This is a genomic window from Pseudomonas sp. NyZ480, assembly GCF_029537255.1.
Classification (GTDB): Bacteria; Pseudomonadota; Gammaproteobacteria; order Pseudomonadales; family Pseudomonadaceae; genus Aquipseudomonas; species Aquipseudomonas taiwanensis.
Window position 1 is genome coordinate 5076986 of record NZ_CP120626.1, and the last position, 113644, is coordinate 5190629.

A 113644-nucleotide genomic window follows, 5' to 3' on the forward strand; every position below is an offset into this window, starting at 1 on the left:
CGCCACGGATGGTCAGGTGACCGAGGAATTTCTTCTCACGCAGGGTCACGCCTGCGTTCTTGCGGCCTTTGCCCACCAGGCTGGCCAGGTCGGCGTGGTGCAGTGGCGACTGGGCCTTGGCCTCGGCGCCGGGGTTTTGCTGGAAGACGTTGATAGCGCTCATTTCTTACCTGCCTTGAATTCTTGTTCGTCGATGCGAAGCAGCTTCTGTGGTGTGGCCACCGGCACTATCGCCGGCAAGCCACCCCCCACAGGGCCCAGAGTCAAACGTTCTGCCGCTCACCCTTCGGATCGAAGAACACCGAAGACACGATTTCCGCCTCGATCACGCTGCCGTCGGCCTGCGGCGAGTAGACACGCTCGCCCATGCGCTTGAGGCCGCCCTTGACCACACCCATGGCGAACGAGTAGCCCAGGGAGTTGGCCGCGTAGCTGGAAGTGACGTGCCCGACCATGTCCATCGGGATCGGCTGTTTCGGGTCGAACACCAACTGAGCACCTTCCGGCAGCCACTTGGTTGGGTCCACGGGCTTGAGGCCCACCAGCTGCTTGCGGTTTTCGCGCACGCAGTCTTCGCGGTTCATGCCACGCAGGCCGATCCACGAGAACGGCTTGTTGCGGCCCACGCACCAGCTCATGTTCAGGTCGTCCGGGGTCATCGAGCCGTCGGTATCCTGGCCAACGATGATGAAGCCCTTCTCGGCACGCAGCACGTGCATGGTCTCGGTGCCGTACGGGGTCAGGTTGTACTTCTTGCCTGCCTCGACGATCTTCTCCAGCACACCCATGGCGTAGTTGGCCTGGACGTTCACTTCGTACGAGAGCTCACCGGTGAACGAGATTCGGAACACACGGGCCGGCACGCCGCCGACGGTGCCTTCCTTCCAGGTCATGAACGGGAAGGCTTCCTTGTCCAGGTCGATGTCGTCGGTCAGCTCGCTCAGCAGCTTGCGGCTGTTGGGGCCGGACAGGGTCAGTGTGGCCCAGTGGTCGGTGACCGAGGTGAAGTACACCTTCATCTCTGGCCATTCGGTCTGGTGGTACAGCTCCAACCACTGCAGCACACGGGCGGCGCCGCCGGTGGTGGTGGTCATGTAGAAGTGGTTGTCGCCAACGCAAGCGGTCACGCCGTCGTCGAAGACCATGCCGTCTTCCTTGCACATCAGGCCGTAGCGAGCCTTGCCCACGTCGAGCTTGGTCCAGGCGTTGGTGTACACGCGGTTGAGGAACTCGCGGGCATCCGGGCCCTGGATGTCGATCTTGCCCAGGGTCGAGGCGTCCAGCAGGCCCACGCTGTCGCGCACGGCCTTGCATTCACGGGCCACGGCGGTGTGAATGTCTTCACCCGCCTTGGGGAAGTACCACGGACGTTTCCACTGGCCGACGTCTTCGAATTCGGCGCCGTTCTTCACGTGCCAGGCATGCAGGGCGGTGAAACGCACAGGCTCGAACAGGTGGCCGCAGTGGCGACCGGCTACCGCACCGAAGGTCACCGGGGTGTAGTTCGGGCGGAACATGGTGGTGCCCATTTCCGGAATGCCGATACCCAGCGAACGGGCAGCAATGGCCAGGCCGTTGATGTTGCCCAGCTTGCCCTGGTCGGTACCGAAGCCCAGCGCGGTGTAGCGCTTGACGTGCTCGACCGACTCGAAGCCTTCGCGAGTGGCCAGTTCGATGGCCGCGGCAGTGACGTCGTTCTGCTGATCGACGAACTGCTTCGGCGCACGGGCAGTGCCCTTGTCGTGCGGAACCTGGAACAGCGCGACGGTCGCTTCTTCCTTGCGCTGCACGGCTTTTGGCAGGGTGCCGACGGTAGCCTTGAAGCCGGCTTCGGTGGCGGCTTGCACACCACCTTCGAAACCATTGGCAATCACGTCACCGAGTGGGTACACGCCGTTCACGCCGCCTACGCACACGCGCTTCTGCGGTGCGTCGCCCGGCACGAAGCCGAGGATATCTTCACGCCATACCGGACGGCCGCCCAGGTGCGAGGCCAGGTGAACGACCGGGCTGTAGCCGCCGGAGGTGGCGATCAGGTCGCATTCGAGCACTTCGCCAGGGCTGGTGACCTTGTGCGCTTGGACGTCGATGGCGGCGACACGGGCGCCGGTGACGTGCTTGCTGCCCTTGGCCTCGATCACAGCGCTGGAGGTGAGGATGCGAATGCCCTTGGCGCGCGCTTCCTCGACCAGCGAACCGCGTGGATTGTGGCGCGCGTCGGCGATCGCCACCACTTGCAGGCCGGCGTCGTGCCAGTCCAGCGCGGCGCGGTAGGCGTGGTCGTTGTTGGTCGACAGCACCAGTTTGCGGCCTGGGGCCACGCCGTAGCGGCGTACGTAGGTGGAAACGGCACCGGCCAGCATATTGCCCGGCACGTCGTTATTGCCGTACACCAGTGGGCGCTCGTGGGCACCGGCCGCCAGCACCACGCGCTTGGCGCGGACACGGTGGACGCGGTGACGCACCTGACCGATCGGGGCACGGTCACCGAGGTGGTCGGTGAGGCGCTCGTGGATGGTCAGGAAGTTGTGGTCGTGGTAGCCGTTGACCGTGGCACGCGGCAGCAGGGTCACTTCCGGCAGGCTTTCCAGCTCTTTGACGACGCTGTTGACCCAGTCCGCGGCAGGCTTGCCGTCGAGGGTTTCGCGGCTGTCGAGCAGGCTGCCACCGAACTCTTCCTGTTCGTCGGCCAGGATCACACGGGCACCGCTACGGGCGGCGGCCAGTGCGGCGGCCAGGCCAGCAGGGCCGGCACCGACGATCAGCACGTCGCAGTGCTGGTTCATGTAGTCGTAGCTGTCCGGGTCGTTCTGCAGCGGCGCGCGGCCCAGGCCGGCTGCCTTGCGGATGTACTTCTCGTAAGTCATCCAGAACGATTTCGGGTACATGAAGGTTTTGTAGTAGAAGCCCGGCGGCATCATGCTGCCGCCAACCTTGCCGAGAATGCCCATGACGTCGTTGTTGACGTTCGGCCAGCCGTTGGTGCTGGTCGCGACGAGGCCTGCGTACAGTGCCTGCTGGGTGGCACGCACGTTAGGGATCTGGGTGGCTTCGCTGGAGCCGATCTGCAGGATGGCGTTCGGCTCTTCGGTCCCGGCGGCGATGATCCCGCGAGGGCGCGAATACTTGAAGCTACGACCGACGATGTCGACGCCGTTGGCCAGCAGCGCGGCGGCCAGGGTGTCACCGGCATAGCCCTGGTAGGTCTTGCCGTTGAAGGTGAAGTTCAGGACCTTGCTGCGGTCGATACGGCCGCCGCTGGCGAGGCGATAGGTCTGGCTCATACTTTTTCCCCTTGGCCTTTGACGGTCGACGGTGCGCTGCTGGCCTTGCCGTTGGCGGTCACCTGTGGCTTCTCGCCAATCTTGTAGGTTTCCAGAATTTCGTAAGTCACGGTGTCACGGGTGACGTTGAAGTACTGACGGCAGCCGGCAACGTGGTCCCACAGTTCGTGGTGAATACCGCGAGGGTTATCGCGGAAGAACATGTAGGTGCCCCACTCCTCGTCGGAGCAGGCGTTGGGGTCCAGCGGGCGGGCGATGTGCGCCTGGCCAGAGGCGTGGAACTCTTCTTCGGAGCGCAGCTCGCCGCAGTGGGGACAGAAAATTTGCAACATGACGGTTGTCTCCGGTTAGTGGGCGACGGCAGCAGCGCCGTGTTCGTCGATCAGTGCGCCGTTGTAGAAACGGTCGATGGAGAAAGGCGCAGCCAGCGGGTGCATCTCGCCCTTGGCCAGGCTCGCCGCGAAGACGTTGCCCGAACCCGGGGTGGCCTTGAAGCCGCCGGTACCCCAACCGCAGTTGAAGAACATGTTCTTGACCGGGGTCTTGGAGATGATCGGGCACGCATCCGGGGTGGTGTCGACGATGCCGCCCCACTGACGGTTCATGCGCACGCGGGACAGGTTCGGGAACATTTCGACGATCGCTTGCAGGGTGTGCTCGATGATCGGGTAAGAACCACGCTGGCCGTAGCCGACCCAGCCGTCGATACCCGCACCGATCACCAGGTCGCCCTTGTCGGACTGGCTGATGTAGCCGTGCACGGCGTTGGACATGATCACGCTGTCGATGATCGGTTTGATCGGCTCGGACACCAGTGCTTGCAGCGGGTGCGATTCCAGCGGCAGGCGGAAGCCGGCCAGTTTGGCCATGTGCCCGGAGTTACCGGCGGTGACCACGCCGACGCGCTTGGCGCCGATGAAGCCCTTGTTGGTTTCCACGCCGATGACCGCGCCGTTTTCCTTGCGGAAACCGATCACTTCGGTCTGCTGGATCAGGTCCACGCCCAGGGCATCGGCGGCACGGGCGAAGCCCCAGGCCACGGCGTCGTGACGGGCCACGCCGCCACGGCGCTGAACGGTCGCGCCGAGGATCGGGTAACGGGTGTTCTTCGAGCAGTCCAGGTACGGGATCTCGGCCGCGACCTGGGCGGTGTTGAGCAGCTCGCCATCCACGCCGTTGAGGCGGTTGGCGCTGACACGACGCTCGGAGTCACGCATGTCCTGCAGGGTGTGGCACAGGTTGTAGACGCCGCGCTGGGAGAACATCACGTTGTAGTTGAGGTCCTGGGACAGGCCCTCCCACAGCTTCATGGCGTGCTCGTACAGGTGCGCCGACTCGTCCCACAGGTAGTTGGAACGCACGATGGTGGTGTTACGGGCAGTGTTGCCGCCGCCCAGGTAGCCCTTCTCGACTACCGCCACGTTGGTGATGCCGTGCTCCTTGGCCAGGTAGTAGGCCGTGGCCAGGCCGTGGCCGCCACCGCCGACGATGACCACGTCGTAGACCTTCTTAGGGGTCGGCGTGCGCCACATGCGCTGCCAGTTCTCGTGGTGGCTGAGAGAGTGTTTGAAGAGGCCGAAGCCCGAATAACGTTGCATGGTGGGTTACTCCCTCAGCGGTAAACCGGGAAATCGGCGCACAGGGCGGCGACGTTCTTGGCCACATCGGCTTCGACGTCGGCATCGCCGAGGTTGTCGAGGATGTCGCAGATCCAGCCGGCCAGGGCCACGCACTGGGCAACCTTGAAGCCGCGGGTGGTGACGGCCGGGGTACCGATGCGCAGGCCAGAGGTGACGAACGGCGACTGCGGGTCGTTCGGTACGGCGTTCTTATTGACGGTGATGTGGGCGCGACCCAGGGCGGCGTCGGCGTCTTTGCCGGTCAGGCCCTGACGAATCAGGCTGACCAGGAACAGGTGGTTGTCAGTGCCGCCGGAGACCACGTCGTAGCCGCGATCGACGAACACCTGGGCCATGGCCTGGGCGTTCTCGATGACTTGTTTCTGGTAGGCCTTGAATTCAGGTTCCAGCGCTTCCTTGAAGCACACGGCCTTGGCAGCGATGACGTGCATCAGCGGACCGCCCTGGGCGCCTGGGAAGACGGCCGCGTTGAGTTTCTTCTCGATCTCTTCGTTCGACTTGGCCAGGATCAGGCCGCCACGAGGGCCGCGCAGGGTCTTGTGGGTGGTGGTGGTGACCACATCGGCGAACGGAATCGGGTTCGGGTACAGGCCAGCGGCGACCAGGCCGGCCACATGGGCCATGTCGACGAACAGCAGCGCACCCACTTTGTCGGCGATGGCGCGGAAGCGTGGGAAGTCGAGGGTCTTGGAGTAGGCCGAGAAGCCAGCAACGATCATCTTCGGCTTGTGCTCGACAGCCAGGCGCTCGACTTCGTCGTAGTCGATCAGGCCGGTGTTGGTGTCGATGCCGTATTGGACGGCGTTGTACAGCTTGCCCGAGGACGACACCTTGGCGCCGTGGGTCAGGTGGCCGCCATGGGCCAGGCTCATGCCCAGGATGGTGTCGCCGGCCTGCAGCAGGGCCAGGTAGACAGCGCCGTTGGCCGAGGAGCCAGAGTGTGGCTGGACGTTGGCGTAGTCGGCGCCGAACAGCTGCTTGGCGCGCTCGATGGCCAGCGCTTCGACTTTGTCGACATGCTCGCAGCCGCCGTAGTAACGCTTGCCTGGGTAGCCCTCGGCGTACTTGTTGGTCAGGCCGCTGCCCTGGGCCTGCATCACGCGCTTGCTGGTGTAGTTCTCCGAGGCGATCAGCTCGATGTGATCTTCCTGACGCTGTTCTTCGGCATTCATCGCCGCCAGCAGTGCATCGTCATAACCTTGGATCTGGTCTTGCTTGCTGAACATCTTGTTTCTCCCGGCAGCGATCGTTTCTTGTCTGTAAGGCACTGTGGCCCTTTATGGCGATGGTATGACTGGCCGGGGTGACTCAGATGCCTGCGCACGCCTTGCAATGGCGCGTTTACGACATTCGTCGTTGTGCTGTTTATGCCGGCCCTGTCACGGGCGAACCCGCGTCCACAGCCAGTGCGGTGTGCTGAAGGCCTGTGGTATCGCTGTGGGAGCGGGTTTACCCGCGAGAAGGCCAGCCCGGCCACCACACATATCAACCGATGCGCAGCTTGTATAGGCAACCGCCGAAGCGATGGTTTAGAGTGCTGTTCTGCGTCGTTCACAGGACCGTGTCATGCCAGATAACAGCCAACAATTCGCCAGCGACAACTACTCCGGAATCTGCCCCGAAGCCTGGGCGGCGATGGAAAAGGCCAACCATGGCCACGAACGCGCCTACGGCGACGACCAGTGGACCGAGCGTGCCTCGGAGTACTTCCGCAAACTGTTCGAAACCGACTGCGAAGTGTTTTTCGCCTTCAACGGCACTGCCGCCAACTCCCTGGCCCTGGCCTCGTTGTGCCAGAGCTACCACAGTGTGATCTGCTCTGAGACCGCCCACGTCGAAACCGACGAATGCGGCGCGCCGGAGTTCTTCTCCAACGGTTCCAAGCTGCTCACCGCGCCTAGCATCGAAGGCAAGCTGACCCCGGCGTCGATCCGCGAAGTGGCCCTCAAGCGCCAGGACATCCACTACCCCAAGCCACGTGTGGTCACCATTACCCAGGCCACCGAAGTGGGCACCGTGTACCGCCCCGACGAGCTCAAGGCGATCAGCGCCACCTGCAAGGAGCTGGGCCTTAACCTACACATGGACGGGGCGCGCTTCACCAATGCCTGTTCGTTCCTCGGCTGCTCGCCGGCCGAGCTGACCTGGAAGGCCGGCGTCGACGTGTTGTGCTTTGGCGGCACCAAGAACGGCATGGCCGTCGGTGAGGCGATCCTGTTCTTCAATCGCGCCCTGGCCGAAGACTTCGACTACCGCTGCAAGCAAGCCGGGCAACTGGCTTCGAAGATGCGTTTCCTGTCGGCGCCATGGGTCGGGCTGCTGGAGGATGGCGCCTGGCTGCGCCATGGCGCCCACGCCAACCGCTGCGCACAGTTGCTGGCGTCGCTGGTCAGTGATTTGCCTGGGGTGGAGCTGATGTTCCCGGTGGAGGCCAACGGGGTCTTCCTGCAGATGCCGGAACCCGCCATCGAAGCGCTGCGTCAAAAGGGCTGGCGGTTCTACACCTTCATTGGTAACGGTGGGGCGCGCTTCATGTGCTCGTGGGATACCGAAGAGGCCAGAGTTCGCGCGTTGGCAGCGGATATCAGAGCCATCATGGGCCATTGATCGAGCCCACTATTGAGGCTCGGCACATCGGGCCTCAATACCGGTTAATTAGTTGCAAGCTGCAACTGGCAGTTCTGACAGTTGTGCACTTTCCGACGGGCGCCCTATTTTGATATGCCTCGTGACGTGACCGAATACCCACAGGAAGGTGCCAGATGCCAAGTGCGAATAAAAAACATCGATAAAAATTTAGTCATCATCGACCATACCCCCTATACATTAGATGAGTTTGCCGGGTTACCCTTGTTCTGCCTGACCGCCAATGACTGGTTCACTTATGTGACGGGCGGAGACTTTCAGACTTTCATTCTCAAGGAAGTACAAAAAAGCAGGAGACAGACTGGAGTACAAGGCTCAACCTAACTTCGACAAATGGCGGAGTAACCACCGAGGCACCCGCGCCTCTACTTGAACTTGCACAACGCAGTCCAACCCCAAACGGAAATAGCCTCACACTCACGGTCGATAATGAAGGCATCATAATCCAAGATAAAATAACTGTTTATGACGTGCTCACCACATTGGCCCAGTCAGCGGATCGAAGAATCGCCTTCAGCAGCAAAAAGTATCGAGTGAAACTCTATCAATATGCTTACTTTAGCGAGCAGGGTTTCGCCTTTGTAAACCTTAACCTCGAATCGCTCTGACACAACTGAATTACGCTTTCGCCCGAACAGCAGGCCTGTTCGTTGCGTCGTCGAGGCAGCATCGCTGGCAAGCAGGCTCCTACAGAGAGCGGACAGCACCTGTAGGAACCGCTTGCCGGCGATGAACGCAGCACCAATCTAAAGCTTGAACCCGCCCATTTGCCGCGCCAGGTCATCGGTCAACCCGCGCAAGGCCTGACACTCTTGCCTACAGCCCTGCACCTCGGCCGCCGTCTCCCTGGCCAAGTCGGAAATCCCCTGCACTGTCCGATTGATTTCCTCGGTCACCGCCGACTGTTCTTCGGTCGCCGTGGCCACTTGGCTGTTCATGTCGCTGATGTGCTCGACCTGATCGGTAATCGCGCCCAGCGATGTCCCGGTGCGCTGGCTGGACTCGACACCGCTACCGGTCGCCTGCTGCCCGGCCTGCATCGAACTCACGGCCATGCCGGCGCCATGCTTGAGGCGCTGGATCATGTGCTGGACTTCGTCGGTGGACACCTGCGTACGCCGCGCCAACGTGCGTACCTCGTCGGCGACCACCGCGAAACCACGGCCCATTTCCCCCGCCCGCGCCGCTTCGATGGCAGCGTTCAGCGCCAGCAGGTTGGTCTGCTCGGAAATGCTGCGGATAACGGCAAGAACTTCGTCGATAGAGGAGACTTCATCCGCCAACTGCGCAACTGCATCCGCCGCTTTGCCGATATCGCCGGACATGCCCTCGATGCCCTGTATCGACCGGCGCACCACCTCGCGCGCCTGCAAGGCTTCGTCACGAGCCGACTGCGATGCCTGGGCTGCATCACCGGCGTTGCGGGCGATGTCCTGCACGGTCAGGCCCATCTCGTGCACAGCCGTGGCGACCATCTCGGTCATTTCCTGCTGCCGCCCCGAGCGCTCGGCGGTGTTGTCCACTACCCGGGTCACTTGCCCGACCGCCAGGTGCAGGCGCTCGGTGGTGCGCAGCACCTCACCGATCAGTGCGCGCTGGCTGTCGACGAACTGGTTGAAGCCGCGCGCCAGGTCGCCAAGCTCATCTTCACGCGAGTCATCCAGGCGCTGGCTGAGGTCTCCCCCGCCACTGCCGATCTGCACCAATGCCGCAGTGACCTGGCGGATTGGCCGCACCAGCCCGCGCGCCATCAGTACCACCAACAGCAATGAAACCAGCGCCACGGCACCACCGATCAGGCTGGTGAGCCACACGGCCTGGCGCGCCTGGGCGTAGATCTCGGCTTCCGGCACTTCGGCCACCAGCGTCCAGTTCAAGTCGCGCAGGGGCAGGCCCAGGGCCAGGTAGTCTTCACCGTCACGGCTGAAGCGGGTGCTGTGCAGGTTGTCACCTGCAGCCATGACCGCCTTGGCGGCCCCGGCGCCGATCTGCTCCGTAAGCTGGCGTTTGCCGCTGAACGTGTTCTCTGGATGCACCTGGATCAGGCCATCGTTGCGCACCAGCATGACCCGTCCGTGCTCGCCGAAACTGAAGTCATGGATCAGCTTCGACAATTCGGTCATGCGCAGGCCCATGCCCGCCACACCCACCAGTTGGCCGTTCTTTTCCACGCGATAGTCGATGAACAGCGCCAGCTCCCCGGTGGAGCCGTCGATGTCGATATTGATCAGGCGCTCGGCGCCGCTGTCGATGTAGCCATAGAACCACGTGTCCTTGGGGTTGTCGCGGCTCAGGGTTCGGTCCAGGCCCTTCTCGTTGTAGTAGTGGCCAGTTTCGGTCGAGGCGAACAGGGTGGTGAAGGCTCGGTTGCGCTGCTTGGCAGCCTCCAAGTACTCGATGAAACGGGGCGCTTCGGCGGGGTTCTCACCGGCTGCGAGCCAGTCGCGCAGCAGGGTGTTGCCCGCGATGTCGGCCGCTGCGGTCAGCGGCTGCCCGAGCATACGCTCGATGTCGTTGCGGATGGCTTCGATGCTGGCCGGCAATGCCGTGTCGACCAAATACCGGTCGGTCAGGCGGTTGACCGCCACCGTATAGATCGCCACCACCACCAGGATGCTCGCCAGCAGGGCCGCGCCCATGCTCGCGATCAACTGCCACTGGATACTGCGCCGCCAGATACGCATGCCACCACTCTCCCACCAATTATTGTTTTGGGGGAAGTGTATACACTTACGTATCCAGTTAATCCAGCGATCTGACGCAAGCTGCTGCGCCTTGTGGGAGCGGGTTCGCCGGCGAATGCGATGTTGCGTTCACCGCCGCATTCGCGAGTAAACCCGCTCCTACAAAGGGTCGGTGCAGAAGTTATTGCTCGGCAATGGTCCGAACGATCGCGTCCACGGTGGCGTCGATCTGCGCCTGGGTACGCTCAAGGGTCTGCTGGTGTTCGCGTTGCAGTTCAACCTGCTTGGAACACAGATTCAGGGCCGCCAGCACCAGCAGTTTGTCACCGATCAGGGTCGGGTACTGTCGCTTGGTCTCGGCCAGGGCGGTGTTGAGCATCCGTACCGCCTGCGCCAGGGTCTCCTCCTGGCCTTCGGGCGCCTTGATCGAATAGTCGTTGCCAAGGATCGACACGACGTTGATCGGCTGCGCTTGCAGTCTCATGCGCCGACGACACCTGCGCTGGCGCGCTCAACCAATGCCTGGATACGGGCAGCGGTAGCACCGTGCTTTTCTTCCTGCTCCATCAGCGACAGCTGCAGGGTCTCGTTTTCCTCCTTGGCTTGGGCCAATTGCTGGCCGAGGGCGGTATTTTGCTCGGTGAGCTGAGCGTTTTTCTGCATCAGGTCGCTGACCAGTTGCTCGAGTTGATTCAGGGAGGCTTCCAACATAGGTCTATCTCGGGTTGTTGCAAAGGGCGCACACGATAAAGAAAAGCGCGAACCCTCGCCATTAAATATCGGATTCTCAAGGCTATTGCCTGCGCAGATTGACAGGGTAAGCAGCACCTTGTTCCGACCTGGGTCAACCGCCGGTCAGGAAAACCGTTAGCGACCTCACATAATTGTCCGGTCGCACTCAAGACCGATCAGTCACGTCCGATAGCTTGTCAGGTCATATTTTGTCGCACGGACCGCGCCTTCATTTCCCTGGACCCCTCTCCCATGTCCCTACGCAACATGAACATTGCCCCGCGCGCACTCCTCGGGTTCGCGCTGATCGGCCTGCTGATGCTCGGCCTCGGTGTTTTCTCGCTCATCCAGATGGGCAGCATCCGACAGGCGGGCGTCGCCATCGAGAACATCAGCGTGCCGAGCATCAAGACCCTCGATGAGCTGACATCGCTCAACCTGCGCCTGCGTACCCTCTCGTACCGCCTGTTGACCAACCGGGAGCCAGAAACTCAGCGCGATACCCTGGCCCTGCTGGACCAGCGCAATGCCCAGATCGACCAGGCCCGTCGTGCCTACGAGCCACTGATCAGCGCAGCCGATGAACAGGCCGCATTCGACCAGTACACGCAACTGCTCAATCAGTACCGTCAGCTCGAAGCCCGCATGCGCAGCCTGAGCCAGGCCAATCGCACCGACGAGCTGCGCGACCTGCTCAATCGCGATCTGTTGGCAAACTCCGAACAAATCAACAAGGTCATGGATACCCTGGTACGGATCAACACCGAGCAGACCCGCGCGACCAACGAAATCGCCGCCAGTCAGTACGACACCGCCTTCGCCCTGGTGGTCGGGCTGTTGATTGCCGCCACCGTACTGACCTTCCTCTGCGCGTTTCTACTGACCCGCAGCATCGTCAAACCTATCGAGGAAGCGCTCAAGTGCGCCGAACAGGTGGCCGATGGCGACCTGACCCACACCATCCGTGCCGAAGGCACCGACGAAGCTGCTCGCCTGCTGCGTGCCATGGCCCGCATGCAGGACAAACTGCGCGACACTTTGCAATTGATCGCCGGCTCCGCCACCCAGCTGGCGTCGGCTGCCGAAGAGTTGAACAGCGTTACCGACGAAAGCGCCCGTGGCCTGCAGCAGCAGAACAATGAAATCGAACAGGCCGCCACCGCCGTCACCGAGATGACCAGCGCAGTGGAAGAAGTGGCGCGCAATGCGGTCAGCACCTCGGAAGCCTCCAGCGAGGCCAGCCGTTCGGCAGGCGATGGCCGCGACCTGGTGATGGAGACGGTCGGTGCCATCGAACGCATGAGCGGCGATGTGCAGGCCACTGCCAAGCTGATCACCCACCTGGCCGAGCAATCACGCGACATCGGCAAGGTGCTGGATGTGATCCGGGGCCTGGCCGACCAGACCAACCTGTTGGCGCTCAATGCCGCCATCGAGGCCGCCCGCGCCGGTGAAGCTGGCCGTGGTTTCGCGGTGGTGGCCGATGAAGTGCGGGCGCTGGCCCATCGTACCCAGCAATCGACCAGCGAAATCGAGCGCATGATCGGTAGCATCCAGGGCGGTACCGACGAGGCCGTGGCGTCGATGCGCACCAGCACCGAACGCGCCGAGTCCACCCTCAACATCGCCCGTGGCGCCGGTATGGCGCTGGATATCATTGCCGGCGCAGTGGCGCAGATCAATGAGCGAAACCTGGTTATCGCCAGCGCGGCGGAAGAGCAGGCCCAGGTGGCGCGGGAAGTGGACCGCAACCTGGTCAACATCAATGACCTGTCGGTACAAAGCGCGACAGGAGCGCATCAGACCAGTGCGGCGAGTGCGGAGTTGTCGCGCCTTGCAGTGGATTTGAATGGACTGGTGGCGCGGTTCCGCACCTGAGAAAGCGGGGCCGCTCGCGGCCCATCGCAGCAAGCCGGCTCCTGCACAAAAGGGTGCAGGAGCCAGCCATTTCGGATCAGTATTCGATCCGTACATCCCCCTTCGGCACACTGCAGCACGACAGGATGTAGCCTTCGGCTTCGTCTTCCTCGGTAATACCGCCGTTGTGCTCCATCTCCACTTCGCCACCGAGCTTGAGTACCTTGCAGGTGCCACAGATGCCCATGCCGCAGGCTTTGGGAATCATCAGCCCGACCTTCGCCGCCGCCGCATGCACTGTCTCGCCCGGCGCGACGCGGATGCTCTTGTCGCTGCCGACGAACTCCACCAGGTTCAGGTCCGATGCGTCCAGTTCCGGCGCGTCGGCGGCCTGTTCGGCATGTTCGACCGCATCGGCCTTGGCCTCTGGCGGCGTGGCGCCGAACGACTCTTCGTGGTAGTTCTTCATGTCGAAGCCCACCGCTTCGAGCATGCGCTTGACCGCGCTCATGTATGGCGTCGGCCCGCAGCAGAACACCACGCGCTCCATGTAGTCAGGGGCGATCAGCTCCATCAGCCGCTGGTTCAGGTAACCACGGTAGCCCGCCCACGGCTCGCCCAAACCATGCTTCTCGCAAATGATGTGCAGGCTGAAGTTAGGGATGCGCGACGCCATCTGCTCCAGCTCGCGGTGGTAGATGATGTCTTTGGGCGAACGGGCGCTGTGGACGAACACCATGTCGACATTGCCGTTGGTGTCATAGAACCAGCGCGCCATCGACATCACCGGGGTAATGCCCACGCCACCCGACAGGTAAAGCACTTTCGGCGCGGGGAAGTCGATGGCGTTGAACAGCCCGACAGGGCCGTGCACCGGCACCTCAAGGCCTTCGTGCATAGTGTCGTGCAGGAAGTTGGACACCAGCCCCCCCGGCACGCGCTTGACGGTGATCGAGAAGCTGTACGGCACCGATGGCGAGCTGGAGATGGTGTACGAACGCATTACCTGCTTGCCGTCGATTTCAAGCTCCAGGGTGACGAACTGCCCTGGCTTGAAGAAGAACATGATCGGCTGGTCGGCCATGAAGCAGAAGGTGCGCACGTCCCAGGTCTCCTGGATGACCTTGACGCAGCGCACGATGTGGCGGCCGTTGGCCCAGGTCTGGGTGGTGACCGGATTGAGGAAGGTATCGGACATGTTCATCTCCAGCGGCCGACTATTGGCCTTTTATGGCTTGGATAATGCGCAAGCTGAAGGCGACGTACATTCCTGCCAGCGACATCGGCGTGCTTATCGCGACCAGCCGCGCACTACAAGGGTTGGCGCGTCGGAATTCGAATCGGCCATGTCGCCCATGGATACGGTTGCTGACGTCTTCGGACGCACACTCCACGGCAAAACAACATGCTGTTTCTTGACGAGCAGCCTTGCGGCACCACAACAACGATTAGCCACCTTTTGCCGGCCGCACACGGCCCCGAGGAATACACGATGGACGTCACCGCAACACTGAGCCTGGGCGATCCACTGGAACCTGCACGCAAGGCCACCGCCGAGATGCTGCAGACCCGCGAGCGCACCTTCTCGCTGCCCCAGCCGTTCTACAACGACGAGCGTCTGTTCCAGATCGACATGCAGGAGATCTTCCACAAGGAATGGTTGATCGCGGGGCTTGTCAGCGAGATCCCGACCAAGGGCAACTTCCTGACCCTGCAGATCGGCAAGAACCCGATCATCGTGATCCGCGGTGCCGAGGGCAAAGTGCATGCCTTCCACAACGTCTGCCGTCACCGCGGCTCGCGTCTGTGCACCAGCGAAAAAGGCAAGGTGGCCAAGCTGGTCTGCCCTTACCACCAGTGGACCTACGAGCTCGACGGCCGCCTGCTGTTCGCCGGCACCGAAATGGGCGCCGACTTCGACATGAACCAGTACGGCCTCAAGCCTGTGAATGTGAAGGTCGCCGGTGGCTACATCTTCATCAGCCTGGCGGAAAACCCACCCGCCATCGACGAGTTCCTGGCCACCCTGGACCACTACATGGAACCGTACGACATGGAAAACACCAAGGTGGCGGTGCAGACCACCTTGATGGAAAAAGCCAACTGGAAACTGGTGCTGGAAAACAACCGCGAGTGCTATCACTGCAACGGCTCCCACCCTGAGCTGCTGAAAACCCTGCTGGAATGGGACGACACCAACGACCCACGCGCCGACCAGGCCTTCAAGGACCACGTGGCCGCCTCCGCCGCTGCCTGGGAAGCCGAGAAGATCCCGTACCTGCACAAGAGCCATGGCCTGCGTAACCGCATCGTGCGCATGCCGCTGCTCAAGGGCACCGTGTCCATGACCATGGACGGCAAGCAGGCGTGCAAGAAGTTGATGGGCCGCATCAAGAACCCGGACCTGGGCTCGATGCGCATCCTGCACCTGCCGCACTCGTGGAACCACTGCATGGGCGACCACATGATCGTGTTCACCGTGTGGCCGATCAGTGCCCAGGAAACCATGGTCACCACCAAGTGGCTGGTGCATAAGGATGCCGTGGAAGGCGTGGACTACGACCCTGAGCAGATGCGCAAGGTATGGGACGCCACCAACGACCAGGACCGCCGTCTGGCGGAAGAGAACCAGCGCGGGATCAACTCCACCGCCTACCAGCCTGGGCCGTATTCGAAGACCTATGAGTTCGGCGTGGTGAACTTCATCGATTGGTACAGCCAGCGGTTGCTGAACAATCTGGGGGCCGAGCCTGCGCCGTATCTGAAGGAAGTTCAGGCACAGTGATCGATGCCGCGCCTCGCCCACACTGGGCGAGGCGCGGTCAACCCGGGCCCCGCCGGACGGTACGACACCGACCCGGTCAGCGGCTTCTAACCATCACGCTGTTCAACACATCCTCATCTGCACGAGAAACCTGCCTGGCCAGCGCGGCCCCTGGTAGTCGATAGGCCCAGTGCACCGTATCCAGTGCCGCCTTCCCTGTTCTGATCCCTGCCTGCAAGGCCGCCCTTCGCACGAAAGAAGGGAGAAGCACCTGGCCCATGGCCTCTATCGCTACGCTCCATCTATTTATTCCGTGCTGGTCAGCCAGCGCGGTCCAGGTTCTAAATGTCTGGTAACTGTGCAAATTGGTCCCCACTGCGACAAAACCACTGCTTGCGGCCCCGGCCCAGGCGAGCTGCCCTGCCAATGACGCTGCAGGGGATGAGGGGGTCTGGAGGACATTTCGGGTGACATTGGCGACAGCCCCCATGGGCGCTGCGGCGTAACCGATCAGACTGTCCGCAAGCTCGGGGAGCAAGGGCGCCTGGCTCACCGTCTCACCTTGTGCCCTTTGCACCCGCTGTTTAGTCACGACCAGCGCCCTACGATTGCCAGCGGCAAGCGCCGTCGACAGGCTGGAAAATGCCTGAGTGCCCACAGGGATCCACTCCAGAACGCGACCTGTCGGATCATATTTGTTCACCGGGTCGCCCGCGCAATAGGCGTAGCTGTTCACCCCCCCCTCACCGAAGGGGCTGCGTGAATCCGGCGAGTGGAGACGCATGATCGCTGGGTTGAATTGACGATACCCATTGCCCAAGTGGTAGCAAGCTGTCAGCTCATCTCTGGGCTCCCCACAGAATGCACTCATTGGCCCACCCTGGGCGGCAGTCGATCCATAGGCTGTATAGGCTCTTGCTTGGTTTTGCGCACCATTGAGGACCGAATGCTGCCGATCAGTCGCCAACAACTGCACAAAGCTCATGGTGACAGGCTCCAGAGAATGGTTGTGCCCAACCTAGTGGAGTTCGAAGCGGCTGAAAACTAGCAAAAATGATAGGTGTGAAGCCTCTTACTCACAGACTTACCCACAACCCAAGTACAAAGACAACGCGCGTCTACCTCTCGTCATACGACCGTGTGTTTGATCATTTTCTGATCAAACCTCTACAGGCACTGTAAACAAAGGCCTGGAAGCCTCTGCGAACACATTGTCCACAGAGCAACCAACAAAGAATGTGGGAAACAGCAGTTCAGCCGAAAAGGGATGTGGAAAAGTGTCTAGAACTCCCGAAATCAGTGGCTTGTGTGCGTAACAGGAGAATTTGGACAAAAAATGATCGTTTCCATGAAGCCCTTTGATTTCACCGCATCCAGGGATGGGCGAACATATTATCCACAGACCGGCTAACAGGGATTGTGGGCAATATCAGGTCAATGCCGCGAATCACGACTCAAGCACGCTCGCTGAAGGCTGATCATTTTTTGATCTAATCTCTGAAAGGCGCATGATCAAAGGCGCACAGCCATGCACCAACACTTTATCCACACCTTGGCGAACAGATTCCGTGGGCAAAATTGCGGTTCACCTGGTATTTCTGCCAGTTTCGCTCCTGGGAGGGGCGTGATGAAGTGGATGCCACTATTAAGGCATCACTGCGAGCGCACTTATGCACAATCGTCTGCTGGGTACCGTGAAGTGGTTCCACGAAGACCATGGGATGGGTGTTATCAGCAGCGATGAGGAAGAGGTGGATTACTTCGTGACTCAGCTTGCGATCATCGAGGGTGGCCAGGGCAGCCTGCAGGAGGGAGAGCGGGTATCGTTCGAGCCGGTGATAGAGGGAGTCGCTTGTTGGGCGTTCAATGTCATACGGGAACAGCCTTGAAGGCCCTATCGCCGAGAAGCCGGCGACAGGGCCGTTGGATTCAGCGCAAGACCCCCTCCTCCACCAGCAACTTGAGGATGGCCTCGGCCCCTTCCTGCGGCGAAACGTCCTTCAACACCTTGCCCCCACCACCGCTGGCCTTGGCCGTCGCCGCCTTCATCCGGTCGGCTCCGCTCTTGGCCTTGATCACCTTCAGCCGCTTTGGACGTGGCCGCGCCGGTTGCAGCTCGGCGTCCGCCAGCAGTTCATCCTCGAGGATATCCACATTGCGCGCCGCCAACACGCCCCGGCGCGCTGGCCCAAAGGCGCTCTGACGGGGCTTAGGTGCGGCGTTATCCACAGTCGCCAGCAGCGGCAGGCGTACCTTCAAACGGCGTCGCTGACCACGCGGCAGCGCTTGCAGTACCTGGGCAGTACCGTTCTCGATGGATTCGACTTCGGCCAGCCCTACCACCAGCGGCCAACCCAGCTTCTCAGCCAACAGAAACGGCAGCATGCCCGAACCTTCACCCGTCTCGGCCTGGCTTCCGGTCAATACCATTTGGGCCCCTGCGTCACGCAGGTAGTCGCTCAACACTCCCAGCACATCGGCGCCGGCAGGCTGTTCCAGCACATCCAGGTGATCCAGCCCCATGCCCAGGTAAGCACGCAGCGCTTCCTCACGAGGGTCACCTGCGTGCACCACCTGCAAGTTATCCCCAGCCAGTTGCAAACCCAGTTCCACGGCTCGGGCGTCCTGCTCGGCGCGACGGGCGCGGCCGGAGCTTGGGTGGGCACCGATGGAAACCAGGCTGATGACTTTCGTACTCATGCTCGTGCCCTTATGCCGCGTCGCGCTGGCCGCCGCTGCGGAAGTTGTCCACAGCCTCGATCAGTGCCTTGAGAATCGCCGAACTGTCGCCAATCACCGACAGGTCCGCCCGTTTGATCATGTCGCAGCCAGGGTCCATGTTGATCGCCACCACCTTGTCGCAGGCACCGATGCCCTGCAGGTGCTGGATCGCACCAGAGATACCCACCGCCACGTAGACCCGCGCGGTTACCCAGGTACCCGTGGCACCCACCTGACGGTTGCGCGGCATGAAGCCGTCGTCCACCGCCACCCGCGAGGCGCCTTCGGTGGCACCGAGCGCTGCGGTGGCCTTGTGGTACAGGTCCCAGTCCTTGACACCATTGCCACCCGAGACGATGAACTCGGCCTCGGCCATGGCGATGGTGGCCGGATCGACCGCGACCGAACCCAGGTCTTCAATACGCGACAGGCTGCGCGCAACGCTTGTGGACAACTCCACCGGCAAGGCTTCGTGACGGGTTTCGCTGACCGGCTCGGCGCACTCCGCGGCGGCCAGGATCAACCGAGGCACACTGCGTTGCAGGTCCTGCTGACCGGCACCGGCGCGGCCGATGCACTGGCCGTCCTTGACCTGCCAGACCCGCGTTGCCGGGCGCTCGCCCAACGTCGCGCCCAGACGCCGCCCCAGTTCGCCGCCCCCGGTGCGGCTGTCGGGCAGCAACCAATGGCGCGGGGTGAATTGGTTATCCACAGCGCGCAGGGCTTGTACCAGTTGTTCCGGCGCATAACCTTGGTACTGCTCGCCTTCGATGACCAGCAAGCGGTCGACGCCGGCTGTGGAAAAGTTGCTTTCCTTGTGCTCGCCAAACACGATCGCCAGCACCGCACCGTCGCTGCCGGCCAGGCTATGGGCCAGGCCAAGCAGGTCACGGTCGTGGCTGCTCAGGCGACCACCGACCATGTCTGGAACCACGGCGATGTAGAACGCAGGGGCCGGCACCTGGTGCAGCGGCAGCTGCACTTGCGCGGCGGCGGCGCGGCGCCCGCCCACACCAGTGCCCTGCTGGGCGCCACTGCGGTCGATGCGCTTGATGCCATGGGGGCCGATGAAGCCTGCGGCAATGGCATGGGGGTTCTTGCGGATGAGGCCGTTGGGCCCCATCCAGCTGGTCTGCTGCGTCTGCATCGCCGCGTGCAGCGGATGCAGACGGTTACGGGCGATCCACTCGGCGCGTGGGTCGCGGCGGATGATGTCGCTCATCAGTGCACCTCCGCAGGTTCACGTTTGGCCGCTTGCGACTTTGCGCTTGCAGGGGTTTCCTCTTCGATCAGCACATCGGCCACCAACTCGGCGAGGTCCTTGATCTGTGGACGCGGTTCGACCACGCCTTCGAGCATTGCCGTGCACTGCGGGCAACCAACCGCCACCAGCTCGGCTTCGGTCTGGCGGATATCGTCCATGCGCATGTCCGGAATACGTTGCTTGCCAGGGATGTCAGTGATCGGCGCACCACCACCACCGCCGCAGCAGCGGGAGCGGAAGCCCGAACGCTCCATCTCGCGCACTTCGATACCCAGCGCCTTGAGCACCGCGCGCGGGGCTTCGTACTCGCCGTTGTAGCGCCCCAGGTAGCATGGGTCGTGATAGGTGACGCTGCCGCCCTTGTGCTGGCCGAGGTTGAGCTTGTTCGCGGCGATCAGCTCGGCGATGTAGGTGCTGTGGTGCTGCACCTGGTACTCGCCGCCCAGCGCGCCATACTCGTTCTTCAGTACGTGGAAGCTGTGCGGGTCGCAAGTGACGATGCGCTGGAACTTGTACTTGGCCAGGGTCTGGATGTTGCGCTTGGCCAACTGCTGGAAGGTCGCTTCATCGCCCAGGCGCCGCGCCACATCACCGCTGTCGCGCTCTTCCAGGCCGAGCACGGCGAAGTCCACGCCAGAGGCCTTGAGCACTTTCACGAACGAGCGCAGGGTGCGCTGGTTGCGCATGTCGAAGGCACCGTCGCCGACCCAGAACAGCACCTCGGTGGCTTTCACGTCCGACAGCAGCTTCAGGTTGAGGTCGGCCGCCCAGTTCATGCGCCCGCCAGGGTTGAAACCGCCCGGGTTGTCGGTGGCGATCAGGTTGTCCAGCACCTCGGCGCCTTTGTTGGGGGTCGCACCTTTTTCCAGGGTCAGGTGGCGGCGCATGTCGACGATGGCATCGACGTGCTCGATCATCATCGGGCATTCCTCGACGCAGGCGCGGCAAGTGGTGCACGACCACAGCGTTTCAGCGTCGACCAGGCCGTTGACGATCGGCTGGTGCGGGTGGCCGCCGTGTTCGCCGATCGGCTTGCCCGGATACGGGCTGCCCGCGAACTGGGCGTCAGTACCACCGGCCAGGCCGATGACCATGTCCTGAATCAGTTTTTTCGGGTTCAGCGGCTGACCGGCGGCGAACGCCGGGCACATCGCTTCACATTTACCGCACTGCACGCAGGCATCGAAGCCAAGTAGCTGGTTCCAGGTGAAGTCCACCGGTTTTTCCACGCCCAGCGGTGCGTTGGGGTCTTCCAGGTCCAGCGGCTTGAGGCCGGTGGAGCGGCCACCGCCAAAGCGTTCGGCGCGCCGGTGCCAGGCCAGGTGCAAAGCCCCGGCGAAGGCGTGCTTCATCGGGCCTCCCCAGGTCATGCCGAAGAACAGCTCCGACACGCCCCACAGCACGCCCAGGCCCAGAACCGCGACCATGACCCAGCCGCCGGTATCGGCCGGCAGGATGCCAGCGACTGGCAAGGTGGCGATGAAGAAGCTCGCGGCGAACGCCAGCAAGCTCTTGGGCAGCCGCATCCACGGGCCCTTGGACAGGCGTGCGGGTGGGTTGCGACGGCGTTTGAAGACGAAGATGGCGCCGCTGAACATGATCACCGTGGCTACCAGCAAGGCATAGCCAAGAATCTTGCTCTGCAGGCCGAAGCCATGCACAAGGATCGCCAGAACGGCCGACAGCACGAAGCCGCCCGCGGTGGCGACGTGGGTCTTGGACATGTACTTGTCGCGCTCGACCACATGGTGCAGGTCCACCAGGTAGCGCCTTGGCATGGCCAGCAGGCCGCCGATCAAGTCGACCTTGGCGGCCCGACCACGCCGCCACATGCGCACGCGACGCAGGGCGCCGAGCACTGCCAGGCCAAGGGCAGCGAACAGCAGGATGGGTAGAAGGGTGTTCAACATGGGAGGCTCCCACAACAGCTGAATTCTTGCGCCGCCCTGAAGGTCGGCGCGGACCCCTGTAGGAGCGAGCGTGCTCGCGATAGCGACCGATCAGACAACCTGGTTGCCAGGGCTGCCGCCATCGCGAGCGAACTCGCTCCTACAGGGGGGCCAGTCCGCCTCTAGAGAGGCGGAGCGATCAGAAGTCCTTGCACAGGCGAAGGGCGTCATAGATCGCAGCATGCACGTTGCGCTGGGCCACGCAGTCACCGATGCGATACAGCAGGTAACCTTCGCCCGGCTGGCTGAGGATCGGCTGCGGCTTGATCGCGAACAGGGCCTCGATGTCAATCTGGCCTTTGTTGCGCGAACCCTCCTTGAGCGCGTAGTACAGCTGCTCGTCAGGACGCACGCCGTTCTCGATCACCACCTGGTCGACCACCCGTTCTTCCTTGGCGCCGGTGTACTCGTTCTCCAGCACCGCCACCACCTTGTCACCCTCGCGGTAGACCTTTTCCAGCATCATGTCGCCGGTCATGATCACTTCTTTCGGGTAGATGCTGCGGTAGTAGGTCGGGAAGGTGGTCCCCCCCATCGCGACACCCGGCTTGATATCGTCAGTGACGATTTCCACCTGGCTGCCCTTGTCGGCCAGGAAGTCCGCGGCAGACATACCAGTGAATTCGCAGATGGTGTCGTACACCAGCACGTTCTTGCCCGGCGCGACCTTGCCGTCGAGTACGTCCCAGCTGCTGACCACCAGCCCTTCGGCAGCGCCCCAGTGCTCGTTCTGTTCGACGAACGGATGGCCGCCCACCGCCAGGACGATGATGTCCGGACGCAGGTCCTGGATGGCATCCACGTCAGCGGCAGTGCCCAGGCGCAGGTCGACTTTCAGGCGGGCGAACTCCAGCTGGTACCAGCGGGTGATACCGGCGATCTGGTCGCGCTGCGGCGCCTTGGCGGCGATGGTGATCTGCCCGCCGATCTGGTCTTTCTTCTCGAACACGGTCACGTCGTGGCCACGCTCGGCGGCGACACGCGCAGCTTCCATACCGGCAGGGCCGGCACCGACCACCACCACCTTGCGCTTGGGCCCGGTGGACTTCTCGATGATGTGCGGCACGCCCATGTATTCACGGGAAGTCGCGGCGTTCTGGATGCACAGTACATCCAAGCCCTGGTACTGACGGTCGATACAGTAGTTGGCACCGACGCACTGCTTGATCTGGTCGACCTGGCCCATCTTGATCTTGGCGATCAGGTGCGGGTCGGCGATATGGGCGCGGGTCATGCCGACCATGTCCACGTAGCCGCCTTCCAGGATACGCGTGGCCTGGTTCGGGTCCTTGATGTTCTGCGCGTGCAGCACCGGGACCTTGACCACTTCCTTGATGCCCGCCGCCAGGTGCAGGAACGGCTCCGGCGGGTAGCTCATGTTCGGGATGACGTTGGCCAGGGTATTGTGGGTGTCGCAACCCGAGCCGACCACGCCGATGAAGTCGATCATGCCAGTGGCGTCGTAGTAGGCAGCGATCTGCTTCATGTCCTCGTGGCTCAGGCCATCAGGGTGGAACTCGTCGCCACAGATACGCATGCCCACGCAGAAGTCGTCGCCGACTTCCTTGCGCACGGCCTTGAGCACTTCCAGGCCGAACTTCATGCGGCCTTCGAAGGTACCGCCCCATTCGTCGGTACGTTTGTTGACCCGAGGGCTCCAGAACTGGTCGATCATGTGCTGGTGCACGGCCGACAGTTCGACGCCGTCCAGACCACCTTCCTTGGCACGACGCGCAGCTTGCGCGTAGTTGCCGATCACGCGCCAGATCTCTTCCACCTCGATGGTCTTGCAGGTAGCGCGGTGCACCGGTTCACGGATGCCCGACGGCGACATCAGGGTCGGCCAGTTGAAGCCGTCCCAACGCGAACGACGACCCATGTGGGTAATCTGGATCATGATCTTGGCGCCATGCTTGTGCATGGCGTCGGCCAAGTTCTGGAAGTGCGGGATGATCCGGTCGGTGGACAGGTTCACCGACGACCACCACTCCTGCGGGCTGTCGATGGCGACCACCGACGAGCCACCGCAGATGGCCAGGCCGATGCCGCCCTTGGCCTTCTCTTCGTAGTACTTCACGTAACGGTCGGTAGTCATGCCGCCGTCGGTGGCGTAGACCTCGGCATGCGCGGTGCTGAGCACGCGGTTGCGGATGGTCAGTTTGCCGATCTGGATCGGCTGGAACATTGCTTCGAATGCCATGACGCTCTCTCCGACTTACAACGGCTTGACGACGAACAGGCCGTCATCGTGACCTTCTTCCGAACCGCCGTAGACCTGCTCGGCCACGGTGCGGATCGAACTGCCACGGGCGGCGAGAATCTGGTCCATGGCACCGGCGAACCAGCCAGTGAACATGTAGTCGACCTTGCGGCCGCACTTGCCATAGACGTACACGAACGCCGAGTGCTTGAGCTTGACGCTGCAGGTGCCTTTGTCGAGGTCGATGTCCTGGATTTCGAACAGGCCCCAACCACGCTGGGACAGGCGCTTCATGTAGTGCTCGAACACCGCGACGCCTTCCAGGCCATGGCATTCGGCTTCTTTTTCACACCAGTGCCAGGCGGACTTGTAGCCGGCCTTGTACAGAATCTCGGCGTAGGCTTCGGCGCCCAGCACTTCCTCGATGCCGATGTGGTTGTTAACGAAGAAATGGCGCGGCACGTACAGCATCGGCAGGGCGTCGCTGGTCCAGACACCGGTCTCGCTGTCGACTTCGATTGGCAATTGCGGGGCGATCTTGGCCATGGAAACTCAACTCCATAAAAATTTTTATGTGGGTGCCCCGGCGTTGCTGGCAGGGGCTATCAGGCTTGGAGAGCGGCTTACTCGCCCCAGACATCCTTGAGGACGTTGACCCAGTTCTCGCCCATGATCTTGCGCACCACACGTTCGGAGTGGCCGCGCTTGAGCAGGGTTTCGGTGAGGTTGGGGAACTCGCCGACAGTGCGAATGCCGAGCGGGTTGATGATCTTGCCGAAGTTGGTCAGGCGACGGGCGTAGCCCTTGTCATGGGTCAGGTATTCGAAGAAATCCTGGCCGTGGCCTTGGGTGAAGTCGGTACCGATACCGATAGCGTCTTCGCCGACGATGTTCATGGTGTACTCGATGGCCTCGGCGTAGTCGTCGATGGTCGAGTCGATGCCCTTGGCCAGGAACGGTGCGAACATGGTCACGCCGACGAAGCCGCCGTGGTCGGCGATGAACTTCAGCTCTTCGTCCGACTTGTTGCGCGGGTGCTCCTTCAGGCCAGAAGGCAGGCAGTGGGAGTAGCAGACCGGCTTTTTCGATTCGAGGATGACTTCCTCGGAGGTCTTGGAGCCCACGTGGGACAGGTCGCACATGATGCCGACGCGGTTCATCTCGGCGACGATTTCGCGACCGAAGCCCGACAGACCGCCGTCACGCTCGTAGCAGCCGGTGCCAACCAGGTTCTGGGTGTTGTAGCACATCTGCACGATGCCCACGCCCAGCTGCTTGAACACGTCGACGTAGGCGATCTGGTCTTCGAACGCATGGGCGTTCTGGAAACCAAAGAGGATGCCGGTCTTGCCCAGTTCCTTGGCCTTGCGAATGTCGGCGGTGGTACGTACCGGCATTACCAGGTCGCTGTTCTCGCGGATCAGCTTCTGGCTGGCGGCGATGTTATCGACGGTGGCCTTGAAGCCCTCCCACACCGACACCGTGCAGTTGGCCGCGGTCAGCCCGCCCTTGCGCATGTCCTCGAACAGCTCGCGGTTCCATTTGGCAATGATCAGACCGTCGATGACGATGCTGTCGGCGTGAAGTTCGGCTGGGCTCATCAGGCTGTCCCCTTTTATCGAGTTGGCTCGCGCCAAACCTTGTGCCGGCGCTTTGGAGCCAGCATATGCCTGTGCCCCGAGGCGCCCCGATGCAAAAACGACAGGGGGTTTGCCGAAAGCGTCAATGCGCGACATGGCACGCTCTGGCGCGCCATCCGCCGATGAGAGCCAGTCTCGATAACGACATTCGCCAGGCGTTTATGAACATTTCGTCAGGGAGCTACCGCACAGACGTGGGCTGAGCGAGAATCGCGGCGATTCGTCAGCCGGTTCGAGGAGATAACGGATGAAATCAATGGCATGGCTGGTTCTGATGGCCTTTGCGATGGGCGCCCAGGCCGGCGAGGAAGAAAGCACGCCCTGCGATAACGTCGAGAGCGACCAGCAGGCCTTCGCTTGCGCGGCGTTCAATAAACAGACCGCCGAGCGCGAGTTGAAGTCGGCGTATGACGACCTGATTCAGCGCATTCGCGACCAATATGCCGATGAAGGCGACAAGGCCACAGCCCTGGTCGGGCGCATGGATGCCGCCGAAAAACTGTGGACGCAGCTGCGCGATGCCGACTGCAAGGTCGAAACCTATGCCGAGAAACCCGGCAGCAAAGCGTTCCAGGCGGCCTGGGATACCTGCGTTGCACAGCGCAGCGATGACCGCTCGGAGTACCTGCAATCCATCGGTCAGCAGTAGCCCTGTAACGGCCTCTTCGCGGGCAACCCCGCAAAGAGGCCAGCGCAGGAAGACCTCAGACCACCCGAGCCAACCGGTCCTCCCGCGGGCAGCGCTCGAACCGCGTTCGGTAGCAGCGGGTAAAGTACGACGCAGACTCGAACCCGCATGCCACGCCGACCTCCAGCACGCTCATGTCGGTCTGACGCAACAACTGCCGCGCCTTGTCCAAGCGCAGCCGCAAATAGAAGCCACTGGGCGTGTCGTTCAGGTACAGGCGAAACAACCGCTCGAGCTGCCGCCGGGTCACCTGCACGGCATCGGCCAGCACCTGGGTATTGAGCGGCTGCTCGGTGTTGCGCTCCATCTCGCCAATGACCTTCACCAGCTTCTTGTTGCTGATGCCGTAGCGGGAGGCGATCTGCATGCGCTGGTGATCCTGTCGCGGACGGATACGCCCCAGCACGAACTGCTCGGAAACCTGCACCGCCAACTCGCTGCCATGGGCCTGGCCGATCAGGTCGAGCATCAGGTCGATCGACGCCGTGCCACCCGCGCAGGTAATTCTTCGGCGGTCGATCTCGAACAGCTCCTGCGTCGCCTGCAACCGTGGATAACGCTCCTTGAAAGCCTCCAGCGCCTCCCAATGCAAGGTCGCCCGATGCCCATCCAGCAGGCCCGCTTCGGCCAATACCATCGCGCCGGTATCGATGCCGCCCAGAATCACCCCCTCGTGGTCGAGACGACGTAGCGCTTGTTGCAAGCCATGGCCATAACTGGCCAACGGATCGAAGCCTGCGACCACCAGCAGCATCTGCCCGTGCGGCTCATCGCCCAACGCGCCATCGGCGTTGACCGACATACCGTTGCTCGCCTGCACCGCCCCGCCGTCCAGGCTCAGCACCTGCCAACGGTACTGTGGCCCACGGAAGCGGTTGGCCACGCGCAGCGGCTCCAAGGCGCTGATGAAGCCCATGGCCGAAAAGCCTGGAAGCAGGAGGAACTGGATAGTTTGCGACATCGAGGTTTCTCTGATGAGGACAGGTCGCCAGGGTGCAAGTGTGAGTCGCCAGCGTGCGATTTTCCAGTGTGCCACCCGCGTAGCTTAAACACACGGTCCAGAGAGACCGGCCCCTATAACAATATGCACTGCCGTTGGAGAGCCACCATGCACAGCTTGATCCGCCGCAGCCTGTTTTCCCTCGCTCTGAGCACCACCCTTGCAAGCCCCGTATTCGCCGCCGAACCCGCCGTCTGCAAGGACGTGCGCCTGGGCGTGGTCAACTGGACCGACGTCATCGCCACCAGCGCCATGGCGCAGGTGCTGCTCGATGGGCTGGGTTACCAGACCAAGCAGACCAGCGCCTCGCAGCAGATCATCTTCGCCGGTATCCGCGACAAGCGCCTGGACATGTTCCTGGGTTACTGGAACCCGCTCATGACCCAAACCATCACCCCGTTCGTCGATGCCAACCAGGTCAAGGTCTTGGACAAGCCAAGCCTGGAGGACGCCCGCGCCACCCTGGCCGTGCCGAAATACCTCTATGACAAAGGCCTGAAAACCTTCGCCGACATCCACAAGTTCGAGAAAGAACTGGGCGGCAAGATCTATGGCATCGAACCGGGTTCCGGCGCCAATACCCAGATCAAGGCGATGATCACCAAGAACCAGTTCGGCCTGGGCAAGTTCCAGCTGGTCGAGTCGAGTGAGGCAGGCATGCTCGCCGCTGTCGACCGCGCCGTACGGCGCAAGGAAGCGGTAGTGTTCTTTGGCTGGGCGCCGCACCCGATGAATGTGAACATCGAGATGGCCTACCTGGGCGACAGCCAGGATGCCCTGGGCCCTGACGAAGGCCGGGCGACGGTGTGGACGGTCACGGCGCCAGACTACGCCCAACGCTGTCCCAATGCCCACCGCCTGCTGACCAACCTGAACTTCAGTGCCGAGGACGAGAGCCGCATGATGCAGCCGTTGCTCGACCACAAGGACGCCCTGGAATCGGCCCGCCAGTGGCTCAAGGACCACCCCGAAGACAAGGCCCGCTGGCTTGAGGGTGTGACCACCTTCGACGGCCAGCCAGCTGCCGAGAACCTCAAGCTCAGCGCCAACTGATCCGGCCTCTTCGCCAGCAAGCTCGCGCCTACAGGTACAGCGCTACATTCAAGGTCACGTCGATCCTGTGGGAGCGGGCTTGCCCGCGAAAAATCCACCCCCGATATCACCAGGAACCACGCCATGAACCATGACGTCATCATCACCTGCGCCCTCACCGGTGCCGGCGACACCGTTGCCAAGAGCCACTTGGTCCCGGTCACCCCCAAACAGATCGCCGAATCCGCCGTCGAAGCCGCCAAGGCTGGCGCCACCGTGGTCCACTGCCACGTCCGCGACCCGCAAACCGGCCGCTTCAGCCGCGACGTAGCGTTGTACCGCGAAGTGATGGAACGCATCCGCGAAGCCGACGTGGACATCATCGTCAACCTCACTGCCGGCATGGGCGGCGACCTTGAAATCGGCCCAGGCGAGTCGCCAATGGAATTCGGCCCAGGCACCGACCTGATCGGCCCGCTGGAACGCCTGGCCCACGTCGAGGCACTGTTGCCGGAAATCTGCACCCTCGACTGCGGCACCCTCAACTTCGGCGATGGCAACGCCATCTACGTCTCGACCCCCGCGCAACTGCGTGCCGGCGCCAAGCGCATTACCGAGCTGGGCGTGAAAGCCGAGCTGGAGATCTTCGACACAGGCCACCTGTGGTTCGCCAAGCAGATGATGAAGGAGGGCCTGCTAGAGGACCCGCTGTTCCAGCTGTGCCTGGGCATCCCGTGGGGGGCACCGGCCGACACCACCACCATGAAGGCGATGGTCGACAACCTGCCGGCGAACGTGACCTGGGCAGGCTTCGGCATCGGCCGCATGCAGATGCCCATGGCGGCGCAGGCGGTACTGCTCGGCGGCAACGTTCGCGTGGGCCTGGAAGACAACCTGTACCTGGACCGTGGCGTACTGGCGAGCAACGGCCAGCTGGTCGAGCGGGCAGCGGAAATCATCACCCGCATGGGCGCCCGCGTGCTCACCCCGGCAGAAGGCCGGGAAAAAATGAACCTCAAGCGCCGCTGATACCGAGCCAAGGAGATCGACATGCCCTTCATCACCGAAATCAAGACCTTCGCCGCCCTCGGTAGCGGCGTGATTGGCAGCGGCTGGGTCGCCCGCGCCCTCGCCCATGGCCTGGATGTCATCGCCTGGGACCCGGCCCCCGGTGCCGAACAGGCGCTTCGCAAGCGCATCGCCAATGCCTGGCCGGCCCTTGAGAAACAAGGCCTGGCGCCCGGTGCTTCGCAGCAGCGGCTGAAGTTCGTCGCGACCATCGAAGAATGCGTTCGCGACGCCGATTTCATCCAGGAAAGCGCCCCGGAACGCCTCGACCTCAAGCTCGACCTGCACGCCAAGATCAGCGCCGCGGCCAAACCGAACGCCATCATCGGTTCCAGCACCTCGGGGCTGCTGCCCAGTGAGTTCTACGAGTCGGCCACCCACCCCGAGCGCTGCGTGGTCGGCCACCCGTTCAACCCGGTGTACCTGCTGCCGTTGGTCGAGATCGTCGGTGGCAACCGCACTTCCCCGGACGCCATCGAGGCCGCGAAGACCTTCTACACGGCCTTGGGCATGCGCCCGCTGCACGTACGCAAGGAAGTCCCCGGCTTCATCGCCGACCGCCTGCTCGAAGCGCTGTGGCGCGAAGCCCTGCACCTGGTCAACGACGGCGTAGCCACGACGGGCGAGATCGACGACGCCATCCGCTTCGGTGCCGGTCTGCGCTGGTCGTTCATGGGCACCTTCCTCACTTACACCCTGGCGGGCGGCGATGCTGGCATGCGCCACTTCATGTCCCAGTTCGGCCCGGCGCTGAAGCTGCCCTGGACCTACCTGCCAGCACCGGAGCTGACGGACAAACTGATCGACGACGTGGTCGAAGGCACCTCGGAGCAACTGGGCGAGCGCAGCATCGCCGCGCTGGAGCGCTATCGTGATGACACCCTGCTGGCAGTACTGGAAGCTGTGAAAAACAGCAAAGCCAGCCACGGCCTGGCGTTTGGCGAGTGAGGAGACCGCAATGCCCGCTTCGATCACCTACCGTACCCCGGTCCAGGAGGACTGGGTCGACTACAACGGGCATCTGCGCGATGCCTATTACCTGCTGATCTTCAGCTACGCCACCGACGCATTGATGGAGCGCATCGGCCTGGATGCCGACAGCCGTGGGCAAAGCGGACATTCGCTGTTCACCCTCGAGGCGCACATCAACTACCTGCATGAAGTGAAGCTGGGCACCGAAGTGTGGGTGCAGACGCAGATCATCGGTTTCGACCGCAAGCGCCTGCACCTTTACCACAGCCTGCACCGGGCGGGGTTCGACGAAGCATTGGCGGCAAGCGAGCAGATGCTGCTGCATGTAGACCTGGCGGGGCCTAAATCGGCGCCGTTCGGGGAGCGCAGCGTGGCATTGCTCAACGACTGGGTAGAGAACCAGCGCGACCTGTCAGCGCCTGAATTCGCCGGGCGTGTGATTGGTCTTCCTGCATAGATTCCATTGCCCGCTCGCGGCTGAACCCGCTCCTACAGGTGTTCCACGGCTCACGAGAGCAGCGGGTATCTAGAGGAGCGGGTTTTCCGCGAATGGCCCTTGGACGCAAAAAAATAACCCCGGAAAGCCGTGAGCATCCGGGGCCAAGAGCGAGCAAACATCCACTGTGTGAGCGAGGGTGACCAAACCCCCTGGTACCGTGAATGAGTTCAGTGTGCTGACTTCCCCGCTCGCAGATTTAGTCGGGAACGACCTGTTCTTAGCCAAAGCAGCCATTGCGACATTCTGTCCTTGCCGCCTTGCCTGGCACGTCACAGAATCGGCTGACGATCACAGCAGCAAACAAGGACAACAGCCATGATGCATGCGGATTTGATTGATCAGGACGACCTGTTGGGCCACCTGCGCGCACGGGGATTCGACATTCCGGCCGGTGCCAGCGCCGAGCAGGCGTGCGAGGTGGTGGTTCGCGGGTTGACCGAGCCCAACGCCCGTGCCCTGAAGGGTATGGTCGAACAGATGTATACCGGTAGCGCAACGATTCTGCCGGCCGTGCGCCAGGCGATCGACAAGCAATTGCTGCCTGCGTTGGCGCAGTTCAACAAGCGCACCTGATTTCACCCACGCCCATCGCCGGCCAGCCGGCGCCTACAGGTTAGCGGGTTACCTGTAGGCGCCGGCTGGCCGGCGATTGAGCGTCAGATCCTCACACTGGCGAACGTCGACTCGTTGCGCGCCTGGCTCAGGGCGGCCATCGGCCCGCTGTGCGGCGACAGGGTCATGGCCTGCGGGATCGGCATCATCGCTACCTGCTGAGCGGTGTTGGAACCGACACGCTCGTCACGCGGCGGAATACCGAAGTATTCGCGGTAGCACTTGGAGAAGTGCGGTGTGGAAACGAAGCCGCACACCGACGCCACTTCGATGATCGACATCGGCGTCTGCTTGAGCAACTGCCGCGCACGAATCAGTCTCAGCTTGAGGTAATAGCGCGACGGCGAGCAGTGCAGGTATTTCTGGAACAGGCGCTCGAGCTGGCGCCGCGACACCGACACATAAACAGCCAACTCGTCCAGGTCGATCGGCTCTTCCAGGTTGGCTTCCATCAGCGCGACGATCTCTTGCAGCTTCGGCTGGTTGGTACCAAGCATGTGCTTGAGCGGCACGCGCTGGTGATCCTGCTCGTTGCGGATGCGCTCGTAGACGAACATTTCGGAAATCGCTGCCGACAGTTCACGACCATGATCGCGGCTGATCAGGTGCAGCATCATGTCCAGCGGCGCAGTGCCACCCGAGCTGGTGAAGCGGTTACGGTCCAGGGTGAACAGACGGGTGCTCATGTTCACGCGAGGGAAGGCTTCCTGCATCGCCGCCAGACATTCCCAGTGCACGCTGCAATCGAAGCCGTCGAGCAGGCCGGCACATGCCAGAGCCCAGCTGCCGGTGCATACCGCGCCAAGCCTGCGCGACTGGCGGGCCTGGGCCTGCAGCCAGGTGACATGCTCGCGGGTGACCGAACGCTGGATGCCCACGCCACCGCAGACGATCACGGTGTCCATGGGCGGTGCGTTGTTGATGGCTGCATCCGGGGTGATCTGCAGACCATCGCTGGCCCATACCTGGCCGCCATCGACTGTCAGCGTATGCCAGCGGTACAGCTCACGACCGGAGAGCTGGTTGGCCATGCGCAGCGGCTCGACGGCCGATGCCAGAGAAATCAGGGTGAAATTGTCCAGCAGGAGAAAACCGATGGACTGTGGGGCTGTGCGGTTCTGGGTTGGGTTCCCGGAGGTGTACGACGTCATCGCGATTTCTCCTCACACAAATGCAGGGTGTGCCTCAGGCGGACACTGATTTCTTGTTAGTGCCCCCGTTCGTTATGCAGGGGCTTTGCCAATCTCAACGCAAACGGCGTGCCGGAAATTGAACGCGCATCCAAAAAAAACCAAAAACGACGTCTTCTTTCGGCAAATCAAGCGTTTCGTACGCGCTTGCGGAAAAACGCAAACAGGCGCGCCAGCGCCTTTGCGTGTAACTGCTGAGCAGAACGGTAGCACGGTTGGGAAGGATGCCCAGAAGCGACACATTTGAGTGTCACCGACAATACCCACACTGAGTGCGACAGCCGACAGCCGGTACTTCCAAAAACAGCGCCCCAAAAAGGGGCGCAGAGCTCACATCAGTTCGAAATCAGCGCATCAGCATTCGATGGCACTGACCGCCAGGCCACCACGCGAGGTTTCCTTGTATTTGTCGTGCATGTCGGCGCCGGTGTCTCGCATGGTGCGGATAACCTGGTCGAGGGAAATGAAGTGCTCGCCATCCCCACGCAAAGCCATCTGCACGGCGTTGATCGCCTTCACCGCGGCAATGGCGTTGCGCTCGATGCACGGCACCTGCACCAGCCCACCAACCGGGTCGCAAGTCAGGCCAAGGTTATGCTCCAGGGCGATTTCCGCCGCGTTCTCCACTTGTGGAGGCGTTGCCCCCAGCACTTCGGCAAGGCCTGCCGCCGCCATGGCGCACGCCGAGCCCACCTCGCCCTGGCAGCCGACCTCGGCACCAGAGATGGAAGCGTTCTTCTTGCACAGGATGCCCACGGCTGCCGCGGCGAGGAAGAAGTCGACCACGCTGGACTCGTTCACCGCATCGCTGAAGCGCATGTAGTAGTGCAACACTGCCGGAATGATGCCCGCGGCGCCGTTGGTGGGCGCCGTGACCATGCGCCCGCCCGCGGCGTTCTCTTCATTGACCGCCAGGGCGAACAGGTTGACCCACTCCATCGCGCTCATGGTCGAGCCGATCACGTTGGGCTTGCCGATCTCCTTCAAGCTGCGATGCAGCTTGGCGGCGCGACGGCGGACGTTGAGCCCGCCGGGCAGCGTGCCTTCGTATTTCAGGCCGTTGTTGACGCATTCCTGCATGGCATCCCAGAGCTTGTGCAAGCCGGCGCGAATCTCTTCTTCGCTGCGCCAGACCTTCTCGTTGGCCATCATCAATTGCGACACGCTCATGTCGTTTTGTTTGCACAGGCGCAGCAGTTCGGCCGCGCTGTTGAAATCGTATGGCAACACCGTCTGGTCGGCGTCCAGCACACCGCTGGCGGCCTGGGCTGCATCGACCACGAAGCCGCCGCCTACCGAGTAATAGGTATCGCGGTGCAGCTCGCCCTGCGCGCCTTCGGCGATCAGGGTCATGGCGTTGGGGTGGTACGGCAGGTTCTCATCCAGCAGCAGCATGTCGCGGGCCCAGACGAACTCGATGGGCAGGCGCCCGTCCAGCTGCAGGGTGTTGGTTTCACGCAGGTCGGCGATGCGCGGGACGATCTGGGTGGGGTCGATGGCGTCAGGCCATTCGCCCATCAGGCCCATGATGGTGGCGTTGTCGGTGCCGTGGCCGATACCGGTGGCCGACAGCGAGCCGTACAGCCTCACCTCGATCCGTTTTACCTGTTCCAGCTCGCCGCGCTCGCGCAGCCCTTGGACGAACAGGGCGCCGGCACGCATGGGGCCAACGGTGTGGGAGCTGGAAGGCCCGACACCAATCTTGAACAGGTCGAACACGCTGATGGCCATTGTCGCTTCACCTCTTGCTGGGCTTGTCTCTGCGCGCCATGCGCAGGGCGGGGCAACTGCTAGGCTGAAGCTGCGAGCCGCCACGAATGCACGCATCATCGGGCTTTTATGCCTCCCCTCGCCGTCTGCAACCGACGTACTTTTGCTCAGCAGCGCCGCTGTCGATCCGGCCACCCGTGCGCCGTTTTCAAGCGACCTTGTGACGCAAAAACGCGGCCGACGGGGTGGAGAAATCCATAAACGACGTCGCCGATACTGGATGCGACCCGTTCCGTACTGGTTACGACCCTACCAGTAGGCGATTAACCGGCGCTGGAGGATTATCGAAAGCGACTCGTTTTGCACGGCCTCGCATCCTGCCCTCTGCAGGCCTGGTCTACCGGACCCTCAGAAAGCCCGGAGACCCACGCGAACCCGAAGATAAAATCACAGGAGTCCATCCATGAAAGGTTCACCCTCGCTGTTGCTGGTTGCGTTGCTGTCCGCACCGATGCTGGCCCAGGCTGCAGAGCCTGAGCAGTGCCAGACGGTACGTTTTTCCGACGTCGGCTGGACTGACATCACCGTAACCACCGCTACCACCAGCGTTGTGCTCGAAGCACTGGGTTACAAGACCCACACCACCATGATCTCGGTACCGGTGACCTACAAGTCGCTGGCCACCGGCAAGGACCTGGACGTGTTTCTCGGCAACTGGATGCCGACCATGGAAAACGACATCAAGCAGTACCGCGATGCCGGTACCGTGGAAACGGTGCGCGCCAACCTGGAGAACGCCAAGTACACCTTGGCCGTCCCCCAGGCGCTCTATGACAAGGGCCTGAAGGATTTCTCCGACATCCCCAAGTTCAAGAAAGAGCTGGACGGCAAGATCTACGGCATCGAGCCGGGTAACGACGGTAACCGCACCATCCAGAGCATGATCGACAAGAACGCCTTCGGCCTGAAGGACGCAGGCTTCAAGATCGTGCAGTCCAGCGAGGCCGGCATGCTGTCGCAAGTGGACAGGGCACAGAAGCGCGGCGAAGCGATCGTGTTCCTGGGCTGGGAACCGCACCCGATGAACACCCGCTTCAAGATGCAGTACCTGACCGGAGGGGACGAATTCTTCGGTCCCGATTTCGGCAAGGCCACCGTGCTGACCAATACGCGCAAAGGCTATACGCAGGAATGCAGCAACGTCGGGCAACTGTTGAAGAACCTGTCGTTCGAGCTCAAGGATGAAAGCACCATGATGGGCTATGTCCTGGACGACAAGATGAAGCCCGAGGACGCCGCCAAGAAATGGCTCAAGGCCAACCCCGGCAAGTTGGATAACTGGCTGGCCGGCGTTACCACCGTTGATGGCAAACCCGGCCTTGAGGCGGCCAAGGCCAAACTGACGCAATAACGCAAGACGCTATGGCAACACCGCCGGGGCGGGAACCTTCCCGCCCCGGACTGATTTCAATCTTTGCAGGTGGAAGCTCGCTATCATGCTTATCGATCAGAAAATACCCCTGGGGCAGTACATCGCCTCATTCGTCGAATGGTTGACCCAGAACGGCGCCAGCTACTTCGACGCCATCGCCCAAGGCCTGGAATTCATGATCCACGGCGTCACCAGCGCCCTGACGTGGTTCAACCCGTTCGTTCTGGTGGCTGTATTCGCCGCCCTCGCGCACCTGATTCAGCGCAAGTGGGCGCTGACCGCTTTCGTTGCCCTTTCCTTCCTGCTGATCCTTAACCTGGGGTACTGGCAGGAAACCATGGAGACCCTGGCACAGGTCACCTTCGCCACAGTGGTCTGCGTGGCCATCGGCGTGCCGCTGGGCATCGTCGCCGCGCACAAGCCAATGTTCTATACCGCCATGCGCCCGGTCCTCGACCTGATGCAGACCGTGCCCACCTTCGTTTACCTGATCCCGACCCTGACCTTGTTCGGGCTGGGAGTGGTGCCGGGGCTGATCTCGACGGTGGTGTTCGCCATCGCCGCCCCCATCCGCCTCACTTACCTGGGCATTTGCGACGTGCCGCAAGAGCTGATGGACGCCGGCAAGGCATTCGGCTGCTCACGCCGCCAACTGCTGACCCGCATCGAGCTGCCGCACGCGATGCCGAGCATCGCCGCCGGCGTGACCCAGTGCATCATGCTGTCGCTGTCGATGGTGGTGATCGCTGCACTGGTAGGGGCCGATGGCCTGGGCAAACCTGTGGTCAACGCACTGAACACCGCTGATATTTCCCTGGGCTTCGAAGCGGGCCTGGCGATCGTGCTGCTGGCGATCATGCTCGACCGTATCTGCAAGCAACCGGAGCTGCCGGTAAGGGGTGAAGCATGAGCATCATTCGATTCGAAGACGTCGACGTCATCTTCTCCAACAAGCCACGCGAGGCGCTGGCCCTGCTCGACCAGGGCAAGACCCGCGAGCAGATCCTCAAGCAGACCGGCCTCGTGGTGGGCGTGGAAAAGGCCAACCTGGATATCAACAAAGGCGAGATCTGCGTGCTCATGGGCCTGTCGGGCTCGGGCAAGTCGAGCCTGCTGCGCTGCATCAACGGCCTGAACACCGTCAGCCGCGGCAAACTGTTCGTCGAGCATGAAGGCCGGAACATCGACATTGCCCACTGCACCCCGGCCGAGCTGAAAATGATGCGCACCAAGCGCATCGCCATGGTGTTCCAGAAGTTTGCCCTGATGCCTTGGCTGACGGTGCGCGAGAACATCAGCTTCGGCCTCGAAATGCAGGGCCGTCCGGAGAAGGAACGGCGCAAGCTGGTGGACGAAAAGCTTGAACTGGTGGGCCTGACCCAATGGCGCAACAAGAAGCCGGACGAACTGTCAGGCGGCATGCAGCAACGTGTGGGTCTGGCCCGCGCACTGGCCATGGATGCCGACATCCTGCTGATGGACGAACCCTTCTCCGCGCTTGACCCGCTGATCCGCCAGGGCCTGCAGGACGAGCTGCTGGCGCTGCAAAGCAAGTTGAGCAAGACCATCGTGTTCGTCAGCCACGACCTGGACGAGGCGCTGAAACTGGGCAGCCGCATCGCCATCATGAAAGATGGCCGGATCATCCAGTACAGCAAGCCCGAGGAAATCGTCCTCAACCCGGCGGATGAGTATGTGCGCACCTTCGTCGCCCACACCAACCCGCTCAACGTGCTGTGCGGCCGCAGCCTGATGCGCAGCCTGGACAACTGCAAACGGGTCAACGGCTCGGTTTGCCTGGACCCAGGTATCGACTCGTGGCTGGACCTTGGCGAAGGAGGCTCGCTCAAGCGCGCACGCCAGGGCCAGAACGGCCTGGACATGCAGAAATGGGCACCGGGGCAGGATGTAGAGCTGCTCGAACGCAGGCCAACTGTGGTGCACGCCGATATCGGCATGCGTGAGGCGCTGCAGATTCGTTATCAGACGGGCAACAAGCTGGTGCTGCAGGATAACGACAAAGTGGTAGGGATTCTCGGGGATACCGAGTTGTATCACGCGTTGCTGGGCAAGACCCACGGATGATGCAATTGGGGCCGCCTTGCGGCCCATCGCCGGCGAGCGGGCTCCTCCGGAGGGCCGGCTACGGCAGATGGGCCGCAAAGCGGCCCCAATCATTGTTCAGCGCACCACAATCCCGCGCGAAGCCATGTAGGCCTTGGCTTCCGGTACCGTGTACTCACCGAAGTGGAAGATACTGGCCGCCAGAACCGCACTGGCATGCCCTTCCAGAATGCCGTCGGCCAGGTGCTGCAGGTTACCCACACCACCCGAAGCGATCACCGGAATCCCCAGCGCATCGCTGATGGCCCGGGTCACACCCAGGTCGAAACCGTTCTTCATGCCGTCCTGATCCATGCTGGTCAGCAGGATTTCGCCGGCCCCCAGACCTTCCATCTTCTTCGCCCACTCGACGGCATCCAGGCCGGTCGGCTTGCGGCCACCGTGGGTGAAGATCTCCCAACGCGGCGCTTCGCCGGGGCCGGAAACCTTCTTCGCGTCGATGGCGACGACGATGCACTGCGAACCGAAACGGTCGGCAGCTTCACCGACGAACTCGGGGTTGAACACCGCCGCGGTGTTGATCGAGACCTTGTCGGCACCGGCATTGAGCAGGTTGCGGATGTCCTGCACGGTGCGCACGCCACCGCCCACGGTCAGCGGAATGAACACCTGGCTGGCCATGCGCTCGACGGTATGCAGGGTGGTGTCGCGACCGTCGACGCTGGCGGTGATGTCGAGGAAGGTGATCTCGTCGGCACCTTGCTCATTGTAGCGACGGGCGATTTCCACCGGGTCGCCGGCATCCCGAATGTTCTCGAACTTGACGCCCTTGACCACCCGGCCGTTGTCCACGTCCAGGCAAGGGATGATGCGCTTGGCCAGTGCCATGGTTCAGTCCTCAGCCTTGGTAGTTGTCGCAGAAGGCCTGGGCCTCGGCGACATCGAGGGTGCCTTCGTAGATGGCACGGCCGGTGATGGCGCCAATGATGCCAGGGGCCTTGGCATCCAGCAGGGCCTTGATGTCGCCCAGGTTGTGAATGCCGCCCGAAGCGATGACCGGGATCGACGTGGCTTCGGCCAGGGCCTTGGTGAAGGGCACGTTGCAGCCCTGCATCATGCCGTCCTTGGCGATGTCGGTGTAGACGATCGCCGAGACGCCATCGGCCTCGAAACGCTTGGCCAGGTCGATGACCTGCACCGAGCTGACTTCTGCCCAGCCATCGGTGGCGACGAAACCGTCCTTGGCGTCCAGGCCGACGATGACCTTGCCCGGGAAGGCCTTGCAGGCCTCGGCGACGAACTCAGGCTGCTTGACCGCCTTGGTGCCGATGATCACGTAGCTGACGCCAGCCTTGACGTAATGCTCGATGGTTTCCAGCGAGCGGATGCCACCGCCGATCTGGATCGGCAGGTTCGGGTAACGCTTGGCGATGGCAGTCACCACCTCGCCATTGACCGGCTGGCCTTCGAAGGCGCCGTTGAGGTCAACCAGGTGCAGGCGGCGGCAGCCACCTTCGACCCACTTGGCGGCCATGCTCACCGGGTCGTCGGAAAATACCGTGGAGTCTTCCATACGGCCCTGGCGCAGACGTACGCAGGCACCGTCCTTGAGATCGATAGCGGGGATAATCAGCATCTTGGAAACCTGTCTATTCGGTGGAGTTCAGGGCTTCTCGAGCGCCCACAGGTCGCTTTCGATGCTCTCGAACCGCTCCTTGAGGTGCAGCTGAACATCGGCAATCGCCCTGTTGTAGTAAAGGGGTGCAATTTCTTTGCTGAACAGCTCGAGGACCTCAGCCACCTCGAACGACCCCAGCTCCAGCTCGAAGCGGTCTTCAAGGAAGCGCTTCAAGGTATCGAGCGCTTCGCGCTCCTGCTCGGGTGCCAGGGTGATGACCGGGGCCTTGGTCCGCGACCTGCTCATTTACCAGCGCCCGTCCCAGGCCACGAAGTTCTGCAGCAGCTGCAGACCGTGGGTGTGGCTCTTCTCCGGGTGGAACTGCACGGCAAAGCGCGAACCATCAGCCAATGCTGCGGCGAAGTCGACGCCATAGTGGCCACGACCGACCACCTGGCCGGGCTTGCCGGCGTTGATGTAATAGCTGTGCACGAAGTAGAACCGTGCGCGGTCGGGAATGTCATGCCACAGCGGGTGGTCGATGGTCTGGCTGACTTCGTTCCAACCCATGTGCGGCACCTTCAGGTGCTCGCCGTCTTCTTGCAGGTCTTTGCCGAAAAAGCGCACCTGGCCGGGGAACAGGCCGATGCAGTCGACACCGTCGTTTTCCTCGCTGTGGTCCAGCAGCGCTTGCATGCCGACGCAGATCCCGAGGAACGGGCGGTCCTGGCTGACCTCGCGCACCAGGCTGTCGAAGCCCAGGCGGCGGATTTCGGCCATGCAGTCGCGAATCGCGCCCACACCCGGGAACACCACGCGGTCCGCCTCGCGGATGACTGCGGCGTCGCTGGTCACCAGCACCTTGCCGGCGCCGACGTGTTCAAGCGCCTTGGCCACCGAGTGCAAGTTGCCCATGCCATAGTCGATTACGGCTACCGTCTGCATTTACAGGCATCCCTTGGTGGAAGGCATCTGTCCGGCCATGCGCTCGTCCAGCGTCACCGCCATGCGCAGCGCGCGGCCGAAGGCCTTGAACACGGTTTCGATCTGGTGGTGGGTGTTATGGCCCCGCAGGTTGTCGATGTGCAGGGTCACCAAGGCATGGTTGACGAAGCCCTGGAAGAACTCCTGGAACAGGTCGACGTCGAAACCGCCAACGGTGGCGCGGGTATAGGGCACATGCATCTGCAGGCCTGGACGGCCCGAGAAGTCGATGACCACGCGCGACAGGGCTTCGTCCAGCGGCACGTAGGCATGGCCGTAGCGGAAGATACCCTTCTTGTCACCGATGGCCTGGGCGAATGCCTGGCCCAGGGTAATGCCGACGTCTTCGACGGTATGGTGATCGTCGATATGCAGGTCACCCTTGCACTCGATATCCAGATCGATCAGCCCGTGTCGGGCGATCTGGTCGAGCATGTGTTCAAGGAAAGGCACGCCGATATCGAATCGGGCCTTGCCACTGCCATCGAGGTTGATCGAGCACTTGACCTGGGTTTCCAGGGTATTGCGCTCGACGGAAGCCTTACGTTCGACCATCACCAGCTCCGCAAAATCATTGGGCGAAAAGGGCTCCATTATAGGCCCAAGACGCGCCAGCTTGAAACGCGGATGACATATGGCAGGCAAAGCAATTTCGCAAGGCCGAGTGCGCTACAGGTCTATACAAGCTGTGTTGCCCCTATCACCGGCAAGCCGACGCCTCCACCAGACACCGGTAGGCGGCGGCTTGCCGGCGATAGCGGCCGGACGATCAGTGGAACAGAACGGCCGTCTTCTGCAGGGTGATCCACACCCCCCAGGCCAACGGAATCACCACCACCGCCCAGGCGAACAGCACCAGCGGCAGGCTGCCCGGTGCCGCATGCCATTCCAGCGAGCGAGCGCCATCGGCGCCTTTGTCATGGCTCAACGCACGCTCTGCGGCCAACTCGGCGTCGGTCATGAAGTGCTTGTCCGCCACCGGACGTACCAGCAGGTTGCAGATGAAACCCAGCACCAGCAGGCCGGCAAGGATGTACAGGGTCATGTCATACGCCGCTGCACGTTCGACACCCGCTGCCAGCTGATATTCGCGCAGGTAGGTGATCAGCACTGGCCCCAGCACGCCCGCCGCCGCCCAGGCAGTCAGCAGGCGACCGTGAATGGCACCCACCATCTGTGTACCGAACAGGTCGGCCAGGTAAGCCGGCACCGTGGCGAAACCACCACCGTACATCGACAGGATGATGCAGAACGCCGCTACGAACAGTGCCACGTTGCCCAGGTGGCCCATGTTCGGCACCAGGCTGTAGAGGCCCACGCCCAGGGCGAAGAAGGCAAAATAGGTGTTCTTGCGGCCGATGTAGTCGGAGAACGAAGCCCAGAAGAAGCGACCACCGATGTTGAACAGGCTCAGCAAACCAGTGAAGCCAGCGGCAATGGCGGCGATCTGCGCCAGTTGCGCGGCATTGAGTTCGCTGAAGCTGAGCTGGTTGCCCAGCAGCTTGCCGGCGAAGACTTCCTGCAGCAGTGGCGAAGCCATGCCCAGGATGCCAATGCCCGCCGAAACATTCAGGCACAGCACCAGCCAGATCAGCGCGAACTGCGGGGTCTTCCAGGCCACGCTGACGTGAACGTGGCGGTCGGTGACCATCGCGTTGGCTTTCTTCACCGGCGCGGTCCAGCCCTCAGGCTTCCAGCCGGTCGGCGGCACGCGGTAGGCCAGGGCGCCAGCGGTCATGAACACGAAGTAGATCGCGGCCATCGCCACGAAACTCTGCCATACGCCCACTTCCTGCGCGTTGCCGAAGTGGCCCATCAATGCGGTCGCCAGCGGGGCGCCAACCATCGCACCACCGCCAAAGCCCATGATCGCCATGCCGGTCGCCATGCCACGCTTGTCCGGGAACCACTTGATCAGGGTCGACACGGGGGAGATATAACCCAGGCCCAGGCCGATGCCACCGATGACGCCGGACCCCAGCCACATCAGCCACAATTGGTGGGTCTTCACGCCAATCGCCGAGATCAGCATGCCACCACACCAGCACAGCGCCGATACCAGGCCAGCCTTGCGCGGACCGGCGTGTTCCAGCCAACCGCCAAGCACAGCGGCCGAGCAGCCGAGGAAGACGAAGAACAGGGTGTAGATCCAGCTCAACATCGAGATAGGCCAATCGCACTCAGCGGTGAACAACTTGGCGATGAAGCCCATGTCGGCGGAACAGGCGACTGGGGCACTGATACCGATGGCCTGGGACAGTGGCAACCAGAATACCGAGAAGCCATAGGCCATGCCGATGCACAGGTGAATGGCCAGGGCTGCCGGGGGTACCAGCCAGCGGTTGAAGCCCGGACGGGCGATGATGCGCTCCTTCGACAGGAAGCTCGGCGCAGTGGCGACCGCTCCTGCCGTGATACTGCTGTTCATGGATTCGATCCTTTTGTAGGTAGACGATGCTCGCGGATTGAATGCCCGGCTCTTCTGGCTGCACACAAGGCAAGGCCCGGCCATTTGCGGCAACGTCCGCGACAATCCGTCGCGGCGCTCCGTGGAAGCGGCGCAAGGTTAACAGGATCAAGTGACATGAAAGCAATCTGATATCGTTATTTTTTGAACCGCTGAATCGGTATTGCTGCACCCTTCCTTCGTAGGAAATACCCTGTGCCTCTTGTCGAATACGCAGGCACAACCCGTGCGGCGCTATACTCTGCCGCTTGAATTCAAAAATCGGACTACAAGGACTCGCCCATGAAAGCGTTCGGCAAAATCCTGGGGCTTGGGTTACTCGGGTTGCTGCTGATCATCGTGGCGCTGGGCTTCGCCCTGACCCACCTCTTCGATCCCAACGACTATAAAGACGAGATTCGCCAGCTGGCGCGCGACAAGGCGCACGTTGAACTGACCCTCAATGGCGACATCGGCTGGAGCCTGTTCCCCTGGTTGGGCCTGGAGCTGCACGATGCCAGCATCGCTACGCTCACGGCGCCGAAGCAACCGTTCGCCGACCTGCAGATGCTGGGCCTGTCGGTACGTGTGCTGCCGCTGCTGCGCCGCGAAGTACAAATGAGCGATGTCCGTGTAGAAGGCCTGAACCTGACCCTGGCCCGCGACGAGCACGGCCACGGCAACTGGGAAGACATCGGCAAACCCCTGCCCGCACAGACCGGCGCCCCCGCCGACGCGCCTGCGCAAGCTCCCGCCGAACCCACCTCGACACCCTCGGACAGCGGTAGCGAACGCTCGGTCAAACTCGACATCGACAGCCTGACCGTGAACAACGCGCGCGTGCAGTACACCGATGCCAAGAGCGGCCAGGCCTTCAGCGCCGAAAGCATCCAGTTGAGCACCGGCCCCGTTCACGAAGGCGCGAACATCCCGCTCAAGGCCAGCGCCTTCCTCAGTGCCAGCCAACCGAATATCAAGGCCCGCACCGAGTTGGCGGGTGAACTGCGCTTCGATCGCAAGCTCAAGCGTTACAACTTCGAGGACATGCGACTTTCTGGCGAAACGTCGGGCGAGCCCCTGGCCGGCAAAACCATGACCTTCTCCGCGCAAGGCCAGCTGCTGGTGGACCTGGCGGCCAACGTGGCCTCCTGGAGCGGGCTCAAGGTCTCGGCCAACCAGATGCGCGCGCTCGGCGAGCTGAACGTGCGTGACCTGGACAAGACGCCGCAGCTCAGTGGCGGCCTGTCCATCGCCCAGTTCGACCTGCGCACCTTCCTCGACGGCATCGGCCACCCGCTGCCAGCCACCAACGACCCGACCGTCTTCGGCAAGCTGGAACTGGTCAGCCGCCTGCAAGGCACGCCCAATAGCCTGACCCTGGAAGACCTGGCGGTGAAGCTCGACGAGAGCGGCTTCAGTGGTCGGGTGGCCATCGAAGACTTCGCCAAGCAGGCCCTGCGCCTGCAACTCAAAGGCGACACCTTCGACGCCGACCGCTACTTGCCGGCCAAGAGCGAAGAGGCCAAGGGCGCCACCGCCGCCCGCCAGGCCGAGGTCAAGCAGCAGGAGGCCAGCGCCGTCGCAGGTGCCGGCACCTCGCCGCTGCCCAATGCCCCGACCCAGGTAGCCTGGAGCAACGACAAACTGTTGCCGGTGGACCGCCTGCGTGCCCTGGACCTGCAGGCTGACATTGCGTTCGGCTCGCTGACCCTGGACAAGCTGCCCATCAGCGACGCCCAGCTGGCCGTCACCGGCCAGGGTGGCTTGGTCACTCTGCAGACCCTGCGCGGCGGCCTGTACAACGGCAGCTTCGACGCCAAAGGCACCGTCGACGTGCGCCCCGCTGTGCCGCAAATCGGCATCAGCACCAAGATCAACCGGGTGCCGGTCGAGCATTTCATCAAGGCAGAAGGCAAGGAACAGGCACCTCCAGTCAAGGGGCTGCTCACCCTGTCCAGCGACCTGACCGCCACCGGCAACAGCCAGAAAGCGCTGATCGACACCCTCAACGGCGCCGCCAACTTCACCATCAATGACGGTGTGCTGGTCAATGCCAACCTCGAACAGCAACTGTGCCAAGCCATCGCCACGCTGAACCGCAAGTCGCTCAGCGGCGAGCCACGCGGCAAGGACACCCCGTTCGAAGAACTGCGCGGCAGCCTGGTGATACGCAACGGCGTGGCCAGCAACCCGGACCTCAAGGCCCGCATTCCCGGCCTGACCGTCAATGGCCAGGGCGACCTCGACCTGCGTGTGCTGGGCATGGACTACAACGTTGGCGTGATCGTGGAAGGTGACCAGCGCGCCATGCCGGACCCTGCCTGCCAGGTCAACGAGCGTTTCGTGGGCATTGAAGTGCCGTTGCGTTGCCGTGGCCCGCTGGAGCTGGGCGCCAAAGCCTGCCGCCTCGATCAGGAAGGCCTGGGCAAGGTCGCCGCCAAGCTGGCCGGTAACCGCCTTAAAGACAAGATTGACGAAAAACTCGGAGACAAGGTGAGCCCAGAACTCAAAGACGCGCTCAAGGGGCTGTTCAAGCGATGAGCCCCGAGCAGTTCTCCAGCGCCGTGCTGGATTGGTACGACCAGCACGGTCGGCATGACCTGCCCTGGCAACAGGGCATCACCCCGTATCGGGTGTGGGTGTCGGAAATCATGTTGCAACAGACCCAGGTGAGCACCGTGCTCAACTACTTCGACCGCTTCATGCAGGCCCTGCCCACCGTGCAGGCCCTGGCGGCCGCGCCGGAGGACGAAGTGCTGCACCTGTGGACGGGCCTGGGCTACTACACCCGCGCCCGCAACTTGCAGAAAGCCGCGAAAATGGTGGTCGAGCAGTACGGCGGCGAGTTCCCGCGCAGCGTCGAGCAGCTCACCGAGTTGCCGGGTATCGGCCGCTCGACGGCCGGCGCCATCGCGAGCATCAGCATGGGCATCCGCGCACCGATCCTCGATGGCAACGTCAAGCGCGTGCTCGCCCGCTACACCGCTCAAGCTGGCTACCCAGGCGAGCCAAAAGTGGCCAATGCACTGTGGGCCACCGCCGAGCGCTTCACCCCGCAGCAGCGCGCCAACCACTACACCCAGGCGATGATGGACATGGGCGCAACGCTGTGCACCCGCAGCAAGCCCAGTTGCCTGATCTGCCCATTGCAGCGCGGCTGCGAGGCGCACCTGCACGGCGAAGAAACCCGCTACCCTGAACCCAAGCCGCGCAAAGCCCTGCCCCAGCGCCGCACGCTGATGCCGCTGCTGGCCAACCACGAAGGCGCCATTCTGCTGTATCGCCGCCCCTCCAGCGGCCTGTGGGGTGGCCTGTGGAGCCTGCCCGAACTGGACGACATCGAACAGCTCGACGACCTGGCCTACCAACACGGCTTGCGCCTGGCCGACAGCCGCGCGCTAGAAGGCCTGACTCACACTTTCAGCCATTTCCAGCTGGCGATCGAGCCTTGGCTGGTCCGCGTCGACCCGGTCGGCCAGCCCGTGGCCGAGGCCGACTGGCTCTGGTATAACCTCGCCACCCCGCCGCGCCTGGGCCTCGCCGCCCCGGTCAAGAAGCTGCTCAAACGCGCGGCCGACGAACTGATTGCAGGAGAAGCACGATGACCCGCACCGTGATGTGCCGCAAATACAAAGAAGAACTGCCAGGCCTGGACCGCCCGCCCTACCCCGGCGCCAAAGGCCAGGACATTTTCGAACACATCTCGCAGAAGGCCTGGGCCGACTGGCAGAAGCACCAGACCATGCTGATCAACGAAAAGCGCCTGAACATGATGAACGGTGAAGACCGCAAGTACCTCCAGGGCGAAATGGACAAGTTTTTCGCCGGCGAAGAATACGCCCAGGCCGAAGGCTACGTTCCGCCGGCCGAATGACCCCAGAAAACGTAAGCGACGGAATTAATTTAAAATTTTTTCAAAAAGTCGTTGACGGACGGTCTGGAAATCTATTTAATGCACCTCGTCGCCCAGATAGCTCAGTCGGTAGAGCAGAGGATTGAAAATCCTCGTGTCGGCGGTTCGACTCCGTCTCTGGGCACCACCTTCAAGCTTCTGGTGGTTGCAAAGTTACCCGAAGCGACAACAAGAAACCCGCCTAGTGCGGGTTTTTTGTTGTCTGGGATTTTCTCCGAGAAAGGCAGCGCTTGTTGTACGCGCCTGATGCAGTGCGCTCGCCAAGCTGGCAGTAAGCCTTGATCAGTATCAAGTCGCCAGCAATTGCTCATCCCTACACTGCGGTTCAACCCTCCGAGTCGACCCGCAAGGACCTCCATGAGCGAAGAATCCCCCCTCCTCCTTCCCGCCCCCAGCGAATCCGCCCCAAGCGCCAAACCGACACCTCGCCCCCGCCGGCCACGCCAGCGCAAGCCCGAACCCACCATTACCCGTGTCAGCCAGCAGCCCGCCGCGCTTGAGGTGGCGACGGCCCCCAAGGGCAGCAACGAGGACAGCACTTCAGCGCGCCTGCCGGCCACCTACCCGTACCGCACCCGCCTGCGCCGCCAGGACTATGAGAAGGCCAAGCACGCGCTGCAGATCGAGTTGCTGAAGGTACAAAGCTGGGTGAAGGAAACCGGCCAGCGCGTGGTGATCCTGTTCGAGGGTCGGGACGCGGCAGGCAAGGGCGGCACCATCAAGCGCTTCATGGAGCACCTCAACCCACGGGGTGCCCGGATCGTCGCACTGGAGAAGCCTTCGGAACAGGAAAAGGGCCAGTGGTACTTCCAGCGTTACATCCAGCACCTGCCCACGGCAGGCGAAATGGTCTTCTTCGACCGCTCCTGGTACAACCGCGCCGGGGTCGAGAAGGTCATGGATTTCTGCACACCGCTGCAATACCTGGAGTTCATGCGCCAGGCGCCCGACCTTGAACGCATGCTGTGCAACAGCGGCATCCTGCTGTTCAAGTACTGGTTCTCGGTAAACCGCGAGGAACAGCTACGCCGCTTCATCTCACGCCGCGACGACCCGCTCAAGCACTGGAAGCTGTCGCCGATCGACATCAAGTCGCTGGACAAGTGGGAGGACTACACCGCCGCCAAGGAGGCGATGTTCTTCCATACCGACACAGCCGATGCGCCATGGACGGTGATCAAGTCCGACGACAAGAAACGCGCACGCATCAACTGCATCCGCCATTTCCTGCATTCACTGGATTACCCCGGCAAGGACCACAGCGTCGCGCACGCCCCAGATCCCTTGCTGGTGGGCAAAGCCTCCAAGGGCTTCGAAGAGGATGAGCCGGCTCAGTTGAATACCTAGGGGGTCTGCGTTTCAATACGCGCAATTTCCGGACATACCCAAGGATTCGCCCCATGGCCTCCAATACCAAGCAACAGAAACGCGCCAAACGCGCCGCCACCAAGGCCAAGCAGAACCGCATGGTGCGCAGCGGCCAGGCCGTGAAGGCCAGCGCCGGTGACAGCGCCAGCATCGAACAGGTGTTCAACAAGGCCATGGAGTCGGACAGCTACAAGGAGCTGTTCGCCAAGATGAAGGTGGCGCAGGAAACCAGCCTGGTGGCGATGATCTCGGTGTTCCTGGTCGACCCGCTGCTGGCATTGGTGCTCAAGGGCCACAAGGAAGAGCACGCCACCGACTACATCGTGCTGGTGTTCAACGCCTACCGCACCTGGCTCGATGGCGCCGACGAAGACACCACCATGGCCTGGCTGGAGAGCGACGAGTTCCAGGAGGCGTACATCGCCGCTTCCGAGCTGGTGGCCAAGCAGCAACAGCAGCAGAAGCAGTTTGGTTGAGACCGAGCGGCGCATCGCGAGCAAGGCTCGCTCCTACAGTAACGCCGATGATAGACGTAGGAGCGAGCCTTGCTCGCGATGCGCCCAATAAAAAGGCCGCACCCTTCACAGGACGCGGCCTTTTCATTTCAAGCAGCCCGGATCAGTTATCCAGCGCCACTCGCCCAGCCGCTTCGCGCTTGCGATGCACCAGCAAACCAGCCGCCACCACACCAATGCTCAACAGTGCAGTCGCGAGGATCTCGACACGGTGATCCTCACGCAGCCCCATCACCACCAGAATGGCGATGATGAACGCGATGGTCGCCCAGGTCAGCCCAGGGAACAGCCACATCTTGAAGGAGATCTTCTCGCCGCGGGCTTCACGCTGGCTGCGCATGCGCAGTTGCGACACGGCGATCACCAGGTACACCAGCAACGCGATAGCGCCCGAGCTGGCCAGCAGGAATTCGAATACCTGGGCCGGCGCGACGAAGTTGGCGAACACGCAAAGGAACGCTGCGGCGGTAGACAGCAGCACCGCCCAGTGCGGGGTGCCGGCCTTGGTGGTGCGCTGCGCTACGGCAGGTGCATCCCCACGCTTGCTCAGCGAGAACAGCATGCGCGACGAGGTGTACAGCGCCGAGTTCAGGCAACTGGTCACCGCGATCAGCACGACGATGTCGACGATCAGCTTGGCGTTGGGCACGCCGATGCGGCTCAGCACGGTCTGGTAAGAGCCCAGTTCAGCCAACGCTGGATCGTTCCACGGTACCAGGGCCACGACCAGGAAGATCGACACCAGGTAGAACAGGCAGATACGCCAGATGACCGAGTTGGTGGCACGGCTGATCTGCTTGCCTGGGTCTTTCGACTCGGCAGCGGCGATAGTGACGATTTCGGTACCCATGAAGGAGAACATGGTAGTCAGCATCGCTGCGAGCACGGCGCCCAGGCCGTTAGGCATGAAGCCCTGGGTGTCGAACAGGTGGCTGGCACCGCTGACCTGGCTGCTCGGTACCATGCCGAACAGGGCCGCGCAGCCCACGACGATGAAGCCGATGATCGCCAGCACCTTGAGCAGGGCGAACCAGAACTCGAACTCGCCATAGTTCTTGACGCTGCACAGGTTGGTCAGGGTCAGCGCCAGGGTAATGACCAGCGAGAAGGCCCACAGGTCCACAGCCGGGAACCAGGCATGCAGGATTGCCGCAGCGGCGTTGGCTTCCAGTGGAATGACCAGCACCCAGAACCACCAGTACAGCCAACCGATGGTGAAACCGGCCCAGCGGCCAATGGCGCGGTCGGCGTATGTCGAGAAAGAACCCGTGTCAGGCGAGGCGACGGCCATTTCGCCCAACATGCGCATCACCAGCACCACCAGGGTACCGGCAGCGGCATAAGCCAGCAGCACGGCCGGGCCGGCTGCAGCGATGGCATGGCCGGAGCCCACGAACAAACCGGCGCCGATCACGCCAGCAATGGACAGCATGGTCACATGCCGTTGTTTGAGCCCCTGAGCGAGGTCATTGGAATTGTGCTTACCGCTCATAAAACTACCTTTGTAAGGAGTGGACCACCCGATTGCTGTAACGAAGCGCGCCCGGGGTTGATTTAGGCGTCGCTGCAATCGGCGGTTTCCCTAGGGCAATAAGCGGGCCAGGTACACCAGGCATTCGTCCGATCGTCCGTTGCACCCGTATAGAACGCGGGTTGCAGGCCCTTCGGCCAGCCAATGGCCGAAAGGCCGCCAAATTTCCATACGACTTCTGGATTACTGAAATACCCACTTACAAATGCACCAGAGGTGCTCCTCGGTAACACCTGTGCACAAAAATGCGGCAGGCAAAAGCGCAACCGGAAGGCGCAACCGCACCGAGACACAACTGGCGGCAAAGCGCCACCCGGCCAAAAACGGCTTTTCAGGGCTGTCCAAAGCTGGCACCATCGCGCCTTTTTTCATCAAGGCTCCGGTGCTGGACAAAACCCATGCGGACATCTGCGCGACGTTGCACTGCAACGATGCGACAAACCGCCCCGCCAGCACCCCAAGCCCCCTGCAACCCGGTTGGCCGCCATATTGCCGCTATGCTAGCGTGGCGCTCGCCAGGAAGGCCGCCAACAGCTGGGAACGCACCCGTACACATGAGGACCGCACATGGCTCAGGCCACGCCCGCGCTGGAAATCCGCAATCTGCATAAACGCTACGGCGATCAGGAAATTCTCAAGGGCATTTCGCTGACCGCCCGCGACGGTGACGTGATCTCCATCCTGGGGTCGTCCGGTTCCGGCAAGTCCACGCTGCTGCGCTGCATCAACCTGCTGGAGAACCCGCACCAGGGTGAAATCCTGGTCGCCGGTGAGTCGCTCAAGCTCAAGGCTGCCAAGAATGGCGACCTGATCGCCGCCGACAATCGCCAGATCAACCGCCTGCGCAGCGAAATCGGCTTTGTCTTCCAGAATTTCAACCTGTGGCCGCACATGTCGATCCTCGACAACATCATCGAGGCGCCGCGCCGCGTGCTTGGCCAGAGCAAGGCCGAAGCCATCGAATCCGCCGAAGCGCTGCTGAACAAGGTCGGCATCTACGACAAGCGTCACAGCTACCCCGCCCAGCTTTCCGGTGGCCAGCAACAACGCGCGGCCATCGCCCGCACGCTGGCCATGAAGCCCAAAGTCATCCTGTTCGACGAGCCGACCTCGGCGCTCGATCCGGAAATGGTCCAGGAAGTGCTTAACGTTATCCGCGCATTGGCCGAAGAAGGCCGTACCATGCTGCTGGTGACGCACGAGATGAACTTTGCCCGCCAGGTGTCCAGTGAAGTCGTCTTCCTGCACCAGGGCCTGGTCGAAGAGCAAGGATCGCCGCAGCAGGTCTTCGAGAACCCGACCTCGGCGCGTTGCAAGCAATTCATGTCCAGCCACCGCTAACGGAGCAATACATGCAGACCTACAAGAAGTTCCTACTGGCAGCTGCTGCCACCCTGGTGATGTCGGCAAACGCCATGGCCGCGGAAAAACTGCGCATGGGTATCGAAGCGGCCTACCCACCCTTCAACAACAAGGATGCCAGCGGTAACGTGGTTGGCTTCGACAAAGACATCGGCGACGCCCTGTGCGCCAAGATGAAAGTCGAGTGCTCGGTCGTCACTTCCGACTGGGACGGCATCATCCCGGCCCTGAACGCCAAGAAGTTCGACTTCCTGGTGTCTTCGCTGTCGATCACCGACGAGCGCAAGCAGGCCGTCGACTTCACCGACCCGTACTACTCCAACAAACTGCAGTTCATCGCGCCGAAGAACGTCGACTTCAAGACCGACAAGGCCTCGCTCAAGGGCAAGGTGATCGGTACCCAGCGCGCTACCCTGGCCGGCACCTGGCTGGAAGACAACTATGGCGACGCTGTTGAAATCAAGCTGTACGACACCCAGGAAAACGCCTACCTGGACCTGGTCTCCGGCCGCATCGACGGCATCCTGGCCGACAAGTACGTGCAGTACGAGTGGCTCAAAAGCAAAGACGGCTCGAACTTCGAGTTCAAGGGCGAGCCTGTGATGGACAGCGACAAGATCGGCATCGCCGTGCGCAAGGGTGACCCACTGCGCGAGAAGCTGAACAAAGCCCTGGCTGAAATCAAGGCCGACGGAACGTACAAGAAGATCAACGACAAGTACTTCCCATTCAGCATCGAATGATCCGCCCCGACCGGCGCGCCCCTGCGGCGCGCCAGTCCCTAGAACGCACCTGCCAATGAATATCGACCTGCACGGATTCGGTCCGGCCATGGCGGCCGGCACCCTGATGACCGTAAAACTGGCGCTCTGCGCATTGCTGCTGGGGCTGGTCCTCGGTCTGCTCGGCGCACTGGCCAAGACTTCCTCGGCCAAGCCACTGCAATGGCTTGGCGGCACCTACTCGACCCTGGTTCGCGGCGTACCGGAACTGCTTTGGGTCCTGCTGATTTACTTCGGCACCGTCGGCCTGATGAACAGCCTCGGCGAAGCCCTGAACCTGCCCGGCCTTGAACTCAGCGCCTTCGCCGCCGGCGTGATCGCCCTGGGCCTGTGCTTCGGCGCCTATGCCACGGAAGTGTTCCGCGGCGCCATCCTGGCCATCCCCAAGGGCCACCGTGAGGCCGGCCTGGCGCTGGGCCTTTCGAAAGGGCGCATCCTCTCGCGGATCATCCTGCCGCAGATGTGGCGTATCGCCCTGCCTGGCCTTGGCAACCTGTTCATGATCCTGATGAAGGACACCGCGCTGGTGTCGGTGATCGGCCTTGAAGAGATCATGCGCCACGCGCAAATCGGCGTAACCGTGACCAAGGAGCCCTTCACCTTCTACATGGTCGCGGCCTGCATCTACCTGAGCCTGACCATCGTCGCCATGACCGGCATGCACTTCCTGGAAAAACGCGCCGCTCGCGGCTTTGCGAGGGCCGAATAATGAATTGGGAAGTGATCATCAAGTGGCTGCCACGCCTGGCTCAAGGCGCCACCCTGACCCTGGAGCTGGTCGCCATCGCGGTCGTCGCCGGGCTGATCCTGGCCATCCCGCTGGGCATCGCCCGCTCGTCGCGGCATTGGTACGTGCGCGCCCTGCCCTACGGCTACATCTTCTTCTTCCGTGGTACGCCGCTGCTGGTGCAGTTGTTCCTGGTCTACTACGGCCTGGCTCAGTTCGACCTGGTGCGCTCCAGCAGCCTGTGGCCGTACCTGCGCGATCCGTTCTGGTGCACGGTGCTGACCATGACCCTGCACACCGCCGCCTACATCGCCGAGATTCTGCGCGGTGCATTGCAGGCCATCCCCAAGGGCGAGATCGAAGCGGCACGTGCGCTGGGCATGTCTCGCGGCAAGACGCTGTTCTACATCATGCTGCCGCGCGCGGCCCGCATCGGCCTGCCGGCCTACAGCAACGAAGTGATCCTGATGCTCAAGGCCAGCGCCCTGGCCAGTACGGTGACCTTGCTGGAACTGACCGGTATGGCCCGCACCATCATCGCCCGAACCTACCTGCCGGTGGAGATCTTCTTCGCGGCCGGGGTGTTCTACCTGGTCATCTCGTTCGTGCTGGTGCAGGGCTTCAAAGTGCTCGAACGCTGGTTGCGCGTCGACGCCTGCCAAGGCCGCTGACCCCCGTCGCCGGCTCCTGCAGGAGCCGGCTTGCCAGCGATACCCCTTCCAATCAACCCGCTCCCCGACCCCATGCGCCCCGTCCTCCACAGCCACCACTTAAGCGACCGCTTCCAGGCCCTCGACCAGTTCCTGATCGAGCATCAACAGCTGTGGAAACCAAGGCCATTCACCCGCCTTCGCCTGGATTGGGAAGCCCAATACCCCGAACTCGCCGCCCATCTGCGCCAAGGCTCGCTGGCCGACGCCGAAGCCGAGCAAGCCCCCGACTTGCTGCCCTCGCCGTTCCCCCAGCTGGCCCAACGGGCCGCTGAGCTGTCGGCCCTCGGCGGCCTTCCGGACGTCAGCGCCTCCTTCGCCAACCACCGTCTGGAGGTCAACGTTCCCGGTCGCAAATGGCAGCAGATAGACGCCTTCAGCCGCCGCCTGGGCTTTCGCGAGCAACCGCGTCACTGGCTGGATTGGTGTTCCGGCAAGGGCCACCTGGGGCGCAGGCTGTTGCAGCCGGGCCAGCAGCTGACCTGCCTGGAGTACGACGCCGAGCTGGTGGCCGCCGGCCAGGCGCTGAGCGATCACCACCGTCTGCCAGCCACCCACGTGCAGCAGGACGTGATGGCCGCCGACAGTGCCCGCCACCTGGGCCCAGACACCAGCGCCGTGGCCTTGCACGCCTGCGGCGACCTGCATGTGCGCCTGCTGCAATCGGCCAGCCAGGCAGGTTGCCGCCACCTGGCGGTCGCCCCTTGCTGCTACAACCGGATCCGTACCCCGCAGTACCAGGCGTTATCCACAGCGGCGCAGCGTTCAGCGCTGACACTGTCCGTGGATGACCTGGCGTTGCCCTTGTGCGAAGCCGTCACTGCCAGCGCCCGCGTGCGCCGCCAACGTGACGCCTCGATGGCGCGCCGCCTGGGCTTCGACCTGCTGCAGCGCCAGCAGCGGCAATGCGACGATTACCTGCCCACCCCGTCGCTGCCAACCGCATGGCTGGACAAGACCTTCGAGCAATACTGCCGCGACCTCGCAGCGCTCAAGCAGCTGCCCCTGCACGGCACACCGGACTGGCAAGCCCTGGAGGCCGCTGGCTGGCAGCGCCTGGCGCAGGTGCGCAACCTCGAACGGCTACGCAACCTGTTCCGCCGACCGTTGGAGCTTTGGCTGGTACTGGACCGTGCGCTGTATCTGCAAGCGCACGGTTACACCGTGCAACTGGGATTGTTCTGCGACTATCCACTGACTCCGCGCAACCTTCTGTTGCTGGCAGAACGCGACCGTTAGCCGCAGAAAAACCTGTGGATAACTCTGTGAACAAGCTTGTGATGAATCGTTGGATCCAAGCGCTATTTGAGGCTCACGGCTTATTCCAGCCAGCCACTGAAGCCAGTAAAAACAGGCATTTGCGCAAAGACCAATGGTAATGAAAACCGGCACGCGTTTCGCTCGGCCCCCCGCTGCCGATTGTGCATAAGCATAACCCACTCCATTGAGCTCCATCCCCAAACCCACCTTGTGGGAGCGGCTTTGCGTCGCGAAAAGGATGCAAAGCGACCCCAATGACCCTGAAGTGTCATCGCCACTCCGGGCCACCTTTCACAAGAGCCTCCCTCAGTTCATCTTGTTCCTGGCAATCTCGACATCGTTCATCAATGCCTTCGCCAAGGCGCTCAGGTAATCGGCTGCACCGAGCAGCTTGTGGTCATCCTCGGCATCGCCTTCGCGCACAAGATGCGTGATGTAGCCCAGCAGCACCGACACCTGATCGTAGGCATAGTCCACCGGGATGCCCGCGACCACGCGCAGCAGATCCACCGGAGGGTTACCCACTTCGATCAACGTTGCCACGCCAGCGGTGACGGCGGTTTTAGGTTGGTCGCTCATCGCTTTCAGTCCTCTTGCTTTGTGGTGCTGATGCGGGCCAGTGCATGTTCGGCCAATGCCCGGGCAGATTCGGCGGCATGCGCGGCGGTGCTCAGCATGTTCAGGCCTGGTTCACCGGCATGGAGTCGGCAGTGTTCGTCGATGGTTTCGGCCACGCCGCGCATGAGTTCGCTGGCGTGAGCGAGGGCGTCGGGTGGGGTGATGCCGCTGTGGATAGAGAAGAATGGGAAATCGAGGATGCTACGGGGTGGGTCGGGGACAATCTTTTTCATGGCGCTTTCCTGGGTTCGAGATCAGGTAGCTGGCCACTTGACCTTCTCACGGGTGAGGGTGGCAGCTGTACGCGGGGTGAGAAACCGAGCGAATCCAGGAAGTCCCGGCCAGACCGAGGTCTGCCCGCGCACAACTGCCATAAACGGTGGTGCCGTTTGGATTCGAATTCGGGTTCTCACACCCGGTCGCTAGGCGACCCGAAAACGTTATCCATGAGGCATTTCCCTGCCAACAGAGAAGGTTCGGCAAGTCGCGTAGGATAGTTCCGAAGTGGGCCGCTTCTGAAGTATTTGGTTTCAGGTTCAGAAATGCCCTACAGAAGAGCAAAGAATCAGGAGGCTCCAGCGCCCTACTCTGCGGGCGTGCGGCGCAATCCCGAACCGATGCACCGCCTTGCGAGCCAACGGTGTATCATCCGCCCCCCAAAATCATTAAAAAGCGACGTCGCACGCTGCCCGCCAGCCTCGCGACCTTCTGGCGTTGCGCCAGAACCGACAGTGGACAAACGGATTTAGACATCGTGAACCGAGCCAAACTTTTCGCCCTGCTGGCTTCCGCCCTGACCCTGAGCGCCTGCGCGAGCAGCGCCCCGACGCACCATCACGGCAACTTGGACTGGAACACCCCAGGCATGCAACTGGGCGGCGACAACGGTCTGCCGCTGCGCGGCGAAACCCCATGCCGCAAGCGCGGCTGCGACAACCACAAGCTGTTCTTCAACCCCGGCAAGACCGAGCCCAGCGTCAATACCATCCACCGCGGCTGGTAAGAAAATTCTCCTTTTAGGCCGGTGACTTAGCTCATTTGCGCTGAATCGAAAGGAAGTGGTTTACAGGCGCCAACCGATCGTTATAATGACGCCCCATTGCCGGTATAGCTCAGATGGTAGAGCAACTGACTTGTAATCAGTAGGTCCCGGGTTCGATTCCTGGTGCCGGCACCATTCAAGGTTCCATAGAAAGCTTTCAAAATCTCTGGAACCCCCGAAAAACCCGCCTTCTGGCGGGTTTTTTCGTTTTGGCGTTCCGTCGGATTCCGAGGGTAGCCAGCGCTAGGCGCTGTCTGAAAAAAGCCGTCGCATACACCGCATGACACAAGCCAGCGAGACCATTGCGGCATAACTTTTTGCGAGCTTGTCGAAGCGCGTGACGATTCGGCGGTTCTCTTTTAGCCAGCCGAACATGCGTTCGATGATGTTGCGCTGTCGATATTTTGGGCGGTCAAACAGTCTTGGCAAGCCGGGTTTGGGCTTGTGTTTCATTGAGCGCAGCGGAATGACCGGCTGCATCCGATATCGATCGCAGTAACGGCGCAAGGCCTCGGCGTCGTAGCCTTTGTCAGCCAGCAACCATTTGCATCGTTTGCGTGGACGACCACGCTGGTTTGTCGGGATGCTGACATCATCAAGTAACGGCTGGGCATAGCTGATGTCGCTGGCTTGGCCGCCAGAGAGAAGGAAGCGCAACGGTATCCCGTTGGCATCGCAGAGCATATGAATTTGGGTTGTCAGTCCGCCGCGACTGCGGCCTAGAGCGTGATCGGTAGGCTCGTCAGGCCCCCTTTTTTCCGCGCTCCAGATGAAGCACGGGTTGCTCGAACAGCGGTCGAATCGATCATCCAGGTGTGGGGATCAATCAGGCCTTTGTCATTGAGTCTGAGGTGCAATCGTCTGAGCATCTGATCGAATGTTCCGCGGTTTCGCCAGACCCGGAAGCGGTGATAGACCGTCGCCCAAGACCCGAAGCGCTCGGGCATATCTCGCCAGGCTGCTCCTGAGCACAGCACCCAGAGCACACCATCGAGCATCAAGCGATCACTGCTGCGGGGCCTGCCCCTGACGTGGGCTGCCGTAAAGAGATCGGCGACCACTGCCCACGCCTCACCCGAGAGTTAATAACGCTTTGCCATCACAGAATTCCTTTCCGCAGATGGCCGGCGACTGTACAGAACCCCGGCTGTTCCGGGGGCCACATTTCAGTTTCTTGGGATTTCAGACAGAGCCTAAAACTGCCCTTTAACGGTTTTTTCGTTATGACGTTTTACCTACCACTCGCTCTGCCGCCTTAAGATAAGCCTGTTCCCGCTCGCGCTTATCCACAGCTACCACAAAAACTACAACCTCTTGTTCGATCACCTGGTAGACCAATCGGTAGCCGCTACTGCGCAGCTTGATCTTGTAGCAGTCCGGCAAGCTATGCAGCCGGTTCGCCTCAACCCTCGGATTCAGCAAAACCGAGGCGAGTTTTTTCTTGAGTTGCTGCCGGACCGTATCCCCCAGCTTTTGCCATTCCTTTAGCGCTCGCGCATCGAACTCAAGGCTATAGGTCATCCAGCGAAACCCTCACTCGCTGAGGGTCGGCAAGGCGCTCGCGAACGATCGCTAGCAGCGCCTCATCTTCATCAGTCATGAGCACAGGCTTAAAAGGCAACTGCCCGCGCTCGGCGACGTACTGCAAGGCTTGGCGCATGAGCTCGGAGGGCGTAACACCCAACCGCTCAAGCTCACGATAGGCTCGGATTTTGAGATCGTCGTCGATACGAACATTGATGGATGCCATGATGGCTAGCTCACTGTAATGACAATAGTCTTTACAGTGGCGCAATTCTGGGCAGCAGACAAGTGGCTTATGAGCACAGACCGACGAAGGACAAGGCCGTTACACGCCGATTCGATTCCGAATCCCCTGCCCTCACAGCGTTAAACCGTTCGTCTGGTACCGGCACCATTCAAGGTTCCATAGAAAGCTTTCAAAATCTCTGGAACCCCCGAAAAACCCGCCTTCTGGCGGGTTTGTTCGTTTTGGCGTTCCGTCACCTGAATCCGCCCCGCAAAAAGCGCACTCCACCGATGCGACGCGCTGGTATCACCAAAGGGCTGCAACGCAGCCCTCGCCTGATCAGAACGCCGTACTCACCGTCACCGCCATATTCCGCGGATCCCCGTAGATCGCCCCCGCATAGAACCCGTACTGCGTGTAGTAATGCTTATCGAACAAGTTATCGACGTTGAAGCTCACCGTGGTGTCGTCAGTCAGCTGGTACTTGGCCATGGCATTCCAAATCGCATATCCGGACCAGTTCACGTCAGTAGCCCCTCCACTCACACCGTTCACCGGCTGCCCAGCCGGGCTTGAGATTGCGCGGATGTTGGTTTGTGCCTTGACGCCTGCGCCGAGGGTCAAGCGGTCGAGCGGGCCGCTCAGGCGGTAGGTGGTCGATGCCTTGAACAGGTGCGACGGGTCACTTCTGCCGTCGCTGTCGACGCGGCGGAAATGCAGGTAGGTGTAGCCGGCATAGACGTTCCAGTTCGGTGTCAGGGCGCCAGCGATTTCGAGGTCGATACCGTCGGTTTCCTGGCCGGTGCCGGCCTTGTAGGCGTCGCCGCCGGTTGGCGTGGTCAGGCCGTCGTCTAGCACGGCCTTGTTCTGCTGCTTGGTGCGGAAATACGCCGCCGATGCGTTCAAGCGGCCATCCAGCCACTCACCCTTGATACCGGTTTCGTAGCTCTGGCCGCGAATCGGCTCGACCTTGGTGCCGCTGGCCGTTTCGGCAGTCTGGGGGTTGAAGATGTCGGTGTAGCTGGCGTACAGCGAGTAGGTGTCGTCGAGGTCATAGACCGCCCCCAGGTAGGGCGTGACGATGCCGTGGTTCTGCTGGTTGCTGCGCACGCCGCTGACGTTGCGGGTGGTGGCCGAATAATCAGTGCTGCGCACGCCGACGATCACCGACAGGGGGTCGGTGATGCTCAGGCGGGTGGCGGCGTACAGGCCTTGCAGGCGGGTGGTGGTCTTGGTGTGGCGGCCGGTGCGGGAGGCGATCATGTCGTAGTCGCTGTCCACGCCGTTGTGCCAGTCGGTCACCGGGAAGCCGTTGTTGGCGCGGAACTGGCAGCCAACCGATGGCGCGCTGATGCGGTCGTCGCTGACCATGGTGCAGCTGTATTCCGGCGACCAGGCCACGGTGCGGCTGTCGTTGTAACCGACCATGGCCTGGTGGGTGCGGCCGAACAGCTGGAACGGGCCCGAGAGGTCGATCTGGGCGGATTGCTGGGTGGTGTCGCTGGTGCTGTGCAGGCCGTTGAGCACGGCGCCGCTGCCGTCCTGGTCCCAGTAGCCGCCGTAGCGGCCGCGCCCCGCCGAGTTGACCTTGGCCAAGCCTCGGTGGTTGAGCACTTCGGCAGTGCTCTGGGCGGCCTTGAGGTCCAGTGTCCAGTCGTTGTCGAAATGGTGCTCCAACGAGCCGAATGCCGTGCGGGTGGTGTACTCGCCAAAGCTCCAGCTCGGGACCAGGTTGGTGCTGCGCGGCAGGTCGGTCTTGCTGCCGTCGCGATACCAGATGGGGATGTTCGCGCCCCATCCGCCGCCGACCACTTTGTTGTACTCGTACTGGTAACCGGCACCGAGGGTGGTGGCGTCGTCCAGGTCGAACTCGAAGTTGGCCAGGGCAGCGCGGGAGCGCTCGGACTGGTTGTCGCGGAATGAGTTGGCGTCCTGCTGGGTCATCACGAAGCGCGAGCGCAGGCGGCCATCTTCGGACAACGGCAGGTTCAGGTCGGCGCCCAGGCGGCGTTTGTCCCAACTGCCATAGGTGGCGTATGCACTGCCACCGAAGGTGCGGGTCGGGGCCTTGCGGATCAGGTTGACGGTGGCCGACGGGTCGCCGGTGCCGCCGAGCAGGCCGTTGGCGCCGCGCACGATGTCGATGCGCTCGTACAGGTCCATGTTCAGCGCATTGCCGCCGCCGCTGAAGTCGGAACCGCCCTGGAACTGCAGGCCATCGACCTTCCAGTTGCTGATCGAGTAACCCCGGGCACGAAAGTCGGTGCGACCACCGACCTCGGACTTGGTGGCGCTCACGCCTGGCGTGGTGTCCAGCGCCTGTTCGAGGGTATGGATGTCGCGGTCGTCCATCTGCTGGCGGGTGATGGTAGTGACCGATTGCGGGGTCTGGCGTGGGGTCAGATTCAGGCCGGTGGAGCTTCGGGTGCTTTCGACCGTGTAACCCAGCTGGCCAGCCTCGTCGGCCGGGACCAGGGCGCTGTCCTCGATTTGCGTGGCCTCCAGCTCCAGCGGTTGGCTGTCGGCAGCCATGGCACCGCCGCTCAAGGCGACGGCAATGAAGAAGGCAAGCGGGTGAAGGTGGTTAACGCCTCGGTGGATGGGTGAGACGTCGGGCATGATGCGCTGATGATTCATTTGGGAAGGCTTCGTATTCGCAGTTGATTTTTTGTTACGATTCTAGGCATCCGCCCTTCGGGCTCCATGTCCGGCTTGTACGGGCATGTAATCGAACGTAACGAGCGCTGCCGACCTTCCGCCAACAGGTGTTTTTCGATGAGCACAACCTTGCTTGTCGTCGATGATGACGACGAGATCCGCGAACTTCTTTGCGAGTATTTGACCGAAGCCGGCTATAGCGTGCTGGCAGCAGCCCATGGCGACGAGATGCGCGCGCAGTTGGCGCGGCACAAGGTCGACCTGGTGGTACTCGACCTGATGCTGCCTGGCGAAGACGGCCTGAGCCTGTGCCGTCAGTTGCAGGCAACGCCCGGCCTGGCGGTGATCATGCTGTCGGCCAAGGGCAGCACCCTGGACCGCATCATCGGCCTTGAGGTGGGTGCCGACGATTACCTGGCCAAGCCCTTCGAACCGCGCGAATTGACCGCTCGCATCAAGGCGGTGCTGCGCCGTCCCCAGCGCCTGGAGGTGACCACCGACGCGCCGGTGGCCGAAACACAACACTTCGCGGGTTTTGCCATCGACCATATCAAGCGCCTGCTCACCCGCCCGGACGGGGAGTCGCTGACCCTGCCGCGCTCGGACCACCGTGTCCTGCGCGAGCTGCTGGACGCCAACAGCCGCGTGGTGTCCCGCGACCAACTGACCCGCAGCGCGTTCGGTCGCGACCACCACCCCGACGACCGCTCGGTGGATATGTGCATCAGTCGCCTGCGCCAGCAGTTGCGCCGCGCCCCCGAAGGCGACGTGCAGATTCTGACCATTCGCAACGAAGGCTATCTGTTGAACATCGCCCGCGCGGGGGCGGATGCCTGAGGTGCCTTGGCTGCGCCGACTGTGGCCGCGTACGTTGTTTGGCCAGCTGCTGCTGATCATGGTCAGTGGCACGCTGGTGATCCAGCTGATGTCGAGCAGCATCTGGTTCGATGTGCGTTTCGCTCAGGTGCTGGAAGCGCCAGTGCGGTTGCTCGCCGCCCGCAGCGCGCCGCTGATCGCCCAGGCGGACTGCCCGGTCGGCCAACTGCAGGCGCCGACGCATTACCGCTTGCGCTGCGTCGAGGCCTTGCCGGGGGCGAAACAGGACGAGCGCCGGGGGCGACGGCGAGTCGAGCTGCTACTGCGCCAGGCGTTGGAATACGAGCTGGGCAAGGCTCAGGATGTGCGCCTGTTGAACGTGCAACTGACCGATGAACTGGGCCAACCGATCGTCTGGCGCAGCCTGTTCGGCCTGCGTACGGCGCAGGCGCATATCCAGTTCGCGGTTCCCTTGGCCGACGGCCATTGGCTGACCATCGACGGCCAGGAGCTGCAAGGCTGGAGCGGTGAATCGGCTTGGCTGCTGATCAGTGACTACCTGCTGCGGGTATACGCCTTGCGGATCGTTGCGGTGCTGCTGGTCTGCCTGGTCGCGGTGCGCCTTTGCCTGCGCCCACTAAGGCGGTTGGCCGATGCTGCACGTGGGTTGGGCAGCAACCTGGAACAACCGCCGCTGGCCCTGGACGGGCCCCAAGAAGTGCGCCAGGCAGCGCAGGCATTCAATGCCATGCAGCAGCGCCTGATTGCCATGGTCAACGACAAGGCTCATTTTCTGGCCGCCGTATCCCACGACTTGCGCACGCCGCTGACGCGCATGCGGCTGCGATTGGAACGCCTGCAAGACGCCGAACAGCGTGAACGCCTGCGGCAGAACATCACCCAGATGGACAACATGATCGGCCAGGTGCTCGACTACCTGCGCGCTGGCGAGCAACAGAACCTGCAGCCAGTCGACCTCGACCGCTTGGTGGCCCGGTTATGCGCCGACCTGGCCAGCGCCGACGAGCCACTGCCGGTACAGGGCAAGGTGGGCAATGTGGAGGTCGATGCCTTGCTGTTGCAGCGCTGCCTGCAAAACCTGCTGGTCAATGCCCTGCGTTATGCCAAAGCGGTGTCGGTGACGCTGGAACGTGCTACCACGCATGTGCTCATCCACATCGACGACCGCGGGCCGGGTATCGCACCGGGGCTGCTGGCGACCATCGTTGACCCGTTCGTGCGGGGTGAAGGTTCGCGCAACCAGGCCTCGGGTGGCTACGGGCTGGGATTGAGCATCGCCCAGCGGATCGCTGCCAGCCATGGTGGCGAGCTGAGGTTGATGAACCGCGAGGGCGGTGGCTTGCGGGTCAGCGTTCTACTGCCGGGGTAGGGCCGGATTGGCCAACGGTTTGCCCCCATGAGGCCAAAAGCGCCCGCACAACCCATCATCGCGTAACAGTGTTTTACCGATTCTCCAGGTTTTCCCAACTGTCGCTTTGCCTATCCTAGGCCCGGTCATCCTGTCAGCGATGGATCCATGAAACACTCTCTTCCCAGCCGTTACGCCTGCCTGGCGACTTGCCTGATCTTCACCTTCGCCAGCCTCCCGTACCTTGGCCAACATGACTGGCTCTGGCCCGTCACGGTCATCACCGCGCTGCTCAGCCTGATCGGCCTCAACGACCTGCGCCAAAGCCATCACGCGGTGCGGCGCAACTACCCGATCCTGGGCAACATTCGCTACTTGATCGAAACCATCCGCCCGGAAATCCGCCAGTACCTGATCGAGGGCGATGACGACAAGCTGCCCTTCTCCCGTTCGCAGCGCTCGCTGGTGTACGCCCGGGCCAAGAACGAGAGCGCCGAGAAGGCATTCGGCACCCTCAACGATGCCTACAAGCCTGGCTTCGAGTTCATCAGCCACTCCATGGTGCCGGTGGCCACGCCTGACCCGGCGTCGTTCCGCATCGCCATCGGTGGTCCGCAGTGCCGGCTGCCGTACTCGGCGTCGATCTTCAACATCTCGGCCATGAGTTTCGGCGCACTCAGCGCCAACGCCATCGCCGCCCTCAACCAGGGCGCACGCATGGGGCGTTTCGCCCATGACACCGGCGAGGGCAGCATCAGCCCCTACCACCGCGAACACGGTGGCGACCTGATTTGGGAGATCGGCAGCGGCTACTTCGGTTGCCGGACCGAGGAGGGTCGCTTCGACCCTAAACGCTTCGCCGAGCAGGCGCGCTCGCCCCAGGTGAAGATGATCGAGGTCAAGCTCAGCCAAGGCGCCAAGCCTGGCCACGGCGGCATCCTGCCAGGGCACAAGGTCAGCCCGGAGATTGCCGCCACCCGTGGCGTGCGCGTTGGCGAAGACTGCATCTCACCCGCCGCCCACAGCGCCTTCCGCACGCCGGTGGAACTGCTCAAGTTCATCGCTAGCCTGCGTGAGTTGTCAGGGGGCAAACCCGTGGGGTTCAAGTTCTGCCTGGGCCACCCGTGGGAGTTCATGGCCATCGCCAAGGCCATGCTGGCCACCGGCATCACGCCTGATTTCATCGTCGTCGACGGCAAGGAAGGCGGCACCGGCGCGGCGCCACGCGAATTCAGCGACAACATGGGCGTGCCCATGCGTGAAGGCCTGATGTTCGTGCACAACACCCTGGTGGGCCTGAACCTGCGCAGCAGTATCCGCATCGGTGCCGCCGGCAAGATCGTCAGCGCCTTCGATATCGCCAGCGTGCTGGCCATCGGTGCCGATTGGGTCAACTCGGCGCGTGGCTTCATGTTCGCCATTGGCTGCATCCAGTCGCAAAGCTGCCATACCAACAAATGCCCGACCGGCGTCGCGACCCAGGACCCACTGCGTCAACGCGCCCTGGTGGTGCCGGACAAGGCCGAGCGCGTCGCCAGCTTCCACCGCAACACCTTGCACGCGCTGGCCGAGATGCTGGCCGCGGCGGGCCTGGAACACCCGTCGGAGCTCAAGCCCAAGCACCTGGCGCGGCGCATCAGCACCAGCGAAATCAGCCTGTTCTCGGACTTGCATCAGTTCCTCAAGCCAGGCGAATTGCTCAGTGGCTCGATCGAAAGTGAGTTCTACGCGCGGATGTGGCGCATGGCCCGCAGCGACAGCTTCGCGCCAGATACCGGTGAGGCCCTGGTGGCGCCAGCGGTGGCTGCGGTACGCCGAAACGAAACAGCCCCGGCATAGGCCGGGGCTGCTGGTGACGCGATCAGGATCAGAAGATGCTGATCGGGTACTCGACGAACACACGAACTTCGTTGCCGTCGTCCATGTAGTTGCCGTTCTGCTGGACAGCGTTGTTGGTACGCACGAACGAGCTACGCAGCTTGATCGACAGGTCCTTGGCCGGACCGTCTTGAACGACGTAACGGATCTGGTTGAAGATCTCGCGCTCTTTACCTTCACCGAAGCCTTGCGGGGCGCCGACCTTGCGGGTGTTGATGTTGTCACCCACGACGTAGGCCACTTTGTAGGTCAGACCCGGAATGCCGAAGGCACCGAAGTCCAGGCCATAGCCCAGCTGCCAGGAACGCTCGTCCTCGGCGTTGAAGTCGGACCAGTAGGAGTTGGCCAGGTAGATGGTCGAACCACCGTCACCCACGCCACCTTCGTTCTGGTACCAACCGTAGTTGTAGCCAGTGCTGCCGGTGCTGCGCTGGTGCGCAAGGGTGAAGGAGTGCGGGCCGTAGGCGTAGGTCGCAGCCAGGCTCCAGATGGTGTTGGAGTCGCCGTTAAGACCAGCGGACTGCACATACTTCTTGTCGATGTCCGACTTGTAGCCGTTGAAGTCCAGGGTCAGGGACTGGTCATTGGCGATCGGGAAGACGTAGTTCAGGCCCAGGTAGTGCTTCTTCATCACGTCTTCGTTGTCTGCGGTGTACAACGAAGCGGTGAAGTTATCGGTGAACTTGTAGCTACCGCCGAAGACGTTGATCGACTTCAGGCCGCCACCGTCACGACGCTCGGCACTCTTGCGCGCTTCCTGGGTGAAGCGGCCGGCGTTCAGCTCCAGGCCTTCGATCTCCTTGGAGGTGATCAGGGTGCCGGTGAAGCTTTCTGGCAGCAGACGTGCGTCGTCGTATTGCAGCACTGGCAGGGTTGGCATCTGGTCACCGTACTTGAGCACGGTGTTGGAGATGCGGAACTTCACGGCAGCGCCCGCACGGGCCAGATCATGCGGCGAGCTGGCATTGTCATCGGCGTTCTTGGTGTTGTGCGGTTTGAAGAAGTCGACGCCGGCACCGCCATTGTGACCTTTGCCGCCATCCAGACGCACGGCGTACAGGCCGAATGCGTCGACGCCGACACCAACGGTGCCTTGGGTGAAGCCAGAGGAGAAGTTGGCGATGAACGCTTGGCCCCATTCGATCTGGTCATCGGTACCGTGCTTCTTGTCACGGTTGATGTAAGCGTTACGCAGGAGAACGTTTGCGTGGCTGTCTTCGATGAAGCCCTTGCTTTCGGCCTGCTCGTTGGCCTGGGCCTGGGTCGCGGCGATCATCGCCAGCGCGACCAGGCTGATCCTGGTTTTCAACATGTTGTTTTCCTTATTTCTTAATCAAAAACGCTCTGCAATATGACGCCAGGAACCAACGCCCCTTCGTAGGTTCGACGCTTTGCGGATCCAAACTGAAAAGCCCGCCAATGGTCGGGTGGCGGGCCTTGTGCAGCAGCATGGCCATAGGTGGCCAGCAGGCGTTGGCCGAATCGTAGCCGCGTGCGATTACAAATGTCAAAAACTCGTGAAATGCAGGTTGATATAACCAAAATCACCCTAAGGTCTGGTGCATTTCAATGCAGGTGCCCGGTCAAGACAGACAATTTATCTCTGGCCGAGGAAAAATCGACCGGCCGAAGTGGACACTACCCACAGCGCTTGTTGAACAAGCCGAGGGGGAGCAGATACGCAAAAAGCGCACCCCAAAAAAAACGCCACCGCAAGTGCGGTGGCGTTCATTTGTTGACAGGTCAACCCCTGATCAATGCCATACGGCCAGCAGCGCTTCTAGCTCTGCATCGCTGATCAGCCCTTGGGGGTATCGCCCGTCCAGCAGGCGGCGAGGGTCGGTCGTCCTGACCCGTTTGCATCCATGGTGTTTCAACCACTGCGCCAGAATTTGGAGCGATTGGTGATCCACTGCCGATGGGGGCAATGCCGACTCACTTGCTGCATTCATCTTTCCACGTACTCCCTGGGCCCCGTGAGCGGCAAATTTACGTTGGTATTGTTACAGAACGGCACTTCCCGTCTGCTGGGTCTAAGCCCATGAAAAACAATACAAAACATATGCCATGTGGCCTGCCGAACATCTGCCGGAAACAAAAGGCCCGTCAATTGACGGGCCTTTTGTGGGAGTTGCGTATCAGCGCTTGACCGGTGCCGGTTGCTGTTGAGTCAGGCAGTGGATGTTGCCTCCGCCCAGCAGCAGTTCACGCCCCGGAATCATGACCACCTCGTGGTCCGGGAAGACCTTGGCCAGAATCGCTCTAGCCTGCGCATCTGCTGGGTCGTCGAAGCTTGGAGCAATGATGCCGCCGTTGACGATCAGGAAGTTCACATACGACCCTGCCAGGCGGACCGAGGGGTCGCGCTCCTGGCTACCCGCGACATGGTCGACGCCGTCACATTCTTCCTGGGTGGCGAACAGTGGGCCCGGAATCGGCATCTTGTGCACCACAAACTCGCGCCCTTTGGCGTCGCGGCTATTTTTTAGCACCTCATAGGCCGCGTGGCAGCGTGCATAGTTGGGATCGTTGGAATCATCGGTCCAGGCCAGTAACACTTCGCCTGGGCTGACGTAACAGCAGAAGTTGTCGACATGGCCGTCGGTTTCGTCGTTGTACAGGCCATCGGGAAGCCAGATGATGGTCTCGACCGACAGGTGCTCGCGCAGGATGTCTTCGATCTGCTCGCGGTTCAGGTGCGGGTTACGGTTACGGTTGAGCAGGCATTCCTCGGTGGTGATCAGGGTGCCTTCACCATCCACGTGAATCGAACCGCCCTCAAGCACGAAACCCTCGGTGTGGTAACGCTGGCAACGTTCCATTTCCAGGACCTTGGCCGCCAGCTCTTCATCGCGGTTCCACGGCGCGTACAGGCCCCCGTCGAAACCACCCCAGGCATTGAAGCCCCAGTCCACACCGCGCACTTCGCCATGGTCGTTGATGACGAAAGTCGGGCCGGTGTCGCGCACCCAGGCATCATCGTTGCTGATCTCAACCACACGGATGTTCGGCAGGTCGAGCTGACGACGGGCGTTCTCGTACTGGCCCGCGGAAACCGCCACGGTAACAGGCTCGAAGCGCGCGATGGCCTTGGCCAGGGTCACATGGGCGGCCTGCGCCGGCTTGCCACCCAGGCGCCAGTTGTCCGGACGCTCCGGCCAGACCATCCAGACCTGGCTCTGCGGCGCCCACTCGGCTGGCATGTGGAAGCCGTCGGCGCGGGGTGTCGAGTTAAGGGTTTTCATGGTTAACCTCTTGTAGAGCCCGGCGTGCTGGCCAGGGGTTGCGCTGTTCAGTTGTCTGCCAATTTAACCGATAAATATCGGCTTTAGAAGCCACAAGACCAACCGTTTAAGCATAAGAGAACGGAATCACGCCGATAACAATCGACTTAAATGTGTAACACAGCCACATTAAACCTGTCAGCAAAGCGGCCCCGCATCGCAAGCACTGAAGATGAAACCTCTTTCACATTTCACTTATCTCGCCCGCAAAATCGCCGATAAACAAGCGTTGAAGATGAAATGATGAGCGTGACCGCAAGCGCTGCCATGCTGGCAATCTAGGCTGCAAGAGGCCAGGGTGGCTAAATTGAACAGGGACTGACACGGTCGAATCAGAGCTCAGGGGGCCCGTTATCGCCATGAACATCATTGCCACCGACATCCCTGATGTGCTGATCATCGAACCCAAGGTCTTCGGCGACAGCCGCGGCTTTTTCTTCGAGAGTTTCAACGCCCGCGACTTCGCCAGGCAAACAGGTTTCACTTCGCCCTTCGTCCAGGACAACCACTCACGCTCTCGACGCGGTGTGCTGCGCGGGCTGCACTACCAGATCGACAACCCCCAGGGGAAATTGGTTCGGGTAACGCATGGCGAAGTGCTGGATGTGGCCGTGGACATTCGGCGCAGCTCGCCCACCTTCGGGCGTTGGGTGGCTACCCGACTGAGCGCCGATGGCCACCGCCAGTTCTGGATTCCCCCTGGGTTTGCCCATGGCTTCCAGGTGCTGAGCGAGTCGGCGGACTTCCTGTACAAGACCACCGATTACTACAACCCCGCCGCCGAACGTTGCATCCGCTGGGACGACCTTGAGCTTGCCATCGAGTGGGACAAGAAGTACCCGCCCATCCTTTCTGCCAAGGACCAGGCAGGCGCCCCGTTGAGCGAAGCGGATCTGTTCCCCTGAGTCGCGTGATGGCCGCAGGCGCTGATGACCTGCCGTAACTAGCGCATAATTGCGCCAGACTCTTCTGGCGCCTTTACGCGATGATTGCAAAACCCACGCCCCCTCGCCGCCCCCGCTGGCGCAGCCTGGCCCTGCTGGCCCTGTGCCTGGCTCCGTTGCTGTGGCCCCTGCACCACCTCGCCGAACGTTACTATCAGGACGAACTGGCCTCGCAGAACCGCCAGACCCTCGACCTGTATGTCGCGAACCTGCTCGGCACCCTGCACCGGTACGAGACCTTGCCGCAGATCCTCGGCGACCTGCCGGCGCTGCGCAACGTGCTGGCCGACCCGTTTCGCATAGAAGCGGTCACCAACGCCAATCGCTTGCTCAAGGACATCGTCCACCAGACCGGTGCCGAGGTGATGTACCTGATGGACGTGAGTGGCAACACCCTGGCCGCGTCGAACTGGGACAAGCACGACAGCTTCGTCGGCCGTAACTTCGCCTTCCGCCCGTACTTCATCGAAGCCATGGAAGGACGTCTGGGGCGCTTCTTCGGTCAGGGCACCACCTCGGCCAAACGCGGCTACTTCTTCGCCGCGGCCGTGCGCGACCGCGAACGGGTGGTCGGCGTGCTGGTGGTCAAGGTCGACCTGGACCACACCGAAACCCTTTGGGGCCGGACGCCCGAGCAACTGCTGCTGACCGACCAGAACGGCGTGGTGGTGCTGACCTCGCGGCCAGACTGGCGTTTCCGTTCCACCCGTGAGCTGACCGAGGCCGAACGCCAGGCGATCATCGCCATCCAGCCCTACCCGACCCAGGCGCCGCAGCCGTTGACCCTGGACCCTCAGGCCTGGCTGATCCAGACCCGCGACATCAAGGAAACCGGCTGGCAAGTCAGTATTCTCGCCCCACGCATCCTGGTCGACCGCTCGGTGCAGACCGTCATGGCCATCGGTGGCGGCGCCTTGCTGGTGCTGATGTTGCTGGCCGGGCTGGTAATGCAGCGACGACGCCACTATATCGATCGCATCGACTTCGAGGCACGTGGCCGCCAAGAGCTCGAAAAGCGTGTGATGGAACGTACCGCCGACCTCGAAGGCCTCAACGCCCGCCTCAAAAGCGCGGTGCTCGAACGTGAGAATGCCCAGCAGGAATTGGTCCGTGCCCAGGACGAACTGGTCCAGGCCGGCAAGCTGTCGGTGCTCGGTACCATGTCGGCGAGCATCAGCCATGAGCTCAACCAGCCCCTGGCCGCGATCCGCAGCTACGCGGAAAACGCCGAGATCCTGCTCGACCACCAGCGCACCGAAGATGCCCGCGGCAACCTCAAGCTGATCGGCGAGCTGACCGGGCGCATGGCTTCGATCATCGCCCACCTGCGTGCGTTCGCCCGGCGCGATCGCCATGCCCCGGAGAGCGTGGCCCTGCAGCCGGCCCTGGATGATGCCCTGGCCCTGCTGGCCAAGCGTCGGCGCGCCATGGCCGTGGAACTGATCCGCGACCTGCCGGACGCCACCCTTTGGGTGCAGGCCGGTGAAACCCGCCTGCGCCAGGTGCTCGGTAACCTGCTGGCCAACGCCCTCGATGCACTGACCGAAAAAGCCAACCCACGTCGACTTTGGTTGAGTGCCGAAAAGCGTGACGACTACGTCTACCTGTACATTCGCGACAATGGCCCAGGTTTCAGCCGCCAGGCCCTGGAGCATGCCAAGGAGCCATTCTTCACCACCAAGACCCGCACCCAAGGCCTGGGCCTGGGCCTGGCTATCTGCGAAAGCCTGATGCGCGCCCTGGGTGGCGAACTGCTGCTCGGCAACCACCCGGAAGGTGGCGCCCTGCTGACCTTGCAGCTGCGTGTGGCCAAGCCTGGCGCCAACCTGCAACCTTCGGAGGACCCCTCGGCATGACGACCGAGACATTCATCGACAGCCACGCCCAGGTCATTCTGGTGGACGACGATCCACACCTGCGCCAGGCCCTGAGCCAGACCCTCGACCTGGCGGGGCTGAAGGTGGTCGCCCTGGCCGATGCACAGGACCTGGCCGGGCGCATCGAGCCTGACTGGCCGGGGGTGGTGGTCAGCGATATCCGCATGCCTGGCATCGATGGCCTGCAACTGCTGGAACAACTGCACGGGCGCGACAACGAGCTGCCGGTGCTGCTGATCACCGGCCACGGCGATGTGCCGCTGGCGGTACAGGCCATGCGCGCCGGGGCCTACGACTTTCTGGAAAAGCCGTTCGCCACCGATGCCTTGCTCGATAGCGTGCGCCGCGCCCTGGCCTTGCGCCGCCTGGTGCTGGACAACCGTAGCCTGCGTCTGGCCCTGAGCGACCGTCAGCAGCTGTCCACTCGCCTGGTTGGCCAGTCGCCCGCCATGCAGCGCCTGCGCGAGCAGATCGGCGCCCTGGCCGGTACCCGCGCGGATGTCCTGATTCTGGGCGAGACTGGCGCCGGCAAAGAGGTGGTCGCACGTGCCCTGCATGACCTTTCCAGCCGCCGCGATGGGCCGTTCGTGGCGATCAACGCCGGGGCGCTGGCCGAGTCGGTGGTGGAAAGCGAACTGTTCGGCCATGAGCCGGGCGCCTTCACTGGCGCGCAAAAACGCCGCATCGGCAAGTTCGAGTTCGCCAATGGTGGCACGCTGTTCCTCGACGAAATCGAGAGCATGAGCCTGGATGTGCAGGTCAAGCTGCTGCGCCTGCTGCAAGAACGCGTGGTCGAACGCCTGGGCGGCAACCAGCTTATCCCGCTGGATATCCGCGTGATCGCTGCCACCAAGGAAGACTTGCGCCAGTCCGCCGACCAGGGCCGCTTCCGCGCCGACCTTTACTACCGCCTGAACGTCGCCCCGCTGCGTATCCCGCCACTGCGTGAACGCGGCGACGATATTCTGGTGCTGTTCCAGCATTTCGCCGATGCCGCCAGCCAGCGCCACGGTCTTGCGCCACACAGCCTGCAACCGGCGCAACGCGCCATGCTGCTGCGCCACGACTGGCCAGGCAATGTGCGCGAACTGCAGAACGCCGCCGAGCGTTTCGCCCTGGGCCTGGAGCTGGCCCTCGACGGCCAGTTGCCAGCCGCGACGGCACCGGCAGCCCCGGTGCTCAGCGGCAATCTCAGCGAACAGGTCGAACAGTTCGAACGCTCGCTGATCGCCGCCGAGCTGGCCCAGCCGCACAGCTCGATGCGCAGCCTGGCCGAAGCCCTTGGCATCCCCCGCAAGACCCTGCACGACAAGCTGCGCAAGCATGGCCTTAGCTTCGAAGGCGCCAGCAGCGGAAACGACGACCAAGAGGACCCTCGCCCATGACCACCGACAGCCAGTACCTGCAGTCCGTACTGCACCATGACATTCCCCTGACCCGCGAAATGGGGCTGGAAGTCGTTGGCTGGCAAAATCACTGCCTGCAGCTGCAACTGCCGCTGGAGGCCAACGTCAACCACAAGAGCACCATGTTTGGCGGCAGTCTGTATTGCGCCGCGGTGCTGGTAGGTTGGGGCTGGTTGCACCTGCGTCTACGCGAGCTGGGCATCGATGACGGCCACATCGTCATTCAGGAAGGCCAGATCAGCTATCCGCTGCCGGTGACGGGTGCGGCCCAGGCGCGGTGCCCGGCGCCAGACGACAAGACCTGGGAGCGGTTCATCACGCTGTATCAGCGTCGCGGACGGGCGCGGCTGACGCTGGAAACCACCGTCAGCAATCTTGGCAGCGACGAGCCTGCGGTGCGTTTCAGCGGGCAGTACGTACTGCATCGCTAAAGCAGCAGATCGCCGGCAAGCCGGCGATCGACCCGCACACCATCAACGTTTGACACAGTGCTCGATGAACGCCTCACGCCAGCTGGCAGCGGCCGGCAAGGCCAGGAAGAAGGGGTTGAGCAGCGACTCCCGCGCGGGATAGCGAAATGGCTGACCGTCCACTTCGATGACCTCGCCGCCCGCACCCTCCACGACACCCTGGGCAGCTGCCGTGTCCCATTGCGAAGTCGGCGCCAGACGCGGGTAGCAATCGGCGCTCCCCTCAGCCAGCAGGCAAAACTTCAGGGAGCTGCCGATATTGGCCAGTTCCAGCTCACCGACAGTGCCTCCCAACCCCGCCAGTAGCGCCTCCTGCTGAGGGCTGGAATGACGACGGCTGGCCACCACCGTGAAACGGCTACCGGCAGGCGGCGTGTTGCGCACCCGAATAGACAGGGGATCGGCACCTGGATCGGCACGCCAGGCACCGAACTGCCGACCACCGAAGTAGCAGCGACCATTGGTCGGCATGGCCACCACGCCAAACACCACCTCGCCTTCCTCGATCAGGGCGATATTGACCGTGAACTCTTCGCTGCCGGCGATGAACTCCTTGGTGCCATCCAGCGGGTCGACCAACCACCAGCGCGTCCAGCCCTGGCGCTCGGTCAGCGGGATGTTGCAGTCCTCTTCCGACAGCACGGGAATGTGCGGCGCCAGGGCCGCCAGGCCGTCGGCGATGACCCGGTGCGCTGCCAGGTCGGCAGCCGTCACCGGCGAATCGTCGGCCTTGGCGGTCACCGCTACGTCCGACTGCCAGAACGGCAAGATAGCCTCGCCCGCCTGCACGGCCAGCTTCACCACTTCATGCATCAGCTGTTGGTCGTTCATGCGTCGAGCAGCCCCCGCTGGATCAGCAGGTCGCGGGCCAGGTACAGCGCCGCCAGCGCCCTGCCCTCGGTGAACTGCGGGTGCATGGCCAAGGCGGACAACTCGCGCAGGTTGACCTTGTCGACCCGCATCGGCTCCGGCTCGTCACCTTCCAGGCGCTCTTCGTACAAGTCAGTGGCCAATACCACCTGGATCTTCTGGCTCATGTAGCCCGGCGACAGCGACAGCTCGGTCAGGTGCTCAAGCTGCCGAGCGCCGAAACCGGCTTCTTCCTTGAGCTCACGGTCAGCCGCCGCCAGCACGTCTTCGCCCGGTTCGATCAGGCCTTTGGGCAGCGACAGCTCGTACTCGTCGGTACCGCCGCAATACTCTTCGACCAACACCGCGTGCTCTGCATCGAGCATAGCCACCACCATCACCGCGCCGTAACCGTTGCCTCGGCCCACCAAGCGCTCGTAAGTGCGCTCGTTGCCGTTGGCGAAGCGCAACTGCACGGCCTCGACGCGAAACAGGCGGCTGCTGGCGACGATCTCGCGATTGAGGACGGTAGGTTTCTGGCGCATGGGGCGGCTCCTTGGCGTGAACGGGTTACTATACCGTGGCTTGCCGACTGATCGAGAGTTTCCCATGCCTGTTCTTCCCTGGTCCGCCATCGATACCGTCCTGCTGGACATGGATGGCACACTGCTCGACCTGCACTACGACAACCGTTTCTGGCTGGACCACCTGCCCCAGCGCTACGCCGAACTGCATGGGGTGAGCCGGGCCATGGCGGAACTGGAGCTGCAACCGTTGTTCGAGCGCAACGCCGGTACGCTCAACTGGTACTGCCTGGATTTCTGGAGTCGCGAACTGAACCTGCCGATCCGCGAACTCAAACGCGAAATCGCCCACCTGATCGCCCTGCGACCCGATGCCGACACCTTCCTGGCGGCAGTCCGCAAGGCAGGCAAGCGGGTGGTAATGATCACCAATGCCCACCGCGACTCGCTGTCGCTGAAACTGGAGCGTGTGGAGCTGGCGTGTTACTTCGAGCGGCTGATCAGCTCCCATGACTATGGGTACCCAAAGGAAAGCCCGCAATTCTGGGACGCACTGCAAGCCGATATCGGTTTCGATCCGGCCCGTAGCCTGTTCATCGACGACACCCTGGCGATTCTGCGCAGTGCACGACGGTTTGGCGTGGGGCATCTGCTGGCGGTACGCCAACCCGACAGCCAGGCAGCCCCGCGGGACACCCAGGAGTTTGCGGCGGTCGAGGATTACCGGGAATTACTGGCCGGGCTGTAGCACCGTGATCGACGCCAAGCCTTCCCCTGCACGAGCCGGCTTGGCCTCGATAGCACCACCCGATCAGTCCGGAATCCGCAGCACCTGCCCCGGATAGATCTTGTCAGGGTGCTTGAGCATCGGCTTGTTCGCCTCGAAGATCTTGTTGTACTGGTTGGCATCGCCATATTCGGCTTTGGCGATGGCACTGAGGGTGTCACCCTTCTTGACCGTGACGAACCGCGCGGCCTGGGCAACCGGCCCGGTGACGGTGATCTGGTCCTCGACAGTGGCCACTCCGGCGATATTGCCGGCTGCCAGAATGATCTTTTCCTTTTCCTCCTGGCTGGCCACCTCGCCCTTGAGGATGATCTTGTCTCCTTCCACAGTGGCGCTGATGTTCGGGTTTCCCAGCCCGACGGTCTCCACATGCTTCTTGAGCTGTTCCTCGGCCTTGGCATTGCCGGGGGTCAGCAGGTCGATCAACTTCTCGCCGGCTTCCTTCACGAAACTGAACAGGCTCATGACGCGCTCCTTGTTGATGAAACCTCGGAGCCAGGAGTCTAGGCCAGGATCGCCGCCCCCGCTCCCCTGCGACCAATCGACGCGCTCTATCAAGGCATAGACCCTAGCGATTAGACGTGGGCAGCCCACGCGCCTAGGCTTGTGCTATCAAAAAGCCGTCGAAAGCCAGCTCCGATGAAAAGCAAGCCTCCGGTCTGCGCGGCCTCCACACCCCTGTCCATGCCGGCCGCCAGCAATACCTACGATTACGTGCAGCTCGACGATGGCGAACGAGCCAGCACCCCGCTTGCCGAGGAAGTCGCCCTGGCCATCGCCTACAACGGCCTCAATCAGGCCGTGATGCTGGTCAGCCCCACCGACCTTGAGGACTTCGCGGTCGGCTTCAGTGTCGGCAGTGGCATCGTCGAAGGCACAGCGGAAATCTACGACCTCAAGCTCTCGGGCAGCGGCTCGGCCATGTATGCCGACATCGAGATATCCAGCCGCGCCTTCTGGAACCTGAAGAACCAACGCCGTCAGTTGGCCGGCACCAGTGGCTGCGGCCTGTGCGGGGTCGAGGCCCTGGAACAGGCCTTGCCAGAGTTGACCGAGTTGCCCGGCGCGCCCCTGCCGCCGGCGGCCTGGCTGGTCGGCCTGCGCCAGCGTATCGACCAGTTCCAGCCCTTGGGGCAGCACTGTGGGGCGGTACACGCCGCACTGTTCATGGACCGTAACGGCGAGTTGCTGCTCGGCCGTGAAGACATCGGCCGACACAACGCCCTGGACAAGCTGATCGGCGCGCTGCTGCGTCGGGAAATCAGCACCGACGGCGGCCTGGCCATCGTCACCAGCCGCTGCAGCCTGGAACTGATCCAGAAAGTCCTGCGCGCCGGGATCCAGACCCTGGTGAGCCTCTCGGCCCCGACCGGCCTGGCCCTGCAGTGGGCGCGCAAGCACAACCTCAACCTCATCCACCTGCCCAAACACAGCGCACCGCGGGTCTACAGCCCAGCGGCGGAGTCGTAACAGTCGTGACCTCTTACCAGCACCTTCCAGACAACGCCCCAGCTTCCACCCCTCGCTACAAGCCCTATGACGGCCCCGCCGGAGGCTGGGGCGCGCTGCGCAGCGTGGCCAAGGCCTGGGTCGCGAGCGACAACGCGCTGAAGAACATTCGCGCACTGCTCAAGACCAACCAGAACGGCGGCTTCGACTGCCCCGGCTGCGCCTGGGGCGACTCGCCCGAAAGCGGCATGGTCAAGTTCTGCGAGAACGGCGCCAAGGCGGTCAACTGGGAAGCCACCAAGCGTCGGGTGGATGCGGCCTTCTTTGCACGCTACAGCGTGAGCGCATTGCTCGAACAAAGCGACTACTGGCTCGAATACCAGGGCCGCCTGACCGAGCCAATGGTTTACGATCCGGCCAGCGACCGTTACCGACCTATCGCCTGGGACGACGCTTTCGCCCTGATCGCCCGCGAGCTGAACGCCCTGCTCACCCCCGATCAAGCTGAGTTCTATACCTCGGGCAGGGCCAGCAACGAAGCGGCATTCCTCTACCAGCTGTTCGTGCGCGCCTACGGCACCAACAACTTCCCCGACTGTTCGAACATGTGCCACGAGGCCAGCGGCGTAGCCTTGAGCCAGAGCGTCGGGGTCGGCAAGGGTACCGTCACCTTCGACGACTTCGAGCATGCCGACGCGATCTTCGTCTGGGGCCAGAACCCCGGCACCAACCATCCACGCATGCTCGACCCACTGCGCGATGCGGTCAAACGCGGCGCCCAGGTGGTGTGCGTCAACCCGCTCAAGGAACGTGGCCTGGAACGCTTCCAGCATCCGCAAAACCCGCTGGAAATGCTGACCAACAGCGACCGCCCGACCAATACCGCCTTTTTCCGCCCGGCCCTGGGCGGCGACATGGCGATGCTGCGCGGCATGGCCAAGTTCGTCCTGCAGTGGGAGCGCGAAGCCCAGGCCAAGGGCGAGCCAGCCGTATTCGACCATGCCTTCATCGCCGAGCACGGCCATGGCGTCGATGAGTACCTGGCAGCAGTGGATGCCACCTCGTGGGAGCATATCCAGGCCCAGTCCGGCCTGGCCCTTGCCGACATCGAGCTGGCAGCGCGCATGTATTGCCGCGGCAAGCGCGTGATCATGTGCTGGGCGATGGGCATCACCCAGCATCGCCATTCGGTGCCAACCATCCAGGAAATCGTCAACTTGCAGATGCTGCGCGGCAACATCGGTGTACCAGGCGCCGGCCTGTGCCCGGTTCGTGGCCACAGCAACGTGCAGGGCGACCGCACCATGGGCATCAACGAACGCCCACCGGCAGCGCTGCTCGATGCCATCGAGAAGCGCTTCAACTTCCGTGTGCCACGCCACAATGGCCACAATACCGTCGAGGCGATCCACGCCATGCTCGATGGCCGGGCCAAGGTGTTCATCGGCCTGGGTGGCAACTTCGCCCAAGCCACGCCGGACACCGAGCGCACCGCTCAGGCCCTGCGCAACTGCGAGCTGACCGTGCACATCAGCACCAAGCTCAACCGCAGCCACCTGATCCATGGCAAGCAAGCGCTGATTCTGCCGTGCCTGGGCCGCACCGACATCGACCTGCAGAGCGAAGGCCCGCAAGCGGTCACTGTGGAAGACTCGTTCAGCATGGTCCACGCCTCCAACGGCCAGCTCAAGCCGCTGTCGACCCTGATGCGTTCGGAACCAGCCGTTATCGCCGGCATCGCCGCCGCCACACTGGGCAAGCGTCCGGTGGACTGGCACTGGCTGGTGGCCGACTACGACCGTATTCGCAACCTGATCGGCGACACCATTGCCGGTTTCAGCGGCTTCAACGAGCGCCTTCGTCATCCCGGCGGCTTCTACCTGGGTAACAGCGCCAGCAGCCGTGAGTGGAAAACCAACACCGGTCGCGCCAACTTCAAGGCCAACCTGCTACCGGACACTTTGCTCGATGAGCGCGTCCGGGCCAGCGGCCAGTTGCCCGACCTGATCATGCAGTCGATGCGCTCGCACGACCAGTACAACACCACGATCTACGGCCTGGATGACCGCTACAGGGGGGTACGTGGTCAGCGCGAAGTACTGTTCGCCAACGAAGCGGACATCATCCGGCTGGGCTTCCAGCCGGGGCAAAAGGTCGACATCGTCTCATTGTGGGGGGATGATCATGTACGCCGTGTGCACGGGTTCACGTTGCTGGCGTTCGACATCCCGGCTGGCCAGGCAGCGGCTTACTATCCGGAAGTGAACCCGCTGATTCCGCTTGAGAGCATCGGTGAGGGCAGCCATACGCCAACCTCCAAATTCGTCGCCATCAAACTGGAGCGAGCGCGGGATGATGGTCGTATTCTGTAGGCACCGGCTGGGCGACGATCAGGCCTGAAAACGCACCTGCGAAAACGAAAAAAGCCCTGTCCGTAATGGCTCAGGGCTTTTGTCATAACAGCCTAAGACAAGCGAAAATCGAGAAAGTTTCAGCGAAAAAACAGTAACTTAGAGAATTGTGTACAACTCGTGTTACTCGTCGGATTTTCGTTGCCAGCAGCCTCGCAGAGCCTCAAATTCGCCTCGTCATCCCTATGAGGCTTTCTCGATGAAGAAGTACTCCTCGATTCTGTTGTTGTCTTTCAGCTTGCTCAGCGGCGTTGCCATGGCAGGCGGCACCACCGAGGCCGGCATTGGCGGCGCATTGGGTGGGGTACTGGGCTCGGTTGTGGGCCAGTCCATCGGTGGTAGCACCGGCGGCGCCATTGGCGCTGGCCTGGGCGGTGCCGCAGGCAGTGCGGTAGGTGCCGACAAGCACCAGCGTGGTGAGGCCGCCATCGGCGGTGCGCTGGGTGCGGCAGGCGGTAACGTGGTAGGTCGCTCCGTAGGCGGTACCACCGGTAGCTACATTGGCGCAGCAGCCGGCGGTGGTGCCGGTGGTGCGCTGGGTAACTACATGGGTAACAAGGCCGATGAAGACGAGCGTCACGAGCACCGCCGTTATCGTCGTGACTACGACGACCGTCGTCACTGGGACCGTGGCCACCACTACGGTCACCGCAAGCACAAGCGCCACTGGCGCGACTAATGCCTGAGGCCTCTGGCCTGGCAACAAAAAGCCCCGCCCTCACCCGCGGGGCTTTTTTATGTCTGAGGGTCCAACTGCAGGCCCGAGAGAATGCTGCTCAACGCGCTCGGCAGCGGCACCGGGCGACCGCTTTCCCGCTCGATGAACACCTGCACCACCCTACCGGCCGCACAGGCATCCTGATCCCCAGGGCGAAACAGCGCCAGACGGTACTCCACCGTGCTGCCCGCCAGGCGGGTTATGCCCAAGCCCACCTCCAGCACATCCGGGAAACCCGGCAGCGCATAGAAGTCCGCCGACGAACTGACCACGAAGGCTGCCAACTCACCATCGCGCAAGTCCATATCGGCTTGCTCGACGAGAAATGCCTGAATGGCGGTCTCGAAGAAGCCATGCACGGTGGCACCGGCGACATGACCGTTGTGGTCATTGTCCTGAGGGCGAGTGAGTATCGGGTGAAAGTGGGAAAAGGCGGTTCGGTTTGGGGATTCTGTCATTGACCTGGCCCGGTGATTTGCACGGATATCGACAAGTGAAACAGAATTTTCCTGAAGGCGGATAAATTTTACCGGCTGCTAAAGGGCCCATGGCGGCACAGGGGCAGCGCAGAACCTGCAAGCGCTGGTTTGCCAGCGATGGGGAATCGGCTTGACCGCCGGTAGCAACGCTAGACACGAAAAAGCCGCCCCTTGGGGCGGCTTCTTCGTTGCAACCAGCGACAGCTTACAGCTGCGGACCAGCGGCCTTGATGGCGTCGGATACGTCGAACTTCTTGAAGTTCTCGGTGAACAGCTTGGCCAGACCCTTGGCGGCTTCATCGTAGGCGGCTTTGTCAGCCCAGGTGTTACGTGGGTTGAGCAGCTCGGTCTCGACGCCTGGAACAGCCTTGGGCACGTCCAGGTTGATGATGTCCAGGTGCTCGGTCTCGGCACCGATCAGTGCGCCGCTCTGGATAGCGGAGATCACGCCACGGGTGGTCGGGATGCTGAAGCGCTTGCCGACGCCGTAGCCACCGCCGGTCCAGCCGGTGTTGACCAGGTAGACCTTGGAGCCAAAGGCATTGATGCGCTTGATCAGCAGCTCGGCGTACTCGCCAGCCGGACGCGGGAAGAACGGTGCGCCGAAGCAGGTGGAGAAGGTCGACTTGATGCCGCCACCCGAGCCCATTTCGGTGGAACCGACCAGCGCGGTGTAGCCGGACAGGAAGTGGTAGGCAGCCTGTTCGTTGTTCAGGATCGAAACCGGAGGCAGAACACCAGTCAGGTCGCAGGTCAGGAAGATGACCGCGTTAGGCTCGCCGCCCAGGTTGGCTTCGGAACGCTTGGCAACGTGCTCCAGCGGGTAGGCAGCGCGGCTGTTCTGGGTCAGGCTGACATCGGCGTAGTCGGCGTGCTTGTTGGCGTCGAGAACGACGTTTTCCAGCACTGCACCGTGCTTGATGGCTTTCCAGATGACCGGCTCGTTCTTCTCGGACAAGTCGATGCACTTGGCGTAGCAGCCGCCTTCCATGTTGAAGACGACGCCTTCACCCCAACCGTGCTCGTCGTCACCGATCAGGTAACGGCTTTCGTCGGCCGACAGGGTGGTCTTGCCAGTGCCGGACAGGCCGAAGAACAGGGTTACATCGCCTTCTTCGCCGATGTTGGCGGCGCAGTGCATCGGCAGCACGTCGGCGGCCGGCAGCAGGAAGTTCTGCACCGAGAACATGGCTTTCTTCATTTCACCGGCGTAGCGCATGCCAGCGATCAGCACTTTCTTCTGGGCGAAGTTGATGATCACGCAACCATCGGAGTTGGTGCCGTCACGCTCAGGCTCGCAGACGAAGTTGGCGACGTTGAGGATCTGCCACTGGTCGCGACCGGCCGGGTTGTACTGGCCCTTCTCCGGGTTGATGAACAGGCAACGGCCGAACAGGTTCTGCCAGGCGGTCTGGGTGGTCATCTTGACCGGCAGGTAGTGCTCGGCGGCAGCCCCTACGTGAACGTAGGAAACGAAGTGATCCTGAGCGTTGTTGAACGCTTCGACGCGATCCCACAGGGCATCGAACTTGTCGGCCGGGAACTTGCGGTTGATCGGGCCCCAGGCGATGGCGTCCTGAGTGGAAGGTTCTTCGACGATGAAACGGTCAGCCGGCGAACGACCAGTACGGTGACCGGTCTCGACTACCAGTGCGCCAGTATCGGCCAGCACGCCTTCACCGCGGGACAGCGCTTCTTTTACCAGCTCATCGACGCTCAGGTCGGTGTACACGGTGTTGTTGGCTTGCGTCATGAGATACCCCATCCGGCCCGAGGCCGAGTGCTCCAAACGTTTTGTAGTTGTCTGTAAAAAACTACTACAGCGAAAAAAGTGGCCGGATTATGCCAGAAACGCCCAAAAAAAGTAGGCCCCTCCTGTCAGAACTGCTCTTTTGCGCAATTCGACAGGAGATTTCCCTGAAATTAAACGTTTCAGTGGCGAGTTTCTGACGCCGAGTTCGTGCCACCGCCGGCAAACAGTTGCGCAACATCGCTGGCATCGAAGAAATAGCGCTCGTTGCAGAACTGGCAGTCGATCTCGACCTGTCCGCCACATTCTTCCACCAGCTGCGTAGCGTCGTGCTCGCCAAGACTGACAAGCGCATTGCCGGAACGTTCGCGCGAGCAACTGCATTTGAAATGCAGCGGCTGGATATCGAACAAGCGAACGGCGTCTTCGTGGTAGAGGCGGTGCAGCAGGGTTTCGTTGCCCAGCTTCCACTCTTCGGACTTGAGCGTGCTGGCCATCGCAATGACGTGCTGCCAGCTGTCTTCACGCTCTTCATCGTCCGGCTGACGATCGCGCGGCAACTGCTGCAGCAGCAATCCGCGCGCTTCGCCATTACTGGCATCGAGCCAGAAGCGGGTGTTGAGCTGCTGCGACTGAACGAAGTAATTGGTGAAGCATTCCGACAGCGTGGCGCCATCGAGGTCGACGGTGCCCTGGTAGCGCTGGCCTTTGATCGGGTCGATGGTCAAGGTCAGGTGGCCGTCCGGCATCAACTGCGACAGGGTCGCGTCGTCAGGAATCTGGTCAGCCTCATAGCGCGCCATGCCGCGGATCTCGCGCTCGCTCGAGCACTCCATCATCAGCAGTGGGATCGGCCCTGCCGAACGCGCCTGCAGGATCAGCAGCCCGTCGAACTTGAGCGCACCGACCAGCAGCGAGGTCGCCGCCATCAGTTCACCAAGCAGCTTGGCGACCGGTTGCGGGTACGGATGGCGAGCCAGCACATCGGCATAGCTCTGGTCGAGCGACACCCACTCACCGCGCACATCGCGCTCGTCGAAGATGAAACGTTGGGTGAAATCTGTATCTGGCAAGTCGCTCATGGTTGTCTGGCTATCTAAAAATGATGACAAAATAATTACAGGGAGTTACGAACCCCCGTGGCAGAGCGCTCAAAAGGCCGCTCCGTTTCCTGTTGGCAATAGAGGTATTTTATGGACAATCGACCACTGTTCCAAGCAAGGTGGTCCTGGGGCCCCTTGGCAGCCTGCACTTTGCTGCCTATCGCCCTACTGTGTTTCTGGTTATGGCCCATTGGCCAGATCTTGTGTCTGACAGTCGACGAATGGCTATTCCATAGCCTGAACTCACCGCTGGCCGATCACACCCTCTGGCGTTACACCTGGACCGTCGGCAGCCTACGGCCCTTCGACATCGTCGTTGGCCTGATCCTGCTAGCCCTGCTCATCCGTGGCGACTGGGTGTTCAAAGCCTGTCAGGTGCGCCAGGCGTTTTTCGGCTTCCTGGTCACCCTGTTGCTCTTAGTGGTGATTCGCGCGCTGTTTTCCAAGTGGGTGGATGCAATGGGCTGGCAACACGACAGTCCGTCGATGATGTTCGACGACGCCGTGCACCTGAAGGATTACTACCCCAACCTCGAAGCCAAGTGGGAGCTCAAAGACCGCTCCAGCAACAGTTTCCCTGGCGACCATGCCTCGGTGCTGTTGATCTGGGCGCTGTTCATGAGTTTGTTCAGCCGCCGCCTGATTCAGTACCTGGTGATCTGGGGTCTGGCGTTTCTGTTCATGATGCCGCGCCTCGTCGCGGGCGCGCATTGGGGCCAGGACGATTACATCGGCGGACTGCTGATGGCGGTGCTGGCGTTGGGCTGGAGCTGCCACACGCCGCTGGCGGCCAAGGCAAGCGAAGCACTGGTGCGTTGGACAGAACCGTTGTTCGGGTTGCTGGGGCGGGTACCGTTTGTCGGGCGATTAGCGATCCTTCGTTAGCTGCCTGAGCGTTGCCCCACTGCCATCGCCGACAAGCCGGCTCCTGCAACAATCATCGTGGGGGCTGGCTTGAAAGCGATAGAGCGCAAGGCATCCCAACTACTCGAAACTGCCGTGCAGTTGGTGAATCTGACGCCGCTGCTTCTTGTTCGGCCGGCCATCGGTGGTTACGCCCATCGCCCCTGCCTTGCGCATCTCGGCGGCCTGCTCCCGGCGCCGCACGCTATCCTCGGTCTCCTCGTACAAGGTCTGCGCCTCTGGCGCGCCACGGCGCACCACCGAAAGCGCCTTGACTACCACCGTGCGTTCATCGAAGCCGGTCCGCAGCACGAATTCGTCCCCCACCCGTGGCTCCTTGCCAGGCTTGCAGCGCTCGCCCCGGCAATGCACCTTGCCACTCTCGATAGCCGCCTTGGCCAGGGCGCGGGTCTTGTAGAAGCGCGCTGCCCACAGCCATTTGTCGAGGCGTACTTTGTCGTCGTCTTCCGGCTTCTGAGCCATCCCGATACCTCAAATTCTGTCTTTCATCGAACTGTACTACCTTCACTAACGGATGCAAAAAGTCCGCGCCGTGCTTACAGTTCACCACCTCATTCGCAGGGTGTGCTTAGTGAAGACATTTGACCATCTGACAGTGATCGGCCTGCGCGAGTGGGTCGCCCTGCCCGACCTCGGCGTCGCAGGCTTGCGCGCCAAGATCGACACCGGCGCCAGCACGTCCAGCCTGCATGCCACCGACATCGAACCCTTCGAGCGCGATGGCCAGCCGTGGGTGCGCTTCACCGCTCACCTGGGTTCGGTGGTGCAACTGCGTCACCGTCGCTGCGAGGCGCCGCTGGTGACCATGAAAACCATCAAGAGCTCCAACGGCCAGGCCCAGACCCGCTACGTGATCCGCACATCGCTGGCCCTGGGCGATGGTGTGTGGGAGGTCGAATTCACCCTGGCCTGCCGCAAGAACATGCGTTACCGACTGCTGCTGGGGTCCAAGGCACTCATCCATGGCCAACTGGTGGTCAACCCGGGCCTTAAATACGTTCAAGACAAACCGGCCTTCCCGGCCACTCTCTCCACTGTCACAGGTGCTGCATGAAGATCGCTGTGCTGTCGCGCAATCCGCGTCTGTATTCCACCCGCCGCCTGGTCGAGGCCGGTACCCAGCGGGGCCATGAAATGGTAGTGATCGATACCTTGCGGGCCTATATGAACATCGCCAGCCACAAGCCGCAGATCCACTACCGCGGCAAGCCACTGGAAGGCTTCGACGCGGTCATTCCGCGCATCGGTGCCTCCGTGACATTCTACGGCTGCGCAGTGTTGCGCCAGTTCGAGATGATGGGTGTCTACCCACTCAACGAGTCGGTCGCTATCGCCCGCTCGCGGGACAAGCTGCGTTCATTGCAGTTGCTGTCACGCCGTGGCATCGGTTTGCCGATCACCGGATTCGCCCACTCGCCGGATGACATTCCCGACCTGATCCAGATGGTCAATGGTGCCCCGTTGGTGATCAAGGTGCTCGAAGGTACCCAGGGCATTGGCGTGGTGTTGTGCGAGACCACCAAGGCGGCCGAGTCGGTGATCGAGGCGTTCATGGGCCTGAAGCAGAACATTATGGTTCAGGAATACATCAAGGAGGCCGGTGGCGCGGATATCCGTTGCTTCGTGGTTGGTGACAAGGTGATCGCCTCGATGAAGCGCCAGGCCAAGCCGGGCGAGTTCCGCTCCAACCTGCACCGAGGTGGCGTCGCCAGCTTGATCAAGATCACCCCTGAAGAGCGCATGACCGCCATTCGCGCCGCCAAGGTCATGGGGCTGAGCGTAGCCGGGGTGGACATCCTGCGCTCCAACCACGGGCCGCTGGTGATGGAGGTGAACTCATCGCCAGGGCTTGAAGGCATCGAGGTGACCACCGGCAAGAACGTGGCCGGGATGATCATCGAGCATCTGGAGAAAAATGGCGGGCCGAATCAGACCCGAACCAAAGGTAAGGGATGAGGGTGATGGCGCCGGCCTATTTTGCGGCTAGAGTCGCTCCCACAGCTACAGCGCAGCGCTCAGGCACTGCGCAGTCCCTATAGGCGCGGGTCTACCCGCGCAGAGACCGGCACAGCCCTGAAGGATCAGACGGCATTACGCGGCAGCAACAGCCCCAACGGCAGACGCACCCGCGCCTCGATCCCGCCGCCAGACCGGTTGCGCAGTTCCACATTTCCGCCGTGCTGCGCCGCGATCCGCTTGACGATCGCCAAGCCCAACCCGGTGCCCTTGCCGCCCCGGGCACGGTCACCGCGGATGAACGGGTTGAAGATGGTCTCAAGCTCCGATTCGTCGATCCCCGCCCCACGGTCCAGCACGCTGAGCACCACGTACGGCGCGCTTTCATCACCCGACACGTAAGCCGCCACCTCGACGCCTTTGCCGGCATGGTGCAACGCATTGCCAATCAGGTTGCCGAGCATGCGCTTGAGCGAAACCCGGCGCAGCGGGAACGGTGGAATCGGCTCCAGGCACAGGCGCACTCGCTCCTCGGGCTGGTTGTAGGGCGCAACCACCTCGCGCACCAGGTCCGCCAGGTCCACTTCCTCCACCGGCTCGTCACGGCCATCCCGAATGAAGGCCAGGAACTGGTCGAGAATAGCGTCCATGTCCTCGATGTCGCGGACCATGTCGTCGGTCAGCTCGCTGTCGTTGGCCATCAGCGACAACGACAGGCGCAGGCGCGTGAGCGGTGTGCGCAGGTCGTGCGATACCCCTGCCAGCATCAGCTCGCGCTCGCGACCGGCCTGCTCCACATCCTCGGCCATCTGGTTGAATGCGCGGTAGACCTCGGTCATCTCGCTGGGCGTATCGCTGATCGGCAGGCGCACGCTGCGGCCCTGGCCCAGTTGGCGAGCCGCAAACACCAGGCGCTTGAGTGGCTGGTTCAGCTGCCGTACGAAGATCCACGCCGACGCGGTGGACAACAGGCCGATGGCCAGGAACCAGCCCAGGACGTTCCAGATTTTCTGCCCGCGCAGCGGGTGCGGGTACAGCGGCACCTTGAGCCAGCCAGGCCCCAGGCTAGGCGCATTGACCCACAAGGCCGGCGGCGCATGCACGCGCAGGCGAACTTCGGTGTCCTCGCCCAACTCGGCCTGCATTTGCCGCTGATAGATTTCGCTGTAAGGCCAGTGCTGCTCACCCTCGGGCACCCCGGAACCCGTGACCCGGATAAGCCCTGCCGCTTCGGCGATCTTGTCACGGTTTTCTTCATCCGCAGCCCAATAGGCCCGCAGGGTGAGTGCCACGCCGTGGCTGTACTGGCGGTCGACCAGCACGTCCTCGTTCATCAGCAGGTAGACCAGGGTCAGCGCCTTGGAGAACAGGACGACGATCAGCACCAGCCACAGGGTGCGGGCGAAGAAACTTTGCGGAAACCAGAGAGGCGTTTTCATCGAGGACAACTACTGCACAGACGCGAGACTGGCTCGCCAACAACGCCGACCGGCGCAGACGAAAACAGGGCGACCCGTTCGGGTCGCCCTGTCGCGTCCTGGCAAGCCAGCAGGCCGACCATCATTTGCCGGCGTTTCCGTCCGGCACGAAGACATAGCCCACACCCCAGACCGTCTGGATGTAGCGCGGCTTGGACGGGTCCGGCTCGATCATGCGGCGCAGGCGCGAGATCTGCACGTCGATGGAGCGCTCCAACGCGTCCCACTCGCGACCACGGGCCAGGTTCATCAGTTTGTCACGAGTCAGCGGCTCGCGGGCATGCATGACCAGGGCCTTGAGCACTGCGAACTCGCCGGTGGTGAGCATGTGCACTTCATCGCCACGCTTGAGTTCGCGGGTGGCCAGCGACAGCTCGTAGTCGCCGAAGGTGACCGACTCGTCCTCGCTGCCCGGCGCACCCGGCACGCTTGGCGCCTGGCGACGCAACACGGCCTTGACCCGCGCCATCAGCTCGTCCGGGTTGAACGGCTTGCCCAGGTAGTCGTCAGCCCCCAGCTCCAGCCCCTTGATACGGCTGAGCTCGTCGCCCTTGGCGGTGAGCATGATGATGGGGATCTGGTTGTTGGACTGGCGCAGCCGTTTGCACGCGGAAAGGCCGTCTTCGCCAGGCATCATCAGGTCCAGCACCACCAGGTTGAACACTTCACGCGACAGCAGCCGATCCATCTGTTCGGTGTTGGGCACTGCACGGGCGCGGTAGCCCTTGCTGGTGAAGAAACGTTCCAGCAGGCTGCTCAGCCCTGGATCGTCATCGACGATGAGAATTTTTTCGCCTTCAGCGTTGTTTGCAGTGCCGGTCATGAATAACTCCTCTGATATCGCCGTGCATTATGGCGTAGCCATTGCTGCGCGTGCCGTGAGCATTGTTAGCAGATTTTTCCCATGGTGCCACTTCCTGGCCGCGCAGCAGTGGCTGGGCGCCATCACCGCAAGCCGTCCCCGATGGGTATAATGCGCGGCTTTCACCCTGTGTCGCCGGGCCTTGAGCCCCACCGCGGCCCCCAGCATTCACATTTGTCAGGTGGTTTACATGGACAGCATCAACAGCCGTATCGCCGAGGAACTGGGCGTACGCCCCCAGCAGGTCGAAGCGGCCGTGGGCCTGTTGGACGAAGGCTCGACCGTGCCCTTCATCGCCCGTTACCGCAAGGAAGTGACCGGCAGCCTGGACGACACGCAATTGCGCCACCTGGAAGAGCGCCTGCGTTACCTGCGCGAGCTCGACGAGCGCCGCGCCAGCATCCTGGCCAGCATCGAGGAACAGGGCAAGCTGACCCCGGAACTGGCCCGCGAGATCAAGCTCGCCGACACCAAGACCCGCCTCGAAGACCTCTACCTTCCCTACAAGCAAAAGCGCCGCACCAAGGGCCAGATCGCCCTGGAAGCCGGCCTGGGCGAGCTGGCCGACGGCCTGTTCAACGACCCGCAGCTGACGCCGGAAACCGAGGCCGCGCGCTTCGTCAACGCCGACAAGGGCGTCGCCGACGTCAAGGCCGCTTTGGAAGGCGCCAAGTACATTCTGATGGAGCGCTTCGCCGAAGACGCCGCCCTGCTCGACAAGCTGCGCAACTTCCTCAAGCAGGAAGCGGTGCTCAGTGCACGCGTGGTGGCCGGCAAGGAAGAGGAAGGCGCCAAGTTCCGCGATTACTTCGCCCACGACGAGTTGCTGCGCAACGCTCCGTCGCACCGCGCCCTGGCCATCTTCCGTGGCCGTAACGAAGGTGTGCTCAGCGCCTCGCTGAAAGTCGGCGAAGAGCTGCCCGGCACCCTGCACCCGTGCGAACTGATGATCGGCAACCACGTCGGCATCGAGAACCGCAACCGCCCGGCCGACAAGTGGCTGGGCGAGGTGGTGCGCTGGACCTGGAAGGTAAAGCTGTACACCCACCTGGAAACCGACCTGTTCGGCGAGCTGCGCGACAACGCCGAAGGCGAGGCGATCAACGTCTTCGCCCACAACCTGCATGACCTGCTGCTGGCCGCCCCAGCTGGCCCACGCGCTACCCTGGGCTTTGACCCGGGCCTGCGCACCGGCTGCAAGATCGCCGTGGTCGACGCCACCGGCAAGCTGCTGGACCACACCACCGTGTACCCGCACGCACCGAAGAATGACTGGGACCGCACCATTTCCATCATGGCCGCCCTGTGCGCCAAGCATTCGGTGGAACTGATCGCCATCGGCAACGGCACCGCCAGCCGCGAGAGCGACAAGCTGGTGGCCGAGCTGGTGAAAAAGTACCCCGCCCTGAAGATCACCAAGATCATGGTCTCCGAGGCCGGCGCTTCGGTGTATTCGGCATCGGAACTGGCTGCCCGCGAATTCCCGGACCTGGACGTGTCGATCCGTGGCGCCGTGTCGATCGCCCGCCGCCTGCAGGACCCGCTGGCCGAACTGGTCAAGATCGACCCGAAATCCATCGGTGTCGGCCAGTACCAGCACGACGTGTCGCAGGTGAAGCTGGCTCGCGGCCTGGACGCCGTGGTCGAGGACTGCGTGAACGCCGTGGGCGTGGACGTCAACACGGCTTCCGTTGCGCTGTTGACCCGCATCTCCGGCCTGAACACCACGCTGGCGCAGAACATCGTCGCCCACCGCGACGCCAATGGCCCGTTCGCCACGCGTGCCGCGCTGAAGAAAGTCAGCCGCCTGGGCGAAAAAACCTTCGAGCAGGCCGCCGGCTTCCTACGGGTGATGAACGGCGACAACCCGCTGGATGCCTCCGCGGTTCACCCGGAGGCCTATCCGCTGGTGCAACGCATCGCCGCCGACACCGGCCGCGACATTCGCTCGCTGATCGGCGACAGCGCCTTCCTCAAGCGCCTCGACCCGAAGAAGTTCACCGATGAAACCTTCGGCCTGCCGACCGTCACCGACATTCTGCAGGAACTGGACAAGCCCGGCCGCGACCCGCGCCCCGAGTTCAAGACCGCCACCTTCCAGGACGGCGTCGAAGACCTCAAGGACCTGGAGCCCGGCATGATCCTCGAAGGCGTGGTCACCAACGTCACCAACTTTGGTGCCTTCGTCGACATCGGCGTGCACCAGGATGGCCTGGTGCACATCTCGGCGCTTTCGGAGAAGTTCATCAAGGACCCACGTGAAGCGGTCAAGGCCGGCGATGTGGTCAAGGTCAAGGTCATGGAAGTGGACATCCCGCGCAAGCGCGTCGGCCTGTCCATGCGCATGAGCGATACCCCGGGCGAGAAGGTCGAGGGCAACCGTGGGGGCGGCAACCGCGGCAACGGCGGCAACCGTTCGCAGCAGGCGCTCCGCCAGCGTGAAACCGCGACCGCCGCGCCGGCCAACAACGCCATGGCGGCATTGTTCGCCAACGCCAAGCAGCTGAAGAAGAAGTAATGGACGTTCCTCGCGAATACGTCGAAAGCGCCTTCAGCCAACTGCTGGGCTGCCGCCTGCAACGCCTGGACACAGGTGTTGCCGAGGTGGCCCTGGCGGTCGAAACGCACCTGCGCAACCGTGGCCAGAAGTTGCACGGTGGGGCGATCTTCAGCCTGGTGGACATCGCCATGGGCCTGGCCTGCTCGGCCAGCCATGGCTTCGACCAGCAAAGCGTGACCATCGAATGCAAGATCAACTACCTGCGCGCCGTCAGCGACGGCGACGTGCTGTGCACCGCCCGCGTATTGCACGCCGGGCGCCGCACGCTGGTTGTCGACGCTGACGTAGTCCAAGGCGACAAGCTGGTGGCCAAAGCGCAAGGAACCTTCGCTGTTCTCTAGCTCCCAAAGCAGTATCTGCGGTATTTTCGGCAGCAGATGAGGGCCGCTTCGCCGCGCGAGGCGGTCCCAAGTCGGCGCTGGCACTGCCGAGAACCCAGGCAAACCAGGCGACAACGCCAGTTCCTTTTCCAACTACCCTTGTAGACCGTCAACGCTACCCCCATATTGGGGCGACTGACGCGTGAAGGAATCCATCTTGAGCGACCTCCTCAACCGCCGCCTGAGCCTGCTCGGCGCCAATCTTCCCCTGCTCAAGCAGTGCCTGCACGGTATTGAGCGCGAATGCCTGCGCGTGACCGACGAAGGTCGCCTGGCCCAGACCCCACACCCGGAAGCATTGGGTTCGGCGCTGACCAACGAGCAGATCACCACCGACTATTCCGAGTCGCTGCTGGAGTTCATCACCCCGGCACTGGCCGACCCGGCCAAGGTGCTCGAAAGCCTTGAACAGACCCACCGCTTCGTCTACAGCAAGCTGGGCGACGAGTACCTGTGGAGCCCGTCGATGCCCTGCACGTTGCCGGCCGAGGAGGATATTCCGATCGCCGAGTACGGCACCTCGAACATCGGCAAGCTCAAGCATGTCTATCGCAAGGGCCTGGCCCTGCGCTACGGCCGCACCATGCAGTGCATCGCCGGCATCCACTACAACTTCTCCCTGCCTGAAGCCCTCTGGCCGCTGCTGCGCGAGGCCGAGGGTGGTCAGGAGAGCGACCGCGACTACCAGTCCTCGGCCTACATTGCGTTGATCCGCAACTTCCGCCGCTACAGCTGGCTGCTGATGTACCTGTTCGGTGCCTCGCCGGCGCTGGACAAAGGCTTCCTGCGCGGTCGCCCGCACCAGCTCGAAGAGCTGGACGCCGAGACCCTGTACCTGCCCTACGCCACCAGCCTGCGCATGAGCGACCTGGGCTACCAGAGCAACGCCCAGGCGGGCCTGACGCCTTGCTACAACAACCTGTCGAGCTACACCGACAGCCTGCGCAAGGCCGTCGGCACGCCCTACCCGCCCTATGTCGAAGTGGGAACCCACAAAGATGGCGAGTGGGTGCAGCTGAACACCAACATCCTGCAGATCGAGAACGAGTACTACTCGAACATCCGCCCCAAGCGCGTGACCTACACCGGCGAGCGGCCGATCCAGGCCCTGACCTCGCGTGGCGTGCAGTATGTCGAGGTGCGCTGCCTGGACATCAACCCGTTCCTGCCGGTAGGCATCGACCTGACCGAAGCGCGTTTCCTCGACGCGTTCCTGCTGTTCTGCGCCCTGGAGAACAGCCCGCAGCTGGACAACGGCGAATGCGGCCAGTGCACCAGCAACTTCCTTACCGTGGTCAAGGAAGGCCGCCGTCCTGGCCTCGAACTGCGCCGTGACGGCCAACCGATCGGCCTCAAGGCATGGGCCAGCGAGCTGATCGAGCGTATCGGGCAACTGGCCGAACTGCTCGACCGAGCCAACGGTGGCGACGAGCACGCCAAGGCGCTGCGTGCTCAGCAAGCCAAGGTCGATGACGCTTCGCTGACCCCTTCTGCCCAGGTACTGGCGCGCATGACCGAACATGACGAATCTTTCGTCAAGTTCGCCCTGCGCCAGAGCCGCCTGCACGCCGAGACCTTCCGCGACCAGCCCCTGCCCGTCGAGCGCCAGCAGGCTTTCGAAACCCTAGCCCGCGAGTCGCTGGCCGAGCAGGCGCGCCTGGAACAGCAAGAGGTCGGCGACTTCGACCTGTTCGTCGGCGCCTACCAGGCCAGCATTCTGGCGATCAGCAACTGATGACCCGTACCGTCACCCCGCGCAAGCCACGCGCCAGCAGCCAGGCCAGGATCGAAGCGATCCTGGCAGCGGCACGCGAGCTACTGGCCGATCAAGGGGTGGCAGGGTTGTCGATCTACAGCGTGGCCGATCGGGCGCAGATTCCACCGTCGTCGGTGTACCACTTCTTCGCCAGTGTTCCGGCCTTGCTCGAAGCCTTGACCGCCGATGTGCATCGCGCCTTCCGCGAGGCCCTCAGCGCGCCCATCGACAGCTCGGCATTCAACACCTGGCATGAGCTGTCACGGCTGATCGAAGAGCGCATGCTCGCCATCTACAACGAAGACGCCGCTGCCCGCCAGTTGATTCTGGCGCAGCACGGCTTGAGTGAAGTGGTGCAGGCTGACCGCCAGCACGACATGGAGTTGGGCGAGCTGATGCACAAGCTGTTCAACCAGCACTTCCAGTTGCCGGTGATGCCTGTGGATGTGGATGTGTTCGCCTTGGCCATGGAGCTCAGCGACCGGGTGTATGCGCGGTCGGTGCAGTTGCATGAGGCGATTACCCCACGCATGGCCGAGGAAGGCAAACGGGTGTTCGAGGCGTATCTGGGGCTTTACCTGCCGCCGTTTCTGAGCAAGCGTCCGGTTTGAGATTGTTGGGGCCGCTGCGCGGCCCCGGATGGCCAACCTCACAACTTGGCGATGGACACTTCGGTCGACTTCACGAAGGCAATGACCTCACTGCCAACCTGCAGCTCCAGCTCCTTCACGGAACGGGTGGTGATCACCGAGGTGACGATGCCGGAGGCGGTCTGCACGTCGATTTCCGACAGTACCGGGCCTTCGAGGATTTCTTTCACAGTGCCTTTGAACTGGTTGCGGACATTGATCGCTTTGATGGTCATGACTTGATTCCTTCTATTTGGCTTCTGGGGTTCAGTGCGCCCAACGCAGTTGCGTGGGCAAAGGGGCTACAGGGTCCGGCTCGGGCGCAGCGCCCGGCACGGAAAGAACACGGTCGAGCACTTCGCTTTCCAACGCCGCCAGGCGGTGCGAGCCACGCGCCCTGGGCCTTGGCAAGTCGACGACCAGGTCGAGACCGACCTCACCGTCCTCGATCAGAATCACGCGGTCGGCAACGGCAACCGCTTCGCTGACATCGTGGGTAACCAGCAGCACGGTAAAACCGTGCTGGCGCCACAGCCGTTCGATCAGTTGCTGCATTTCGATCCGGGTCAGAGCATCCAGCGCACCGAGCGGCTCATCCAGCAGCAGCAGGCGCGGCTGATGGATCAGGGCACGGGCCAGGGCCACGCGCTGTTTCTGGCCACCGGACAGCGCCGCCGGCCACTCGTTGGCGCGATCGGCCAGGCCGACCGCCTCCAGGGCATCCAGCGCCTTCGTCCGCCAGTCGCCCGACAGGCCCAAGCCGACGTTGTCGATCACCTTCTTCCAGGGCAGCAGGCGTGCGTCCTGGAACATCAACCGGGTTTCCTCGCGCGCCTCGGCCAGAGGCGCAGCACCGGCCAGAAGCTCGCCGGCAGTAGGCTTGTCGAGACCGGCCAGCAGACGCAGCAAGGTGCTCTTGCCGCAGCCGCTGCGGCCAACGATGGCGACGAACTGACCGGCCGGGATGTGCAAGTCGATGCCACGCAACACTTCACGTTTGCCAAAGGTCTTGCGCAGGTCGTTGGCAGCCAGGGGGATGCCACGCAGCAGGCGTGGCGGCTGTTCATTGAGCACGGTCATGCGCCCTCCTTCTTCGCCGGCTGATAGGCCGGGTGCCAACGCAGCCAGACACGCTCCAGACCACGGGCCGCCAGGTCGGCGAGCTTGCCAAGCACGGCGTACAGGACGATGGCCAGCACCACGACGTCGGTTTGCAGAAACTCACGGGCATTCATGGCCAGGTAACCGATGCCGGCGTTGGCCGAAATGGTCTCGGCAACGATCAACGTCAGCCACATGAAGCCCAGGGCGAAGCGCACGCCCACCAGGATCGAGGGCAGCGCCCCCGGCAGGATCACCTGACGGAACAGCGAGAAGCCTGACAGGCCGTAGCTGCGCGCCATTTCCACCAATGCCGGGTCGACATTACGGATGCCGTGGTAGGTGTTCAGGTAGATGGGGAACAGCGTGCCCAGCGCCACCAGGAAAATCTTCGCCGACTCGTCGATGCCGAACCACAGGATCACCAGTGGAATCAGCGCCAGGTGCGGCACGTTTCGAATCATCTGCACCGAGCTGTCGAGCAGGCGCTCGCCCCAGTTCGACAACCCGGTGATGAAGCCCAGCACCAGGCCAATGCTGCCACCGATCAAGAAACCTAGGCCTGCCCGCCAGCCACTGATGGCCAGGTGAGACCAGATCTCACCGCTGCGCACCAGCTCGACCCCGGCACTGATCACCGCGCTCGGGGCCGGCAGGATGCGGGTCGACAGCCAGCCAGCGCTGACCGCCAGTTGCCAGACGGCCAGGAGCAATACCGGCAGCGCCCATGGCGCCAGACGCTGCTGCAAGTTGGATGACGTTGCACGACTCATGGCCTGGCCCTCAGCTCTGCGCGACGGATTTGGGCAGGATGTCGTTAGCCACCATCTCGCCAAACGGGCTCACGTAGCCACCACTGCTCGGTTGCTGTGGACGCTGTACATCCAGGTGGGGGAACAGCAGTTCAGCCACGCGATAGGACTCTTCCAGGTGTGGGTAGCCCGAGAAGATGAAGGTATCGATGCCCAGTGCCGCGTATTCCTTGACCCGCTGCGCCACCGTCGGGCCGTCGCCCACCAGTGCAGTGCCTGCGCCACCGCGAACCAGGCCGACGCCGGCCCACAGGTTGGGGCTGACTTCCAGCTTGTCGCGGTTACCGTTGTGCAGGGCCGCCATGCGTTGCTGGCCGACCGAATCGAACCGCGCCAACGAGGCCTGGGCGCGAGCGATGGTGTCGTCGTCCAGGTGCGAGATGAGCTTGTCGGCGGCGGCCCAGGCTTGCTCGTTGGTTTCCCGCACGATTACGTGCAGACGAATACCAAAGCGTACTTCCCGGCCCTGCGCCGCGGCCTTCTCACGCACCTGGGCGATTTTCTCGGCCACGGCGGCCGGCGGCTCGCCCCAGGTCAGGTACAACTCGACCTGTTCGGCGGCCAGATCCTGGGCAGCCTCTGAAGAGCCACCGAAATACAGCGGCGGACGCGGCTGCTGGATCGGCGGGTAGAGCAGTTTGGCGCCCTTGACCTGAATGTGCTTGCCGTCGTAATCCACCACTTCGCCTTCGAGCACCTTGCGCCAGATGCGGGTGAACTCGACGGACGCTTCGTAGCGCTCCTGGTGGTTAAGATGCAGGCCATCACCGGCCAGCTCGTCCGGGTCGCCACCGGTAACCAGGTTGAACAGCGCACGGCCATTGGACAGACGATCGAGGGTCGCCGCCTGGCGGGCAGCGACGGTCGGCGAAATGATGCCTGGGCGCAGGGCGACGAGGAATTTCAGGCGTTGAGTCACGGGGATCAGCGATGCCGCGACCAACCAGGAGTCTTCGCAGGAGCGCCCGGTGGGAATCAGCACACCACCAAAGCCAAGGCGGTCGGCGGCCTGGGCGATCTGCTGCAAATAGCCATGATCGACTGCGCGGGCGCCCTCGGAAGTACCCAGGTACTTGCCGTCGCCGTGGGTCGGAAGGAACCAGAAAATGTTAAGGCTCATTGGAGTTGTCTCCTCAAGGGTGGCTCAAGCCGGCGCGGCGCCCCGGCGTAGCGAATGGTTCAAGGCGCGCTGGCGACCTTGGCCGGGGGTGTCCAGATCACGTCCTTGATGCTCAGCGGCTTGGGAATCAGCTTGAGCGCTTGGAAGGTGTCGGCGATCTTCTGCTGCGCGGCGACCACTTCCGGCGTCAGCGGCGCGGCACCGTAGCCTTGGCGCTTGACCGACGTCAGGGTGATGTCGGCAGGTAGGCCAAGCAGCGGCGCTACCTGTTCGGTGACTTGCTGCGGGTTGGCCTTGGACCATTCACCCACACCGCGCACCTCATCGATCAGCGTGTTGATCACCGCCGGGTGCTGGGTCGCGTAATTGCGGGTAGCCAGGTAGAACTGGTGGTTGTCGACCAGGCCTTTGCCGTCGCGCAGGGTACGTGCCTGCAGCTGCTGCTCGGCGGCGGCCTGGTAAGGGTCCCAGATCACCCAGGCATCGACGCTGCCTCGCTCGAAAGCGGCGCGGGCATCGGCAGGCGGCAGGTAGACCGGCTGGATATCGCTGTACTTGAGGCCGGCGTCTTCCAGGGCGCGGACCAGCAGGTAATGAACGTTGGAGCCTTTGTTCAGGGCAACTTTCCTGCCTTTGAGATCCTTGACCGACTGGATCGACGAACCCTTCGGTACCAGGATCGCTTCGCTGTGCGGCGCAGGTGGCTCATAGGCGACATAGAGCAGGTCAGCGCCAGCTGCCTGGGCGAACACGGGTGGCGTTTCGCCGGTCACGCCGAAGTCAATGGAGCCAACGTTCAACCCTTCGAGCAGCTGCGGACCGCCGGGGAATTCGGTCCATTGCACCTGAATGCCTTGCTCGGCCAGGCGCTTTTCCAACGTACCCTTGGCCTTGAGCAGCACCAGGGTGCCGTATTTCTGATAACCGATACGCAGGCTTTCAGCCTGGGCCTGAGTGATGGCGCCGAAGGACACAGCCGCCGCGAACAGGGCGACCAGACCACGACGCAAGAAGACTGTGCGCATGGCGCTCTCCTGTGCGAATGAGGTTCGGGTTGCACCTGCTTGCCTCGTTGACGGGCGAGTAAGGTGGAAAAGCAGTGAAGCGGTGTTGCCGGGTCAGATGCTCCAGCGAGCACTGATCAGGCGTTCGTTGAGTACGCCAGGGGCCACGGCGCTCGGCCGACGGGCCAAGGCAACGTGGAAGGTTTCCAGCGAGTCCAGCAGCCGCGCTTCCAACGCGGGTGTCAGCTGGGCAGGCTTGCTGCCCTCTGCGTAACTGACCTGGCTGTCGTCGGCGAAGATCCCTTGCAGGGTCTCTTGCGCCTTAAGTGCCGACAGCACGGGCTTGAGTGCGTAATCCACCGCCAGCATATGGGCAATGCTGCCGCCGGTAGCGATGGGCAAAACGATCTTGTGCACCAGGGCGCGCTCGGGCAGCAGGTCGAGCAGGGTTTTCAGGGCACCAGCGAAAGACGCCTTGTACACCGGGGTTGCGACTATCAGGCCATCGGCCTGGGCGACCACCTGCTGGAAGTGCTGGACATGCGGGCTGTCGAAACGCGCATGCAGCAGGTCCTCGGCTGGAAAGTCACGCACCTGGAAGTTAACCACTTCGACGCCACGCTCCTGTAGCCAATGGCGCGAACGCTCGAGCAGCACGCCAGAGCGTGAACGAGGACTGGGGCTACCACCGATAGAGACGACCAGCATTGGAGCGCTTCCTTGAGTTCTATGGGGAGAGACATTAACAGTCGGCTTATATATCCAGAAATCATATTTTTTTATTTGTTTATTCCATTTTGCATTTTCATTGATGCGTCAATCGAGCGCCGCCCGCGCGGCGCATCGCGAGCAAGGCTCGCTCCTACGTTTGTTTCGGGCCAGTTAAGCCTGCGGGAAATGCGCGCGACCGCTTTGGCGTGCGCCGCGATATCGAGCAGAACAAACAAGGCGGTCGCGCGCGTCTGTCACAGGCGTTATTGGCCGTAAACAAACGTAGGAGCGAGCCTTGCTCGCGATGCGCCGCGCGGGCGGCGCTCGTTCTCATGATCACCGTACCTCTCGCGCCAATCACCCAGCGGCCCGAACACCATTCCTGCAGCCATAAAAAAGGGCCGTCGAAACGGCCCGAATATCCCTGCTATGGCTAAGAGCAATGCAACGAGGATCCTTAACGATTAGGTTGCGGGGTCAGACGCAGATAGGGCTTCACGGCACGGTAGCCTTTAGGGAAGCGCTGCTTGATCTCGTCCTCGTCCTTCAGCGACGGCACGATCACCACGTCGTCGCCGTCCTGCCAGTTACCTGGCGTGGCGACCTTGTGGTTGTCGGTGAGCTGCAGCGAGTCGATCACCCGCAGGATTTCGTTGAAGTTGCGCCCGGTACTGGCCGGATAGGTAATGGTCAGGCGCACCTTCTTGTTCGGGTCGATGACGAACAGCGATCGCACGGTGAGGGTATCGCTGGCGTTGGGGTGAATCAGGTCGTACAGGTCGGACACCTTGCGGTCGGCGTCAGCGATGATCGGGAAATTCACCACGGTATTCTGGGTTTCGTTGATGTCGTCGATCCAACGGTGGTGGGAGTCGACTGGGTCTACCGACAGCGCGATGACCTTGACGCCGCGCTTGGCGAAATCGTCCTTGAGCTTGGCGGTCAGGCCCAACTCGGTGGTGCATACCGGCGTGAAATCGGCCGGGTGGGAGAACAGCACACCCCAGCTGTTGCCGAGCCATTCGTGGAAGCGGATATTGCCTTCGCTGGACGCTTGTTCGAAATCGGGGGCGATGTCGCCAAGTTTGAGACTCATGGGCTGCGGCTCCTGTGCTGTGTTTGCCTTATGGGATTCAATGTGCCTGCATTCGATTCAAAACAAAAAGAATAAATATTGATTTATTTATAACCAGGTGGAATACAGAAGTTGAGACACAAAAAAGCCTCGCACTAGGCGAGGCTCTTTTTGTGGTTACGACTTACAGGAAGCTGTAAGTGTAGTTCACGATGAAGCGGGCTTGGTCTTTGTCAGGGCTGCTTTCGCCACTACCACGGTAGACAGCTTGACGCACGGTGAAACCGAGGCCTTTGAGGGTGCCTTCTTGGATGGTGTAATCGACGCGTGCATCGCGCTCCCACTCGTTGTACGTGCCGTTGCCCGACTTGTTGCGAATGTCGTCACCGCGCAGGTAGGACATGGAAGCCTTCAAACCTGGAACACCCAGAGCAGCGAAGTCGTAGGAGTACTGACCAAAGGTGGTGTTCTCACCGGCACGGGCGAATGAGTTGATCATGCTGTCGGTGAACAGGTAGAAGCTGGAACCGCCAGCACCCTCATCCACCAGGCTGCCCTGGTTCAGCCAGACGAAACCGCCATCGTCGCCAACCTGCTGGTGACCGACCAAGAACGCATGGCCACCCAAGGTGTAGGTGAACATCGCAGACCAGGTCTTGTTGTCGATCTCGCCAGTATTCTTGGCATAGCCGCCGTTGTTGTTGAAGTTGTAGGCACTGTCATTGCCATTCTTGCCGTCGCTGCTGCTGTCGAAGTAGCGTAGGTCGGTCTTGAACGACTGGTTATCAGCGATCTTGTATACGTGAGTAGCCCCCAGGAAGTGCTGCTTGTAGAAATCTTCCAGGTTCGAGTAGTAGTACTGAAGGGTCAGGTCAGGTGTGAGCTTGTAGTCCAGACCACCGAAGCGGAACTTGTTGCTTTCAGCATTGGAACCAGCCACAGATAAGCCGGTACGGTTGCTCGAAGCACGACCCATGGCGTGAGTCAGCTGACCAGCATTGATGGTCAGATTGTCGATTTCCTTCGACTGGATGGTGCCACCCTCGAAGGTTTGCGGCAGCAGACGGCTATCGTTGGAAACCAGGATCGGAAGGTTTGGCGCAAGTGCGCTACCGAAGTGAGCCTCGGTTTTGGAGAAGCGAGCTTTGGCGTTACCACCGATACGAGCCCACTGGTCAGCGGACTTGTCGCCATCGTTCGGGAAGAAAGTACTACCGTGGTAGCCCCCACCACCATCCAAGTGAATACCCCAGACAGCTTGAGCATCCACACCGAAACCAACGGTACCTTCGGTGAAGCCCGAGATGTAGTCGAGCTTGAAGCCCTGACCAGATTCGCGCTGATCTGGACGAGGCTTGTCACCGTGAGCCTCGCGGTTATCGTCGTTGAAATACATGGTGCGCGAGCTCAGGGACAACTTGCTGTCCTCTACGAAACCGGCAGCGCCTGCTTGTTGGGCGAGAACCCCCAGTGCCACGGCCAGAGCCAGGCTGGACTTGTACATGTTTTGCTCCTCTACGTTCTAATTCTTGTAGGTCTCAGGTGGCCAGGTCTTCTGCCGTGCTCACCATGGATTGGCGATTTAGTCCCAAAGTGTGACCGTCTAGTCAATGGTTACTAAACGTTTCTAGACTTTGGTCTAAGGCGCCGCCTGGGCTACAGGATAATGACAATCCTATAAATCCAAAATGACCGTTTTATGAATTTCTAAGATTTTTGCGGAATAAGGTAGGAACCTTTACAGCCAAAAGTTGTATCGTCCGCGCAAATCATACCTTTAGGTTATTTGCAAACGTTTGCCAACCTGCTAGCCGCCCACCTCTCTTCTAAAGGCAAAAGAGCCTAGCAGCGGAAACCTGTTTCGCCAGCGGCACCCAGACCACTTGACAAGGGTTAAAACCTTTGGCTCCTAAGCTAATTCCAAAACGTTATTTATTTCTGATTTCTTAGATCATCTAGTCTTCTCGCCATCCATCACCACGATTGCCTGACGAGGAGTTCAACCATGATCCCGCACGCTCCGCTGCGCCTGTTCGCCGCCCTGACCCTCGCCAGCGCCAGCTGGTTGGCCCAGGCCGCTGACCTGACCGTGGCCTACCAGACCACCGTCGATCCGGCCAAAGTGGCCCAGGTCGATGGCGACTATGAAAAAGCCAGCAAGGCCAGCATCGACTGGCGCAAATTCGACAATGGCGCCGATGTGATCACCGCGGTGGCCAGCGGCGATGTGCAGATCGGCTACCTGGGCTCCAGCCCGCTGGCTGCCGCCGCCACCCGCAAACTCCCGGTCGAGACGTTCCTGATCGCCACCCAGATCGGCGCGGGCGAAGCGCTGGTCGCTCGCGACACCATCAAGACCCCGCAAGACCTGATCGGCAAGAAGGTCGCGGTGCCCTTCGTCTCGACCGGTCATTACAGCCTGCTGGCGGCGCTCAAGAGCTGGAACATCGATCCGTCCAAGGTACAGATCCTCAACCTGGCGCCTCCGGCCATCATCGCCGCCTGGAAACGTGGCGACATCGACGCCACCTACGTTTGGGACCCGGCCCTGGGCGTCGCCAAGGAGAACGGCAAGGTGCTGATCACCTCCGGCGAGCTGGCCGAGAAAGGCGCACCGACCTTCGACGCGTGGATCGTGCGCAAGGACTTCGCCGCCAAGCACCCTGATGTGGTCAAGGCCTTCGCCAAGGTCACCCTCGACGCCTACGCCGACTACCGCAAGGACCCTAAAGCCTGGTTGGCCAACCCTGACAACGTCGCCAAGCTGGCCAAGCTGTCCGGCGCCAAGCCATCGGACATCCCTGTGCTGCTGCAAGGCAACGTCTACCCGCTGGCCGCCGACCAGGCCAGTGCGCTTGGCGCGCCGACGACCCAGGCCCTCACTGACACGGCCACCTTCCTCAAGCAGCAAGGCAAGGTCGACGCAGTGCTGCCTGACTACTCGCCGTATGTCAGCGCCCAGTACATCCCCAACTAAGACTGCAACCGACGGGAGGCTGTCATGGCCTTGCTTGAGCTGGAGCGCATCAGCGCACAGTACCCCGGCGCCACCACCCCGGTGCTGGCCGACATCAACCTGAGCCTGGGGCCGCGCCAGCTGCTGGTGGCCCTCGGGCCTTCCGGCAGCGGCAAGACCTCGCTGCTGAACCTGATCGCCGGCTTCGTCGCCCCCAGCGGCGGACGCATCACCCTGGATGGTGTCCCGGTGCAAGGCCCTGGCGCCGAGCGTGGCGTGGTGTTCCAGGACGATGCCTTGCTGCCTTGGCAGAACGTGCTGGGCAACGTCGCCTTTGGCCTGGAACTGGCCGGTGTCGCTCGCCCGGAGCGCGAGGCCAAAGCTCGCGAGATGCTGGCCCTGGTCGACCTGGAAGGCTTCGGCGAGCGGCGCATCTGGCAGTTGTCCGGCGGCCAGAAACAACGCGTGGGCCTGGCCCGGGCGCTGGCGGCAAACCCTCGGGTACTGCTGATGGACGAACCGTTCGGCGCCCTGGATGCCTTCACCCGCGAACAAATGCAAGAGCTGCTGCTGCAGGTATGGCAGCGCACCGCCAAGCCGGTGTTCCTGATTACCCACGACATCGAGGAGGCGGTCTTCCTGGCCTCCGAACTCGTATTGCTGGCGCCGAGCCCCGGCCGCGTGGTCGAACGCTTGCAACTGGACTTTGGCCAGCGCTACGCGGCTGGCGAATCGGCCCGGGCGATCAAGTCCGATCCTCGCTTCATCGAAACCCGCGAACACGTGCTGGCGCGAGTGTTTTCCGAACGTGAAACGGCCCGCCGGGAGGCATCCGCATGAGCATCCTCGAACTGCCGGTTGCCACCAAGCGTACCGCGCCAGCGGCCAAGCCCCGCAAGCCACTGCCAACCCGCTGGATCAGCGCTCTGACCCTCGGATTGCTACTGTCCTTGTGGTGGCTGGTCACTGCCGCTGGCTGGATCGAACCTTTGTTCCTGCCCTCGCCCGCCGACATCCTGGCCAAGGCGTGGACGCTGCTTACCCAAGGCTACATGGACGCCAGCCTGTGGCAGCACCTGGGCGCAAGCCTGGGCCGCATCGGGCTGGCGCTGGTCGCGGCAACGCTGACCGCCATCCCGGTCGGCATCGCCATCGGCTACAACCGCGTGGCCCGGGGCATCCTCGACCCGCTGATCGAGTTCTACCGCCCGATTCCGCCGCTGGCCTACCTGCCGTTGATCGTCATCTGGTGCGGTATCGGCGAGCTGTCCAAGGTGCTGCTGATCTACTTGGCGATCTTTGCTCCGATCGCCATCGCCACCGCCACCGGCGTGCGCACCGTCGACCCTGCCAAACTGCGGGCCGCGCAATCGCTGGGCGCTACCCAGGCGCAATTGATTCGCCACGTGATCCTGCCAAGTGCCCTGCCCGACATCCTCACCGGCATTCGGATCGGCCTGGGTGTCGGCTGGTCGACCCTGGTGGCCGCCGAGCTGATCGCCGCCACCAGCGGCCTGGGCTTCATGGTGCAGTCTGCGGCGCAGTTCCTGGTTACCGACGTGGTGGTACTGGGCATCCTGCTGATCGCGCTGATCGCCTTCGCCCTGGAGATGGGCCTGCGCGCCCTGCAACGCAAGCTGGTGCCCTGGCATGGGCAAAGCCACTGATTTCCGACTGACCACGCTGGCACGCCGGCGCTAGAACGAGACAAGACATGAGCCTGACCGTTACCCCTCTCAGCCCAGCGCTCGGTGCGCTGATCAGTGGCGTGGATATCAGCCGCGAGATCACCGTCGAGCAACGCGATGCCATCGAACAAGCGCTGCTCAAGCATCAGGTGCTGTTCTTCCGCGACCAACCGATCACGCCTGAACAGCAGGCCCGTTTCGCTGCCCGCTTCGGCGACCTGCACATTCACCCGATCTACCCCAATGTGCCGGAAACCCCGCAGGTGCTGATCCTCGACACCGCGGTCACCGACGTGCGCGATAACGCGGTCTGGCACACCGATGTGACCTTCTTGCGCACCCCGGCGCTGGGCGCGGTACTTAGCGCCAAGCAGCTGCCGGCCTACGGCGGCGATACACTGTGGGCCAGTGGTATCGCCGCCTTCGAGGCGTTGTCAGCGCCGCTGCGCGAGATGCTCGACGGTCTGACCGCCACCCATGACTTCACCAAGTCGTTCCCGCTCGAGCGCTTCGGCACCACGGCTGAAGACCTGGCGCGCTGGGAAGCTACCCGCCGCAACAACCCGCCGCTGTCTCACCCGGTGGTGCGCACTCACCCGGTGAGCGGGCGCAAGGCGCTGTTCGTCAACGAAGGCTTCACGACTCGCATCAACGAGTTGAGCGAACTGGAGAGCGAGGCGCTGCTGAAGTTGCTGTTCGCCCACGCCACGCGGCCAGAGTTCAGCATTCGCTGGCGGTGGCAGGAGAACGACGTGGCCTTCTGGGACAACCGCGTGACCCAGCATTTCGCGGTGGATGATTACCGGCCGAGCCGGCGGGTGATGCATCGGGCGACCATCCTGGGGGACGCGCCGTTCTGAATGCCCTCGGCCGGTGGCCGCGGCCTTGTGTCGCGAAAGGGCCGCAACGCGGCCCCCGCGAACTATCGGACCAGGTGCAGGAACTGCATGTGCCGTTCGTACTGGTCGAGTATGTCGTTGATGATCTGCTCCTTGCTGTAGCCCACCAGGTCGTAGTTCTGGCTGCCCTCGCTCAGATGCACCTCCGCCCGGTAGTAGCGGCGGTTCTTCAAATCCTGGGTCCCCAATCCACCCAAGGCGAACGATGGCGTGAAATACCCGCGCATCTGCACCTGGTAAAGGAATGGCTGCTCCTCGCCATGGCCAATCTTCAGGCTGACGTTGTCGTGACTCGGGTCGTCCTGGGTAATCAGCGCCAGGCCCTTCTGCTCGAACACTTCGGTCACGTCGGCAATCGCCGGGCGCACCACGTCATCCATGAAGCGATACACCTCATCGCGTGACGGGAAGTGCACCGCCTGGCTCAGACGCTGGCGCCAGCCACCACGACCACGACGTGACTGGGCGAACGGCGCCAACGAGTGCATCTGCGCGATCTGCCGCTGGGACTCCAGGTAAAACGCCTTGTGCAGCCCCCACATCATGCTCAGCAAAATCAGCGAGAATGGCAGCGAAGTCAGCACCACCGCCGACTTGAGCGAGTCGATGCTGCCAGCGAACAGCAACCCGCTGGTGATCAGCGCCGTCATCGCGCCCCAGAAGATCCGCAGCCAGTTCGGCCCATCTTCATCGGCACCACCGCCCTTGGCGGACAGCGTCGACAGCACCACCGTGCCCGAGTCGGCCGACGTGACGAAGAACACGAAGCTGATGAAGACCGTCACCGCGATGACGGTCTTGCTCCACGGGTAGGTTTCCAGCAGCAGGTACAGACTCATCGACGGGTTATCCAGCGCCGACTGCCCGAGCGCGGTCATGCCGTGGTTGATCACCTGGTCCAAGGCGCTGTTGCCGAAGATCGACATCCACGCCAGGGTGAAGCCCAGCGGAATCAGCAGCACGCCGAAGACGAATTCGCGGATGGTCCGGCCACGGGAAATACGTGCGATGAACAAGCCCACGAACGGAGCCCAGGCAATCCACCAGGCCCAGTAGAACACCGTCCAGCCGCCGAGCCAGTCGCGATTCTCACCGTAGGCGTATACATCGAAACTCTTGCGCGGCAAGGCACCGAGGTAGTCGCCGAGGTTCTGGATCAGGGTGTTGAACAAGTGCTGGGTAGGCCCGGCGAACAGCACGAACAGCAACAGCGCACAGGCCAGGAACAGGTTGATGTCGCTCATCACCCGCACGCCCTTCTCGACCCCAGCCACCGCAACGGCTACCGCCGCACCCATCATCAGGGTGATGAGGATGACCTGCACCCACTGGCTATGGCTGATACCGAACAGGTAGTCCAGCCCGGAATTCAGGTGCAGCACGCCGAAACCCATGTCGGCACCGAGGCCGAAGACCGTGGCAATGATGCCAAAGCCGTCCACCGCATAGCCGATGGGGCCGTTGATACGCTTGCCGATCAGCGGATACAGCGCCGACCGCAGGGCCAGCGGCAGGTTGTGGCGGTAGGCGAAGTAGGCCAGGGCCATGCCGACGAAGGCGAACACGCCCCAGCCATGCAGGCCCCAGTGCAGGAACAGGATCTGCATCGCCTGGCGCCCGGCCTCCGCCGTACCCGCTTCGCCCTGAGGCGGTTGCAGCATGTGGGTCAGCGGTTCGGAGACGCAAAAGAAGAACAGGGTAATGCTGATGCCAGCGGCGAACAGCATGCCGGCCCAGGACAGGTAACTGAACTCGGGCTCGTCGTGGTCGGCACCGAGCTTGATCTTGCCGTAGCCGGACAAGGCGGTGACCACCACGAAGACCAGGTACAGGGTCATCGCCAGCATGTAGTACCAGCCGACCGTGTTGGCCGCCCAGTTCTGTGCCGCCAGCAGCCACTCACCTGAGGCTTGCGGGAATGCGATGACCACCAGGCCGAACAAAAGGATGAAACTTGCCGCGAAGTAGAACACCGGAGGGTTCATGCGGATCTTGCCGTGGGCAAGGGAAGCGGTCGGTGCACTCATTGGGCATGCACCTCGTCGAAGGACGTGAGGTTCGGATTGAACGGGTTCAGCAAAGGAATCCTCCTGTTGAACACCGGCAGCGGACCAGCGTTTTTCGTTGAACAAGCGTTCAAGTTAAACATGGATCGACTTTCAATGCGACCTGGGGTGCCGACTGGCGAAGGTAGAACCAGCTCGTGGCGGGGCTCCCACAGGCTCACTCAGGCCCCTGTGGGAGCGGGTTCACCCGCGATGGCGCCAACCCGACCCGCCCCCCATCAGGTCAAGTCTTGTCCTGGCAATCCAACTGCAAATTCGCCTGGGTGATGTTGCTCTCGGCTGGCACGCTGCGCGTCAGCCACACGTTGCCGCCGATGGTCGACCCCTTGCCAATGGTGATCCGCCCCAGAATAGTCGCCCCGGCGTAGATCACCACATCGTCTTCGACGATCGGGTGGCGCGCCAGGCCCTTGTGCAACGTTCCCGACTCGTCGCTGGGGAAGCGCTTGGCGCCCAACGTCACCGCCTGGTAGATACGGACCCGCTCACCAATGATGGCGGTTTCACCGATCACCACACCGGTGCCATGGTCGATGAAGAAGCTCGGGCCAATCTGCGCACCCGGGTGTATGTCGATACCCGTGGCCGAGTGCGCCAGCTCCGAGCTGATCCGCGCCAACAACGGCAGGCCGGCCTGATAGAGGTGGTGCGCCAGGCGATGGTGGATGATCGCCAGAATGCCGGGGTAGCACAGCAGGACCTCATCCACACTACGTGCCGCTGGGTCGCCGTGGTATGCGGCCAGCACATCGGTGTCGAGCAGCACACGCAGATTCGGCAGGGCCGCAGCGAAGTCCTGGATCAAGCGCAGGGCCTGGGCGTCCACGGTACTCAGGTCGCCCTTGTTGTGCCTTGCCGCGTAACGCAACTCCAGGCGCGCCTGGGCCAACAGCGCGGTCAGCGCGGCATCGAGGGTATGACCGACATAGAAGTCTTCGCTTTCTTCCCGCAGGTCCACCGGCCCCAGGCGCATGGGAAACAACGCCCCGCACAACTGTTCGAGAATGTGCCGCATGGCCTCGCGCGAGGGCAGTTCGCGCCCGCCTTGCTCACCACTGCTACGGCCATTGCGGGTGCGCCACTGCTCCCGGGCGCTGCGCAGGCCGCTGACGATGCTCTGCAATTGCCAATGCCCAGATGAAGATTGTTCGCTCACGGTGTTCTCCTGCCGGTGTTCTCGAATAGGCACGCATCCCCTGTAGCAACCGGCTTGTCGGCTACGGCATCCGCCGCCCACAAAGGAAGTGCCAGCCTTTTGTCCCACGATACGTCAATTCTCCCCCTTGGAAAAAACAACGCTTTATTCCATCCTGAGCTAACTCGGGCATAAGCTGATTCAAAATCGGGATTTAGGAATAACAACCTGATTTTTTATTATTTCCCGACCTATCGAATTCACCCCTATAGTCGCCAACCACTACTTCCACAACAAGCGCGGGGCCTGTCATGCCGAAATTTGCCAAACCGCTACTCAACGCTACCCTGGCCGTCCTGCTGGGCGCCGGTCTGCTCAGCCAGGCCTTCGCTGGCGAGCAACTGAAAACCATCCAGGAAAAAGGCGTGATCAACGTCGGCCTGGAAGGCACCTATCCCCCCTTCAGCTTCCAGGACGAAAACGGCAAGCTGACCGGCTTCGAAGTGGAGCTTTCCGAGCTGCTGGCCAAAGAGCTTGGGGTGAAGGCCAAGGTCCAGCCGACCAAATGGGATGGCATTCTCGCAGCACTGGAATCCAAGCGCCTGGACGTGGTGATCAACCAGGTCACCATTTCCGAGGAGCGCAAGAAGAAGTACGACTTCTCCGAGCCCTACACCGTCTCCGGTATCCAGGCCCTGATCCTGAAGAAGAAGGCTGACCAGCTGAACATCCACAAGGCGGCAGACCTGGCGGGCAAGAAGGTCGGCGTGGGCCTGGGCACCAACTACGAACAGTGGGTGAAACAGGACGTCCCGCAAGCCGATGTGCGCACCTATGAAGATGACCCAAGCAAGTTCGCCGACCTGCGCAACGGCCGCATTGACGCGATCCTGATCGATCGTTTGGCCGCGCTGGAGTACGCGCAGAAAGCCAAGGACACCCAACTGGCCGGCGATGCGTTCTCGCGCCTGGAGTCCGGTGTTGCCTTGCGCAAGGGCGAGCCTGAGCTGCTGGCGGCCATCAACAAGGCGCTGGACAAGCTCAAGGCTGACGGCACGCTGGCCAAGCTGTCCGAGAAATACTTCGGTGCCGATGTCACTAAATGATCGCTGAAAGCCTGCAACTCGTTGTCGATTCCGCGCCCTTCCTGCTCAAGGGCGCGGGTTATACGGTACTGCTCAGTGTCGGCGGCATGTTCTTCGGCCTTGTGCTGGGGTTTGCCCTGGCACTGATGCGCCTGTCGAAAATCCTGCCACTGAACTGGCTGGCACGTGTCTACGTGTCGTTCTTCCGGGGCACACCCCTGCTGGTGCAGTTGTTCGTCATCTATTTCGGCATGCCACAGATCGGTATCGAGCTCGATCCGATCCCGGCATCGCTGATCGGCCTGTCGCTGAACATGGCGGCCTACATCTGCGAAATCCTGCGGGCGGCCATCTCGTCGATCGACCGCGGCCAGTGGGAAGCCGCCGCCAGTATCGGCATGACCCGCACCCAGGCCATGCGCCGGGCCATCCTGCCGCAGGCCTTGCGAACCGCACTGCCGCCGTTGGGTAACAGCTTCATTTCATTGGTCAAGGACACTGCCCTCGCGGCGACCATCCAGGTGCCAGAGCTGTTCCGCCAGGCGCAGTTGATCACCGCACGCACCTTCGAAGTCTTCACCATGTACCTGGCTGTTGCGGTGATCTACTGGATTCTCTGCAGCATCCTCGCGCACTTCCAGAACCGCATGGAAGCGCGGGTCAACCAGCACGACCAGGAGCATTGAGCATGATCGAAGTAAAAGGCCTGACCAAGCAGTTCAAGGGCCAGACCGTGCTCAACGGTATCGACCTGACGGTGCAGCCCGGCGAAGTGGTGGCCATCATCGGCCCCAGCGGCTCGGGCAAGACCACCTTCCTGCGCTGCCTGAACCTGCTGGAAACCCCTGATGCCGGGCAGATCCAGATCGGCAACATTCGCATCGATGCCACCCGCCCGCTGGGTAGCCAGCAAGGTGCAATCCGCCAGCTGCGCCAGCAAGCCGGCTTCGTGTTCCAGAACTTCAACCTGTTCCCCCACCGCACGGCCCTGGAAAACGTGATCGAGGGGCCGGTGATCGTCAAGAAGACCCCGAAAGCACAAGCGGCGGAATTGGGCCGGCGGTTATTGGCCAAGGTGGGCCTGGCTGGCAAGGAAGATGCCTACCCACGGCGCCTGTCCGGTGGCCAGCAGCAACGGGTCGCCATTGCCCGCGCCCTGGCCATGGAGCCGGAAGTCATCCTGTTCGACGAGCCGACGTCGGCGCTCGACCCCGAGCTGGTCGGAGAAGTGCTGGCCACCATCCGTGGGCTGGCCGAGGAAAAACGCACCATGATCATCGTCACCCACGAGATGAGCTTTGCTCGCGACGTGGCGAACCGGGTGATTTTCTTCGACAAGGGCGTGATCGTGGAACAGGGCGAGGCCAAGGCACTGTTCGCCAACCCCAAGGAAGAGCGCACACGGCAGTTCCTGCGCAAGTTCCTGGGAACTGCAGCCGGCGATTGAAGGCCATCAGCCGGCGCGCTGGACCTTCAGTCAGCCGGCTGCTTGAACACGTAGAACAGATTCGGCTCGCTGACCAGGTAGATCGTTCCGGCTTCATCCATGGCGATACCCTCTGCCTGCGGTACCGTTTCCTTCAACCCCTGATAGCCCTTGCGCAGCGACAAGGAGCTCAGCGGCCGGCCCTCCACATCCAGTTCCAGCACCAGGCGCGACTCGTCGGACAGCGCCAGCAAGTGCCCGCTGCGCTCATCGAACTGCAGGCTCGACAGGTCCCGTACGAACAGCCGTGAATCGCGCTCGCGGTCCTGCACCACATGCACGGCGTAGGGCTGTTCGGGGTTGGCATGCGGGAAGCCATGAACCTCATAGATCATCATCGGATCCCGCTCCTTGGCCACGAACAGGCGCTTGCCCGCCGAGTCGTATGCCAGGCCCTCGAAGCCCTTGTTTCCGTTCAGGCCAATGCCCAGCGTCAGTTGCTCGGCATCATGGGCATCAAGGAACATCGTGTCATCGTCCAGACGCACACGGATCAACCGCTGCTGGCGTTCGTCGGTGATCACGTAGCTGTTCGGCCCGACGTACTCCACAGCTTCGGGATCGCCGAACCCGGTCAATGGAACACGGCGTAGAATGCGGCCAGCCAACGACAGCTCGATCAATTCCGAGCGCTTGTTGGTCACTGTGAAGAGGGTCTTGCGGTCGGGGTCGTAGGTCAGCGCCGAAACGTCATCGTCCAGCCCTTCGACAGGTTGCGCCTCGACCACCACCCGGTAGCGATCCAGGCCGATGCTCTGCTGCGCAGGCTGCCACCAGGTCTTCAGGTTGAACCAGCCCCGCTCGAACAGGCGAAACTCATAGCCGGCCACCACCAACATGCACAAGGCAATCAAACCGAAGGTGGCAAGGATCAGTGGCGGGCGGACAAAACGGCGCATAACGGCAGACTCGACGTGAGGATGGCGAATCTAACCATGATCAACTGAAGTAAAGCTTAATGCTGGCGTAAGAATGGCCCGAAGCAATCTTCAGTCTTTTCTGAAGCGATAGAACAGGTTGGGCTCGCTGACCATGTACAGGTTGCCTTGGTCATCCATGGCCACCCCCTCGGCACGCGGCACGGTGTCTTCCAGGCCGTTGAAACCGCCCAGCAGCGTCATGAAGCTGACTTGCTGGCCCTGTTCGTCCAGCTCAAGCAGCATGTTGGAGTCAGCCGACAGCGCGAGCAAATGGCCGGTACGCGGGTCAACGTCAAGGGCCGACAGGTTGCGCAGGTCCAGTTCGTCATTAGGCAGCGATTGCTTCTCGCCCTTCAAAGGGCTGCGGCCATCGGTGCTCCAGGTGAATAGCTTCGGCGGGCGTTCTTCCCCGATGACCAGCCGCTGTCGCAGGGGGTCCCAGGCCACCGATTCGTAGCCCTTGTTGCTCTTGACCGACTCACCCAGGTCGTAGCTCTGGAAGTCGGTTCGGTTCAAGGCCGTGGTGTGCTCATCCACCTTGACCAGGGTCAGGTCGTGGCGGCGCTCGTCGACAATGGCCAGGTGCCCGTCCTCCAGCACAGCGACGCCTTCGGGGTTCTCCCAGCCGTTGAGTGGCATCTTGCGCAGCACATCGCCATCGAGGCTCAACTCGACCAGGAACGGATTCTTGCCCATGACGGCGAACAGGGTGCGGGTGCGCGGGTTGAAGGACAGGTCCGATGCCTCGTCGTCCTCCATGCCCGGCAAGACCTTGGCGTCGATGTCAACCCGATAGTTCGGCAGCCAGACGCTCTCGCTGCGTTCGGCCGAGCTCTCGAAGCGCTCCTTGACCCACAGCAGCCCCCGGTCATCCCAGTGCATCGCCACGGCAACGCCGTAACCGATCACGGCCGCCACGGCCAGCCCGAACGGCCAGCGCAGGAAGAAGCGACGCTTGTGACGGGAGGTGGCAGGGGCGCTGGGGGAGGGAGCCATGCGAAGAGTTCCTGGAATGTGCCGGGCTAACGCTGGCGCCGGTAGATGGACGATGATCAGCGCATTATCCAGATGGTTTGTGAAAAAACTGTCTTGCACACGCGCTGAAGGCCACCTGGCCGACAAGCCGGCTCCCCGGTCAAACCGTGCAACCTGTGGGAGCCGGCTTGCCGGCGATATCCGGCGATGCCGGCAGGCCAGCCGTCAGAGCACGCGGCTTTCGAAACGGCTGACGCCCGGCAGCTCCAGCACCAGCTCATCGCCCACGCTGAACGGGCCAACGCCGGCTGGCGTGCCGGTCAGAACCACATCGCCCGCCTGCAGGGAAAAGTGCGCGGCAATGTGCTGGATCATCGGCACGATGGGGTTGAGCATCATCGCGCTGTTGCCATCCTGGCGCACTTCGCCATTGATGGTCAGGCGAATGCCAATGTCGGTCAGATCCTCGAAGCTGGCGGCGGAAACGAACGGCGGCAGCACGCAGGCACCATCGAAGCTCTTGCTCAGCTCCCACGGCAGGCCCTTTTCCTTGAGCTTGGCCTGCACGTCGCGCAGGGTCAGGTCCAGGGCTGGCGCATAACCGGAAATAGCGTCGAGCACCTCTTCCTCGGTCGGCTTGGTGGACAGCGGCTTGCCCAGCAGAACTGCGATCTCCGCTTCGTAGTGAACCGAGCCACGGTCGGTCGGAATCTTGAAGCCACCTTCCAGCGGCACCACGCAACTGCCTGGCTTGATGAACAGCAGCGGCTCGGTGGGAATGGGGTTGTCCAGTTCCTTGGCATGCTCGGCATAGTTACGGCCGATGCACACCACCTTGCCCAGTGGGAAGTGGATGCGCGTGCCGTCTACGTACTGGTGCTGGTAACTCATGGCCGACTCCTCTGGATACTGCTTTTTATTCAGGAGCGAAGATCTTACCCGGATTCATGATCCCGTTAGGGTCGAAGACGGCCTTAATTGCCTTCATGCAGGCAATTTCTTCAGGCGAGCGGCTGTAGC

General features: G+C 62.4%; 107 protein-coding genes, 2 tRNA genes and 1 pseudogene (2 of these 110 cut by a window edge). 51 read left to right on the forward strand and 59 right to left on the reverse strand.

Annotated elements, in window-relative coordinates; all coding sequences use genetic code 11:
* The 5 genes from soxG to P3R38_RS23360 all read right to left on the reverse strand — a co-directional run.
* Positions 1–163: the 5' end (the start) of a sarcosine oxidase subunit gamma family protein gene (gene soxG, locus P3R38_RS23340; protein WP_023382761.1), read on the reverse strand. Its footprint begins 470 nt before the window's first position; only the first 163 of its 633 coding nucleotides appear in the window; the start codon lies at positions 161–163; its stop codon lies off the left edge, out of view.
* Positions 164–263: 100 nt separating this feature from the next.
* Positions 264–3284: a sarcosine oxidase subunit alpha gene (locus P3R38_RS23345; RefSeq protein WP_023382762.1), complete on the reverse strand. Its 3021-nt coding sequence runs from the start codon at positions 3282–3284 to the stop codon at positions 264–266.
* Entirely contained in the window at positions 3281–3616 is a 336-nt protein-coding gene (locus P3R38_RS23350) for a sarcosine oxidase subunit delta (protein ID WP_023382763.1), read from the reverse strand. The genes P3R38_RS23345 and P3R38_RS23350 overlap by 4 nt, the downstream gene beginning before the upstream one ends.
* A 15-nt stretch (positions 3617–3631) precedes the next feature.
* A complete protein-coding gene (locus P3R38_RS23355; protein WP_023382764.1) occupies positions 3632–4882 on the reverse strand; it encodes a sarcosine oxidase subunit beta family protein in 1251 nt (416 codons plus the stop codon).
* A 14-nt stretch (positions 4883–4896) separates the two neighbouring features.
* Positions 4897–6150, reverse strand: a complete 1254-nt coding sequence (locus P3R38_RS23360) for a serine hydroxymethyltransferase (RefSeq protein WP_023382765.1) — start codon at positions 6148–6150, stop codon at positions 4897–4899.
* 340 nt (positions 6151–6490) lie between these two features.
* Between P3R38_RS23360 and P3R38_RS23365 the strand changes: the two genes are divergently transcribed.
* Entirely contained in the window at positions 6491–7531 is a 1041-nt protein-coding gene (locus P3R38_RS23365) for a low specificity L-threonine aldolase (RefSeq protein ID WP_023382766.1), read from the forward strand.
* Between the two features lie 785 nt (positions 7532–8316).
* Here the strand turns inward: P3R38_RS23365 and P3R38_RS23370 are convergent.
* The 3 genes from P3R38_RS23370 to P3R38_RS23380 all read right to left on the reverse strand — a co-directional run bounded on the left by P3R38_RS23370 (position 8317) and on the right by P3R38_RS23380 (position 10965).
* Positions 8317–10254: a methyl-accepting chemotaxis protein gene (locus P3R38_RS23370; protein ID WP_277686656.1), complete on the reverse strand. Its 1938-nt coding sequence runs from the start codon at positions 10252–10254 to the stop codon at positions 8317–8319.
* 181 nt (positions 10255–10435) lie between these two features.
* Positions 10436–10738 carry a cell division protein ZapA gene (locus P3R38_RS23375; RefSeq protein ID WP_023382769.1) on the reverse strand — a complete coding sequence of 101 codons (303 nt, stop codon included), beginning with the start codon at positions 10736–10738 and terminating at the stop codon, positions 10436–10438.
* Complete coding sequence (locus tag P3R38_RS23380; protein WP_023382770.1) at positions 10735–10965, reverse strand: hypothetical protein; 231 nt, start codon at positions 10963–10965, stop codon at positions 10735–10737. Before P3R38_RS23380 ends, P3R38_RS23375 begins: the two co-directional genes overlap by 4 nt.
* A 273-nt stretch (positions 10966–11238) precedes the next feature.
* On the opposite strand from P3R38_RS23380, the gene P3R38_RS23385 reads away from it, so the two are divergent.
* Complete coding sequence (locus P3R38_RS23385) at positions 11239–12864, forward strand: methyl-accepting chemotaxis protein (RefSeq protein ID WP_277686657.1); 1626 nt, start codon at positions 11239–11241, stop codon at positions 12862–12864.
* A gap of 76 nt (positions 12865–12940) precedes the next feature.
* On the opposite strand, the gene gbcB is transcribed toward P3R38_RS23385, so the two are convergent.
* The gene (gbcB, locus tag P3R38_RS23390; protein WP_023382772.1) at positions 12941–14041 is read right to left on the reverse strand and encodes a glycine-betaine demethylase subunit GbcB; all 1101 of its coding nucleotides are present in this window, start codon (positions 14039–14041) and stop codon (positions 12941–12943) included.
* Positions 14042–14335: 294 nt separating this feature from the next.
* Between gbcB and gbcA the strand changes: the two genes are divergently transcribed.
* Positions 14336–15628: a glycine-betaine demethylase subunit GbcA gene (gene gbcA / locus P3R38_RS23395; protein WP_023382773.1), complete on the forward strand. Its 1293-nt coding sequence runs from the start codon at positions 14336–14338 to the stop codon at positions 15626–15628.
* A 76-nt stretch (positions 15629–15704) separates the two neighbouring features.
* On the opposite strand, the gene P3R38_RS25145 is transcribed toward gbcA, so the two are convergent.
* Entirely contained in the window at positions 15705–16343 is a 639-nt protein-coding gene (locus P3R38_RS25145) for a hypothetical protein (RefSeq protein ID WP_347176217.1), read from the reverse strand.
* Between the two features lie 3 nt (positions 16344–16346).
* Positions 16347–16592, reverse strand: a pseudogene (locus P3R38_RS23400) (RHS repeat-associated core domain-containing protein); the annotation flags it as partial.
* A gap of 685 nt (positions 16593–17277) precedes the next feature.
* Here P3R38_RS23400 and P3R38_RS23405 point away from each other — a divergent pair.
* Positions 17278–17496 carry a cold shock domain-containing protein gene (locus P3R38_RS23405; RefSeq protein WP_023382775.1) on the forward strand — a complete coding sequence of 73 codons (219 nt, stop codon included), beginning with the start codon at positions 17278–17280 and terminating at the stop codon, positions 17494–17496.
* A 40-nt stretch (positions 17497–17536) separates the two neighbouring features.
* Here the strand turns inward: P3R38_RS23405 and P3R38_RS23410 are convergent, their stop codons facing one another.
* From P3R38_RS23410 to P3R38_RS23435, 6 genes are all read right to left on the reverse strand, one after another.
* Positions 17537–18307: an electron transfer flavoprotein, alpha/beta-subunit-like protein gene (locus P3R38_RS23410; RefSeq protein WP_023382776.1), complete on the reverse strand. Its 771-nt coding sequence runs from the start codon at positions 18305–18307 to the stop codon at positions 17537–17539.
* A 10-nt stretch (positions 18308–18317) separates the two neighbouring features.
* Positions 18318–19550 (reverse strand): electron transfer flavoprotein subunit alpha/FixB family protein, encoded by a 1233-nt coding sequence (locus P3R38_RS23415; protein WP_023382777.1) that lies wholly within the window; start codon positions 19548–19550, stop codon positions 18318–18320.
* Positions 19550–21502: a dimethylglycine demethylation protein DgcB gene (dgcB, locus tag P3R38_RS23420; protein WP_023382778.1), complete on the reverse strand. Its 1953-nt coding sequence runs from the start codon at positions 21500–21502 to the stop codon at positions 19550–19552. Before dgcB ends, P3R38_RS23415 begins: the two co-directional genes overlap by 1 nt.
* A 178-nt stretch (positions 21503–21680) precedes the next feature.
* On the reverse strand, positions 21681–23741 hold the full coding sequence (gene dgcA, locus P3R38_RS23425; protein WP_023382779.1) for a dimethylglycine demethylation protein DgcA: 2061 nt from the start codon (positions 23739–23741) through the stop codon (positions 21681–21683).
* Positions 23742–23756: 15 nt separating this feature from the next.
* Positions 23757–24287, reverse strand: a complete 531-nt coding sequence (locus tag P3R38_RS23430; protein ID WP_023382780.1) for a DUF5943 domain-containing protein — start codon at positions 24285–24287, stop codon at positions 23757–23759.
* A 77-nt stretch (positions 24288–24364) separates the two neighbouring features.
* The gene (locus P3R38_RS23435) at positions 24365–25342 is read right to left on the reverse strand and encodes a dipeptidase (protein WP_023382781.1); all 978 of its coding nucleotides are present in this window, start codon (positions 25340–25342) and stop codon (positions 24365–24367) included.
* Between the two features lie 286 nt (positions 25343–25628).
* On the opposite strand from P3R38_RS23435, the gene P3R38_RS23440 reads away from it, so the two are divergent.
* Entirely contained in the window at positions 25629–26030 is a 402-nt protein-coding gene (locus P3R38_RS23440) for a lysozyme inhibitor LprI family protein (protein ID WP_023382782.1), read from the forward strand.
* Positions 26031–26085: 55 nt separating this feature from the next.
* Here P3R38_RS23440 and P3R38_RS23445 read toward each other — a convergent pair whose 3' ends face one another.
* Positions 26086–27030: a GlxA family transcriptional regulator gene (locus P3R38_RS23445; RefSeq protein ID WP_023382783.1), complete on the reverse strand. Its 945-nt coding sequence runs from the start codon at positions 27028–27030 to the stop codon at positions 26086–26088.
* Positions 27031–27177: 147 nt separating this feature from the next.
* Here P3R38_RS23445 and choX point away from each other — a divergent pair, with 147 nt between their 5' ends.
* From choX to P3R38_RS23470, 5 genes are all read left to right on the forward strand, one after another.
* Positions 27178–28122: a choline ABC transporter substrate-binding protein gene (gene choX / locus P3R38_RS23450; protein ID WP_104883168.1), complete on the forward strand. Its 945-nt coding sequence runs from the start codon at positions 27178–27180 to the stop codon at positions 28120–28122.
* Positions 28123–28245: 123 nt separating this feature from the next.
* Positions 28246–29130, forward strand: a complete 885-nt coding sequence (locus tag P3R38_RS23455) for a 3-keto-5-aminohexanoate cleavage protein (RefSeq protein WP_023382785.1) — start codon at positions 28246–28248, stop codon at positions 29128–29130.
* Between the two features lie 21 nt (positions 29131–29151).
* Positions 29152–30117: an L-carnitine dehydrogenase gene (locus P3R38_RS23460; protein WP_023382786.1), complete on the forward strand. Its 966-nt coding sequence runs from the start codon at positions 29152–29154 to the stop codon at positions 30115–30117.
* Between the two features lie 10 nt (positions 30118–30127).
* Entirely contained in the window at positions 30128–30598 is a 471-nt protein-coding gene (locus P3R38_RS23465; protein ID WP_104881101.1) for a thioesterase family protein, read from the forward strand.
* 357 nt (positions 30599–30955) lie between these two features.
* Positions 30956–31213, forward strand: coding sequence for a hypothetical protein (locus P3R38_RS23470; RefSeq protein ID WP_023382788.1), 258 nt, complete (start codon positions 30956–30958; stop codon positions 31211–31213).
* An 83-nt stretch (positions 31214–31296) separates the two neighbouring features.
* Here P3R38_RS23470 and P3R38_RS23475 read toward each other — a convergent pair whose 3' ends face one another.
* On the reverse strand, positions 31297–32403 hold the full coding sequence (locus P3R38_RS23475; RefSeq protein WP_023382789.1) for a GlxA family transcriptional regulator: 1107 nt from the start codon (positions 32401–32403) through the stop codon (positions 31297–31299).
* Positions 32404–32796: 393 nt separating this feature from the next.
* Positions 32797–34173 carry an L-serine ammonia-lyase gene (locus P3R38_RS23480; protein ID WP_023382790.1) on the reverse strand — a complete coding sequence of 459 codons (1377 nt, stop codon included), beginning with the start codon at positions 34171–34173 and terminating at the stop codon, positions 32797–32799.
* Between the two features lie 442 nt (positions 34174–34615).
* Between P3R38_RS23480 and P3R38_RS23485 the strand changes: the two genes are divergently transcribed.
* From P3R38_RS23485 to choV, 3 genes are all read left to right on the forward strand, one after another.
* Positions 34616–35563 carry a choline ABC transporter substrate-binding protein gene (locus tag P3R38_RS23485; protein WP_023382791.1) on the forward strand — a complete coding sequence of 316 codons (948 nt, stop codon included), beginning with the start codon at positions 34616–34618 and terminating at the stop codon, positions 35561–35563.
* Positions 35564–35645: 82 nt separating this feature from the next.
* A complete protein-coding gene (choW, locus tag P3R38_RS23490; RefSeq protein ID WP_177325271.1) occupies positions 35646–36494 on the forward strand; it encodes a choline ABC transporter permease subunit in 849 nt (282 codons plus the stop codon).
* Positions 36491–37669, forward strand: coding sequence for a choline ABC transporter ATP-binding protein (gene choV, locus P3R38_RS23495; RefSeq protein ID WP_023382793.1), 1179 nt, complete (start codon positions 36491–36493; stop codon positions 37667–37669). Before choW ends, choV begins: the two co-directional genes overlap by 4 nt.
* A 96-nt stretch (positions 37670–37765) precedes the next feature.
* Here choV and hisF read toward each other — a convergent pair whose 3' ends face one another.
* The 6 genes from hisF to P3R38_RS23525 form a co-directional block, all read right to left on the reverse strand.
* Positions 37766–38536, reverse strand: a complete 771-nt coding sequence (hisF, locus tag P3R38_RS23500; RefSeq protein WP_011536177.1) for an imidazole glycerol phosphate synthase subunit HisF — start codon at positions 38534–38536, stop codon at positions 37766–37768.
* 10 nt (positions 38537–38546) lie between these two features.
* Entirely contained in the window at positions 38547–39284 is a 738-nt protein-coding gene (gene hisA / locus P3R38_RS23505) for a 1-(5-phosphoribosyl)-5-[(5-phosphoribosylamino)methylideneamino]imidazole-4-carboxamide isomerase (protein WP_023382794.1), read from the reverse strand.
* A 27-nt stretch (positions 39285–39311) separates the two neighbouring features.
* Positions 39312–39572: a DUF2164 domain-containing protein gene (locus P3R38_RS23510; RefSeq protein ID WP_023382795.1), complete on the reverse strand. Its 261-nt coding sequence runs from the start codon at positions 39570–39572 to the stop codon at positions 39312–39314.
* Positions 39573–40211: an imidazole glycerol phosphate synthase subunit HisH gene (gene hisH, locus P3R38_RS23515; RefSeq protein ID WP_023382796.1), complete on the reverse strand. Its 639-nt coding sequence runs from the start codon at positions 40209–40211 to the stop codon at positions 39573–39575. It lies immediately after the preceding gene.
* A complete protein-coding gene (hisB, locus tag P3R38_RS23520) occupies positions 40212–40805 on the reverse strand; it encodes an imidazoleglycerol-phosphate dehydratase HisB (protein ID WP_027907596.1) in 594 nt (197 codons plus the stop codon). It lies immediately after the preceding gene.
* A 214-nt stretch (positions 40806–41019) separates the two neighbouring features.
* Entirely contained in the window at positions 41020–42678 is a 1659-nt protein-coding gene (locus P3R38_RS23525) for an OFA family MFS transporter (protein ID WP_023382798.1), read from the reverse strand.
* A 321-nt stretch (positions 42679–42999) separates the two neighbouring features.
* Between P3R38_RS23525 and P3R38_RS23530 the strand changes: the two genes are divergently transcribed.
* From P3R38_RS23530 to P3R38_RS23555, 6 genes are all read left to right on the forward strand, one after another.
* Positions 43000–45237 carry an AsmA family protein gene (locus P3R38_RS23530; protein ID WP_277686658.1) on the forward strand — a complete coding sequence of 746 codons (2238 nt, stop codon included), beginning with the start codon at positions 43000–43002 and terminating at the stop codon, positions 45235–45237.
* Complete coding sequence (gene mutY / locus P3R38_RS23535) at positions 45234–46301, forward strand: A/G-specific adenine glycosylase (RefSeq protein ID WP_027907597.1); 1068 nt, start codon at positions 45234–45236, stop codon at positions 46299–46301. The genes P3R38_RS23530 and mutY overlap by 4 nt, the downstream gene beginning before the upstream one ends.
* Complete coding sequence (locus tag P3R38_RS23540; protein ID WP_023382801.1) at positions 46298–46570, forward strand: oxidative damage protection protein; 273 nt, start codon at positions 46298–46300, stop codon at positions 46568–46570. The genes mutY and P3R38_RS23540 overlap by 4 nt, the downstream gene beginning before the upstream one ends.
* A gap of 90 nt (positions 46571–46660) precedes the next feature.
* Positions 46661–46736 (forward strand) — tRNA-Phe (locus P3R38_RS23545).
* Positions 46737–46966: 230 nt separating this feature from the next.
* Positions 46967–47956: a polyphosphate kinase 2 gene (gene ppk2 / locus P3R38_RS23550; protein ID WP_023382802.1), complete on the forward strand. Its 990-nt coding sequence runs from the start codon at positions 46967–46969 to the stop codon at positions 47954–47956.
* Positions 47957–48009: 53 nt separating this feature from the next.
* On the forward strand, positions 48010–48453 hold the full coding sequence (locus P3R38_RS23555) for a hypothetical protein (RefSeq protein WP_023382803.1): 444 nt from the start codon (positions 48010–48012) through the stop codon (positions 48451–48453).
* A 142-nt stretch (positions 48454–48595) separates the two neighbouring features.
* On the opposite strand, the gene gabP is transcribed toward P3R38_RS23555, so the two are convergent.
* On the reverse strand, positions 48596–49984 hold the full coding sequence (gene gabP / locus P3R38_RS23560; RefSeq protein WP_023382804.1) for a GABA permease: 1389 nt from the start codon (positions 49982–49984) through the stop codon (positions 48596–48598).
* Between the two features lie 606 nt (positions 49985–50590).
* Between gabP and P3R38_RS23565 the strand changes: the two genes are divergently transcribed.
* The 5 genes from P3R38_RS23565 (at position 50591) to P3R38_RS23585 (ending at position 54843) form a co-directional block, all read left to right on the forward strand.
* Positions 50591–51364: an ABC transporter ATP-binding protein gene (locus P3R38_RS23565; protein WP_023382806.1), complete on the forward strand. Its 774-nt coding sequence runs from the start codon at positions 50591–50593 to the stop codon at positions 51362–51364.
* Positions 51365–51375: 11 nt separating this feature from the next.
* On the forward strand, positions 51376–52128 hold the full coding sequence (locus tag P3R38_RS23570; protein ID WP_023382807.1) for an ABC transporter substrate-binding protein: 753 nt from the start codon (positions 51376–51378) through the stop codon (positions 52126–52128).
* A 55-nt stretch (positions 52129–52183) separates the two neighbouring features.
* Positions 52184–52876: an ABC transporter permease gene (locus P3R38_RS23575; RefSeq protein ID WP_023382808.1), complete on the forward strand. Its 693-nt coding sequence runs from the start codon at positions 52184–52186 to the stop codon at positions 52874–52876.
* The gene (locus P3R38_RS23580; RefSeq protein ID WP_023382809.1) at positions 52876–53565 is read left to right on the forward strand and encodes an ABC transporter permease; all 690 of its coding nucleotides are present in this window, start codon (positions 52876–52878) and stop codon (positions 53563–53565) included. The genes P3R38_RS23575 and P3R38_RS23580 overlap by 1 nt, the downstream gene beginning before the upstream one ends.
* A gap of 72 nt (positions 53566–53637) precedes the next feature.
* Positions 53638–54843, forward strand: a complete 1206-nt coding sequence (locus tag P3R38_RS23585; protein WP_277686659.1) for a methyltransferase — start codon at positions 53638–53640, stop codon at positions 54841–54843.
* A gap of 327 nt (positions 54844–55170) precedes the next feature.
* Here the strand turns inward: P3R38_RS23585 and P3R38_RS23590 are convergent, their stop codons facing one another.
* Both P3R38_RS23590 and P3R38_RS23595 read right to left on the reverse strand, forming a co-directional pair.
* On the reverse strand, positions 55171–55443 hold the full coding sequence (locus tag P3R38_RS23590) for a DUF3077 domain-containing protein (protein WP_023382811.1): 273 nt from the start codon (positions 55441–55443) through the stop codon (positions 55171–55173).
* Positions 55444–55448: 5 nt separating this feature from the next.
* Positions 55449–55715, reverse strand: a complete 267-nt coding sequence (locus tag P3R38_RS23595; protein WP_277686660.1) for a hypothetical protein — start codon at positions 55713–55715, stop codon at positions 55449–55451.
* Between the two features lie 521 nt (positions 55716–56236).
* Here P3R38_RS23595 and P3R38_RS23600 point away from each other — a divergent pair.
* Complete coding sequence (locus P3R38_RS23600; RefSeq protein ID WP_023382813.1) at positions 56237–56485, forward strand: hypothetical protein; 249 nt, start codon at positions 56237–56239, stop codon at positions 56483–56485.
* A 98-nt stretch (positions 56486–56583) separates the two neighbouring features.
* A tRNA-Thr gene (locus P3R38_RS23605) sits at positions 56584–56659 on the forward strand.
* A gap of 108 nt (positions 56660–56767) precedes the next feature.
* On the opposite strand, the gene P3R38_RS23610 is transcribed toward P3R38_RS23605, so the two are convergent.
* The 4 genes from P3R38_RS23610 to P3R38_RS23625 all read right to left on the reverse strand — a co-directional run bounded on the left by P3R38_RS23610 (position 56768) and on the right by P3R38_RS23625 (position 60893).
* A protein-coding gene (locus P3R38_RS23610; protein ID WP_277686661.1) for an IS5 family transposase occupies positions 56768–57585 on the reverse strand; the annotation gives its coding sequence in 2 pieces (ribosomal slippage) (positions 56768–57286 and positions 57289–57585; 816 coding nt in all).
* A gap of 160 nt (positions 57586–57745) precedes the next feature.
* The gene (locus P3R38_RS23615) at positions 57746–58045 is read right to left on the reverse strand and encodes a type II toxin-antitoxin system RelE/ParE family toxin (protein WP_023382869.1); all 300 of its coding nucleotides are present in this window, start codon (positions 58043–58045) and stop codon (positions 57746–57748) included.
* Positions 58035–58274, reverse strand: coding sequence for a type II toxin-antitoxin system RelB/DinJ family antitoxin (locus P3R38_RS23620; protein ID WP_023382870.1), 240 nt, complete (start codon positions 58272–58274; stop codon positions 58035–58037). Before P3R38_RS23620 ends, P3R38_RS23615 begins: the two co-directional genes overlap by 11 nt.
* A 339-nt stretch (positions 58275–58613) precedes the next feature.
* Positions 58614–60893 carry a TonB-dependent siderophore receptor gene (locus P3R38_RS23625; RefSeq protein ID WP_104882327.1) on the reverse strand — a complete coding sequence of 760 codons (2280 nt, stop codon included), beginning with the start codon at positions 60891–60893 and terminating at the stop codon, positions 58614–58616.
* Positions 60894–61049: 156 nt separating this feature from the next.
* Between P3R38_RS23625 and P3R38_RS23630 the strand changes: the two genes are divergently transcribed.
* The 3 genes from P3R38_RS23630 (at position 61050) to P3R38_RS23640 (ending at position 64956) form a co-directional block, all read left to right on the forward strand.
* Positions 61050–61769 (forward strand): response regulator transcription factor, encoded by a 720-nt coding sequence (locus P3R38_RS23630; RefSeq protein ID WP_277686662.1) that lies wholly within the window; start codon positions 61050–61052, stop codon positions 61767–61769.
* On the forward strand, positions 61762–63138 hold the full coding sequence (locus P3R38_RS23635; protein ID WP_023382873.1) for an ATP-binding protein: 1377 nt from the start codon (positions 61762–61764) through the stop codon (positions 63136–63138). The genes P3R38_RS23630 and P3R38_RS23635 overlap by 8 nt, the downstream gene beginning before the upstream one ends.
* 147 nt (positions 63139–63285) lie before the next feature.
* Entirely contained in the window at positions 63286–64956 is a 1671-nt protein-coding gene (locus P3R38_RS23640) for an FMN-binding glutamate synthase family protein (RefSeq protein ID WP_023382874.1), read from the forward strand.
* 28 nt (positions 64957–64984) lie between these two features.
* Here P3R38_RS23640 and P3R38_RS23645 read toward each other — a convergent pair whose 3' ends face one another.
* From P3R38_RS23645 to aguA, 3 genes are all read right to left on the reverse strand, one after another.
* The gene (locus tag P3R38_RS23645) at positions 64985–66307 is read right to left on the reverse strand and encodes an OprD family porin (protein ID WP_023382875.1); all 1323 of its coding nucleotides are present in this window, start codon (positions 66305–66307) and stop codon (positions 64985–64987) included.
* A gap of 442 nt (positions 66308–66749) precedes the next feature.
* Positions 66750–66947: a hypothetical protein gene (locus P3R38_RS23650; RefSeq protein WP_081669664.1), complete on the reverse strand. Its 198-nt coding sequence runs from the start codon at positions 66945–66947 to the stop codon at positions 66750–66752.
* Positions 66948–67133: 186 nt separating this feature from the next.
* Positions 67134–68240, reverse strand: coding sequence for an agmatine deiminase (gene aguA, locus P3R38_RS23655; protein ID WP_023382876.1), 1107 nt, complete (start codon positions 68238–68240; stop codon positions 67134–67136).
* 398 nt (positions 68241–68638) lie between these two features.
* Between aguA and rfbC the strand changes: the two genes are divergently transcribed.
* The 4 genes from rfbC to P3R38_RS23675 all read left to right on the forward strand — a co-directional run bounded on the left by rfbC (position 68639) and on the right by P3R38_RS23675 (position 72937).
* Positions 68639–69184 (forward strand): dTDP-4-dehydrorhamnose 3,5-epimerase, encoded by a 546-nt coding sequence (gene rfbC / locus P3R38_RS23660; protein ID WP_023382877.1) that lies wholly within the window; start codon positions 68639–68641, stop codon positions 69182–69184.
* Positions 69185–69264: 80 nt separating this feature from the next.
* Positions 69265–71079, forward strand: coding sequence for an ATP-binding protein (locus P3R38_RS23665; protein ID WP_027907229.1), 1815 nt, complete (start codon positions 69265–69267; stop codon positions 71077–71079).
* Positions 71076–72485, forward strand: a complete 1410-nt coding sequence (locus P3R38_RS23670) for a sigma-54 dependent transcriptional regulator (protein ID WP_023382879.1) — start codon at positions 71076–71078, stop codon at positions 72483–72485. The genes P3R38_RS23665 and P3R38_RS23670 overlap by 4 nt, the downstream gene beginning before the upstream one ends.
* Positions 72482–72937, forward strand: a complete 456-nt coding sequence (locus P3R38_RS23675; protein WP_023382880.1) for a YiiD C-terminal domain-containing protein — start codon at positions 72482–72484, stop codon at positions 72935–72937. Before P3R38_RS23670 ends, P3R38_RS23675 begins: the two co-directional genes overlap by 4 nt.
* Positions 72938–72979: 42 nt before the next feature.
* Here P3R38_RS23675 and cysQ read toward each other — a convergent pair whose 3' ends face one another.
* Both cysQ and nudE read right to left on the reverse strand, forming a co-directional pair.
* Positions 72980–73807: a 3'(2'),5'-bisphosphate nucleotidase CysQ gene (cysQ, locus tag P3R38_RS23680; protein WP_023382881.1), complete on the reverse strand. Its 828-nt coding sequence runs from the start codon at positions 73805–73807 to the stop codon at positions 72980–72982.
* Positions 73804–74370 carry an ADP compounds hydrolase NudE gene (nudE, locus tag P3R38_RS23685; RefSeq protein ID WP_023382882.1) on the reverse strand — a complete coding sequence of 189 codons (567 nt, stop codon included), beginning with the start codon at positions 74368–74370 and terminating at the stop codon, positions 73804–73806. Before nudE ends, cysQ begins: the two co-directional genes overlap by 4 nt.
* A gap of 64 nt (positions 74371–74434) precedes the next feature.
* Between nudE and yrfG the strand changes: the two genes are divergently transcribed.
* Positions 74435–75097 carry a GMP/IMP nucleotidase gene (gene yrfG, locus P3R38_RS23690; RefSeq protein WP_023382883.1) on the forward strand — a complete coding sequence of 221 codons (663 nt, stop codon included), beginning with the start codon at positions 74435–74437 and terminating at the stop codon, positions 75095–75097.
* 63 nt (positions 75098–75160) lie between these two features.
* Here the strand turns inward: yrfG and lysM are convergent, their stop codons facing one another.
* Positions 75161–75601 (reverse strand): peptidoglycan-binding protein LysM, encoded by a 441-nt coding sequence (gene lysM, locus P3R38_RS23695; protein WP_023382884.1) that lies wholly within the window; start codon positions 75599–75601, stop codon positions 75161–75163.
* Between the two features lie 174 nt (positions 75602–75775).
* Here lysM and fdhD point away from each other — a divergent pair, with 174 nt between their 5' ends.
* From fdhD to P3R38_RS23710, 3 genes are all read left to right on the forward strand, one after another.
* Entirely contained in the window at positions 75776–76606 is an 831-nt protein-coding gene (gene fdhD, locus P3R38_RS23700; RefSeq protein WP_277686663.1) for a formate dehydrogenase accessory sulfurtransferase FdhD, read from the forward strand.
* 5 nt (positions 76607–76611) lie between these two features.
* Positions 76612–78957, forward strand: coding sequence for an FdhF/YdeP family oxidoreductase (locus P3R38_RS23705; RefSeq protein WP_023382886.1), 2346 nt, complete (start codon positions 76612–76614; stop codon positions 78955–78957).
* A 238-nt stretch (positions 78958–79195) separates the two neighbouring features.
* Positions 79196–79675: a glycine zipper domain-containing protein gene (locus tag P3R38_RS23710; RefSeq protein WP_023382887.1), complete on the forward strand. Its 480-nt coding sequence runs from the start codon at positions 79196–79198 to the stop codon at positions 79673–79675.
* Between the two features lie 56 nt (positions 79676–79731).
* Here P3R38_RS23710 and P3R38_RS23715 read toward each other — a convergent pair whose 3' ends face one another.
* The 3 genes from P3R38_RS23715 to hslO all read right to left on the reverse strand — a co-directional run bounded on the left by P3R38_RS23715 (position 79732) and on the right by hslO (position 83025).
* Complete coding sequence (locus P3R38_RS23715) at positions 79732–80172, reverse strand: thioesterase family protein (RefSeq protein WP_023382888.1); 441 nt, start codon at positions 80170–80172, stop codon at positions 79732–79734.
* A gap of 226 nt (positions 80173–80398) precedes the next feature.
* Entirely contained in the window at positions 80399–81946 is a 1548-nt protein-coding gene (locus tag P3R38_RS23720; protein ID WP_023382889.1) for a phosphoenolpyruvate carboxykinase, read from the reverse strand.
* Between the two features lie 179 nt (positions 81947–82125).
* A complete protein-coding gene (gene hslO, locus P3R38_RS23725) occupies positions 82126–83025 on the reverse strand; it encodes an Hsp33 family molecular chaperone HslO (RefSeq protein WP_277686664.1) in 900 nt (299 codons plus the stop codon).
* Between the two features lie 111 nt (positions 83026–83136).
* On the opposite strand from hslO, the gene P3R38_RS23730 reads away from it, so the two are divergent.
* Complete coding sequence (locus P3R38_RS23730; RefSeq protein ID WP_277686665.1) at positions 83137–83931, forward strand: phosphatase PAP2 family protein; 795 nt, start codon at positions 83137–83139, stop codon at positions 83929–83931.
* Between the two features lie 99 nt (positions 83932–84030).
* On the opposite strand, the gene P3R38_RS23735 is transcribed toward P3R38_RS23730, so the two are convergent.
* The gene (locus P3R38_RS23735; protein WP_023382892.1) at positions 84031–84432 is read right to left on the reverse strand and encodes a S4 domain-containing protein; all 402 of its coding nucleotides are present in this window, start codon (positions 84430–84432) and stop codon (positions 84031–84033) included.
* Positions 84433–84541: 109 nt separating this feature from the next.
* On the opposite strand from P3R38_RS23735, the gene P3R38_RS23740 reads away from it, so the two are divergent.
* Positions 84542–85024: an ATP-dependent zinc protease gene (locus P3R38_RS23740; protein WP_023382893.1), complete on the forward strand. Its 483-nt coding sequence runs from the start codon at positions 84542–84544 to the stop codon at positions 85022–85024.
* On the forward strand, positions 85021–85926 hold the full coding sequence (gene rimK, locus P3R38_RS23745; protein ID WP_015268602.1) for a 30S ribosomal protein S6--L-glutamate ligase: 906 nt from the start codon (positions 85021–85023) through the stop codon (positions 85924–85926). Before P3R38_RS23740 ends, rimK begins: the two co-directional genes overlap by 4 nt.
* A 125-nt stretch (positions 85927–86051) precedes the next feature.
* On the opposite strand, the gene P3R38_RS23750 is transcribed toward rimK, so the two are convergent.
* Both P3R38_RS23750 and ompR read right to left on the reverse strand, forming a co-directional pair.
* Complete coding sequence (locus P3R38_RS23750; RefSeq protein WP_023382894.1) at positions 86052–87365, reverse strand: ATP-binding protein; 1314 nt, start codon at positions 87363–87365, stop codon at positions 86052–86054.
* A gap of 121 nt (positions 87366–87486) precedes the next feature.
* A complete protein-coding gene (gene ompR, locus P3R38_RS23755; RefSeq protein WP_023382895.1) occupies positions 87487–88227 on the reverse strand; it encodes a two-component system response regulator OmpR in 741 nt (246 codons plus the stop codon).
* A 229-nt stretch (positions 88228–88456) separates the two neighbouring features.
* On the opposite strand from ompR, the gene P3R38_RS23760 reads away from it, so the two are divergent.
* The 4 genes from P3R38_RS23760 (at position 88457) to P3R38_RS23775 (ending at position 93573) form a co-directional block, all read left to right on the forward strand.
* A complete protein-coding gene (locus P3R38_RS23760) occupies positions 88457–90784 on the forward strand; it encodes a Tex family protein (RefSeq protein WP_277686666.1) in 2328 nt (775 codons plus the stop codon).
* Positions 90784–91167 carry a PaaI family thioesterase gene (locus tag P3R38_RS23765; protein WP_023382897.1) on the forward strand — a complete coding sequence of 128 codons (384 nt, stop codon included), beginning with the start codon at positions 90784–90786 and terminating at the stop codon, positions 91165–91167. The genes P3R38_RS23760 and P3R38_RS23765 overlap by 1 nt, the downstream gene beginning before the upstream one ends.
* 196 nt (positions 91168–91363) lie before the next feature.
* A complete protein-coding gene (gene gshA, locus P3R38_RS23770) occupies positions 91364–92941 on the forward strand; it encodes a glutamate--cysteine ligase (RefSeq protein ID WP_023382898.1) in 1578 nt (525 codons plus the stop codon).
* Entirely contained in the window at positions 92941–93573 is a 633-nt protein-coding gene (locus tag P3R38_RS23775; RefSeq protein ID WP_023382899.1) for a TetR/AcrR family transcriptional regulator, read from the forward strand. Before gshA ends, P3R38_RS23775 begins: the two co-directional genes overlap by 1 nt.
* A gap of 38 nt (positions 93574–93611) precedes the next feature.
* Here the strand turns inward: P3R38_RS23775 and P3R38_RS23780 are convergent, their stop codons facing one another.
* The 8 genes from P3R38_RS23780 to P3R38_RS23815 all read right to left on the reverse strand — a co-directional run bounded on the left by P3R38_RS23780 (position 93612) and on the right by P3R38_RS23815 (position 100918).
* Positions 93612–93827, reverse strand: coding sequence for a molybdopterin-binding protein (locus P3R38_RS23780; RefSeq protein WP_008095172.1), 216 nt, complete (start codon positions 93825–93827; stop codon positions 93612–93614).
* A gap of 31 nt (positions 93828–93858) precedes the next feature.
* Positions 93859–94671: an aliphatic sulfonates ABC transporter ATP-binding protein gene (ssuB, locus tag P3R38_RS23785; RefSeq protein WP_023382900.1), complete on the reverse strand. Its 813-nt coding sequence runs from the start codon at positions 94669–94671 to the stop codon at positions 93859–93861.
* Positions 94668–95465 (reverse strand): aliphatic sulfonate ABC transporter permease SsuC, encoded by a 798-nt coding sequence (ssuC, locus tag P3R38_RS23790; protein ID WP_027907225.1) that lies wholly within the window; start codon positions 95463–95465, stop codon positions 94668–94670. Before ssuC ends, ssuB begins: the two co-directional genes overlap by 4 nt.
* A 10-nt stretch (positions 95466–95475) precedes the next feature.
* Positions 95476–96624 (reverse strand): FMNH2-dependent alkanesulfonate monooxygenase, encoded by a 1149-nt coding sequence (gene ssuD / locus P3R38_RS23795; protein ID WP_027907224.1) that lies wholly within the window; start codon positions 96622–96624, stop codon positions 95476–95478.
* 59 nt (positions 96625–96683) lie between these two features.
* Positions 96684–97649, reverse strand: a complete 966-nt coding sequence (locus P3R38_RS23800; RefSeq protein WP_023382903.1) for a sulfonate ABC transporter substrate-binding protein — start codon at positions 97647–97649, stop codon at positions 96684–96686.
* A 93-nt stretch (positions 97650–97742) separates the two neighbouring features.
* Positions 97743–98336: an NADPH-dependent FMN reductase gene (ssuE, locus tag P3R38_RS23805; RefSeq protein WP_023382904.1), complete on the reverse strand. Its 594-nt coding sequence runs from the start codon at positions 98334–98336 to the stop codon at positions 97743–97745.
* Positions 98337–98796: 460 nt separating this feature from the next.
* Positions 98797–99435 (reverse strand): peroxiredoxin, encoded by a 639-nt coding sequence (locus tag P3R38_RS23810; protein WP_023382905.1) that lies wholly within the window; start codon positions 99433–99435, stop codon positions 98797–98799.
* 163 nt (positions 99436–99598) lie between these two features.
* Positions 99599–100918, reverse strand: a complete 1320-nt coding sequence (locus P3R38_RS23815; RefSeq protein ID WP_277686667.1) for an OprD family porin — start codon at positions 100916–100918, stop codon at positions 99599–99601.
* 501 nt (positions 100919–101419) lie between these two features.
* On the opposite strand from P3R38_RS23815, the gene tauA reads away from it, so the two are divergent.
* Genes tauA through tauD form a run of 4 tightly spaced genes read left to right on the forward strand, consistent with a single transcriptional unit; the run spans position 101420 to position 104918 of the window.
* Positions 101420–102391: a taurine ABC transporter substrate-binding protein gene (tauA, locus tag P3R38_RS23820; RefSeq protein WP_023382907.1), complete on the forward strand. Its 972-nt coding sequence runs from the start codon at positions 101420–101422 to the stop codon at positions 102389–102391.
* 24 nt (positions 102392–102415) lie between these two features.
* Positions 102416–103210: a taurine ABC transporter ATP-binding subunit gene (gene tauB, locus P3R38_RS23825; protein WP_104881088.1), complete on the forward strand. Its 795-nt coding sequence runs from the start codon at positions 102416–102418 to the stop codon at positions 103208–103210.
* On the forward strand, positions 103207–104037 hold the full coding sequence (gene tauC, locus P3R38_RS23830; RefSeq protein ID WP_023382909.1) for a taurine ABC transporter permease TauC: 831 nt from the start codon (positions 103207–103209) through the stop codon (positions 104035–104037). The genes tauB and tauC overlap by 4 nt, the downstream gene beginning before the upstream one ends.
* Before the next feature lie 47 nt (positions 104038–104084).
* Positions 104085–104918: a taurine dioxygenase gene (gene tauD, locus P3R38_RS23835; protein WP_027907222.1), complete on the forward strand. Its 834-nt coding sequence runs from the start codon at positions 104085–104087 to the stop codon at positions 104916–104918.
* A 62-nt stretch (positions 104919–104980) separates the two neighbouring features.
* Here tauD and betT read toward each other — a convergent pair whose 3' ends face one another.
* Both betT and epsC read right to left on the reverse strand, forming a co-directional pair.
* Positions 104981–106942 carry a choline BCCT transporter BetT gene (gene betT / locus P3R38_RS23840; protein ID WP_209439657.1) on the reverse strand — a complete coding sequence of 654 codons (1962 nt, stop codon included), beginning with the start codon at positions 106940–106942 and terminating at the stop codon, positions 104981–104983.
* 304 nt (positions 106943–107246) lie between these two features.
* Entirely contained in the window at positions 107247–108179 is a 933-nt protein-coding gene (gene epsC / locus P3R38_RS23845) for a serine O-acetyltransferase EpsC (RefSeq protein ID WP_027907221.1), read from the reverse strand.
* A gap of 290 nt (positions 108180–108469) precedes the next feature.
* Here epsC and tcyJ point away from each other — a divergent pair, with 290 nt between their 5' ends.
* Genes tcyJ through tcyN form a run of 3 tightly spaced genes read left to right on the forward strand, consistent with a single transcriptional unit; the run spans position 108470 to position 110690 of the window.
* Positions 108470–109264 (forward strand): cystine ABC transporter substrate-binding protein, encoded by a 795-nt coding sequence (gene tcyJ / locus P3R38_RS23850; protein ID WP_023382913.1) that lies wholly within the window; start codon positions 108470–108472, stop codon positions 109262–109264.
* Positions 109261–109929 (forward strand): cystine ABC transporter permease, encoded by a 669-nt coding sequence (tcyL, locus tag P3R38_RS23855; protein WP_023382914.1) that lies wholly within the window; start codon positions 109261–109263, stop codon positions 109927–109929. The genes tcyJ and tcyL overlap by 4 nt, the downstream gene beginning before the upstream one ends.
* Positions 109930–109931: 2 nt before the next feature.
* Positions 109932–110690, forward strand: coding sequence for an L-cystine ABC transporter ATP-binding protein TcyN (tcyN, locus tag P3R38_RS23860; RefSeq protein ID WP_104881087.1), 759 nt, complete (start codon positions 109932–109934; stop codon positions 110688–110690).
* Positions 110691–110716: 26 nt separating this feature from the next.
* Here tcyN and P3R38_RS23865 read toward each other — a convergent pair whose 3' ends face one another.
* The 4 genes from P3R38_RS23865 to P3R38_RS23880 form a co-directional block, all read right to left on the reverse strand.
* Positions 110717–111628 (reverse strand): SdiA-regulated domain-containing protein, encoded by a 912-nt coding sequence (locus P3R38_RS23865; RefSeq protein WP_277686668.1) that lies wholly within the window; start codon positions 111626–111628, stop codon positions 110717–110719.
* 90 nt (positions 111629–111718) lie between these two features.
* Positions 111719–112645, reverse strand: coding sequence for an SdiA-regulated domain-containing protein (locus P3R38_RS23870; protein ID WP_104881085.1), 927 nt, complete (start codon positions 112643–112645; stop codon positions 111719–111721).
* Positions 112646–112849: 204 nt separating this feature from the next.
* Entirely contained in the window at positions 112850–113515 is a 666-nt protein-coding gene (locus tag P3R38_RS23875) for a fumarylacetoacetate hydrolase family protein (protein WP_023382918.1), read from the reverse strand.
* 25 nt (positions 113516–113540) lie between these two features.
* Positions 113541–113644 carry the 3' portion of an FAD-binding oxidoreductase gene (locus P3R38_RS23880; protein ID WP_023382919.1) on the reverse strand. The gene runs 1294 nt beyond the window's last position, so only the last 104 of its 1398 coding nucleotides appear in the window; its start codon lies beyond the right edge, outside the window; it ends in the stop codon at positions 113541–113543.

Bases quoted from the DNA above. Each gene is read 5' to 3' on its own strand.
- P3R38_RS23345 (WP_023382762.1), bottom strand. From the start codon at position 3,284: ATGAGCCAGACCTATCGCCTCGCCAGCGGCGGCCGTATCGACCGCAGC.
- P3R38_RS23350 (WP_023382763.1), bottom strand. From the start codon at position 3,616: ATGTTGCAAATTTTCTGTCCCCACTGCGGCGAGCTGCGCTCCGAAGAA.
- P3R38_RS23355 (WP_023382764.1), bottom strand. From the start codon at position 4,882: ATGCAACGTTATTCGGGCTTCGGCCTCTTCAAACACTCTCTCAGCCAC.
- P3R38_RS23360 (WP_023382765.1), bottom strand. From the start codon at position 6,150: ATGTTCAGCAAGCAAGACCAGATCCAAGGTTATGACGATGCACTGCTG.
- P3R38_RS23365 (WP_023382766.1), top strand. From the start codon at position 6,491: ATGCCAGATAACAGCCAACAATTCGCCAGCGACAACTACTCCGGAATC.
- P3R38_RS23370 (WP_277686656.1), bottom strand. From the start codon at position 10,254: ATGCGTATCTGGCGGCGCAGTATCCAGTGGCAGTTGATCGCGAGCATG.
- P3R38_RS23375 (WP_023382769.1), bottom strand. From the start codon at position 10,738: ATGAGACTGCAAGCGCAGCCGATCAACGTCGTGTCGATCCTTGGCAAC.
- P3R38_RS23380 (WP_023382770.1), bottom strand. From the start codon at position 10,965: ATGTTGGAAGCCTCCCTGAATCAACTCGAGCAACTGGTCAGCGACCTG.
- P3R38_RS23385 (WP_277686657.1), top strand. From the start codon at position 11,239: ATGTCCCTACGCAACATGAACATTGCCCCGCGCGCACTCCTCGGGTTC.
- gbcB (WP_023382772.1), bottom strand. From the start codon at position 14,041: ATGTCCGATACCTTCCTCAATCCGGTCACCACCCAGACCTGGGCCAAC.
- gbcA (WP_023382773.1), top strand. From the start codon at position 14,336: ATGGACGTCACCGCAACACTGAGCCTGGGCGATCCACTGGAACCTGCA.
- P3R38_RS23405 (WP_023382775.1), top strand. From the start codon at position 17,278: ATGCACAATCGTCTGCTGGGTACCGTGAAGTGGTTCCACGAAGACCAT.
- P3R38_RS23410 (WP_023382776.1), bottom strand. From the start codon at position 18,307: ATGAGTACGAAAGTCATCAGCCTGGTTTCCATCGGTGCCCACCCAAGC.
- P3R38_RS23415 (WP_023382777.1), bottom strand. From the start codon at position 19,550: ATGAGCGACATCATCCGCCGCGACCCACGCGCCGAGTGGATCGCCCGT.
- dgcB (WP_023382778.1), bottom strand. From the start codon at position 21,502: ATGTTGAACACCCTTCTACCCATCCTGCTGTTCGCTGCCCTTGGCCTG.
- dgcA (WP_023382779.1), bottom strand. From the start codon at position 23,741: ATGGCATTCGAAGCAATGTTCCAGCCGATCCAGATCGGCAAACTGACC.
- P3R38_RS23430 (WP_023382780.1), bottom strand. From the start codon at position 24,287: ATGGCCAAGATCGCCCCGCAATTGCCAATCGAAGTCGACAGCGAGACC.
- P3R38_RS23435 (WP_023382781.1), bottom strand. From the start codon at position 25,342: ATGAGCCCAGCCGAACTTCACGCCGACAGCATCGTCATCGACGGTCTG.
- P3R38_RS23440 (WP_023382782.1), top strand. From the start codon at position 25,629: ATGAAATCAATGGCATGGCTGGTTCTGATGGCCTTTGCGATGGGCGCC.
- P3R38_RS23445 (WP_023382783.1), bottom strand. From the start codon at position 27,030: ATGTCGCAAACTATCCAGTTCCTCCTGCTTCCAGGCTTTTCGGCCATG.
- choX (WP_104883168.1), top strand. From the start codon at position 27,178: ATGCACAGCTTGATCCGCCGCAGCCTGTTTTCCCTCGCTCTGAGCACC.
- P3R38_RS23455 (WP_023382785.1), top strand. From the start codon at position 28,246: ATGAACCATGACGTCATCATCACCTGCGCCCTCACCGGTGCCGGCGAC.
- P3R38_RS23460 (WP_023382786.1), top strand. From the start codon at position 29,152: ATGCCCTTCATCACCGAAATCAAGACCTTCGCCGCCCTCGGTAGCGGC.
- P3R38_RS23465 (WP_104881101.1), top strand. From the start codon at position 30,128: ATGCCCGCTTCGATCACCTACCGTACCCCGGTCCAGGAGGACTGGGTC.
- P3R38_RS23470 (WP_023382788.1), top strand. From the start codon at position 30,956: ATGATGCATGCGGATTTGATTGATCAGGACGACCTGTTGGGCCACCTG.
- P3R38_RS23475 (WP_023382789.1), bottom strand. From the start codon at position 32,403: ATGACGTCGTACACCTCCGGGAACCCAACCCAGAACCGCACAGCCCCA.
- P3R38_RS23480 (WP_023382790.1), bottom strand. From the start codon at position 34,173: ATGGCCATCAGCGTGTTCGACCTGTTCAAGATTGGTGTCGGGCCTTCC.
- P3R38_RS23485 (WP_023382791.1), top strand. From the start codon at position 34,616: ATGAAAGGTTCACCCTCGCTGTTGCTGGTTGCGTTGCTGTCCGCACCG.
- choV (WP_023382793.1), top strand. From the start codon at position 36,491: ATGAGCATCATTCGATTCGAAGACGTCGACGTCATCTTCTCCAACAAG.
- hisF (WP_011536177.1), bottom strand. From the start codon at position 38,536: ATGGCACTGGCCAAGCGCATCATCCCTTGCCTGGACGTGGACAACGGC.
- hisA (WP_023382794.1), bottom strand. From the start codon at position 39,284: ATGCTGATTATCCCCGCTATCGATCTCAAGGACGGTGCCTGCGTACGT.
- P3R38_RS23510 (WP_023382795.1), bottom strand. From the start codon at position 39,572: ATGAGCAGGTCGCGGACCAAGGCCCCGGTCATCACCCTGGCACCCGAG.
- hisH (WP_023382796.1), bottom strand. From the start codon at position 40,211: ATGCAGACGGTAGCCGTAATCGACTATGGCATGGGCAACTTGCACTCG.
- hisB (WP_027907596.1), bottom strand. From the start codon at position 40,805: ATGGTCGAACGTAAGGCTTCCGTCGAGCGCAATACCCTGGAAACCCAG.
- P3R38_RS23525 (WP_023382798.1), bottom strand. From the start codon at position 42,678: ATGAACAGCAGTATCACGGCAGGAGCGGTCGCCACTGCGCCGAGCTTC.
- P3R38_RS23530 (WP_277686658.1), top strand. From the start codon at position 43,000: ATGAAAGCGTTCGGCAAAATCCTGGGGCTTGGGTTACTCGGGTTGCTG.
- mutY (WP_027907597.1), top strand. From the start codon at position 45,234: ATGAGCCCCGAGCAGTTCTCCAGCGCCGTGCTGGATTGGTACGACCAG.
- P3R38_RS23540 (WP_023382801.1), top strand. From the start codon at position 46,298: ATGACCCGCACCGTGATGTGCCGCAAATACAAAGAAGAACTGCCAGGC.
- ppk2 (WP_023382802.1), top strand. From the start codon at position 46,967: ATGAGCGAAGAATCCCCCCTCCTCCTTCCCGCCCCCAGCGAATCCGCC.
- P3R38_RS23555 (WP_023382803.1), top strand. From the start codon at position 48,010: ATGGCCTCCAATACCAAGCAACAGAAACGCGCCAAACGCGCCGCCACC.
- gabP (WP_023382804.1), bottom strand. From the start codon at position 49,984: ATGAGCGGTAAGCACAATTCCAATGACCTCGCTCAGGGGCTCAAACAA.
- P3R38_RS23565 (WP_023382806.1), top strand. From the start codon at position 50,591: ATGGCTCAGGCCACGCCCGCGCTGGAAATCCGCAATCTGCATAAACGC.
- P3R38_RS23570 (WP_023382807.1), top strand. From the start codon at position 51,376: ATGCAGACCTACAAGAAGTTCCTACTGGCAGCTGCTGCCACCCTGGTG.
- P3R38_RS23575 (WP_023382808.1), top strand. From the start codon at position 52,184: ATGAATATCGACCTGCACGGATTCGGTCCGGCCATGGCGGCCGGCACC.
- P3R38_RS23580 (WP_023382809.1), top strand. From the start codon at position 52,876: ATGAATTGGGAAGTGATCATCAAGTGGCTGCCACGCCTGGCTCAAGGC.
- P3R38_RS23585 (WP_277686659.1), top strand. From the start codon at position 53,638: ATGCGCCCCGTCCTCCACAGCCACCACTTAAGCGACCGCTTCCAGGCC.
- P3R38_RS23590 (WP_023382811.1), bottom strand. From the start codon at position 55,443: ATGAGCGACCAACCTAAAACCGCCGTCACCGCTGGCGTGGCAACGTTG.
- P3R38_RS23595 (WP_277686660.1), bottom strand. From the start codon at position 55,715: ATGAAAAAGATTGTCCCCGACCCACCCCGTAGCATCCTCGATTTCCCA.
- P3R38_RS23615 (WP_023382869.1), bottom strand. From the start codon at position 58,045: ATGACCTATAGCCTTGAGTTCGATGCGCGAGCGCTAAAGGAATGGCAA.
- P3R38_RS23620 (WP_023382870.1), bottom strand. From the start codon at position 58,274: ATGGCATCCATCAATGTTCGTATCGACGACGATCTCAAAATCCGAGCC.
- P3R38_RS23625 (WP_104882327.1), bottom strand. From the start codon at position 60,893: ATGCCCGACGTCTCACCCATCCACCGAGGCGTTAACCACCTTCACCCG.
- P3R38_RS23630 (WP_277686662.1), top strand. From the start codon at position 61,050: ATGAGCACAACCTTGCTTGTCGTCGATGATGACGACGAGATCCGCGAA.
- P3R38_RS23635 (WP_023382873.1), top strand. From the start codon at position 61,762: ATGCCTGAGGTGCCTTGGCTGCGCCGACTGTGGCCGCGTACGTTGTTT.
- P3R38_RS23640 (WP_023382874.1), top strand. From the start codon at position 63,286: ATGAAACACTCTCTTCCCAGCCGTTACGCCTGCCTGGCGACTTGCCTG.
- P3R38_RS23645 (WP_023382875.1), bottom strand. From the start codon at position 66,307: ATGTTGAAAACCAGGATCAGCCTGGTCGCGCTGGCGATGATCGCCGCG.
- P3R38_RS23650 (WP_081669664.1), bottom strand. From the start codon at position 66,947: ATGAATGCAGCAAGTGAGTCGGCATTGCCCCCATCGGCAGTGGATCAC.
- aguA (WP_023382876.1), bottom strand. From the start codon at position 68,240: ATGAAAACCCTTAACTCGACACCCCGCGCCGACGGCTTCCACATGCCA.
- rfbC (WP_023382877.1), top strand. From the start codon at position 68,639: ATGAACATCATTGCCACCGACATCCCTGATGTGCTGATCATCGAACCC.
- P3R38_RS23665 (WP_027907229.1), top strand. From the start codon at position 69,265: ATGATTGCAAAACCCACGCCCCCTCGCCGCCCCCGCTGGCGCAGCCTG.
- P3R38_RS23670 (WP_023382879.1), top strand. From the start codon at position 71,076: ATGACGACCGAGACATTCATCGACAGCCACGCCCAGGTCATTCTGGTG.
- P3R38_RS23675 (WP_023382880.1), top strand. From the start codon at position 72,482: ATGACCACCGACAGCCAGTACCTGCAGTCCGTACTGCACCATGACATT.
- cysQ (WP_023382881.1), bottom strand. From the start codon at position 73,807: ATGAACGACCAACAGCTGATGCATGAAGTGGTGAAGCTGGCCGTGCAG.
- nudE (WP_023382882.1), bottom strand. From the start codon at position 74,370: ATGCGCCAGAAACCTACCGTCCTCAATCGCGAGATCGTCGCCAGCAGC.
- yrfG (WP_023382883.1), top strand. From the start codon at position 74,435: ATGCCTGTTCTTCCCTGGTCCGCCATCGATACCGTCCTGCTGGACATG.
- lysM (WP_023382884.1), bottom strand. From the start codon at position 75,601: ATGAGCCTGTTCAGTTTCGTGAAGGAAGCCGGCGAGAAGTTGATCGAC.
- fdhD (WP_277686663.1), top strand. From the start codon at position 75,776: ATGAAAAGCAAGCCTCCGGTCTGCGCGGCCTCCACACCCCTGTCCATG.
- P3R38_RS23710 (WP_023382887.1), top strand. From the start codon at position 79,196: ATGAAGAAGTACTCCTCGATTCTGTTGTTGTCTTTCAGCTTGCTCAGC.
- P3R38_RS23715 (WP_023382888.1), bottom strand. From the start codon at position 80,172: ATGACAGAATCCCCAAACCGAACCGCCTTTTCCCACTTTCACCCGATA.
- P3R38_RS23720 (WP_023382889.1), bottom strand. From the start codon at position 81,946: ATGACGCAAGCCAACAACACCGTGTACACCGACCTGAGCGTCGATGAG.
- hslO (WP_277686664.1), bottom strand. From the start codon at position 83,025: ATGAGCGACTTGCCAGATACAGATTTCACCCAACGTTTCATCTTCGAC.
- P3R38_RS23730 (WP_277686665.1), top strand. From the start codon at position 83,137: ATGGACAATCGACCACTGTTCCAAGCAAGGTGGTCCTGGGGCCCCTTG.
- P3R38_RS23735 (WP_023382892.1), bottom strand. From the start codon at position 84,432: ATGGCTCAGAAGCCGGAAGACGACGACAAAGTACGCCTCGACAAATGG.
- rimK (WP_015268602.1), top strand. From the start codon at position 85,021: ATGAAGATCGCTGTGCTGTCGCGCAATCCGCGTCTGTATTCCACCCGC.
- P3R38_RS23750 (WP_023382894.1), bottom strand. From the start codon at position 87,365: ATGAAAACGCCTCTCTGGTTTCCGCAAAGTTTCTTCGCCCGCACCCTG.
- ompR (WP_023382895.1), bottom strand. From the start codon at position 88,227: ATGACCGGCACTGCAAACAACGCTGAAGGCGAAAAAATTCTCATCGTC.
- P3R38_RS23760 (WP_277686666.1), top strand. From the start codon at position 88,457: ATGGACAGCATCAACAGCCGTATCGCCGAGGAACTGGGCGTACGCCCC.
- P3R38_RS23765 (WP_023382897.1), top strand. From the start codon at position 90,784: ATGGACGTTCCTCGCGAATACGTCGAAAGCGCCTTCAGCCAACTGCTG.
- P3R38_RS23775 (WP_023382899.1), top strand. From the start codon at position 92,941: ATGACCCGTACCGTCACCCCGCGCAAGCCACGCGCCAGCAGCCAGGCC.
- P3R38_RS23780 (WP_008095172.1), bottom strand. From the start codon at position 93,827: ATGACCATCAAAGCGATCAATGTCCGCAACCAGTTCAAAGGCACTGTG.
- ssuB (WP_023382900.1), bottom strand. From the start codon at position 94,671: ATGACCGTGCTCAATGAACAGCCGCCACGCCTGCTGCGTGGCATCCCC.
- ssuC (WP_027907225.1), bottom strand. From the start codon at position 95,465: ATGAGTCGTGCAACGTCATCCAACTTGCAGCAGCGTCTGGCGCCATGG.
- ssuD (WP_027907224.1), bottom strand. From the start codon at position 96,624: ATGAGCCTTAACATTTTCTGGTTCCTTCCGACCCACGGCGACGGCAAG.
- P3R38_RS23800 (WP_023382903.1), bottom strand. From the start codon at position 97,649: ATGCGCACAGTCTTCTTGCGTCGTGGTCTGGTCGCCCTGTTCGCGGCG.
- ssuE (WP_023382904.1), bottom strand. From the start codon at position 98,336: ATGCTGGTCGTCTCTATCGGTGGTAGCCCCAGTCCTCGTTCACGCTCT.
- P3R38_RS23810 (WP_023382905.1), bottom strand. From the start codon at position 99,435: ATGAGTCTCAAACTTGGCGACATCGCCCCCGATTTCGAACAAGCGTCC.
- P3R38_RS23815 (WP_277686667.1), bottom strand. From the start codon at position 100,918: ATGTACAAGTCCAGCCTGGCTCTGGCCGTGGCACTGGGGGTTCTCGCC.
- tauA (WP_023382907.1), top strand. From the start codon at position 101,420: ATGATCCCGCACGCTCCGCTGCGCCTGTTCGCCGCCCTGACCCTCGCC.
- tauB (WP_104881088.1), top strand. From the start codon at position 102,416: ATGGCCTTGCTTGAGCTGGAGCGCATCAGCGCACAGTACCCCGGCGCC.
- tauC (WP_023382909.1), top strand. From the start codon at position 103,207: ATGAGCATCCTCGAACTGCCGGTTGCCACCAAGCGTACCGCGCCAGCG.
- tauD (WP_027907222.1), top strand. From the start codon at position 104,085: ATGAGCCTGACCGTTACCCCTCTCAGCCCAGCGCTCGGTGCGCTGATC.
- betT (WP_209439657.1), bottom strand. From the start codon at position 106,942: ATGAACCCTCCGGTGTTCTACTTCGCGGCAAGTTTCATCCTTTTGTTC.
- tcyJ (WP_023382913.1), top strand. From the start codon at position 108,470: ATGCCGAAATTTGCCAAACCGCTACTCAACGCTACCCTGGCCGTCCTG.
- tcyL (WP_023382914.1), top strand. From the start codon at position 109,261: ATGATCGCTGAAAGCCTGCAACTCGTTGTCGATTCCGCGCCCTTCCTG.
- tcyN (WP_104881087.1), top strand. From the start codon at position 109,932: ATGATCGAAGTAAAAGGCCTGACCAAGCAGTTCAAGGGCCAGACCGTG.
- P3R38_RS23865 (WP_277686668.1), bottom strand. From the start codon at position 111,628: ATGCGCCGTTTTGTCCGCCCGCCACTGATCCTTGCCACCTTCGGTTTG.
- P3R38_RS23870 (WP_104881085.1), bottom strand. From the start codon at position 112,645: ATGGCTCCCTCCCCCAGCGCCCCTGCCACCTCCCGTCACAAGCGTCGC.
- P3R38_RS23875 (WP_023382918.1), bottom strand. From the start codon at position 113,515: ATGAGTTACCAGCACCAGTACGTAGACGGCACGCGCATCCACTTCCCA.